We start from the raw sequence: 110348 nt of genomic DNA, 5'->3' as shown, positions 1-110348 counted from the left end.
TCCCCGGCCACACCGCCCCGCCATGAAAAGCCCCGAACTGCTGCTGCCCGCCGGCTCGCTCGACAAGATGCGCGCCGCCTACGACTTCGGCGCCGACGCCGTCTATGCCGGCCAGCCGCGCTACTCCCTGCGCGCGCGCAACAACGAGTTCCGCCTGGAGCAGATCGCCCAGGGCATCTCCGAGGCGCACGCGCGCGGCAAGAAATTCTTCGTTACCAGCAATCTGATCGCGCACAACGACAAGGTGCGCACCTACCTGCGCGACATCGAGCCGGTCATCGCCTGCCGGCCCGACGCCTTCATCATGGCCGACCCGGGCCTGATCATGATGGTCAAGGAGAAGTGGCCGGAGACCGAAATCCACCTCTCGGTGCAGGCCAACACCACCAACTGGGCGACGGTGAAGTTCTGGCAGAAGATGGGCGTGTCGCGCATCATCCTGTCGCGCGAGCTGAGCCTGGACGAGATCGAGAAGATCCGCCAGGAATGCCCCGACATGGAGCTGGAAGTCTTCGTGCACGGCGCGCTGTGCATCGCCTACTCGGGCCGCTGCCTGCTGAGCGGCTACTTCAACCGGCGCGACCCCAACCAGGGCACTTGCACCAACGCCTGCCGCTGGGAATACAAGACGCACGACGCCGCCGTGGACCCGAACACCGGCGAGGCGCTGGCCACGCGCATGGACAGCAGCGGCGGCGAGGCCTTCAGCTTCGATGCCGCGCGCGAGGAAGCCGACAGCCAGTTCACCAGCACCTGCGGCAGCGGCCAGCGCCACCCGAAGGCCGACCAGGTCTACCTGATCGAGGAGATCGGCCGCCCCGGCGAGCTGATGCCCATCATGGAGGACGAGCACGGCACCTACATCATGAACAGCAAGGATCTGCGCGCCGTCGAGCACGTGGAGCGGCTGGTGAAGATCGGCGTGGATTCGCTGAAGATCGAGGGCCGCACCAAGAGCCTGTACTACGTGGCGCGCACCGCCCAGGTCTACCGCCGCGCGATCGACGATGCCGTGGCCGGCCGGCCGTTCAACCCGCACCTCATCACCGAGCTGGAAGGCCTGGCCAACCGCGGCTACACCGGCGGCCTGCTGGAGCGCCGCCCGGCCCACGACTACCAGAACTACGAGACCGGCCACAGCGTGCTGCAGCGCAGCCACTTCGTCGGCGAGGTGCGCGGCTGGGCCGACGGCATGGCCGAGGTGGAGACCAAAAACCGCTTTGCGGTCGGCGACACGCTGGAGATCATCCACCCGAGCGGCAACCGCCAGATCGAACTCAAGGAAATGTTCAACCTGGACGGCGCGCCGGTGCAGGTCGCCCAGGGCAGCCCGATCCGCGTGCGCATCCCGCTCGACGGCCCGGCCCAAGGCGCGCTGATCGCTCGTTTGCTCTGATTTTCATAGCTGCATGCCGGTGTGTTTCAACGCCTTGAAGGTCAAATTCACCTGAAACGATTGAAACACCAGGGCTCGCAGCTCCTGTTTTTGACAAAAAGGCCCACCCGGGCCTTTTGCTTTTCCCCGACCCATGACCACGAATCTCGACGCCATCGACCCCGCAGACATCACCCTCCTGCCCGAGCTGCAGGCCTACATCGACCCCCTAACCCCCGACGAGCACGAAGCGCTGGAGCGCTCCATCCTGGCCGAAGGATGTCGCGACGCGCTGGTGCTGTGGGGCAAGGTGCTGGTGGACGGGCACAACCGCCACGGCATCTGCACCAAGCACGGCCTGCCGTTTCGCACCGTGCAGAACACGCACTTCCAGAGCCTGGAGGACGTGCACCTGTGGATGATCGACCAGCACCTGGGCCGGCGCAGCGTGTCCGAGTTCCAGCGCGGCGTGCTGGCGCTGCGCAAGCGCGAGATCATCGCCGCGCGCCGCGCCGCCGCCGCTGCCGCTGTGGTGGCGGCCAAGGCCGAAGCGCCTGAAGGCGCTGCCGACGCGCCCTGGGAAGGCGACGCCGACCCGGCCGTGGCACGCGCCCTGGCCAGCGTGCCCAGAGTGCCCGACGAGGCGCTGGACACGCGCGAGGCGCTGGCGCGCGCCGCGCGCCTGACCGCCGCGCAGGTGAAGATGATCGAGGCCATCCACCAGAACGCCGCGCCTGAAGTGGTAGCCGCGGTGCGCTCGGGCGAGCTGTCGCTGAACGCCGCCGCCGTAGTCGCCAGCCTGCCCGAGGACGAGCAGCGCAGTGCTGCGGCCGGCGGTGCACAGGAACTCAAGCAGGCTGCCAAACGGGTGCGCGACGCGAAAAAGAAACCCAAGGCGGACCCGGCGCCGGCCGGTAGCGCCTCGCAGGACGCCTCCAGCTCCGCTTCGTCCGCCCCCGACGCCGCCGCACTGCAAGCGCGCGTGGCCGAACTGGAAGCGGAGAACCAGCGCCTGCGCCAGCAGGTGCAGGCGCTGCAGGATTTGCTGGCAGAACACGGCTGAGGCGCTTGCGGCGTCTGCCGCGGCCAGCCCAGCCCATTCGCCGCACACTCGGCGGTCGCCATTGCGCCGCACCGCCAACCGCTGAAGCGCGTCGAGAAAACTCAACCCTGAGAACTGTGAAAACTAATCGCAGGCGACATTTCGCCTAATGCAACTTAATTACAGTTGGGCGCAGGCCTTGTCGTGATAGCACCATGGCGTCACCTTAACTACTACGGGTGCAACACCATGTTTCCTGTCACTTTGTCCAAGCCCGCCCTGCAGGACGCCCTGCTGAAGCGGATCATTGCCCTGCACCATGTCCGGGGCCTCTCGGTTGACGTCCTGCGGGTGTCTTGGCCGATCGTGGAGCAGCCGTGGGCCCGAGGCCCAGAGCAGTGCAACTGGGTGCTCGGGGATGTGAGCGGCCTCACGCCGGAGGAGAAACTCATCGTCGCCCAGGCCGTGACCGAGCTGAGCGTCGACCACAGGCTTCCCTCGCACGTCTACGGGCTCTGCGCCAGCAACTGCTGAGCCCGAAAGGCCGGCTCCCAGGTCGCCAACTGCGGGTCTTGGGGGCTGCTCGGCATCTGGCCAGCGTCCAACGCGGCCAGCACCTGGCCGAACAGCCGCAGGCCCATGGGCGCCAGGTCCCTGCGCCAAAGCAGCTCGGGCGTGTCGCCCGGCCGTATCCAGCACCAGTCCTGCGCGGCCACCGGCCCGGTGTCCGCGCCGTCGTCCATCCAGTAGGCGGTGCCTCCGCTGACCTGGTCGCCCATGTGGACCGCCCAGCACACCGCGTCCCGCCCCCGGTGGCGCGGCAGGAGGCTGGGGTGGTAGCCCAGCGCCCCGAACCGCGCGCGCGCCCTCGCCTCGGCGGTCACGAAGACGTGGGCGTGCGCGCACAGAATCACGTCGACGCCGGCCGGCACCCACTCGGCCGTGAGCCGGCCCGCCACCTGGCAAAACGGCACGCCGGCGTCCATGGCCACTGCTGCCAGGCGGTCGTCGGTGCGCGGGGCGCTCACGGCGGCTACGTCGTCGCCGCGCGCCAGGCACAGTCCGAGCAGCTCGGCCGCCAGCCACTTCTGGCCCACGATCATCACGCGCATAGCGGCTCTCCCAGGTAGCGAAAGCCCTGCACGGCGCGAAAGTGCCCGCCGTAACCCGAGCCGGCATTGACGGTGCCGCCGCGCTCGGCCGAGCGGGCAATGCTGGCCATGCTGCGGCCCTTGTGCTGGCCCACCAGCGCGGCCGAGACCTGTGTCCAGCGGGGCGAGCGGCGCAGCGCGCTGGCCAGTCCCGGGTGGCTGGTGTGAAACAGCGTCAGCATCGGCCGCCCGTAGCGGTTCTGGCCCATCCGCCACCGATCGCAGACGGTGTCCAGGAACCGCAGGCCGACGCCGGCGCCCTGCCACTCGGGCATGACGACCAAGCGGCAGGCCCGCGCCTCGGTGCGGCTGCGCGTGCTGACGGCTACATGGGCCACGGGCTGGCCGTCGACGGTGGCCACGTAGTTGGTGGCGGCGATCATGTGCGGCAGCTTCAGATAGTGATACGGCTCAAAGGCTGGCCAGTGCTCCCAGCCGCATTGCAAAACCTCCACGTCGATGCGCGGCCGGCGCCGAAGCCACCCCCGTGAAAACTGCCCGCTGGCCGTGTCGAACACCCAGTCCGGCTGCACCCAGTCCAGGATGTCGTAGTGGCAGCTCAGCAGCACCACCTGGCCAGCCGTGCGGCGCCAGGCTTTGGCGAAGGCGCCGGCACCAATGCGCGCGATCTGACGGTCCACCACACTGGAGAACTCGTCGAGCACGGCGCGTTGGGGCGCCTCGGCGATCAACCGAGCCAAGTTGGCGCGGAACTGCTCGCCATTGGAGAGCACGGGGTGCGGCCGCAGCCAAGTGGGCACGCTGCCCAGACCCACGCTGGACAGCGCGGCCGTCACCACGTCGAAGGCGCCCTCGGGTGTGATGGCGTCGATGATGGGCGCGTCCGCAGGCCAAGCAGGCGCGTAAACCGCGCTGTCGCCCCACAACGCGCGGCCCATGCTGGTCTTGCCGCTGCCGCTGGGCCCGACGATGACGCCGATCTGCCAGGGGGCGCTGTCCAGGTCGAGATCGGCCTCGAGCCGGAAGTTGGCGCCGCTGTCCACGTTGAACAGGGACTTCACGCGGGCGGCGCGGTAGCTGCTGAAGTCCTCACAGCGGTGGTGAATGGCGACCTTCATACGCACACCACCTTCGGGCGCATGCCCAGCCGGGTCAGGCGCGCGTAGCGGCGCTGCTGGTCGGCCTCGTTCTCGCATGGCACGAGCAGGCCGTACCGCGGCTTGTACTTGAAGCCGTTCTCACCTTGCCGGCGTGGCGCCGGCGCTTTCTTGGTTGTGGGGTTTGCCACTGAGCGTCCCTTGGGGTTCTGACGCTCGGCGGCGTGCTGGTGAGGGGCCCTGGGCCCTCAGCTGGTTGAGCGCCCCGCAGCGGGGGCATTTGATGGAGAGGGCCAGGTAGACGCCCTCGCCGAGTTTGCGGCGGCAGTTGCCGCATCGGATTTCTTCCATTGCAAGCCTGTTGTTCGTGGTGAAACATCTGATAGGCTCAGCGCGCTCTCGCGAGAGTGGCGGGCCTTGCCGGCTTGCAGGCTTGGTCTGCGGGTTGGGGTTCGGCTCAGGTGTTACCGCACCTGGCCGGGTCGCCCGTCTTTTTCTTGGTTCGGTCCTCCCTCCCTACATCCAGGCGCCGCCGGCGGCTTCAAGGCTGCACGGGTCGAAGCGCCAGGCATCACCCTCGGGCGCCCCCAGCGCGGCCGCGCATGCTTCGCTGCAGGTCCAGCGGCTGGCCTTGTGCGGCATCAGCCAGGTCGCGAAGCCGGCGATCAGCTGCCAGTCGTATAGCTCGCCTTGGTGAGCCTTGAACCACTGCGCTGCCAGGACTGGGTTGCAAGCCACGCGGCGCATGTCCCAGTGGCCCGGATCAAGCGCGATGCGCTTGAAGCGCACCCCGCCACCACAGCCGGCGCGGCGCGGCGAATGCGCGGGCAGCGCCTCGGCCGCGACGCTGGAGGCGCACCACAGGGCGCCTGCGGCATCGGCTGCGCAGGTGCCGTCCGGCATGAGCGCGTCCACGCCGTCGCCGGGCTCGAACACCAGCTCGTTGTGCGAGTAGATGCCGCGCAGGCGCGCGCGGATCAGGCGGTTGGCCACGCCCTGCAGGCCGGGGCGGGTGGACTTGTAGCTGGCCAGCAGCATCAGGGCGCCTCCATGCCCCAGCCGATCGCGGCCACCTCCTCGGCCGTGGCGGCCGCTGCCAGCGCCTCCTTGAGGGCCTGGGCGTGCGCGAAGTTGGCGTTGCCGGCTGCGAACATCGACGCGTAGAACGCCTTCCAGGCGGCCACGTCGGCGATGGCCACGTAGGTGTTGTCGATGGCCTTCCAGCCGCCGGGCCAGCCCGGTGGCAGGGCACCGTAGAGGGCAACGAACCCGTTAGTGCCATCGATATCGGAGCGGCTGAGCTGGTCACAGGCGATTTGCTTGCCCGCGTGCTCGAAGTGCGAGAAGTTGGCGGCCAGCCGTGCGGCGTTGATCTCGTCGTTCTTGGCGGCTTTCAGGGCGTCGAGGTCGGCAGGTGCGGGCACGAACGCATGCCCGTCCCACCGGTCACCGACTTGCGAGTCCCCTGCCGGCACCCAGCCTTGCGCGGCTGCGAACACGTCGTCGGCCAGGGCGTGGTTTTGCACCACGCCCCCGTGGATAACTGCATAGCGTGCCATCAGATCACCCCCCGCAGGCGGCACTCGCCGCGCGCGCCATTGCCTGCCACAGCAGTTCCTGAAGACACAGTCTTGGACCCGCCCGCGCCGCCCGGCGCGCTGCCCGGCGCGCCGGTATTGCCACCCCCGCCCTCGCCGCCAAAGATGGTGGTGGGACCAGAGCTGTTGGTGCCCCCGCCGTAGATCGTCGTCCAACGACCGCCGCCGCCGCGAGAAGCGCCCCCATAGGCGCTTCCCCCAGCATCAGAAGCGACGTTGAAACCCGGCGCGGCCACACCGTATGTACCGCCGGAAACACCTCCGCCCGGTGCGGTAACTAGCGTGCCGATAGAGCTGTTCCCGCCCGGGCTTCCGTGCTTCTGATAGTCGCTGCCTGTGACTGCTCCAGGGCCGCCTGCGCCAATGATGATCGCAACCGTAGCGCCTGCGGCAATGAGCGAAGCAGGCAGCACTCCCACGGCACAGGCGCCGCCTGCTGATCTGTCGACGCCTTCGATAGCGTTTGACCCGTAAAACTGGGCCGTACCTCCAGAGCCCGCCCCCCAGAGCATGTGATGAATGCCTGCGTATCCGGGTGGGTGGATGAAATTGCCCGAAACTGTGAAGGTGCGTGAGAAGGCCTTGAGCACCACGCTGCGCAGCGCCACGCCGTCGCACTGCACCAGGCGCACCTCGCCGGGGTACATGACGAAGCTGGCCAGGCCGTCGATGGTCTCGGCGCCAGCCGGGTCCAGCGTGATGTCCCCGCTGCCGCTGTTGCCCAAGTAGCACCACCAGCCGCCGCCCAGCTGCGCGCAGGGCGCGAACGCCTGCGTGAAGGTGCCGCCGGTGATGTCGATCCAGCGGCCCATGTGCCCCGCGCCAATGACCGCGGCCGCCGCGCGCGCCTCGCGCACCAGGGGCGGCAGCGCGTTGAGCAGCTTCCAGGCGTTGGAGCTGCCCGGCTCGCTGGCCGCGACGTTGGCCACGGCGCCCATCAGCATCCAGTAGCTGCCCACGTGCAGCGTCGTCGCCGGGGGCGCCAGCGGCCCGGCCAGCGAGGACCAGGTGCCCCGGTAGCTGGCCAGGGCCACCGCGGCCTCGCTCATCGCGGCCGCGCCCTGGGCGCTGACGGCGTTGGCGTACACGCCCTGCAGCTCCTCGTTGAGCCGGGGCACCAGGGCCACGATCTCGCTGACAGTGACGTCGGCGCGCGCATCGAAATTCTCAGGGTCGGCCAGCGTGGGCGCGGGCGACAGCAGGGCAAGGGGTATAGGGGCAATGGGCATGCTTCACATCTCTTCGATTTCAAGGGTGGCCTGGGCGTAGCGCTTGTTGGCCGGGCGCACGGCAAAGCGCCGGTAGATGCCAAACAGCAGCGCCGAGCTGGCGTAGGGGCTGTCGGGATAGCGCGTCCAGCCCGACCACAGGGCCGGCACGGCGTTGAGCCGCGCGCGCAGCGCCAGCACGGCGTCGACGTCAGCCGCGTCCACGCGCACCGGCAAGGCGTTGGTGGGCACGCTGCGCCGCTGCTCGATGGCAGCCAGCGAGCCGTCGAAGTTGCGCTCGATGCGCGAGAAGTTCAGCGCGTCGTTTTCGTAGTCCCACTGCAGCTCGCCGATGCGCGCGCCCATGCCCAGGATGAGCCGGCCGCACTCGGCCACGCCGGCGGGGCCGGCGGCGTTGGGCGTGATGGTCACGGTGATGGTGGCGCCCCGGTACGGCGGCAGGTCCCACAGGGTCAGTGCACCCTGCTGCACGAAGGGCGCGGTGAAGTACTGGTACCACGAGCGCACGCGGCGCGTGAGCAGCGGGAAGCTGCGCTCGAGCACGTCCGCGCCGATGGCCACGCGCACCGTGGCGCTGGCGCCCGTGAGGCCCACCAGCGCCAGGCTGTCCACGCGCTGGCCGGGCGCGAGCGTCACGGTGAGCGGGCCGCCCTCTACCCGTGTGCGCGTGTCGTGCAGCAGGTTGAACATGGCCCGGCGGTTGGTGGGGCGCAGCGCCTGCCACAGCGCCGCGTCGCCTTCGGGCGGCGTGGGCGAGGTGCCGGCGGTGATGCGGCGGTAGACCATGTGCGTCTCCACCCGGTGGCACAGCGCATCCTTGGCCCAGGCGGTGGCGGCGGCCCACACGGGCGTGGCGTCCTCGGCGGCCACGCTGGTGGACACCAGCTGGGCCTGGCCGATATCCATGGGCGGCAGCACGCGCATCATGCGGCCACCCCCAGCCGCACGCGGCCCATAGCGGCGCCTTCAAGCACCTCGCGGATGCGGCGCAGGTTGCTGCGGTCCTCGGCTCCAAGCGCCCCTTCGCCCGCGCCGCCGGCGAGCTGCCCCACAGTGCCGGCCAGCGTGGCCACCACCGCCTGCAGGGCCGATTCGGAGCCCGCGCCGCGGCTGGCGACGCTGCGGCTGATGGTGCTGGCGCTCGTCCAGGCGCCGGCCTGGGCGGCGGGGTTATAGCGTTTGGGGACGATCTCCTCGCCTTCGTGGATGAGCGCGATCATGTCGCGCGGCACGTAGTTGGTGCCCTCGGCGAATGCGGGCAGGTTGTTGGCGGCGGCCCAGGCGTTGAGATCGGCCGCGCTGGCGCCGGTCCACTGCGCCAGCATCTGGCTGGTGACACCGCCGGCCACGGCGGCCTGGTAGACCTGCAGGGCGTGGCCGGCGTTCACCATGTCGATCGCGGCGGCGCCCAGGCTCGCCCCCAGGTAGGGCATGCCGGTGCCGGCGGCGTAGAAGACGTCGCTGCGCGCGTCGTACTGCGAGCCGCCGGGGCCGTTCAGCACCACAGTGCTGGCGCCCCCTGGCGCCGGCGTGGGCGCGCCGCCGCTCGGGCCGCCGCCGCCCGCGCTGGGGCCCTTGGCCGATGCGGCCAGGGCCTGCGCCAGCTGCGCCAGCGCGGCCTCGAAGCCGGCGGTGGCCGTGGCGATCGACTGCAGCTGGGCGTTGCTGTCGCGCAGCACGGCCAGGCGTTCCTGTGCGGCGGCCAGCTGCTGGTCGAGCGCGCGGATGGCGGCGGCCGCACCGGCCTGCGTGGCCTTGACCTGCTCTTCCAGCAGCGCGGCTTGGGCTTTCGTGGCGGCCAGGTGGCGCTCGGCCACGGTCATCTGCGCCGTGCTCACGCCCTCCAGGGCGGCGAGCTGGTTGGCCTGGTCGAGCTGCGCGGCTTCCCAGTCGGCGTAGGTGCCGTAGCGCTGCTGCTGGTCGGCGGTGACGGACTCGATGGCGCGCGCCAGCTGCTCTTCGTCGGGCAGCGCGCCCGTGGCGGCGGCGGCGCGCGCGGCGCCCTCGATGAAGGCGCGCGCGGCGGCCAGGTCCTGCACCACGGCGCTCTCGACCTGGCCGCGCAGCGCGCGCACGGCGCGGCCGAGGGTGTCGGCGATGCGCGTGGCGGTGGCCAGGGCTTCGCTGGCAGTGTCCTGCGCGGCCTTCTGCGCTTCGGCCTCCTGGCGCAGGCTCTCGATGCGGGCGTTGGCGGCCTCGGTGATGGCGGCCTTTTCGGCTTCGATGGAGCGCGAGAGCGCGGACAGCGCCGCGTCGGCCGCGGCATTGGCGCTAGCGGTGGCCGCATCCTTGAGCTCGGCCAGGCTGGCCACGGCGCGCACCAGCGCCAGGCGTGTGGCGTCGCTGGTGCTGCCCAGGTGGTAGATCTCGGCGGCGGCCTGGGCGATCTGCTGCAGGCTGGCCTGCGCCAGCGTATCGGCGCCCACATGGATGCCCGCCTGCTCCAGGCCCTGCGCGATGCGCCCGTAGCCGGCGGCCTGGCTTTGCTGTGGGGTCATGAAGCGCGCGAGCAGCGCCGGCAGCTCGGTGGCCAGCGCGATCTGTGCGCGCAGCGCGTCGTTGGCCTGCTGCTGCAAACGGTAGGCTTCGCGCTCGGCCTCGGTCATCTTGGCGGTGGCGGCCTCGAACTGGCGCAGCGCGGCAGCGGCTTCGTGGCCTTGCGCGCGCAGCAGCTCAATGGCCAGGCCGGCGCCTTCGTCCTTGAGCGCGCCGATGGCCTCCCACGCCGCGATGCTGCCCTGCATGGCCTGGTTGGCGTCCCGCTGGGCGATGTACTGCTCGCGCAGCACGCCAGTGACGCCCTCAGTGGCGATCTCCAGCTCGGCCAGGGCGGCGGCGGCCTCGTCGCCTTTGGCGCGCAGCAAGTCGGCGGCGAGCTGCGCGCCATCGGCGGCCATGTCCTGGATCTTCTTGCGCAGGCGGTCCTCGGGAGTCTCTTCCTGGCTGGCGCTGCTGCTGGCGCCGGCGTCCACGGCGGCCTGGGGCCGGATGTAGGTGGGCTGGTACTGCAGGGCGCCGCCGGCGGTGCCCAGAGCGCTGCCCACGGTGGTGCGGATGGACTCCATGGCCTGTTTGAAGCCCGGGTCGTTCCACACGGCGGCGAACGCCGCGGCCGTCTCCTGGGCCTTGGCCACGGTCCGGGCGATGTTGGCCTGGCTGATGGCCTCCGACAGGCTGGCGCCATTGGCCATGGCGTCCAGGATGGGGGTGACGATGCCGCGGTTGACGATGTCGAACACCTGGGCGCTGGCGCCGCTGAGCATGCTCAGCTCGATGCTGGCGACCAGCTGGTCGGCCACAGCCTGGCCGGCCGCTGCCGCATCGCCATTCACCAGCCCTTCGGTGAAGATGCGCACCAGGTCCTCGCGCGTGGTGCCGATGGACTGCAGCAACTGGGCCGGGTAGTCGGCGATGGCCTGCAGCCGCTCGGCGGCCGTGCCGCCGTCCTTGGCGATGCGCTGCACCCAGGCGGCCACGCCCGAGCCGTCCAGGCCCTCCAAAAACGCTCCGCCCAGCCCTTCGGCGTAGCGGCCGACGATCTCGGCCAACTTGTCGTTGGCTTCCTCCTCGCTCAGGTCCTTGAAGCTTTCCTTCACGGTGAGGGCGAATGTGTCGAGCGCGGCGGTCGGCGCGTCCAGCGACTCGGCCACCGCCCGCAGCGCGGCGCGGGCCGTGGTCACGGCGTTGTCCAGGTACGCCTCGACACCCTCGTCGGTCTTGACGTAGGTGGTCTTGTCGCTTCGGAAGAGCCCACCTTTATAAAAGGCGTATTGGCGCGATTCGCTGCCACCGTCGGCGTTGCTGCCCAGGGTGGCTTCCAGGCCGGAGTCCTTGAGCTTGCGCCCAAACAGCAGCGCCATGCGGGTGGTACCGCTCAAGATGTCCGCCCACTTCTCCGACACCCCGAGCGCGCTCAGCACGCCGAGCTTGTGCTTTTCCAGCACGCCGATGCCCGTCATGTAAGAGCCAGCGCCGCCGTAGAACGTGGACTTGCCCTCGCCCTTCAAGGCATCGCGCGTCCACCCCTGCTCCCACATATTCGAGGCCACGGCGACGGCGGCGGCGATGATGGCCGCATAAGGTGCTGCAGCCATCAAGGTACTGGTGGCGCCGCTGGCGCCTGCACCGGCCCCGCCTAGGCTGACCGCGCTGCTGGCGGTGTTGCCCACGGTCAGGCCCAGGCCACCGCCGGTGGTCAGGCCCAGCCCGCCCGTGGTGCCAGTCAGCGACAGGCCGGTGCCCACGCTGGTGGCGATACCGGTGCCGGTGGAAACCGCGCCGCCCAGGCCCAGCCAGCCGCCCAGGGTGCCGGCGATGTTGCCCAGCATGCTGTTGCCGCCCAGCAGCGAGGCCAGGCTGCCGAGGTTGCCCACGGTGCCCATCAGGCCGCCGCTGCCGCCCAGCAGCGCGCTGGCGCCGCCGGCGCCGCCGGCGCCGCCGGTGATGGCCGTGAGCAGCTGCGCGCCCCAGTTCATCACGGGCTGCAGCACGATCCGAAAGGCCGTGGTGCGCAGCACGCCCTGGATGTATTCCTTCAGGCTCTTGCCGCCTTGCATGGCGGCGTTGGTGAGGCCCTGCTCGTACTGCTCGGTGACGCGCTTGAGCTCTTTGCTTGCCTCGTCGGCCGTCTTCTTGAGCGCCTCGCGCGCCTCGCGCGCGCCGGTCAGGCTGACGATCTTCTCGCGCGCCTCGATTTCCTTTTGCAGCGCCAGCAGCGTCTGGCCATCAGCGCCGGCAGCGGCAGCCTTCTGGTAGGCCTCTTGCGCGCGCGCCAGGGCCACGCGCTCGACGGCTTCGGCCAGCGAGATGTTGGCCACGGCGGCCAAGGTGGTGGCGTGCTCTTCGTCCAGCAGCTTTTGCACCTGCTGCTCGGCGCCCTGGGCGGACTTTTGCAGCGCCTCCAGGGCTTTTTCGCGGGCGCGCTCCTGCACGCGCTCCAGCTCCTGCCAGGCCCGGACCTGCGCGTCGAGTGCCTTTTGCTCCTCGCGCGCCGCCGCCGCCATGGCCGGCTGCTTGGCCAGCAGCGTGGCCTGCAGCCGTACCAGCTCTTCCTGCTTGATCTTGCCGGCGGCGAACTGCTTGTTCAGCTCCGTCCAGTCCTTGTAGAAGGTGGACGACAAGCCGCCCAGCTCGGCCATCAGGGCGAGCTGGCGCTCTTGCTCCTTGGCGGCCTTGTTCTGCTCGGTGGTGGATTCCTTGTACTTGTCGCGGATGCCGGCCAGGACCGCGTCGAGTTCCTTCTTGTCCCGCACCTCGTCCTTGCCGGCGTCCTTGAACTGCTGGCGGGCGGCGGCCAGCTCGTCCTCCATCTTCTTGGACTTGGAGCGGGCCTCGTAGGCGCGCTGGCTCCATTCGATGCCGGCTTTTTCCTGGGCCTGGCTCTTGGCCGCAGCGGCGGCTGATTCTTCCTCCAGCTTCACCTTTTCCTGCAGCAGGCGGATGTTCTCGCGCATCCGCTCGTTGCCTTTTTCCCAACTGCCGCGCACGCCTGGCACGTCGTTCGTGGGGCCACGGGACATGCGGTCTTGCAGCTCTTGCTGTGCCTTGGACAGCTGGTCGGCCACGGTCTCCTTGCGGCCGACGTTGAGCATCTTGTTCCAGGCCCAGCCGGCGGCGTCGCCGATGGCGCGCCAGCCGCGCTCGAGCAGGCCCAGGTTGCCCCGCAGGCGATTCGTGCGCTCGTCCATGGCGGCGGCGAAGCTGCGTTGCGCCAGCTCGCCCGCTTCGTGGTGCTTGCCGCTGGCCTCCAGTGCGCGGATCTGCTCGTAGATGGCGGTGGTCAGGTAGCCATAGCTTTCGTTGAGCTTGAGCGACGCCTGCACGGGCTTGTCGCCCAGGCCGGAGAACTGCTCGGCGGTCTTCTCCACTGCCTGGCCGACTTCGCGCTCCATGCGCAGCGCGGTGGCGGTGAAGCCCTCCAGGTTGCGCGCGGCGACTTGGCCCGTTGCGCCCAGCTGCGCGACCGCGTCGGCCGCCGCTGCCTGCGTGCCCACTACCGCCGAGGCGCCGCGCGCGGCGGCCTGCATCTGGCCCACCGTCGCGCCGGCGGCGTTGCCGCTCATCACGATGGAGCGGGTGTAGGCGTCGGCCTCCTTGCTGCCCTGGTAGTAGGCCACGGCCAGCGCGCCCGCGGCGCCGGCCGCCAGCATGGTGGGGCTGACCAGGCCGGCGATGTAGCCGCCCATCGCCCGGGCGGCGGGCGCCACGCCGCCAAAGGAATCCTTGAGCTGGCCGCCTTGCTGGATGAGCACCGTCATGGGCGCCTGCCCAGACGCCAGGCCCGTGAAGATGTCGGTGAACTGCGCGGGCAGCATGCGCAGCGCGGCGGCCGTCTGCTTGGCGCTCATCTCGCCGCTCTTGAGCGTGGCGTCCATCGCCTGGCCCGAGCGCACCACGTTGGCCGCGAACGTGCTGTGCTCGCGCCCCGAGGCCTGCAGGCTGGTGATGAATTGCCCGTTGTCGAGCGTGAGAACGACCTTGACGGTCTTGCTGCTGTCCATGTTCAGGAGGGGTCGTTCAAGATGCCGGCGGCTTCGTCTTCGAGGATGCGCAGCTGGCCCAGAAGCCCGGCCCAGTCCGCGCGGCGTACGTTGCGCGCCGCCAGCGAGAGCCGGACGGCGGCGGGATCAAGGCCCTGGAACCACAGCCCCGCCATGCCGACCGAGGCAGTGCGCCACTGGCGCGCGCAGTCGAGAAACACCTCCCATGCGGCCTGGTGCTCAGGCCACAGCTCGAAGTCGCCCGATGCCGTGGTGTCGGCGCCCCATTGACTGGCGCGCGATGCGCGAGCCGCCTCGGACGCCGATAGCCCCAGGAGCGCGAAATCGGCGGCCATGTCGCCATCGCTGCACGCCTGGGTGCTCGCGCCGCTCAGGTGGTGCCGGACGGCACCTCGGAGTTTTTTGCGGCGGCCTCGCGCTTTTGGTCGGGGTCGCGCGATTGCAGGTAGGACGCGATGAAGGCGGCCTCGATGCCGGGGAAGTCTTCGACCAGCTGCGCGCGTGCGGCTGGGGTGTAGATGGCGGGCGAGCCGCCCTCGTCCTGAAAGCCGCTCCAGTCCACCAGCACCAGGTCCAGCACTTCCTTGTCGAGAATTTCTGGGGTGAAGCCGGGGTCGGCCTTGCCCTCGGAGATCGCCTGCAACCGCTCACGGTAGCGCCGGGCGTTGACCTCCAGGCGCTGGTCGAGCTCCTTGCGCTCGGTCTTCTTCAGGTGCTTGAAGCGCAGCTGGAAGTCGATGACGATGGGCTTGCCGGGTTGGTCGGGGATGACGTAGAAGGCGTCCGCCCAATAGGCGGGGCTGCGGGTGAGAACGACGGCCATGGAGGGGAAATCCTTTGCGATGGGTGGAAACGGGTGCGGGGGGCGGACCTTGGGCGTCAGACGCGCAGCGTGAGCTCGTCGTTGCCCGCCGGGCTGGGGATGAACTTCAGCGGCAGCGTGACCATCTGCACGCCGTCTTGCTCGCCGAAGGTGGGCTTGCCGATCTGTGCGCGCGGCGCGGCCACGGTGAGCGTGTTGGTGGCGCCCTGGCCGTGCACCAGCTCGAAGGCCAGCTTGGCGCCGATGAGCGCGTCCCAGTCGTGTACGCTGGCCAGGGTGTTGCGGATCGTGATCGAGCCGGTGCTGGCGCGCGCCGTGATCTCGGTGTTGTCCACCTCGGTCAGGTCCTGCTTGGTGACGGTGTTGCCCAGGTCGATGGAGAAGGCGTTGCAGGGCCAGTGCTTGGCGCCCAGCTTGACGCGGGTGTTGGCCTGGTTGACGCCCAGCGGCAGCTGGAAGTCGGGCGCGGTGGCCGGCATGGCGCCCACGGTCTCCACGGGCGTCCAGGCGCCGGTGAACTCGAAGTTCAGCCACGGCAGCTGCCGGGCGTTGCCTTCCAGCTTCACGTTGCCGGCGGCGCCGGGCATCTTGTAGACATTGCGCCCGACCACGGCGTACAGCGACAGGCTCTCGAAGGCGTCGTCCACCGGGGCGAACAGCGTGTGCGGGTCGGGGTCGGGCGCCGGGGTATTGGTGGCGGCCATGCCGCAGCCGCGCAGCAGCTTGGCGTAGCCGGGCAGGCTGCCGGCCATGCCCACGCCGGCCAGGCCGACGCGAAACGCCATCTTGCGGTAGCGGGTGACCAGCACGGACTCGTTGGCGCCGAAGTGCGGGCGCACGATGTCGTACTCCACCTCCTCGCCCTCGGTGGGCGTGATGGTGACGTTGCCGACTTCGAGGGCGTCGGCGGCGGCGGGCAGCACGAAGGTGCCGGCCGCGCTTTCGACAGCGGCCATGAGCGCCATCTGGCGCAGGCGGATGATGGGGTCGAGGGCCATGGGGCGTTACTCCTGGGGATCGGATGGGGCGCTGGGGGTGGCGCTGTGGCCGGTGCGCTCTACGAGCGTGCGCACGCCGTGCGAGCGGATGTACAGGCCGCCGCGGCCGTGGTGCTCGTCCGCCGGCGCGGCGGGCGGCGCGGGCTGAACCACGGCGGCGCCTGGATCGGCAGCGGAGGCGGCGGCGGGCGCGGGCGTGTGCTGCGGCGCGGGTTCTTGCGCTGCCGGTGTCGGGTTCTTGGCATGGGCTTTGCTCACGGGTTGCTCCTGTAGTACGTGGTCAGCTGGAAGTCGTCGGCCCACCAAAGGCGGTTGTCGGCGGGCAGGTCGAGCAGCTCGCCGCCGGCGAAGACGACGGGCTCGCCGGTGTCCGTGTCAGGCACCCAGCCGACGAGCGCCTGGCGCACCTGGCGGCGGTGGCCCTCCAGGGCGAGCACGGCATCCAGGCCCATCGCGGTGCGGCCGCTGTCGAGGGAAAAAATCACGCCGAAGGTGACGGCGACGAGCTGGTCCAGCGCGCCGGTGTGGGCCAGCTCGCGCCCCTGCTCGCTCAAGGGCACGAGGTACAGCGCCGGCACCACGCGCACGCCGCGCATGGCATCGGCCAGGCTGCTGACGCCTTCGATCTGGCGCATGCCTGGCACGCGCTCACGCAGGCGGGACAAGGCGGCCTGGAACCACATGGCGCTCAGTGGAAGTGGCGCAGCTGCGCGCGCCCGAACACCGGGGCGCTGCCTTCGAAGCGCACGTCGGTGCCGCTGGCGTTGGCGGGCGCCTGGGGGTCGGCCGCGCCCAGGTTGAGCTTGCCGGCCGCGACCTCGGCCAAGCGCCTGCAAGCGTCGCGGTAGTCGCGCGCCACGGGGTCGCGGCTGTCGTCGGTGATGCGGCTGCCGTTGAGCAGGTAGCGCGCGATGGCGCGCGCCCACACGGTGAGCAGGCTCTTGCCGGTGCTGGTGGGCGCGAGCTGCAGCGGCAGCGCGTAGCCGCGCGTGGCCAGGTAGCCGTCGATCAGTGCGGCGGCCTCAGCGATGGCGTCCTGCACGCGGCGCAGCGCCGCGTCGGCCTGGGCGAGTTCGGCCGGCGGCCAGGCGCCGCGGTCGGCGCCGCGCAGCGTGGCGTCCATGAGGGCCACGTCCACCGTCTGCGCGTCGTCGCTGGTGGCGAGCAGCGCGATTTCGCGCGGGCCGGGGCGCTCGGCGAGCTCGGCGGTGGTGACGTAGGTCATGGCAGCGGCGTGGCGCTTTTAGTTGCTGGCGGCGCTTGCCGCGTCGTCGCCGGCCAGGTCGGCGGCGGTGTCAGCGGGCACTTCGAGCAGCTGGGTGATCAGCATCGGCTCGTGCGTGAGCTGCTCGAACTGCGTGGGCGTCAGCTCGTCCAGGCCCACGTGGGTGGTGCCGTGCCAGGCGCGGCCCGCGCGGCGAAAGCCGTCGCGCTTGGGCGTGACCTGCAGCATCTGGCGCACGGCGCCTTCGGCCTGGTGGGGGCGCGCGGCAGGCGCTGCGGTGCTCTTGCCGGGGGTGGTTTTCGGGGTGGCCATGTCGGTTCGGTCCTTCGGGGCGGGTTGCGGTCAGGCGGCGAGCCAGGGGCACACCACGACCTTGGAGAGGTTGCGCATCACGTTGCTGGCGCCGCCCGCCAGGCGCTCGGCCTGCACCACTTCCAGCGCCGCCTGCTCCAGGTTGGGCGGCACCCACAGCTCGGCGCTGCGGATGACCAGCGGCTTGCCGTTGTCGCCGCACAGGCTCTGGTGCGCGGCGCGGGCGTCGGCGTAGCTCTGCACCGTGAGGGCCTCGCGCGAGGCGTAGGCGAGCTGCCACAGCCCCAGGCCGGCGTTGCCGCGCCCGTCCGCGCCCCAGACGAATTCGTTGCGGTTGAAGACGTTCTCGTCGGTGAGGCTGGTCTTGGCCGTGAAGGCGTAGTCGCGGCGCTTTTGGTACAGCACGGGCTTGATGACCTTGGTGGTGTCCAGCAGGAACCACGCGGTGCCCGTGCCGCCCTGGAAGTTGCTCGCGCTCTTTTGCGCGCCGGGCGCGCCCACCGGGTGGTCGGTGTCGAAGAAGTACTGGCCGTCGTAGCAGGGGGTGGTAAAGCCAGCGTTCAGCAGGCCAAACACCAGCTCGTCGGGGTGCAGCGCCGCGTCCTGGCCCAGCTGCTGGATCACCGGCGTGTAGATGCCGTACTGGTCGTCCTCGATCTCCTCGCGGCCCACGCCCACGGTGTTCTCGAACGTCTTGTTCTTGATGGCGTAGTCATGCACCGCCAGGTTCTGGACCTGGCGCTCGCCGATCCACTCGCGGAACTTGGTGATCTTGCCCAGCCAGCCGTACTTTTGCTCGCTGGTGGTGCTGGGCACCAGGGTGGCGACCTGGCTCCACATGGGAGCGGCCTGGGAGAAAGCGCCGCGAAACGCGCCGCTGAACGCCTGGTTGAGGATGGCGAGGTTGCTGTGGTTGATTTGCATGGGGTGAAACTCCGTTGCTGTGCTGCGTGGCCGGATCAGCGGAAGTCGACCCAGACGCCCTCGGCGTCCACGTCGAACACGCGGCCGGCGCGGCTGCGCGCGCCCGCGCCGTTGGTTTTGGCGACGGTCTGGTCATCCACGATGAAGCAGTCGCGGCCCAGGTCGGCCAGCGTGATGGCGTCGGCGGCGGCGCTGTTGGCGAAGCGCGCGGGGCGCCGGTCCAGGCGCACGCGCAGCGCGCCGGCCGCGCCCAGCGTGTTGTCGGCCGGGGCCAGGGCGCTGCCCGCGCCCACGAGCGTGGCGGACGTGCTGCCCGGCACGGCCAGGCCGGCGGCGTTGATGGCGACCAGCGCGCCGGTGAAGATGCGGGCGCCGCCGGCCACGGGCGGCTCGATGAGCAGGCCGTCGCGGCGCACGGTGTTGCGGTCTTGGGTGAGTGCTGCCATGGCTGTGGTGGTGGTTGGGTGGCGGGATCAGGCGGCGGCAGCAGCGGCGGCGCCGGCCTTGTATTGCTCGGGGGTCAGGCCCATGGCGGTGCACACGGCCAGCTCGGCAAGCGACAGCTGTGCGTCGCCCCGGGCGGTGCCGCCAGGCGGCTGGCCGCCGGTTTGCGTGCCGGTGAGGGCGGCGATGGGCTGGGCGCTGTCCAGGTAGGCGGTGAGCGCGGCGACGTCTTTCTTGCCCAGCTCGCGCGCCCAGCCTTCGAGCGCGGGCAGCAGGCGGCCATCGGCCAGGGCGGGCTGGATCAGCGCGTGCACATCGGCCTCGTGCTGGCGCGCGGTGAGCGCGGCGATCTGGCCCTGCAGCGCCGAGACGGCCTCCACGGGCACGAACCGGGCGGGGTCGGCGGGGGCCGCGCGCAGGCTGGTGGCGGCGGCGGTGACGGCTTCGGGGGTGGCGTCTGCGGGCAGCTGCAGCGCGGCGCAGGCGGCGCTGGCCACGCCGGCGCGCGCCTGCAGGGGCTGCAGGGGGCCGAGGGCCGTCAGCGCAGCGATGGCGGCGTCTTCGGTGGTGGACTCGGGCAGGCCAAGGGCGGCCAGCAGCGCCTTAAGCAAGGGGTTCACGGTGGGTTCCTGTGGAAGGTCGGGGGGCGGGAGGAAGGCCGCGGTGGCGGCGGCCACGAGGGAAAGCGGCTGCATGCCCTGGATGCCGGGGTCGTTGGTGAGCGCGCCCATCAGCACTTCGAGCACGGTGCCGTCGGCCTTGGAGTACGAGAAGACGGGGCTGAAGTAGAGGTACTCGCGCCCATCGATGGCGGCGGCGGCGCGCGCGGTCATCTCCACGGTGCCGAACAGGCCCTCGCCCTCGACCCACTCCAGGGTCCGGGGCCAGCCGGCCGCGGGCGCGGGCTGGCCGTTCTTTTCCTTGTGCAGGGTCTGGTGCTCGTAGTCGATGACGAGCGGCTTGCGCGCCAGGCGGGCATTGAAGCGCTCAATGACGCGCGCCGCGCTGGCGGCATCGATGCGCCAGGCGGGCACGTCGTCCGGGCGCGTGTCGCCGCTGCGAAACGGCCCGGCCGGGAAGTACTGCACCCGGCGCAGCAGGCCCCCCGCGCCGGCAGCCGCCTGCACGGCAAAGGTGCAGGCGGCGATGGCTACGGCGCTATGGCGGGTGCTGGGGGAAGGCATGCCGCCATGGTCGACGGCGGCAGGTGCGATGTATTGGGAACCAGGACCCTATTTGCCGCGGCCCACGACCCAGTCCAGGATGATTTCGCGGATCTCCGCGTCGTCGGCGGCGCTGATGCCCAGGAAGGGGCGCGCGGGGATGTCGACCTGGTAGGCGCCGCGCGTGACCCAGCGCTCGGTGACGGCGCGCTTGTGTTTGGCCCCGGCGAACAGCACGCGGCCGGCGACGCTGCGAAAGCGCACGCGGCGCGACTGGGCGTTGTGGCCGATGGTGCCGCCGAGCTGGTGGATGGCGGCGTACTTGGTGCTGCTGCCCACGTCCACGGTGTGGGGCCCGGTGACCTGGTAGTGGATGCCGCCGCGCAGGTAGCCGCGCAGCGTGAGCACCTTGTCCTGGTGGTACTTCTTGCGCCGGGCGTAGCGCGGCTGCAAGGGCGCCCAGGGCGTGCCGTCCGGCGCCGTCTGTGCCCTGAAGCGCTCCTGCGTGGAGCGCTGCAGGTATTCGCCCAGGCGGGGCATGAGGTCGGCCGTGCCGGGCTCGCCCAGGCGCGCGAGCATGGCGCGGGCCTGGGCGTCGTCGACAGTGGCAGTGATGCGGGTTCCGGCCATGGGGCAAAGTTCCTACAATGGTTCATCCATCGGACGGGCAGCGGCCGCCACCGCCTCCAATCCCACGTCCGGGCGGGCCAGCATGGGGCGGTGTGCTGGCCTTTTTGCTGCCTGCTTCATGGCTGCCTGCGGTACAGGCGCACGCCGATGCGGGCGTGCTCCAGGTAGTCGTCCGATGCCGCGGGGAACGCCGTGACACCGCTCCAGCCATCGGCGCCCAGTTCGAACACCGCCAGGCCGGGCGTGTTGCCCTCCTGGCCCTCGATCACGTAGCGCGCCAGATAGCGGCGGCGCACAACAGCGCGGCCCAGGGCATGCAGCCACTCCACGCGCGCCCAGATTTCGTCAGGCGCGGCCAGCGCCTGGGCCAGCAGTGGCAGATAACGTTCGCGTTCGCGCTTGAGGACTTTCCATTCGCCGCGCGCGTCCTGAAACAGCTCCTTGCCCACCACCACACGCTCGCCGATCACATCGCGCACGATGGCGGGCGCGTCGAGTGTGGCGCCGAACGCGCCCAGGAATTGCGAGACATACGCCTCGGGCGCCTGCCCTGGGGGCAGCAGCACGCTGGCCGGCAAGGTGCGCGGCGGCGGCAGCGGGTCCGGCGGGCGGCGGTTGGACAGGCCATGGCCGCCGGTGCTGCCCGGCAGGGGCGGATCGGGCCGCTCGGGCGGGATGGCGCTTCTCAGGCGCGCGCTGCCCGGCGCGTACTCGAAGCCGGGGTCGATGCCCTCGGGCACGCGCACGGTGCGCGGGCCGTTGATGCTGCGCTGGCCGATAGTGCGCTCAACGTATTGGAACTGCGGCGCCTGGTCAGGCCCGGCCTTGCCCAGGCGCGCCAGGTCGCGCGGCCACAGGCCCCGCACCGTGCAGTGGCAGCCCCAGCCGTTGGGCGGGAACATGACCTGCCAGGCGGGATCGTCTTTTTCCAGCACCAGGCCGTTCCAGGCGATGTGCTGCTCGCGCGGGTGCTGCACCCAGTCCTGGTGCTCGTACTGCCAGTACGGCGCGCCCTGCAGCTGCTGCCAGCGCCCGGCCGCGTAGCTGGTGGCCAGGTTGGTGCCGTAGAGGACGCGGCTGCGCCAGTTGCGCCCGCCGTTGTAGTCCCAGCCGTGCGTGGCGACGATGCGGTCGAAGTCGCGGCGGAAGTCCTCCAGCGTGCTGCCGCCCTCGATGGCCTTGTCCACGGCGGCGCGGAAGTCGGCCACGATGGCGTCGCGGTTGGCGCCGGCCACGACGAACGCCCAGTCGTGCTCGCGGGTGTAGATGTCGGTCCAGCCATCGGTGGGCAGGTTCAGCTTGCGCCGGAAAAATTGCGCCTGTTCGGCGAAGGGCAGCGATCCGTAGGCGGTGAGAGGCATGCAACTGGGCCGCGAAGGCGTTCATGAACGTTTACAGGCGCCGCGAGGGGGCTTGCGTAGGCAACGGAGGCCGCGGCGCCACTCAGCGGCTTCTACGGGCCGTGGCGGTCAGCCCGCCGCCGCCTCTTGCATGACCTCGTAGCGGCCGGCCATTTCCGCGGCGCGTAGGGCCACGGCCATCGCCGCGGCGTACTGGTCCAGCGTCATGCCGGGCAGCAGCGCATCCAGGCCGTCGCGGATCTCGTCGAGCGATTGCGCGCGCGCCACCAGCTCGCGTATCTGGTCGATCCAGGCACCCACGGCCGGGGCCAGGTTGTCCGCCAGGCGGGGCTGCATCTGCACGGGCGGGGGCAGGCCCTCACCCCGGCCCACTCCCAGGGGGAGAGGGGGTGAAGTCAAGGCGGCGGAGGTGGCGGCGGGGGCCTGGGCGGGCATGAGCACCGGCTCGTTGCCCTGGGCGGTGGGGATACCCAGGCGCTCGTGCACCCACCATACGGGCGGGCGCACGCCCAGGTTGACCAGCGCGGGCAGGCCCTGGCTGAAGGCGGTGAGGTCCTCGCGCTCTTGGGTCTTCAGGCGGAACTGGGGCAGGCGGCGCAGGCCGTGCGGCGCCAGGCCATTGAGCGAGGCGACGGCCAGCACCAGGTCGCGCGTGAGGGTGGCGTTGGCCTGGCGGATGTCGCCGTCGCGCAGGTCCTTGCGCACTTCGTTGTGCACGTTGCCCAGGGCGTTGGTGCTGGCCTGGCCGTCGGCGCCGCTGGTGAGTGTGCCGCCGAGGATGACCTTGGACTGGTTGCGCTCGCACCACTCGATCATGGCGGTGAAGGCCTTGGGGTCGCCCGGGGCCACGTCGTGGAACTCGATCAGCATGCCCTCGGGAATGATGCCGCTGGCGCTGTGGCCGATGGCCGAGAGCGCGCGCAGCAGCGTGGCCTTTTCCCTGTCGCTGGCGTTGGGCGGGTACTTCCCCAGGCGCAGCACGCCGATCAGCTCCAGGAACTCGGCCAAGTCGCCCACGCTGTAGTTCTTGAACAGGTAGGTCCACACCAGCTGGCGAAACAGCGCGGCGCGCTCCAGGTAGCCGCTCTTGGCCTTGTGCAGGTGGGTGATCCAGCCGAATGGCGTGAGCGGCTCGCCCAGGATGCCGTCCACCACCGCGCCGCTGCGCAGGCGCAGCTCCTGGCGGTAGCCGCGGTGCAGCGTGAACCAGGACTGCGGGCGGTGCGTGATGGTCTTGGGCACCCACAGGCGCTCGACCTGGTGCCACTCGATTTCCAGGCAGGCGTAGCCCTTGCCAATGGCGTCCGTGAGGTCGAAGACCATGTCCTCAAGGTCGGGCACTTCCATGAGCAGCTCGCCGAGCTGCGCGGCTATTTTCTTCTCGGCCGCGTCGGCGCCCTCGGGCGGCACCACGTCCCAGTCGAGCACGCAGGCGCGGCGGCGCTTGCCCATCTCGGCGGCGATGTGGCCGTCTTTTTCCTCCATGTCCTCGAACAGCTCGAACTGGGCGACCAGGTCGCCGGCTTCGGCCGCGTCCAGGATGCGGGCCAGGCACGAGGGGGTCAGGCCGCGCGTGGGGTGCATCTGCAGCTCGCGCTGCAGATGCAGCAGGCGCGAGGTCTGCGGCTCACGCAGCTCGGGCATGGGGATGGGCTGGCCGTCGGGGCCGAGGATGCGGGAGGTTGCCATTGCAGCGTGGGTCTCTACCAGGTAGCGCGCGGCTCGACCAGGCCGAGGTAGTCCTCGGCCTCATCGTCCGGGCCGGCCGCGCCGAGGTTGTCGAAGCCGCGCGGCAGCGCGGGGGCGGGAGTGAAGTCGATGGAGGCGCCCAGGTTGAGCGTGGCGAACCAGCCCAGCGCGAGCATGGAGGCGCTGTCGCCGTGGCGCAGCAGGTCGGGGTCCTTGACGTCCTTGCGGCGCACCTTGGCGACCATGGGGATGCCGTCCACCTCTTCGATGGCGCGCAGGTCCTGGGCGAAGTTGGGGTCGGCGGGGATGTCGAGCATTCCGTCCTCGAAGCCCTGCACCAGCTTGGGCATCCAGGTGCCATACCAGGCCCGGCTGAACTTGACCTGGTGCACATGCGTGTGGCCGAACTCGTCGGCCGTCTCCTCGGCCAGGGCTTCGCCATTGCCGCCGGCGTCCATGGCGCCGCCGCAGCGCCGCGGCAGCCGCCTGATGGCGTGCCACGTGATCTGCTTTTGCTGGGCATAGGGCACCTTGTGCATTTCGATGCACAGCGGCACGCGCCGGCGCATGCCCATGCCCAGCGCCATGGCGCCCCAACTGGAGAAGTCGCGGTGGCGCGCGTAGTCGTGGCAGAACACGTGGCGCTCATGCGGGTCGAGCAGCGCCAGGGCCGGATCCAGGTGGCGCGCGATCCAGTCGGCCACCCAGGCCTCACGCTCGGGCGGGCTGTTGCGCACGAAGTCTTCGTCCAGCGCCAGGCGCAGCACCCGCTCGGGCGGCAGCACCATGGCCTGCTCGATCCACACGCCCGGCAGGCACAGGCCATTGCCGTCGCGCGGGATGGCGTCCAGCTCCTCGCGCATGGCGGCCTTGCGCACGCCGTAGCCGTTGCGGATCTTGGTGTACCAGGCCTGTTTGCCCTCCACCGTGGGTGGGGTTCCTTTCATGAAGCACACGCGCTCGTACAGGCCATTGGCCACCGCGTCGTCGAACGTGACGGTGGCCACGCGCGCGTCGGCGCCGTAGCGGCCGGCCTCGATGTCGCGGCAGAACTGGGCGAAGGGGTTGGCCTTGCCGTTGTGCGAGCTGATGACGGTGATCTGCCCGCCCCAGATCAGCAGCGCGGTCGCGGCGTCGAGCACGCCCTGCACGTCGGGGTGGAAGGCCGCCTCGTCGATGACCACGTGGCCCTGCAGGCCGCGGATGTTGGCCGGGCGGCTGGACAGCGCGCAGACCTGGAAGCCGGAGGCGAAGCGGATGCGGTAGGCGGTGATGTGGCGGGTCTTGCCGCTGTCGTCCTGGTCTTCGAACAGGAATTCCTCGACGCCGGAGACGCCCTGGCCCTGCGCCTGGGCGATGACGCGGGCGAACTTGGCGCAGTAGCCGATGGCCTCCAGGCCCTTTTCCTTGGTGTCGCCGATGTAGTAGACGTTGTCGCCGCCGGCGCTCTTGCGCGCGGCGGCCACCAGCGTCTTGTCGAGCATGGTGCCGAAGGTGATGCCGGTGCGCCGGCCCTTCGGGACCGCGACGATGGCCGCCTGGATGGCGGCCACCTCGCGCTGGTGCTTCATGAGCACGCCGTCGGCCAGCGGGTCGAAGCCTTCGGGAATGGCGCGCACGCTGGCGGGCAGGTCGTCCCATTCCAGCGTGCGCAGGGTGGAGCCCAGGGGCTTGATGGCGTTCATGTCAGGCCCCGATGCCCAGGAACTTGCGGCGCCAGAAGTCCACCTGGTCGGCGTCCATGCCCTGGGCCTTGGCGACCTCCTGCAGGTTGGCCTCCTGCTCGGCCAGCAGCTTCTTGCGCGTGGCCTCCTCCACCTTGGCCTGGAACTCCTTCAAGTTGATGCTGGAGCGGGTGAGCGTGGCGATGTTCTTGGCCGCCTTGGACAGCAGTGCCACGCGCTCGCCGGGGTCGGCGCGCTCGCCGACCTCGCCGGGCTCGTCCGCCTCCTGCAGCGCCAGGATGGCCTCGAACAGCTCGGTCTGCACCATGGCGGTGAGGGCCTCGCTGCGCGCGTCCTTGTCGTCGCCGGCGTGCTGCTGGATGAGGCGTGCGGCTTCGGTGCTGGCGCGGATGGCCGACAGGCGCCGCTCCAGCTTCTGGCCGTAGCGGCCCACGGCCGAGCGGCTGGGCAGGCTGCCCGAGCGCGCGGCGGCCGGGTAGCGCTGCTGCAGGTCGGCGATCAGCTCGCTCAGCGTCACGCCGCCCGAGGCGAGCATGGCCTGGATGTAGGCCTTGATTTCCGGATCGAGCCGGTCGATGGAGCTCTTGCGGCCCATGGCTCACCAGTAGCGCGCGGGGCGGGCAATGCCCGGCTCGCAGGCGATGGTGTACTCGGCCAGGTCCACGCCGATACGGGTGAGCTCGGCGAACCAGCGCCCGCAGGGCTGCTTGTCCAGGCGCACCAGCTCGCGCCCGTGCAGGTAGTCCATCTCGCGGCGCAGCTCCAGCGGCGTGGCGTCGGGGTACTCGGACTGGGCGACCGAGAGCACTGGGCCTTCGAACGCGCCGATGGGGCGGGCGTTGTTGAGCGTGAGGATGATGAGCCAGCGCAGGTTCTCGCGGCGGATGCGGGCGGTGTCGATGGTGGGGCTCATGGGCTGCCTCGGTCGTTGATGGCGGCAACGCGCAGCTGGGCGTTGTCGATCTTGGTGGCCAGGCCGTCGAGCTTGGCCTCGACGATGGACTGGCCGCGCACGTAGTCCTCGCGGCGCACGTAGTGCAGCGGCAGGTCGGCCTGCAGGCGCAGGAAATCGCGCTCCAGCCGGGTGATGCCCGCGGCCTCGGCCTCGCGCGCCTTTTGCAGCACGTCGAAGCGTTCGTTGATGCGGGTTTCGAACTGGGAGGCGATCAGGCGCCCGGCGGTCAAGATGATTCCGGCAAAGCCGGTCAGCAGCGTCAGCCCGAAGCCGAACAGCTGCCAGAAATCCACCTGCAGCGTCATCGCGTTCCTCTGGTTCTTTCCTGGCGTGCCTGGCAGTCCACGCACAGCTGGCAGCCGGGCAGCGCGGCGCGGCGCGCCGGGGCAATAGGCTCGCCACAGCCCAGCTCGCCACCCGAGCGCTCGCCGCAGAAGTGGGCGGAGTCGGCCACCGTGCGGCCGGCCAGGCCGGCGCGGCGGGCGTGGGCGCGCAGCGCGTCTGCCAGCAGCTCGGCCTCGCGCGCCTGGGCGCGGTCGATGTCGTCGGTCAATCGCGGCTCCTTGCGGCCACAGGCCCCGAGCTCGGCGCGCTGCCCGCGCGGCACACGCGCAGGGCAAAGTCCTGCAGGCCGGTCACCTGGTCGCGGAGTCCGTCAGCCTCTGCTGCCAGCGCTTGATACGCGCCTGCGCTTTCTCCGAAAAGCTCTCTCGCGGCGGTGGCTTCGCCAGCGCAGGCGGCAAGGCCGGCATCTCCTGCCGGGTAGGGATGGGGGCGGCTGTTGAGGCGGTCAATCTCGGCGCGCAGGCCGCGCACAGTGGCGGCAGCAGCAGCATCGCGAGCGTGGCGCGCAGCCTGGGCTTGGGCGTCTTCATGGGCGAGCCTTTCGGCGTTACGGAACTTGGTGGCGTTGTCGCGCGCGGTGGCAGCATTGCGCTGGGCCTCTTGCGCATCCCAGGCGGCCTGCACGCGGGCGGCGCCGCGCGCGTCGCCCTGGGCGATCAGATAGGTCTTCAGCCAATGGGCGCCTGCGATGGCGCTGGCCACCAGCATGGCCAGGGCGATGGCACGGGTGCTGACGGTCACAGGCCGGGCCCCCACGCCGCGTAGCGCGGCTGCAGCACCACCAGGATGCGCTGGGGGTAGCCCAGGTTTTCCGCGCAGTGCACCGGGGCTCGCCTGGCCCTGCCGCACGCGGCATCGACCTGGGCGGGCGTGGGCTGCGCGGCCCCGGTAGCCGCCGCCTCCGCCTGCCAGTGGCCCAGGCCGCCGTTGTAGGCGCGCAGGGCGACGTGCATGCGCTCGCGCGGCGTGTAGCGCGCGGGGGCGCGGTCATACAGCCAGCGGTCGTAGGTGACCAGGGCGCTCAGCGCCCAGGCGGGGTTGAAGGGCTGCTGCGCGGCAAGATGCGGGTGCAGGCCGGCGATCCAGCGCGTGGTGGCGGGCATGAACTGCGCCATGCCCTGCGCGCCCACGCGGCTCACCGCATCGGCGCGCCAGGCGCTTTCCTGGTGCACCTGGGCGGCGAACACGGCCACCGGCGCGTCCAGGCCCCAATAGGCATGCGCCGTGCGGATCAAAAGCCTGCGGTAGCGCGCCGCCTCTTGAGGTGCCTGCGCGCCCGCGGACGCCAGGCCCGTGGTTTGCGCGTGGGCCGCCGGGGCCAGGCAGGCCGCCAGCGCGCACAGCGCCACCAGCAGCGCGGCCAGCGCCAAGTCCTTGAGGGCTTGCCGCATCACAGGCCCGAGGCAACGCCCAGCACCACGCAGCCCACCACCAGGGCGCGGCGCAGCATGGCGGCGGTGAAGGCGCGCAGGTGGCTCGCGACGACGGGGTAGTCGACCTCGCCCACGGGCTCGTCGGTGCCGTAGCGCCAGTCGCGCACCAGGTAGCCGTCAGGGCGGGCGTAGGGGAACAGGGCGCGGTCGAGCCAGTAGCCCAGCACGGCGGCCAAGGCGACGAGGGAGGCCTTGTAGAGCACCACCGGCAACTGCGGGGGCGCGATGATGGCGATGGCCACCAGCAAGCTGGCGGCCAGGAGCAGCCAGGTGGTGGTGCGCGGCACGCGCAGCCACGCGGGGATGAAGTCTCTCACGGGCGGTCCTTGGCGGATGAAGGCGATGGGGGAAAGCCATCAGTCTTGCCGCGAGGACGCGCTGTGTATTGGGAACCAGGACCCTGTTTTCGCTAGGACTTCAGTCGGGCGTGAGCATGCGCTCGCCCAGATAGAACAGTCCCCAAAAGGTCACAAACGTCATCTGGAAGAGTGCAAAGGAAAATACCCCCAGGCCCAGCCAATGCAAGTAGGTCACGGCCGCTGGCCAAGACTGCTTGAGCGCGGGAGCCAAGACCACGACCGCGATGGCACCAATGCTGAAGAGGAAACTCAATGCCGTGAGGTAGGCAAACATCGACGTCAGAAAGCGCCGCCGTGTCGCCGGCACACTTTGCATCCCCGTGTTGTACTTGATGTACATGGTGGGAGCTGGGCTGGGCATTTCCCGGTCGAGGTGGGGACTGTTGAAGGATGACACCGCCGCCAGAGCGGCGATATAGAAGCCTGCCAAGGTCTGGATAAAGCCCAGGAAGCGGTCAAGCAACCCATCCTTTCCAAACACGTTCACGCTGCTGCCCAGCCAGCCGATCGCCAATAGCGCCATGAGCGCCGCCAGCAGCGGAAGCAGCCAATTCACCCATAACGGCACTCGTGAAGGATGCCGGATAGTGAGGAATGAAAAGGGCCTGACAAGATCCAGCATGGTGGTTGCAGCTTATGAGGGCACCGACTGGAGTAACGGCTTCATCCCGGCCAGGATGATGGGGCTGAGCGTTTCCTGCTGAGCCTCCACTTCAGTGTCCAACTCGATGTGGTCTTTGAGAGTGAATGCCGCGTCCAGGTCGTTGATGTTCAGCGTGGCGCTGGTCTTCTTGCCAGCCACTGTTTTGTAGTGGATGCGCAGCTTGTCAAAGCCAGCCCCTTCCCGGCTTTGTACGAAGGAGCGTACCGCATTGATGATGCGCGCGCCAGTGACTGCCTTAGGCACGGTGGCCTGGACACTGACGCTGCGTTCGGTGATCTGCAAATTGCCTCCGGTGTCGAACTGGGTGCGCTGGCGTGCAATCAAATCCATTGCCTCGAATTCGCCAGATTGCAGGGCATTTGCCAGCGTCTGCCCTTGGTGGGCATAAGCGGTAAAACCGTAGGTCACCTCGTATTGCTCTGGCTTGCCGTTTGCGTCCTTGGCCCCGGAGGGAACGTCGAAGTGAAACAGCGCCCTGTTGCGACGGTGTTTGGCAGCTTCCCGGGACAATGCCCTCAGCAAAGTTACGACGTCTTTCGCGCAGACGCCTGCTTGCATGGTGAGCAGCATCGCTGCGGTTCTGCCATCCGCGTTGGGGCGAACCAAAACATGGGCCGAAATCTCGATGCCTTCCGCCTTGGTTTTGCCCGCCTTGCGCAGCCTCGCTGTGGCCAGGTCACGCAGGGCAACATCAGACAGCGCAGCATTGGCTTTGCTGATCAGCAGCTCGTAGCAACTATTGGCCTGGTCGTAATTCCAGTCTGCGAGAACCGTGTGCAGATGGGGTGACCGGCGGATGGTCTGCGGCAGCTTGCTGCGGGTTGCCAGTTGGGCGAAACACTTGAGCAGGTCTTGCAGCGCGGCGCAGGAGGGGTGTTGGATGGAAGCTCTGCCCTTGGCATAGGAGCGCAGATGAATCTCGTAGAAATGCACGGTGCGTTTGCGAAGTGGCAAAGACATTTTTTTCCTTTGTTCGCTTTCAAATGCCCGTAAACGTCGGCGGGTGCGATGCGTCCACGCAGTACCGGTTCCAGTACACGCTTTCATAGACCGTGGCTGGCATGCCCGCTTTCCTGGAATCGGGGGTTGCGCGTCGGTCTGCCGGTTCCACCTCTGCGGTGACGGTGTCCTGGGTGTTGAACTTGCTGTCGAAGGACTGCAGCACGACGAAGCGATCGCCTCCGGTGTACGTGCCGAAGCTGTTCTTGCCGTCGACCACGCCGCAGACGGCGATGCGGCGTGTATTGGGCAAAGTGGATGGCGCGTCTACCGTGTAGACATCGCGGAACTTGGCCGAATCGGGGTCCTTCATGCGGGCCGCGATGACCTTCTGAGCGCTCCAGCGCGCTTGGTCTTCATCGGAGCCACACCCGACCAGCCCGCCCAGCAGTCCGGCCGACAGCAAGAGCACGAAGTGCCCTGCCGTGCTGCGTGTTGATGCCTCTACAGGCCTATCCATGGTCTCCTCCCAACGCCGTAGCGCTACTGATGAATTTCTGCGTCATTGGCCGCCACGCGCGGTCTTCTTGCGGCCTGCGGCCGCTGATTGCGCCTCGAGATCGGCCGCGCGCTCGATGTGGCGCCTGCCTTCCTCGTCCGTGGCCTCGTAGTTCTGCACCAGCGCGCGCACCCGGGGCGGCAGCGCTGACGGTGGGGCTGCTGCTTGGCTGCGCTGGCCGGTGAGGATGTAGTTCACATCCGCACCACACACGGTCATCAGTGCTAGCAGCGATTGCCCGTCTGGCAAGCGCTCGCCGGCCTCCCACCGTTCGACCGTTTTCCGGTTCACACCAAGACGCTCGGCAAACGCGCTCTGCGTTGTCTCGCCCCTCAGTGCGCGGATACGCCTGCCAGCAGCTGCAAATTCTTTTTCTTCAGACACAAAAGTACCTTGCTTATGGTCTCTTTAAGTACCATAATCACATCCCACAAGTTCACACAACCCAGCACTAGCGCCTACTAGTGCCCACACAACAGGACGCACCGCCATGCCCCTCAAGACCCGCAAGCAGGTCCGCAGCGAGTTCGCCAGCCGTGGCTGGTCGTACTCGGGCTGGGCCAGGCAGCACGGCTATTCGGCCGCGCTGGTCATCGACATCGTCAACGACGACGACCGCAACCCCAAGCGCAAGTGCGTGCGCGGCGAGAGCCACAACATCGCCGTGGAGCTGGGGCTCAAGGCCGGCCAGATATCCCGCGGCCAGGCGCCCCGCTTTCAGTTCGCGGCGGCATGAGCGGCATGTCCAGCAACGATCTTACTGGCGCTGACAGCGGCGCACGTGCCTTGCGCCGCGAGCCGTTCACCGGCTCCCTGAGCCTGGCTCCCCTGGGCGGTACAGCTCCTGCACAGCGCGCAGTTCTTCCCAGCCCGGCGCCGCTTCATCAATCGACTGTGCAATCCGGCGCAGGCCCCGCGCACTCAGCGGGCGGACAGGCTCCTCTTTGTCCAGCCTGTCGGCCAGCAGTCGCATCTCCGACGCCAACGCGGAGGCCTCAATGATGCGTGTGCGGTGCAGTTGCCCCACCAGCACGCCGAAGGCGCGGTACAGCGCATCGTCGCTGTCGCTGAGTCGGATGAAGTCGTCGTCGTCCATGTCGGGTCTCCCATGTGGTGCTGGGGCCGCACTCTATGGCCCGCAGGCCCTTGCGGCGCGGGCCAATCCAGCCATTTGTTTGGATGCCCAGCGCGCGGGGTGCCGCCAATGACGCGCCGCAATTGGAAGGCCGTGCAGCCCACCAGCCTGCGCCACGCGCTGGAGCTGTGCAAGGACCACGCCCGCGAGCGGCTGAACAAGAGCGTGGAGCGCATCGCCGACGACATGGGGCTGGCGGACCACTGGGTGCTCTACAAGTACCTGCAAAAGGGCAGCATGCCGGCGAACCTGATCCGGCCCTACGAGCTGGCGTGCGGCATCGACTTCGTGACGCGCTGGCTGGCGGGCAGCGGCGGGCGGCTGCTGGTGGAGGTGGCCACCGGCCGCAAGCTCAACCACGCGGACATCGTGCAGCTGCACGAGCACTTCGCGGTGGCGATCAAGCTGCTGAGCGACTTCTACGCCAGGCCCCAGGACCCCACGGCCGCCCTGGCCGCGCTCACCACCCACATGGAGCACGTGGCCTGGCACCGCCAGAACGTGGCCCAGCACATCCACCCCCAACTGGAGCTTTGACCATGAGCAACCCCCAACACCATCAGCCCGCCCGCCGCGCGCTGCGCCTGCTGTGGGCGCTGCAGGGCCATGCGTTCGATGGCCTGCGGCTGAAGCAGGTGGCCCAGGCGCTGCAAGTGGCGCCGCCCATGGCGCTGCGCGACCTGGAGCTGCTGGCCGATGAGGGCGTGGCCGAGCGCATCCCCGGCAACGAGGAGTGCTGGCGGCTGACGCCGAAGCTGATCCAGCTGGCCCGCGCCCACGACGACGAGCTGCGCCGCGTGCGCCAGCGCATTGACGACATCGACCAGCGCTACACGCGCGCCCTTTGATCACCACAACCCGAAGAGGAAACACGACATGGCAGGACGCAAGGCAATGGCACCCGCGGCGCAGGCAGGCCCGGACTTCGTGGGCGCGACGCCGCCCGAGATGGCGCAGCAGGAGGCCGGCGCGCGCGGCGCCCTGGCGCTAGTGGAGGCCAAGGCCACCGCCATGGCGCAGGAGCTGGGCTATGAGGGCGCGCTGACCGTGGGCACCCTGGAGGACGAAATCCGCTTCTATCAGCGGCGCACGGTGGAGGCCATCCTGGAGACGGGCAAACGTCTGCTGCTGCTCAAGGAAGTGTCTCCGCATGGCGAATTTCAGCAGCGTGTCGAGCTGCTGGGCTTTAGCGGCCCGACCGCCAGGCGTTTCATGCAAGCAGCCGCCAAGACGTCCAAATCGCTCAAATTGAGCGTTTTGAGCACCCAGGTCAAGAACGCAAGCGCCTTCCTGGAGTTGGTCACCCACGACGATGACGTGCTGGAGAACCTGCAGGAGATGGACGACATCGACCGCCTGAGCGCCAGCCAGCTGCGCGAGCGGCTGCGCCAGGCGGAGCAGGATGTGAAGTTCGCCAATGACAAGCGCGGCCGCGCCGAGGAGCGCGCGGACAGGGCCGAGCGGCAGCTGGAGGGCCATCGCCCGGTGGTGGCGCCGCTGGACGAGCGCATCACGCCGTTCCAAGCGGAGATCACCGAGCGGCAGTCGCTGATCGAGAAGGGCATCGCCGCCCACCACGAGGCGGCCGTGGCGCTGGAGCGCTGGTGGACGGAGGAGGTGACGCAGGCCGACGGCTACGACCCTGAGGCGCCCGTGCCGCTGCCGCGCAGCGTGGCCCTGGTGGCGCTGCATCTGCAGGACGGCATCAACCGCCTGGCCGAGATGGTGGGCGCGGCGCAGCATGCCTTCGAGGAGCGCTTCGGCGATGAGCTGCTGGAGGCGCGCCAGTACCTGATGCAGACCCCCGAGGCAGCCGATGCAGCCGCATGAGGTGGAGGGCGATATGGCCGCACTCTCCCCTGAAGCATGCGAGTACGTGCGCCAGCTGGCGCGGCGCCTGGAGGGTGCCGAGCATGGCACGGGCACGCAGATGGTGCGCGAGGCGGGCCAGTTCCTGGGCCTGTCGGTGCAGACGGTGTACCGGCACCTGAAGGGCGTGGCCGGCTGGTCTTCGGGCCGCAAGGCGCGCAGCGACAAGGGCACGACCAGCGTGTCGGCCCAGGCGCTGGTGACGCTGGGCGCGGCGCAGCGCGAGGCGGTGCGGGCCAATGGCAAGCAGACGCTGTTCACGACGACGGCGCGCGGCATTCTGGAGCAAAACGGGCACGGTTTCGGGGTGAGCAACGGGCAGCTGAACCGGCTGCTGCGCGACCGCAAGCTGAACGTGGCCGCCCAGCGTGTGGCGGACCCCGTGCAGGCGCTGCGGGCGCCGCACCCGAACCACACGCACGAGGTCGACCCGTCGCTGTGCCTGGTGTATTACCTGCGCGGGCGCCAGTACATCATCCGCGACGACGAGTTCTACAAGAACAAGCTGGACGGCCTAGCGAAGGTGAAGTTCAAGTGCTACCGCTACGTGGCCTATGACCGGGCGAGCGCCTGCGTGGTGCCCTGGTACACGGAGGCGGCGGGCGAGGACCAGCACAACCTGTTCCGGTTCCTGATGTTCGCCTGGGGCCTGCAGGGAGGCCGGCCGCTGCACGGCGTGCCGCGCCACCTGCTGTGGGACAAGGGCAGCGCCAACACGTCGGCGGCGGTGCGCTCGCTGCTGGATGCGCTGGGCGTGCGCCACCTTACCCACGAGGCGGGCAATGCCCGCGTGAAGGGGGGCGCGGAGAACGGCAACAACCTCGTGGAGACGCAGTTCGAGAGCCGGCTGCGCTTTGAGCCGGTGGAGGACGTAGGGCAGCTGAACGCGGCGGCCTTTGCCTGGGCCAATGCGTACAACGCCAACCTGATCCCTGGCCAGGACACGCGCCTGCGCCGGCCTGGCCTGGCGGCGCCCGTGGCGCGCTACGACCTGTGGCAGCGCATCACGGCCGAGCAGTTGCGCGTGCTGCCGCCGCTGGAGGTGTGCCAGGCGTTCATGCGCAGCAAGGAAGAAGAGCGCCAGGTCAAGCCGGACCTGTCGATCACGTTCCGCCACCCGGCGGCGCAGCGCACGCTGGCCTACAGCCTGCGCGGCTTCGATGGCATCAACGTGGGCGACACGGTGCTGGTGCGCGGGCTGGTCTATGGCGAGTGCGCGGTGCAGGTGCAGGTGGCGCGCTACGACGGCGAAGCGCTGGTGTACCGGGTGGAGCCGAACGTGGAGTTCGACGCCTTCGGGCAGCGCGCCGATGCGGCCGAGATCGGCGCCGAGTTCAAGCGCGCGGCCAAGACGCAGGCGGAGCATGCCGCGTCGGCCATGGACGAGACGGCGTACCCGGGCCTGACGCAGGACGAGGTGAAGGCGGCGCGCGCCAAGCGCGCGGCGCCCTTCGAGGGGAAGCTGAACGCCCATGGCTACCTGCGGGATGTGGAGCTGCCGGCCTATCTGCCGCGCCAGGGAACGGGCATCGACACGCCCGCGCATGCCGCGCCGGCCGGGCCGGAGCTGATCGACGCGGTGACGGCGATGCTGCGCATCGTGGGCGCGATCGGCCGCCATCTGTCGCCGCAGGAAAACGCCTTCTTCATGAAGCGCTACCAAACGGGCGTGCCCGAGGACCAGGTGGCTGCGCTGGTCGCGCAGTACCAGGCGCTGGACATGGCCGACGAACCCCTGCGGGCCGCTGGCGGCCTGCGCGCGGTGTGAGGTGCTGGCGATGATGAATTTGCCGCAAGACCTGGCCGTCGTGGGCAGCAACCAGTCGCAGCTGGCGCGCCACATCGGGATTTCGCGCGCGGCGGTGACGCAGATCGTGAAGTACCGCATCTGGCCCAGCACGCGCGGGCTGCACGAGGCGCTGCTGCGCAGCAGCATCTCGGCCTATCTGATAGCCAAGGGCCTGCCCGCCGAGCGGCTGGCGCGGACCTTTGACGAAGCACCTGCAGCCGCGCGCGCCAACGCGCAGCTGCAGGCGATGGCGCAAGCCAACAACTCCGGCCCCCAGCCCGGCCCTAACCAAGAAGAGGACCCTTTCATGCTACTACGGCACCATTCCCTTACGCCTGCCGCCCGGCAGCACTTCAAGGTGCTGCGCGATCCGTTCGTGAACGAGTTGAACGAGGATGCGGACGTGTACATCACCGAGGACATCCGCTACGTGCGCGCGGCGATGCGCCACACGGCCAAGCATGGCGGCATGCTGGCGGTGGTGGCCGAGTCGGGCGGCGGCAAGTCCACGCTGCGCCAGGACCTGATCGACTGGATCAACACCACCGGCGAGCCGATTACGGTGATCGAGCCCTATGTGATCGGCATGGAGGACAGCGAGCGCAAGGGCAAGGCGCTGAAGGCGACGGACATCACGGGCGCGGTGATCCGCGCGGTCTCGCCCGGCACGCCGCTCAAGCAGGTGCTGCAGGACCGCGCGGCGCAGATGCACAACATCCTGCGCGGCAGCGCGCAGGTGGGGCGCCGGCATGTGCTGGTGATCGAGGAGGCGCACGCGCTGGCGGTGCCCACGCTCAAGCACCTCAAGCGCTTCTATGAGCTGCAGGATGGCTTCAAGAAGCTGCTGGCCATCATCCTGGTGGGCCAGACGGAACTGGAGAAGAAGCTCAGCGAGCACAACCCCGAGGTGCGCGAGGTGGTGCAGCGCTGCGAGATGGTGAAGCTGCCGCCGCTGGACAACCATGTGGAGGGTTACCTGCGCCACAAGCTGGAGCGTGTGGGCCTGAGGCTGGAGGCGGTGTTCGCGCCCGATGCGGTGGAGGCGATCCGCGCCACGCTGCGCCAGTCGGTGACGGAGACGGTGCGCGGCCAGCGTACGGCGCGCGAGCAGTCGCTGTGCTACCCGCTGGCGATCAACAACCTGGTGACGCGGGCCATGAACGAGGCGGTCAAGATCGGCGCGCCGCAGGTGAATGCGGCGCTGATCCAGGCCGCGGTGCGCGGGGGCTGATCGTGCACAGCTACCACGTCACCATTCACATGCCGGACGGCTCGCACGGGGTGCATTGCGCCCTGTATCCGCACGGCGGCGCCGCCGCGGAGCGCGCCATCGTGCTGTTCCCCGATGCGGCCCGCATCGAGGTGATGCGCTTGGCCACCGTGCTCTTGCACGGCCCGCGCCAGCCGCGCCCGTGCCGGGAGGCAGCATGAAGGGCCGGCCGCGCCACTACTTCGCCCCGGGCACGCTGGTGCGCTGCCCGGCACGGGTCAGGGGCCGCACGGTGCGCGCCGTGGCCGCCTGGCTAGGCGCCGCCGCGCTGGCCGCTGTGGCCGCGCTGGCCTGGAGGCCGCTGCCATGACGGACTGGTTGGATACCTGCCCGGTGTGCGGCGCCCAGGAGAGCCTGGACGTGAAGCTGGCCCGGATGATCGACGACCCGCAGGTGCGGGGCCTGGTGGCGGACGTGCTGCGCCTGTCGCTGCCGCTGGGCGAGCGGCTGCAGCGCTATCTGCGCCTGCACAAGCCGCCGAAGCAGCGCCTGCGCATTGGCCGGGTGCGTGAGTTGGTGGTCGAGCTGGTGGCGGACATGACGGGCGGCACGGTGGAGCGCCATGGCCGGGCCTGGGCGGTTACGCCGCAGGACTGGGAGACGGCGTTCGACGCTGTTTTTCTGGCTGTGAGGAAGGGCACGCTGCAGCCGCCCCTGCAGGGCAATGGCTACCTGTACCAGGTGCTCACCCGCATGGCAGATGAGGCGGAAGCCGCGCAGGAGCAGCAGCGCGAGCAGGAGCGGCGCGCGGCCCACCGGGCCCACGCCAGCGACGCGCCCACCAGGGCCGGCGCGCTGCTGGCCGGCGCGGGCAGCGCGCTGCCCGGCGCCGCGCCGCGGCCCACGACCGCAGCCGCGGCGCCCCTGCCGGGCACGTCACCGACCGTGCGCGCCATGCGCGCGGCTATCCAGGCCAAGAAAGGCGAGCAGCCATGAACCGTCCCACCCAGCAAGAGCAGCAGGCCGAGGAGCTGCAGCTGCTCGTAGAGCTGCTGGCCACCCTGCGGGCTAAGCGCCGGCGCACTGCCGCCGTCCTGTCGGTGCTGCGCACGCTGTACCACGGCACTGCGATGCAGTTGCCGCCCGATGGCATCAGTGCCGCGTCGTTCGTGGCTGCCCAGCTCGCGGGCGACCTGGCCAGTGCCGCCGCCCAGTCCGATCACCCCGGCGCCAGCGCCGCCGTTCACTGAAAGACCCACCATGGCAACCCGTTTGAAGAGCAAGACCCTGGCGGCAGTGCCGCAGAGCAAGAACGACTGCGCCGAATCCATCCGCCTGCTGGGCGAGTTGCAGCGGCAGTTCGAGCGTGAGCGCGCGGCGATGAATGACGCGATCGGCGCGATCACCCAGCGGTACCAGCCGGTGCTGTCCGCGCTGCAGCAGCGCATCGACGCGCTGCAGGGCGGCGTGCAGGCCTGGTGCGAGGCACACCGCACCGAGCTGTGCGGCGCTGGTGACCGGCTGGGCAAAACGGCCCATCTGGTCACCGGCGAGGTGAGTTGGCGCCTACGGCCGCCCAGCGTGTCGATCCGCGGCACGGATGCGGTGCTGGACACGCTGCTGCGCATGGGCTTGGGGCGCTTCGTGCGCGTGAAAAACGAGCCCAACAAGGAGGCCATGCTGAACGAGCCGGATGCAGTGCGCGGCATCGCCGGCATCAACATCGTCACCGGCGTGGAGGACTTCGTCGTGACGCCGTTCGAGGTCGAGGTGACGCAATGATTAGCACTGGCGCTTCCGTGAAATGCACGCGCTGCCGCCACATGCATACCGAGGCCGATCGCATCTCCCGTCCTCGGCCGCGCCGCTCCACTGGTGACATCCAGTGGAGCGACCTGGTATGCCCGCGCTGCGGCTGCAAGAACTACTACGACTGCACGCCCCAGGTGGCATGGTGCTGGGCTTCCGGCCTCATCGAGATCGGCGACTCCTTGCCGCCGAACGAACCGGGCGGTAGCGGCGCAATCGAGATTGCGGCTGGCCCGAAGTACGCCCTGAAGGGTCAGTTATCGGCGCTCGCCCGGCATGGCAAAGGCGCCAGCGCGGGAATGCTGCTGGTACCCGGTGTGCCCGAGGCAGAGGGCCAGCGCGCCAAAGGTGATGCGCTGGCCCTGTGGCTGGCCTGGTGCAGTAGGCCCAAGAGCCGTGACGGCGTATCTTTCGCCAAGAGGAAGGCTGCATGAACCGCCCGCTGAACGCCTTTGAAAGCGTACGTCCGCGCGCCGCTGCAGATGCAGCCCCGGTGCGGCGCGTGCGCAGCTTGGCGCAGGCCGCGCGCGCCGCTGGCGAGCCCGTAGTGCTGGATCGCCTGGGCCGTCCCATGTCCACCTTGGCGCCCCGGCGTTTTAGCGGCGGGCTGGTGCTGGGCAGTGCCGCGACCCAGGCCGACAACGACCGCCGCCGTGCCATCGTGCGCGGGGGCATCTAACCCAGCCGCCTTTCTGCAGCCCCTCGCACTGCTGGGGGTTGCGGTGAGCCACCTGGACCATTGTCATGACCGTTGCCAAAGCACCCACGAATCCTCGCCGCGCCGCGCTGATCAAGTTGATCCAGGTGGCGCGGCGCGACCTGGGCCGCCAGTGCGGCCTGGACGAACTGGCGTACCGCGACATCCTGCGTACCATTGGAAAGTCCGAATCGCTCGCCGCGATGAGCGTTCCAAACATGGAGCTGGTGTTGGCACATATGAAGGCCAAGGGCTTCGTGGTCCGTCCAAAGGCCGGAGATCGGCCGCAGGCCCTCAATCCGGATGCCAGCAAGGTGCGGGCGCTGTGGCTCTTTCTGCATGCACTGGGCGAGGTGCGCGATCCCTCCGAGAAAGCCCTGGCCGCCTACGTCAAGCGCATCGCCAAGGTGGACGATCTGCGTTGGGCGCGCGGCCGTGTCGTCGAAACGCTGATCGAGACGCTCAAGAAGTGGGCGATGCGCCGCCTGCCGGAGGCTGTAGCGGCGCTGCGCGCCGAAGTGCTTATGGCCCATCGTGCCGTCCCTTTGAATTCTGACCAGGCAGAACTGGCGATGCAGGCACAGCGGTGCCTGAACCGGGGTCAAGGCTTTGATATGCACTGGCAGGCCTGGGAATACCTTTCAAAAGCGCTGGATCGCCCTATATCGACTGAAATGGATGCTTTGAAGGTCGAGGAGGGCCTGCAGTGAGCAGTGACGTCAGCCGCGCTTTGCTCAGGCGCCATGAGCTGTATTCGGAACTCATGGATGTGATGGCGCGGCAGCTTGCAGAAGTCGGTATGGCTTCGGAAGCCGCGCAGCTCGTTGCTGCTTCCATGGTGGATTTCCTCAGCGGCTACTGTGCAGGCCAGGTCATCTCCTTTCCGAAAGATGAGCGCTACCAACTCACGCGCAAGGAGCTGGAGGCCTGGGATATGTACACCGGGGACAACGTGGACCAGATCGCACGGCACTTCAAGATGACCCCCCGCGGCATGCGCAAGCTATTGCGCAGGATCAGCGACCGCATCAAGACCCAACGCTTGGCAATTGCTGCTCCAGGTCAGCTGGACATGCTGGGCCAGACGAGACCAGAACTGGAAAGCCGCTGACGGGCGCTTGTCGCGTTACATGGGTTGCAACGCCGTTGCATCAGCCCATCCCGCCAGATTCCACCTCTACCCGCAAAATCCCAATTTTTCGCGCCGCGTGGGTGTTGGTTTTCTTAACTCCCTTCAAACCGCGCCGGAAAATGGGCAAAAAAAGCCACCCGTTCGGGTGGCTCTTGCGTTTCATGCAGCCCGCCGCGCCCTTGTGAGGCGCTGCGGGTCAGGAAAACCGGCAGCTCAGTGGAACTGCTCTTCCTCGGTCGATCCGGCCAGCGCCTTGACCGAGGACGACCCACCCTGGATCACGGTGGTCACGTCGTCGAAGTAGCCCGCACCCACTTCCTGCTGGTGCGACACGAAGGTGTAGCCCTTGTCGCGTGCGGCGAATTCCGGCTCCTGCACCATCTCTACATAGTGCTTCATGCCCTCGCCGCGGGCGTAGGCGTGCGCGAACTGGAAGGTGTTGAACCAGTTGATGTGGATGCCGGCCAGCGTGATGAACTGGTACTTGTAGCCGAGCGCCGAGAGCTCTTCCTGGAACGACGCGATCTGGCTGTCGTTCAGGTTCTTCTTCCAGTTGAAGGACGGCGAGCAGTTGTACGACAGCAGCTTGCCAGGCGAGGCGGCATGCACGGCCTGCGCGAACTCGCGGGCGAAGCCGATGTCCGGCACGCCGGTCTCGCACCACACCAGATCGGCGTAGGGCGCATAGGCCACGCCGCGGCTGATGGCCTGCTCCAGGCCGTTCTTCACGCGGAAGAAGCCTTCCTGCGTGCGCTCGCCGGTCAGGAACGGCTGGTCGTTGGCGTCATGGTCGCTGGTGATCAGGTTGGCGGCCTCGGCGTCGGTGCGCGCCAGCACGATGGTCGGCACGCCCATCACGTCGGCAGCGAAGCGCGCGGCGATCAGCTTCTCGCAGGCTTCCTGCGTCGGCACCAGCACCTTGCCGCCCATGTGGCCGCACTTCTTCACGGCTGCCAGTTGGTCCTCGAAGTGCACGCCGGCGGCACCTGCAGCGATCATGTTCTTCATCAGCTCGAAGGCGTTCAGCACGCCGCCGAAGCCGGCTTCCGCATCGGCCACGATGGGCAGGAAGTAGTCGATGAAGCCCTCATCGCCAGGGTTCAGGCCGCGGCCCCACTGGATCTCGTCGGCGCGCTTGAAGGTGTTGTTGATGCGGCGCACCATGGTCGGCACCGAGTCGTAGGCGTACAGCGACTGGTCGGGGTACATGGTCTCGCTGGTGTTGCCGTCGGCGGCCACCTGCCAGCCCGACAGGTACACCGCCTCCAGGCCGGCCTTGGCCTGCTGCATGGCCTGGCCAGCGCTGATGGCGCCGAAGGCGTTCACGTAGCCCTTCTTGGCGCCGCCATTGATCTTGTCCCAAAGCTTTTCCGCGCCGCGCTTGGCCAGCGTGTGCTCGGGCTGCAGGCTGCCGCGCAGACGCACCACGTCGGCGGCGCTGTAGCCACGCTTGACGCCCTTCCAGCGGGGGTTCTGCGCCCAGTCCTTTTCCAGGGCGGCGATCTGTTGCTCACGGCTGAGCTGGGCGTTCAGGGATTGGGGCATGGTGATCTCCAGATGAGGGTTGGTTATCAGGGGCGGCATGACTTTGCCGTTGGACGTACTTTAAGTCTTGTATAAGACTGAAGCAACGTCTTGTGTCTTATACAAGACAAAAAATTATTTCTTAAAAATCAATTACTTGAGAACAAATTTTCTGCATATGAGAAAAAATTTCTTGTAATGAGAAAAATTGTGGCGTTGCAGCAATGTGCTATTTCGCAGTATGGAAAATACAAGGCATCATGCGGAAACGCACGGGCAGTGCCAGCGCAGCCGGTGCCGGGGTCGTGCCATGCGGCATCATGCGCACCCGCCGTTTGTCGTTCATCCATCGCCGTGCCGCCACCCTGCCGCCCCCTTGCCTACCTGTGCCTGGCCTTGAGCATGTCGCTGGTGGGCAGCTACGTTGCGCTGTCCAAACCACTGGCGGCGGTGTTTCCGGTGTTCCTGCTGACCTGGCTGCGCTTTGGCATGGGCAGCCTGGCCATGCTGCACTGGCTGCGCCGTCCAGCCGCCGAACCACGCCTGACGCGGCAGACACGCGGCCTGCTGTTCCTGCAGGCGCTGCTGGGCAACTTTCTGTTCACCGTGTGCATGATCTATGGCGTGAGCCTGACCAGCGCCAGCACCGCCGGAGTCGTCATGGCGTCGATTCCGGCCTGCGTGGCACTGATGAGCTGGCTGTTTCTGCGTGAGCAGGTCGCGCCGCGCACCTGGCTGGCAGTGGCCTGCGCCGTGGCCGGCATCGCCCTGTTCGCGCTATCCGCGTCGCCCGCTGGCGCAACCGCCACCAGTGCCGCCAGTACCCCGCATGCCGCCTGGCTGGGCTGGGCACTGCTGCTGGCCGCGTCGGCCTGCGAAGGCGCGTATTCCGTCATCGGCAAGAAACTCACCGGCAGCCTGGCGCCGCGGCGCATCACCGCGCTCATCAACCTGTGGGGACTGGCGCTGGCCACGCCAGCCGGCCTGTGGTGGGCGCTGCGCTTCGACTTTTCCGGCGTGACCGGCGGCATGTGGCTGCTGTTGCTGTTCTACGCCCTGGCGGCCTGCATGTGGAGCGTATGGCTGTGGATGACCGGGCTGCAGGCGGTCCCGGCGGCGCAGGCCGGCGTGTTCACGGTGCTGCTGCCGGTCGGCGCGGCCCTGGTCGGCGTGCTGGTGCTGGGCGAGCGCTTCACCGCCGTGCAGCTGCTGGCCTTCGGCATCGCGCTGGCGAGCGTGGTGCTAGCGACGCTGCCGGCACGCTCCGGCTCACGCCCTGCCCCCACGACACTCAAAGCGGACGATCGCTGACCACGATGCCGTCGGCATCGGCATACAGCCAGTCGCCCGGCCGCACCCAGACGCCCTGGACCTGCACCGCCACGCCGCTCTGGCCCTCGCCGCGCTTTTCCGTGGGCAAGGGCACCAACCCCAGCGCCCGTATGCCAACCTGCGCCGCCGCCAGCTCGGCCACGTCGCGCACGCAGCCGTTGACGACGATACCGGCCCAGCCATTGCGCGCGGCGCTGGCCGCAAGGTTGCCGCCGACCAGCGCGCGGCGCAGCGACGCACCGCCGTCCACCACCAGCACCCGGCCGTGGCCGGCGGCTTCCACTGCGGCCTTGACCAGCGAGTTGTCCTCGAAGCAGCGCACGGTGCGCACTTCGCCCGCGAACGCGGCCAGGCCGCCATAGCTGTGCATGACCGGCGGCAGCACCCGGAAGGCGCCGCTGTCGTCCGCCTTGTGCACGTCGCACAGGTCACAGGTGGAAGGAAACGAAGCGAAATCGGCAGTCATGGATGCGGGCCTTGTGCAACGGGTTGAGGGAGCGCGGCGCGCGCCCTATGCTTGGGACACGCGCGCCGCGCATTGTCACGCGCACCGAGGACACGGCGCCCCTGGCGCAAAAAAGCGTCACCTTCCTTGGAAAGCCGTTTTTTTCCCAGTAGCATCGCCGCTACCAGTGGAGCACCAGGCGTTCGCTGGTGACATTTCCACCACCACAAGGACGATTTGACATGGCAACTGCCAAGAACGCCCCCGAGGCCGCCAAGAAGCGCACCCCCAACGCCGCCTTCATGAAGCCGCTGACCCCCAGCCCGGCGCTGGCCGCCGTGGTCGGCAGCACCCCGCTGCCGCGCACCGAGATCATCAGCAAGCTGTGGATCTACATCAAGGAGCACAACCTGCAGGACCCGGCCAACAAGCGCATGATCAACGCCGACGCCAAGCTCAAGGAAGTCTTCGGCAAGCCCCAGGTCTCGATGTTCGAGATGGCCGGCCTGATCGGCAAGCACGTCAAGTAAGCCCGCGCGGCATTGACCCATCACCGACGCACCGCGTCGGTTTTTTTTGCCTGGACGCCAGGAAACATGGGGGGATTTCACCGCAGCAGCGACAGGGACATGGCAAAAAAACTGGCAAATGCGACGGATTCTTATTTATACTCGCCTCACTTTCCCAACAAGCCAGCCACGCCGGCCTACCCCGCCATGATCGTCTGCGTCTGCCACCGTATCTCCGACCGTGAAATCGCACGCCACGCGCGCGCCGGGATGAGCTTCGACGAGATCCAGTTCGAGTTGGGCGTTGCCACCCAGTGCGGTTGCTGCGAGGCCTCGGCCCGCGATGTCGTGGCGCAATGCTGCGGCTCGCAGCCGGTCGCGGCGCTGCGCAACGACACCGCGCCGCAGCACAGCCAGCTTGCCCACCTCCTTCAGGAAGGCAACGCATGCTGCAAATCTTCGTCCCCCTCGCTGGCAGTTTGATCATCGTGCTGTGCTCGGTCTGGTGGATCGTGCGCAAATGAGGGCTCTCGCTCCTTCCATCTGACAAGCCCTTGCGGGCTGGCGCCGTCACCAGGGCCAGGCCGGGCCCTTTTTCCATGCTCCTGACTGATCGATATGGTGCGCCTGCTGGCCTGACGGGACGCCACGTTGCGATTGCTGGTTCGGTACTGGCGCTGCACGCTGCCGGGCTGTGGGCCCTGCAATCGGGCCTGGCCCGTGTCACGCCGCCGCAGATGGTGCTGCCGGTGCAGGTGATCAGCGAAATGCTGGTCGCCCAGCCGCCAGCGCCCCCTGCACCGCCGCCACCGGCGCCGCCGCCTAAGCCCGCACCCACGCCGCCACCGCCCAAGCCCGCGCCGCCCAAGCCTGCCCCCAAGCCGCGACCGGCCCGGGCGCCGGTGCCGCTGGCCATCCCCGACCCGACCCCAGCGCCCAACGCGCCGTTGGGCGTGACCGAGCCGCAGCCGCCCGCCCCACCGGCGCCGGCTCCTGCCCCTATCGCGCCGCCGGCCCCGCCGGCGCCCCCAGCCCCGCCCGCGCCACCGGCGCCGCCGGCAGTCATCCAGCCGTCCAGCAACGCCAGCCACCTGAACAATCCGGCCCCACCCTACCCGGCGGTCAGCCGGCGCCTAGGCGAGCAGGGCGTGGTGCTGCTCAACGTGCTGATCGGCACTGACGGCCTGCCGCAGAAAGTCGAGCTGAAGAAGTCCAGCGGCTTCGACCGGCTGGACCGCCAGGCCCTGGAAACCGTGCAGCGCTGGCGCTTCGTGCCCGGCACGCGCGGCGGCGTACCCGAGGCCATGTGGTTCGTGCAGCCCATCAATTTCGTGCTCAAGCAGTAAGCCGGCACAGCCCATTCCCGGCCACGGCCGTTCCCAGGAGTTTTTTCCCCATGCAATCGCAATTCGGCATCGCCAACGTCTGGATCCAGGGCGACTTCGTCACGCGCGCCGTCGCCGTGCTGCTGCTGGCCATGTCCCTGGCCTCGTGGATCGTCATCATCCTCAAGGCGCTGGACATCGTGCGCTTTAAGCAGCTGGCGCGTCAGGCACGCGACTTCTGGCACAGCGAGGACTTCGCCGCCGGCCTGTCCAAGCTGGGCGGTGACGCCAGCAACCCGTTCCGCCACCTGGCCCTGGAAGGGCGCGAGGCCACGGCGCACCACCGCAACACCCAGACCCACCTGCACGACAGCCTGGACGTGAGCGACTGGATCACGCGCTGCCTGCGCAACTGCATTGACGAGTTCACCGCCCGGCTGCAGTCGGGCCTGGCGATCCTGGCCTCGGTGGGCTCCACGGCGCCGTTCATCGGCCTGTTCGGCACCGTCTGGGGTATCTACCACGCGCTGGTGGCCATCGGCACATCGGGCCAGTCGACCATCGACAAGGTGGCCGGCCCGATTGGCGAGGCGCTGATCATGACCGCCCTGGGCCTGGCGGTGGCCATCCCCGCGGTACTGGGCTACAACGCCCTGGTGCGCGGCAACAAGCACATCCTGAACGCCCTCAACAGCTTCGCCCACGACCTGCACGCCTACTTCGTGACCGGCGCCCGTGTCATCCTGCCAAGTGGCGACGGCGCTCGCGTGGTGACCATGAAGAAGGGTTGACGCCATGGCCTTCGGAACCCAGGACAGCGCCGACGAGGTGATGAACGAGATCAACATGACGCCGCTGGTGGACGTCATGCTGGTGCTGCTGATCATCTTCATCATCACCGTGCCAGTGATCAAGCACGCCGTGCCGGTGGACCTGCCGCGCGCCGCCAACCAGGAGGAGGTCATCAAGCCCGAGACCATCCGCCTGTCGGTGACCGCCGATGGCACCTACCATTGGAACGAGAGCACCATCACCGACGACGAGCTGGAGCCGCGCCTGCGCACCGAGGCCGCCAAGGACCCGCAGCCCGACCTGCACATCCGGGGCGACAAGGACGTGCGCTACGAGCGCGTGGCCCAGGCCATGGCAGCGGCGCAGCGCGCCGGCGTGCGCAAAATCGGCTTCGTGACCGATCCGGCACGCTGAGAACGTGTGAAAGAACCCAGTCACATACTTTTACCGGGTGGCCAAGCAAAAGGCTTGACGAATTATTGAGAATGGTTATCATTAACCGAACTTAACGCCAATCCTTGATCACCATGCAAGCCGCCCTGACCGCCCTGCCCCGCCAGCACATCGTGGCCAGCCCGCAAGGCGCCGCCCGTGACACGACCGACCGCGCCGCCGTGGACAGCACTGCGCTGCTGCAAGGCAACAAGGCGGTGACCATCGTGCACAACGGCTCCCTGTACCGCCTGCAGGCCACCAAGCTGGGCAAGCTGATACTGACCAAGTAAGGCGGCCGCCAGATCTCCTTCAACCGTGTTTCATCGTGGGGCGACTCGCGGGTCTTGCGACCCGACCAGTCGTTTTAGCCAGCCAACGGAAGTTCTTCTCTTTCGCGTAGCCACGCTTTTTTTCCCGACAGCCTTGCGATTGCCTCTCCAGCCGCCACGCGGCACCCATGAAAAAGCCGGCCTTTTCAGGCCGGCTTTTTTACATGGCGGCTACCGCCCTGGCTTACAGGCCGATGGCGGCGATGCCGGCGCGCGCCACCTGCGCGTCCTCGGTGGACTTGACGCCGCTCACGCCGACCGCGCCCAGGCAGTGGCCGTCCTTGAGGATCGGCACGCCGCCTTCGAGCATGCCGTCGATGGCCGGAGCCGACAGGAACGACGTGCGGCCGTTATTGATCATCTCCTCGTAGCCTTTGGTCTCGCGGCGGCCCAGGGCGGCGGTGCGCGCCTTGGCCTGGGCGATGTGCGCGGAGACGGCGGCGGCGCCGTCCAGGCGCTGCAGCCACAGCGGGTGGCCGCCCTCGTCGACGATGGCGACGGTCACGGCCCACTGGTGCTTCAGGGCCTCGGCCTCGGCGGCGGCGGCGATCTGCTTGAGGTCGGAAAGCTCGAGGGAGGAGACGGTTTTCATAAAAATACAGTTCAGGGAGTTTGGTTATGGAATTACGCGAGGCGCAAGCATAGCCATCCTGCCCGGCGGCACTGCACCTGCCACAGGACAAACATTGCTGACATGCAGGCGCGGGATGTGCCGCGCCCGGCAATCCGGGGGGCCATGCGCGGGTATTGCAAAAGCCGCGCAAAACCCTTACCTAAAATGGGCTGGACCGCTCTACACGCGGCCCTGAAAGCACTCCAGGAGAAACACACATGAACAACGGCATCACCCGTTTCGGCAGCGCCGCCAGCTACGGCCTGTCGCAGGAGCAGCGCCACCGCGTGCTGCGCAACACCTATTGGCTGCTGGCCCTGAGCCTGCTGCCCACCGTCGCCGGCGCCTGGCTGGGCGTGGCCACCGGCATCACCATGGCACTGCAGGGCGGCCTGGGGCTGATCGTCTTCCTGGGCGGCGCCTTCGGCTTCATGTTCGCCATCGAGAAGACCAAGAACTCGGCCGCCGGTGTGCCGGTGCTGCTGGGCTTTACCTTCTTCATGGGCTTGATGCTGTCGCGCCTGATCGGCGCCATCCTCGGCTTTTCCAATGGCGCCGAACTCATCATGACGGCCTTCGCCGGCACGGCGGGCGTGTTCTTCGTGATGGCCAGCCTGGCCACGGTCATCAAGCGCGACCTGTCGGGCATGGGCAAGTGGCTGTTCGTCGGCGCCATGGTGCTGATGGTCGGCGCCATCGTGAACGTCTTCGTCGGCTCCTCGGCCGGGATGATGGCGATTTCCGTGGCCGCCATCGGCATCTTCAGCGCCTTCATGCTGTATGACCTGAAGCGCATCCTGGACGGGGGCGAGACCAACTACATCAGCGCCACGCTGGCCTTGTACCTGGACCTGTTCAACGTCTTCCAGAGCCTGCTCGCCCTGTTGGGAATCATGGGCGGCGAGCGCGACTGAACCTGGCGCCCCTGCCCTGACCGGATGCCCTTGCATGCATCCGGCCCGCCCCACGCTCCAAGCCCTGCACCTCTCGGTGCAGGGCTTTTTGCTTGGCCCGGCTCAACTTTTCGCGCGCAGCAGCCGATAACCATCCATGCGTTCTCTGCACCCCCCGCCCCGCTCTTCCCTCGCCGCCGTCCGCACCAGAATGCGCCCGGCGCTGCTGGTGCTGCTGCTGGCGCTCGCCGGGTGCGAGATTCCCGGCCTGGGGCCGGACCCACGCGCACTGCAGCGCGAGGCCGAGGCCAAGGCCATCGGCGGCGCCTGCCGGCACGCGCTGCGTGGGCTGGAAGACTGCTTCACCCTGAACCCCAAGGCGGCCAAGGCGCAGGTTTTCGCCGGCTGGAAGGAGATGGACCAGTACATGCGCGAGAACAAGCTCGAGGGCACGCCCTCGGTGCTGACGCAGCTGGACAAGCCGGCCGAGGCGCCGGCCAAGGCTGCGCGCCGGCCCGCCAGGGACGAGGCGATCGACGACAGCCGCGAGCGCGACACGCGCAGCGGCCGCAGCTGAAGACCGGCACCGCCCGGCCCTGGGCGTGCCAGCCCTTGCCTATTACTATCAAAATAGTAGCTGCAGGCCCATATATTCAAAGGGCTTCAGCCTTTTTTGACCATTAATCTGCGCGTTCGAATACCGCCATGCTCTCGACGTGCGCGGTGTGCGGGAACATGTTGACCACGCCCGCCGCCGTGCAACGGTAGCCCGCCTGGTGCACCAGCAGCCCGGCGTCGCGCGCCAGGGTGGACGGGTTGCAGCTGACGTAGACGATGCGCGCCGGCGGCGTCCATCCCTCGTGGCCCGGGGGCAGAGGCCCCGCCCCTTCAGCGCCGATGCGCGCCTGGTGGATATCGGCCAGTGCCTTGGCCAGGGCGAAGGCGCCCTCGCGCGGCGGATCGACCAGCCACTTGTCGGCGCGGCCGTCGGCCATCAGCTGCGCGGGCGTCATCTCGAACAGATTGCGCGCCACGAATTCGGTTGCTGCCAGCGTCTGGCCCGCAGACCTTTGCGTCTGGTTCTTCGCATAGTTCTCGCGCGAGCGCGCGACCAGCGCCTCGCTGCCCTCGATGCCCAGCACCTCGCGCGCCTGTGTGGCCAGCGGCAGCGTGAAGTTGCCCAGGCCGCAGAACCAGTCGATCACGCGCTCGTTGCGGCCCACCTGCAGCAGCCGCAGCGCACGCGAGACCAGCACCCGGTTGATGTGCGGATTGACCTGCGTGAAGTCGGTCGGCCGGAACGGCATGGTGATGCCGAAGTCCGGCAGGTCGTAGGCCAGTGCCTCGCCACCCTGGCCATCCAGCAGGTGCACCGTGTCCGGCCCCTTGGGTTGCAGCCACCACTGCACGCCGTGCAGTGGGGCAAAGTCGCGCAGGCGCTGCACGTCTGCGGCCGACAGCGGCTCCAGGTGGCGCAGCACCAGCGCCGTGACGCGATCGCCACAGGCCAGCTCAATCTGCGGGCAGGTGTCGCGCGCGTCCATGGCGCCGATCAGCGCGCGCAGCGGCATGAGCAGCGCGTCGACGTGCGGTGGCAGGATCTTGCAGGTTTCCATGTCCGCGATGTAGCGGCTCTTGCGCTCATGGAAGCCGACCAGCACCGTGCCCTTCTTGGCGACGTACCGCACCGACAGGCGCGCGCGCCAGCGGTAGCCCCAGGCCGGGCCCTCGATGGGGCGCAGGATGCTCTCGGGACGCACCTTGCCCAGGTGCCACAGGTTGTCCTCCAGCACGCGCTGCTTGACGGCCACCTGGGCCACAGCGTCCAGGTGCTGCATCTTGCAGCCGCCGCAGGCGCCGGCGTGCAGGCCGAAGTGCGGGCAGCGCGGGCGCACGCGCAGGCTGGATTCGCGGTGGATCTCGGTGAGTGCCGCCTGCTCCCAATTGTTCTTGCGCCGTCCGGGCGTGGCGCTGACCAGCTCGCCGGGCAGCGCGCCGTCGATGAAGACCACCTTGCCGTCGGCGCGGCGCGCGACGCCCTGGGCGTCCAGGTCCATCGAGGTGACTTCGAGCCAGCCGGCGGGCAGCGGCGGCGTGTCGGACAGCGGGGTGGGATCGGGTGCCGCAGCGGCAGTGGAAATGGGGGTTTGGAGGGTGTTGTCGAGGGGGGCGCTCATAGCCCGATTGTCTCAGAGCGGGTTTTCCCGCAGGGCCGCATCAGCGCGGCGCGGCGCCGGCCGGCGGGCGCACCGCCGTGACCTCGATCTCCACCAGCCAGCCGGGATTGGCCAGCGCCGCCACCTGGAACACCGAGCGCACCGGCAGGCGCGGCTGGGCGGCGGTGCCGAAGTGCTGGGTATAGCCCTGCATGAAGCCGGCGAAATCCATCGCACCCCGCTTCGGATCGGCGACCAGGAAGACCTGCATCTTCACGATGTCGCCCATGTTCAGGCCGAGCGTGCGCAGCCGCTCCTCAATGCCGCGCAGCACGCCCAGCGTCTGGGTGCGCGTGTCGCCATAGGCCAGCGGGTCGCTGGCCGGGCGCGCCGCATCGACCACCGGCGGCACCTGGCCGGACAGGTAGACCGTGGTGGCGCCCGGCGGCACCTCGACGGCGGCGGCGATGGGGAAGTCCGAGCCGGGCGTGCGGTGGCGCACGACGTCGATGCTGGCGGGCGGCGCTGCGCAGCCGGCGAGCGCGGACAGCGCCGCGGCCGCGGCCAGGGCGCGCAGGGACATGGGGAAGCAGGAATGGTGGAAGGTCATGGCGTGCAGCAGTGGTGAGTGTTGAAGAAGGGGCGAGCGCCCGCGTGCCCCAGGCGTGGCGGACACAGGACGGCTGCGCGGGCGCACGGCGGTCATGTGGCGCAGTGCGCGTTCACTGCCGCTGCTTCTTCACCGCCTCCGGCGTGACGGCGTCCTGGTACTGGTTGCCGAAGTGCGTGCGGATGTAGTTCACCACGTCGGCCACCTGCTGATCGTCCAGCCGCTTGCCGAACGGCGGCATGCCGTGCAGGCCGTTGAGCACCACGTACACCGGGTAAGCGCCCGCGGCCAGGCGGGTGTTGCCCGCCAGCGCCGGGTAGAAGCCGGCGCCCTTGGCGCCTTCGCCTTGGGGCATGTGGCAGCCCTGGCAGATGGACTGGTACAGCTGCTGGCCGCCCTGCTCGACGAAGCGCTCGCCATCCGGCGAAAAGCGCGGGTTGAAGCCCGCCGGCTTGGCGGCATCCGGAGAGTCGCGATGGGTCATGGTGCGCTGCCCGGGGTGCTGCGGCGCGGGCAGCGGCGAGACATTGGCGACGGGCTTGGCCGGGGGCAGCGGCGAGACGTTGGCGGGAACGGTGGCGGGCTGTTGCGCAACGGCGGGGCCGGCGCTGCAGGCCAGGGCCAGCGCGGCGACGGCAGCGCCGCGCCAGGGGGTGGTATGGGTCATGGTCAGGCTCCTCGGAAGGTGGATCGGGCGCACAGGTGCAAGAGACGGCAGCTCAGGCCGCGGCCTGGGCGTGCTCGTGCAGGCGCTTGACGGCGTCCAGCGCCGACAGCACGGCGCCTTCCTGCCAGGCCGGGATGTAGGAGGCGTGCTCGCCCGCCAGCACGATGCGCCCGTCCACCGCGCACAGGTTTTTGTAATGCTGCTTGCGCGACTCGTCGGACCAGATGCCAAAGCAGCCGTTGATCCACGGGATGCGGTGCCAGCCCACCGACACGCCGTTTTGGAACTCCTGCCTGTACTGCGGGTGCAGCTGCGCGCCGAACTCCACCGCCGCGCGGACCCGGTCTTCAGGCTTCATGGCGGTGAATTCGAAGGCATGCGTGTTGTCGAACGCATATCCGCCCAGCAGCACCGCCGGGCCGGTGGTGTTGTAGTTGTTCGACGGGTACGAGATCTGCTCGATCGGCAGGTCGGTGTAGCTGATGCCGCCGAAGATGCGCTCGTCTTCTTCCCAGAAGCGGCGCTTGAACTGCAGCCCGACCTTGAACGACGCGCCGTAGGGCACGGCGGCAATCGCGGCCTTCATCGGGTCGCCCACCTGGATGTCGATCTGGCTCAGGATGGACAGCGGGATGGTGCACACGCACCAGTCGGCCTTGACCTGCTGCACGGCGCCGCCGTCCCCGCCCTGGTTCGCGTCCACCCAGCTCACCGTCACCCCCTGGGGCGACTGCTCGATCCTGGTGACCTTGCGGTGGTAGTGGACCAGCGAGCCCACCTGGCGCTCGAAGCCCTTGGCGATCATGTCCATGCCGCCCACCGGCTCGAAGATCGCCGTCTGGAACTCGTACAGCTGGCCGATGTTGATCTGCGACCACAGGCGCGAGCGCAGCAGGTCCTGCAGCGCGATCGGCTTGGACGGCTTGGCCAGCGGCATCAGCCCGCCGGCCGGGTCGCTGTCGTAGCCGCGGTACTCGCTGGCCGCGTGGCCCTCGCGGTAGCGGTACTGCGCGTCCAGCCCGCCCCAGGCCTTCAGGTCCTCCATCAGCAGCGCCAGGTCGTCCTGGGTGACGGCCTGGTCCAGCGCGTGGCTGTTGGCCGCCTTGGCCAGCAGCTCGGCCACGTAGCCGCGCGTGTCCGACTGGACGTGCCGAAAGCGCTGCGGCTTGCCGCCGAACGCCCTGGTCGAATGCACCAGGGCGTTGAAGTTCACCTGCATGAACGGTTCCAGCTGCACGCCGAAGCGCTTGCAGTAGTCCAGCAGCGCGTAGTGGTGGTAGGGCACGCGCCACGGCCCGGGGTTGATGTACAGGCCCTTGTCGAACTCGCAGGTTTGGCGCGTGCCGTCCAGCTCGGTGAACGAGTCGCCGCCGCGCAGTGACCAGCTGCGCCCGCCCGCGCGACCCTGGTACTCCAGGATCTGCACGTCGTAGCCGGCGGCGCGCAGTTCGTAGGCGGCGGTCATGCCGGCCAGGCCCGCGCCCAGGATGACGACCTTGCCGCCGCGCTTGGCGCGGCCCAGTTCCAGAGGTCCGCGGTAGCTCGATTCCTGCGCATGGCCGAGCGAGGCCATCGCCTGGTACATCAGACCGCCTCCAGCGGTCTTGCCGATCATCGACAACAGATGGCGGCGGCTGATTTCGGGGGGTTGTAGCGGCATGGTGTCTCCTGTGGTGCGGCGCGTGCCGGCAGGAGTGCCGGCCCGTGCCTGGGCCCGAGGAATCGCTTTGGCCATCCAGCGGTGCGATACCGGAGGCGGTCAAGGCGAAGAGAGAAACCATTGTTGAAAGAGCTGGCAACCTGTAAGCGCACGCCAAGGCGCGTCATGCCTGTAGGACAAGGCCTCACATACCGCCGAAGTCAGCGCGGGCAACAGCCGCCACTGCGGGGCCAGTCACCCGCTTTCTCGGAACGTGTTGACGCTCTCAGGCGCTACCGGCCAGATGGGATGCGCACTGCAGCAGCTTCAACGCTGCGGGCACTGGCGTCGGCGTGTGATACGCGATCGACTCAGCCGCGGTCCGCGACGGGTGCGCGGCGTGCGGTCACCGCCGGCACCACGGGCGGAAAAGCACCCTGGGCCGTCACCCCCACAGGCAGCCGGTTGAACTGCAGTACACAGGCATCGCTGTCCAGCGTGAACACCAGCGTGCCCCCGGGCACCACGCGGGGCACGGTCTCGTGCAGCTGGAACGACAGATCCACCGGCGGCGTCTGCGCCTGGTAGACGACCTGCCGGCGCGCGTCGTAGAGGATGTAGCACGCCGCCTGCGCGGCCTGCGCACCCAGCAGGGACAGCAGCAGCGCGACGGCGGCGCTGCGGGCGAAGGGATGGCGGGTGGTCATGGCGTCTCGCAGCAAAGCCGAGGGATGGCTGATTATGCTGGCCCGGCGCGGCTGGCCTGCAGGCGCTCAGCCCAAGTGCAGTTGGTGCGAGTGCTTGACCTCTTCCATCACCGCGTAGGTGCGCGTCTCGCGCACGCCCGGCAGCTGCCACAGCACTTCGCCGGCGAACTGGCGGTAGGCCGCCATGTCGGCGGTGCGAGTCTTGAGCAGGTAGTCGAAGCCGCCCGCGACCATGTGGCATTCCATGATCTCGGGGTGTACCTGCACCGCTGCCTTGAACTGCTCGAACACATTGGGCGTGGTGCGGTCCAGCAGCACCTCGACGAAGACCAGCATGCCCGCGCCCAGCTTCAGGGGGTTCAGCCGCGCCTCGTAGCCGAGGATGAAGCCATCCCGCACCAGCCGCTGCACGCGCGCCAGCACTGCCGTCGGCGACAGCGCCACCGCCTCGGCCAGCTTCAGGTTGGACAGCCGCCCGTCGGCCTGCAGGATCTTCAGGATGCGCAGGTCCACACGGTCCAGACCTTCGGCGATGTCGGCTTTCATGTACGGATTATTCGGTTGCTTGGCACGATTTTGGTGATTCATTCGAGCGGCCTTTGCCGATGATCCGGCCATGGACACCCACGCCGCCCCCGCCCACGACCCGCACGCCTGCGCTGCGGCCGCGCAGCCCGCGTTCTTTCCGCGCCCGCCGGATACCGACCCGCTGCGCCGCGCCATCACTGCCGCCTGCCGCCCGCCTGAACCCGCAGCGCTGGCGCCGCTGCTGGCCGCCGCGCGCCTGCCGCCCGCCCTGCAGCAGGCGGTGCAGGAGCGCGCCCTGGCACTGGGGCGCGGCCTGCGCGAGCGCGAGCAGGACGGCGGCCGCGCCGGGCTGGTGCAGGCCCTGTTGCAGCAGTTCGCCCTGTCCTCGCACGAGGGCGTGGCGCTGATGTGCCTGGCCGAAGCCCTCTTGCGCATCCCCGACGCCGCCACGCGCGACGCGCTGATCCGCGACAAGGTCGGCAGCGGCGACTGGGCCGCGCACTTGGGGCGCAGCCCGTCGCTGTTCGTCAACGCCGCCACCTGGGGGCTGCTGCTGACCGGGCGGCTGGTGGCCACGCACAGCGAATCAGGGCTGAAGGACACACTGCGCCGCCTCACCGCACGCGGCGGCGAGCCGTTGATCCGCAAAGGCGTTGATGTGGCCATGCGCCTGATGGGCGAGCAGTTCGTCACCGGCCAGACCATCGCCGAGGCGCTGGCGCGCGCGCAGAAGCTGGAGGCGCGCGGCTTTCGCCATTCCTACGACATGCTGGGCGAGGCCGCGCTGACCGCCGATGACGCGGCGCGCTACCAGCAGGCCTACGTGGACGCCATCCACGCCATCGGCCGCGCCAGCGCCGGGCGCGGCGTGTACGACGGCCCGGGCATCTCCATCAAGCTCAGCGCGCTGCACCCGCGCTACCAGATGGCGCAGTGGCGGCGTGTGATGGACGAGCTGTACCCGCGCCTGCTGAGCCTGGCGCAACTGGCGCGCCAGTACGGCATCGGCCTGAACATCGACGCCGAGGAAGCCGACCGGCTGGAGCTGTCGCTGGACCTGCTCAAGCGCCTGTGCGCCGAGCCATCGCTGGCCGGTTTCGACGGCATCGGCTTCGTGGTGCAGGCCTACCAGAAGCGCTGCCCGGCCGTGCTCGACTGGCTTGTCGCCCTGGCGCGGCGCAGCGGTCACCGGCTGATGGTGCGGCTGGTCAAGGGCGCGTACTGGGACAGCGAGATCAAGCGCGCGCAGGTGGAAGGCCTTGCGGACTACCCGGTCTACACCCGCAAGGCACACACCGACGTGGCCTACCTGGCCTGCGCGCAGAAGCTGCTGGCTGCGCCGGATGCCATCTATCCGCAGTTCGCCACGCACAACGCGCAGACCCTGGCCAGCGTCAGGGAAATGGCCGGCCCGCAGCGCTGGCAGCCCGGCCAGTACGAGTTCCAGTGCCTGCACGGCATGGGCGAGCCGCTGTACGAGCAGGTCGTGCCCCAGCGCCCGTGCCGCATCTACGCCCCGGTGGGCACGCACGAGACGCTGCTGGCCTACCTGGTGCGCCGGCTGCTGGAGAACGGCGCCAACACCTCGTTCGTGAACCGCGTGGCCGACGCCGGCCTGCCGCTGGAAGCGCTGGTGGAGGACCCCGTGGCCGCCGTCGATGCACAGGCGGCGCAGGACGGCGGCGTGGCCGGCCTGCCGCACCCGCGCATCCCGCTGCCGCGTGCGCTGTACGGCGCGGTGCGCGCCAACGCGCGCGGCTGGGACCTGGCGTCGCCGCCGGTGCTGCGCGCGCTGGAGCAGGCGCTGGGCGAAAGCCGCAGACGGGCTGTCGAAGCCGCGCCGCTGGTGGCGCAAGCTCCAGATTCGATTCATGAGCCAAATCGGCCTCTGGCCCATATGGATCACAGGCCTCCAGCTATTGAAACAATAGCGAAAAGCCCCGTGCAGGTGCGCAATCCGGCGGACCATGCCGACTGCGTCGGCCAAGTGCGCGAAGCGGAGGCCGCCGACGTGGACGCCGCCCTGGCCGCCGCCGTTGGCGCGCAGCCCCTGTGGGCCGCGACGCCCGCCACCGAACGCGCCGCGCTGCTGCGCACTGCCGCCGACCGGCTGGAGGCCGAGGCGTTGCATTTCCTGCCCCTGCTGGTGCGCGAGGCCGGCAAGACCGCCGCCAACGCCGTGGCCGAGCTGCGCGAGGCAGTGGACTTCCTGCGTTACTACGCCGCGCAGGTCGAGGCCCAGTTCGACAACGCCGGCTACCTGCCGCTGGGCCCGGTGGCCTGCATCAGCCCCTGGAACTTCCCGCTGGCCATCTTTGTGGGCCAGGTGGCAGCGGCGCTGGCCGCGGGCAACGTGGTGCTGGCCAAGCCGGCCGAGCAGACGCCGCTCGTCGCCCACGAGGCCGTGCGCCTGCTGCACGCCGCCGGCATCCCGCGCGGCGCGCTGCAGCTGCTGCCCGGCGCGGGCGACACCGTCGGCACGCAGCTGGTGGCGGACGCGCGCGTGCAGGGCGTGCTGTTCACCGGCTCGACCGAGGTCGCGCGGCTGCTGCAGCGCACGCTGGCGCAGCGCCTGGGCGCCCACGGCCAGCCGGTGCCGCTGGTGGCCGAGACCGGCGGGCAGAACGCGCTGATCGTCGATTCCTCCGCCCTGCCCGAGCAGGTGGTGGCCGACGTGCTGGCCTCGGCCTTCGACAGCGCTGGCCAGCGCTGCTCGGCGCTGCGCGTGCTGTGCCTGCAGCAGGACGGCGCCGAGCGCACGCTGGCCATGCTGCGCGGCGCGCTGGCCGAGCTGCGCGTGGGCGACCCGGCGCGGCTGGCGACCGATGTCGGGCCGGTCATCGACGCCGAGGCGCAGGGCGCCATCCAGGATTACATCGCGCGCCGCCGCGCTACAGGACGGCGCGTGCTGCAGGGCGCTCTGCCGGCCGATACAGAACGCGGCACCTTCGTGCCGCCCACGCTGATTGAGCTGGACCGCGTGGCCGAACTGGGCCGCGAGGTTTTCGGGCCGGTGCTGCACGTCGTGCGCTACGCGCAGGACGCGCTGCCCACGCTGCTGGCGCAGATCAACGCCACCGGCTACGGCCTGACTCAAGGGCTGCACACGCGCATTGACGAGACCGTGGCGCGCGTGGCGGCCAGCGCATGTGCCGGTAACCTGTATGTGAACCGCAACTTGGTGGGCGCCGTGGTCGGCGTGCAGCCCTTCGGCGGCGAGGGCTTGTCGGGCACCGGCCCGAAGGCCGGCGGGCCGCTCTATCTGCTGCGCCTGCTGGCGGCGTACCCGCCCGGCGCCGCGCGCGCGGCCATCGGCCACACGGCGGCGCAGCCGGTGCAGGACGGCGCCCAGGCCGACCTGCTGGCGCCGCTGCGAGCGCTGCAGGTCTGGCTGGGTACGCACGGCGAGCCGGCGCTGGCGCAGAGCTGCGCGGCACTGGCCGCGGCGTCGTGCGCTGGCCTGTCGGCGCGGCTGCCCGGCCCGACCGGCGAGCGCAACGACTACCACCTGCCGCCGCGCGCCGCCGTGCCCTGCCTGGCCGAGCCCGCCAGCGACGCGGCGCGCCTGCGGTTGCTGGCCAGCGTGCTGGCCGTGGGCGCCAGCGCTCTGTGGCCGGCCGACGCCGGCGCCGCCGCGTTGCGGGCGGCGCTGCCGGCCGCCGTGCAGGCGCGCATCACCTTGGTGCAGGACTGGCGCGGCGCGGACATCGGCGCCGTGCTGCTGGACGGCGACGACGCCCACACCGCCGCTACGCTGCAGGCCCTGGCCGAGCGGCCCGGCGCGCTGGTCGGCCTGGCGCGTGTGCGCGGCCTGGACGATGCCCTGGCGGCCCTGCCCCGGCTGGTGCTGGAGCGCGCGCTGAGCGTCAACACCGCCGCCGCCGGCGGCAACGCCAGCCTGATGACGCTGGCCTGAGGGTTGTACGGCATGTTGGCGAATTTCATGGTGGAAACCGCCTCCAGCCCTTGAATACCAAGGGCTGACAGCTATTCCTTCGATAGCGCCAACGGCTGCGGTGCCAGCGCGGCGCGCGCCAGCACCCGCGCCACCCAGTCGATGAACACCTGCACCCGCGCGCCGGGGTGGCGGTTCGCCGGGTAGGCGGCATACAGCGACATGGCGGGCTGGCGCCAGTCCGCGAGGACCGGCACCAGCGCGCCCCGCGCCAGCGTATCTCCGCCGCCAGGAAATGCGGCAACCAGACCAGGCCCAGCCCGGCCACGCCGGCGGCCAGGCTGGCGCAGGCATCGTCCAGCACCAGCCGGTGCGGCAGGCGCACGGCCACGCGCTCACCCGCGCGCTCCAGCACCGGCAGCAGCGGCGCACCGCCGGGCGCCCAGGCCAGCGCGACCATGGCGTGGCCGCTGTCGGCCAGGGCGGCGGGGTGTTCCGGCAGGCCCACGCGCGCCAGATAGGCCGGTGCGGCGAAAACGCCCAGCGGCAGCTCGCCCACGCGCCGCGCCACCAGCGCCGGGTTGGCTATGGCGCCGCCGCGCACCACGCAGTCGACGCCGGCGGCCAACAGATCGACCGCGCGGTCGCTCACACCCATCTCGATGTGCAGCGCCGGGAAGGCGTCGAGCAGTTCGGGCAGCGCCGGCACCAGCACGTGCCGCGCCAGCGGCCCGGGCACGTCCACGCGCAGCCGCCCGGCCGGCTGCACGGCCGCGCCGGCGATGGCCGCATCGGCGGCGTGCAGGTCGGCCAGCAGGCGCACCACGCGCTCGTAGTACGCCTGCCCCTCGGGCGTGACCTGCACGCGGCGCGTGGTGCGGTGCAGCAGGCGCCCGCGCAGGCGCGCCTCCAGCTGCTGCACCAACTGCGACACGCTGGCACGGCCCAGGTGCAGGGTCTGCGCGGCGCGCGTGAAGCTGCCGGTTTCGACCACGCGCGCAAAGGCCTGCAGGGCATCGAAACGGTCCATGCCACCTCCACAAGGCAAAGCGCCGGATTGTCCTCCGAGCGCGAACACTGTTGCGCGCGATGGCGCATTGATGCCGGTGCCGAAGCTTCCTACAGTCGGTTTTCTCTTGATATATTGAAAGTCCGACCTCCATGCCCCAGCAACGCGATGCGGTATTTCCCGCCGGCCCCCAGACGCTGTACGAGCGCAACCATTATTCACCTGCCATTCGCGCCCATGGCCTGCTGTTCGTCTCTGGCCAGGTTGGCAGCCGCAAGGATGGATCGCCCGAGCCGCATGTACCCACGCAGGTACGCTTGGCATTCGCGCATTTGAATGCGGTATTGCATGCCGCCGGTTGCACCTTCCAGGATGTGATCGACGTAACGGTGTTCGTCGTCGATCCGCAGCAGCACCTGCAGGCGGTATGGGACGTGGTGCTGCAGCACTGGGGCGAGGCGCCCTACCCGGCGCTGACCGGCGTCGGCGCGACCTGGCTGTCGGGTTTCCATTTTGAAATCAAGGTGATTGCGAAAATCCCCGAAACCGCCGCCAATCGATAATCTCAGGGAAATCCATTCGAGATTTCTGGCGCCTTAATATTGCGTTAATGCTTGGATATTAATATGGAAGGTTTTCATTATAGAATGCATCCTGAATATCCAAGTCCGCGCTTGATTGTCGTCAATAAATAATCCGAGCAAATCACCATAATCGGGGTCACGCATTGAATAAAGAGTGAATACCCCGATGCCCGACCATATCTCTGCCCCACGCCCTGAGACGCCCCTTTCCGCCCCGGCCACCAAGCGCACCTTCCTGCAGGAACTGGTCGGCCTGGCCACCGCCTTCGGCCTCACCGCCGCCGCCGGCCCGGCCGCTGCCGTCAGCCTGCCCGGCACCACCCAGCCGCCGCGCCGCCCCGGCATGAAAGGCAAGCGCTTTGGCATGCTGGTGGACATCCGCAAGTGCATCGGCTGCCAGGCGTGCACGGTGAGCTGCTCAGTGGAGAACCAGCCGCCCATCGGCCAGTTCCGCACCACGGTGCTGCAGTACGAGATCGACAAGCCCGACGGCTCCATGCCCGCCATGGTCAGCCTGCCGCGCCTGTGCAACCACTGCGAGGAGCCGCCTTGCGTGCCGGTGTGCCCGGTGCAGGCCACGTTCCAGCGCACCGACGGCATCGTGCTGGTGGACAACGAGCGCTGCGTGGGCTGCGGCTACTGCGTGCAGGCCTGCCCGTACGACGCGCGCTTCATCAACCACGAGACGCAGACCGCCGACAAGTGCACCTTCTGCGAGCACCGGCTGGAGGTCGGCCTGCTGCCGGCCTGCGTGGAGAGCTGCGTCGGCGGCGCGCGCGTCATCGGCGACCTGAACGACCCAAACAGCGAAATCAACCGCCGCATGGCCGCGCACAAGGAAGGCACCAAGGTGCTGAAACCTGGCATGAAGACCGAGCCGCGCGTGTTCTACATCGGCCTGCCCGACGAGTTCGTCAACGGTGTCGACGGCCAGGCCAGCGTGCGCCTGGTGGCCGAGCACTGACCGAGCGCAGCACAAGACAAGAGAGGACCCCATGCAGATCACCGAACTGCTCACCCCCGCCTACGACGTGGCTTGGCTGCCCTGGGCGGTGCAATATTTCTTCCTGGTCGGCGTGGCCACCGGAGCGGCGCTGCTGGTGGCCGCCTGCAGCTACGGCAGCGCGGGCACGCGCCTGCGCCGCCTGCTGCCCACCGCCGTGCTGGTGCTGGCCGTGAGCGCCATTGCCGCGCCGGTGTCGCTGCTGGCCGACCTGCACCAGCCGTTTCGCTTCTGGCACTTCTACGCCCACTTCACGCCCTGGTCGTGGATGTCGGTGGGCGCGCTGCTGCTGCCGGCCTTCATCGGCCTGTCGCTGGCGGCCTGCGCTGCCTGGTGGCTGGGGCGCGTGCAGTGGCTGCGGCTGCTGGCGCCGCTGCTGGTGCTGTCGGCGTTGAGCATCACGCTCTACACCGGCGCCGAGATGATGGTGGTGCGCGCGCGCCCGCTGTGGAACACGCTGTGGGTGCCGATCAACCTGGCGCTGACCGGCTGGCTGGCTGCCGTGGGCGTGGCCTTCATCCTGGAGCGCTTTCTGCCCGCGCACCAGCGGCCTGATGCGATCAGCCTGCAGCTGCTGCGCGCCATCGGCCTGTGGCTGGCCGCCGCGCTGGTGCTGGTCGCCTTGTTGTGGGCGGCCACCGGCTTGATGGGCGGCAACGCCTCGTTCGACGCCGCGCTGCGCCTGGTGCGCCAGTTCCCGGTCTGGCGCGACGGCATGCTGCTGTCGGCCATCGGCGGCGTGGCGGTGATGGCGGCGCTGGTGCGCGGCAAGTGGCGCCTGGACCGCCGCGGCTACACCCTGGTCCTGGGCCTGGGCCTGGCCGCCTCGGCCTGGGCCTTCCGCTGGGCGCTGTTCATGAGCGTACAGGGCGTGCCCAAGTTCGGCGCCGGCCTGTACCTGTACAGCATGCCGCTGGGCAGCGACGGGCTGATGGGCATGCTGGGCGTGCTGGGCCTGTGCGTGGCGCTGGTGGCTGCGGCCAGCTGGGCGCTGGAAGTGTGGCCGTCGCGCCAGCAGCCAGCGCTGCAACGCGCCGCCGCATGAGCCTGGCGCCCGCCTCTGGCTCCCTCTCCCGCTGGCGGGAGAGGGCGGGGGTGAGGGTGGCGGCCGGCAGCGGGCGCGGCGCCCGAACCGGCCCTCACCCCCGCCCTTTCCCCCACGGGGAGAGGGAGTGAAGCCAGCACGCATCAAAACCGCCCTGCACCCATGAACAACAAGCGCCTGCAGCTACTGAAAACATAGCTTTCTGCCCGCGCATCCCCGATGGAAAGAGAGTCCTCCATGACCGACAAGAAGCCCCCCCGCACCGCCCCCACGCCTGAAGCCCAAGAGCCCGACGTGCGCCGTCGCCGCCTGCTGCTGCGCGGCGGCGCCGTCGCCGGTGGCCTGACGGCCTTTGCCGCCGGCTATGGCGAAGTGGTCGCCAAGGGCGCCAAGGGATTGATGACCGGCAGCGCCGGCACTACCACGCCCAGCGCCACGCGCGGCAACTCGCTCACGCCCGAGTTCCGCATCGACCCGGTCAGCGGAAAGCTGACCACCCAGCCCGGCCAGGTGGTCAGTCCCAGCAGTTGCCTGGGCTGCTGGACGCAGTGCGGCGTGCGCGTACGCGTCGATACGCACAAGGGCGAGATCATCCGCATCGCCGGCAACCCCTACCACCCGCTGGCCACGACCAACGCCGCGCCCATGGGCGCGCCCGTGCGCGAGGTCTACGCCATGCTCGGCGGCGACCACGGCCTGGAAGGCCGCGCGACATCGTGCGCCCGCGGCTCGGCCATGCTGGAGCACCAGACCTCGCCCTACCGCGTGCGCACCCCGCTCAAGCGCGTCGGCCCGCGCGGCTCGGGCCAGTGGCAGAGCATCTCGTTCGAGCAACTGATCCAGGAGGTCTGCCACGGCGGCGACCTGTTCGGCGAAGGGCATGTGGACGGCCTGAAGCAGATCCGCGACGTCAAGACGCTGATCGACGAGGCGAACCCCGAGTACGGGCCGAAGTCCAACCAGCTGGTCTTCACCGATGCCTCGAACGAAGGTCGCACGCCGCTCATCAAGCGCTTCGCCGGCCCGGCGTTTGGTACGGTGAACTTCGCCAACCACGGCGCGTACTGTGGCCAGACCTACCGCGTGGGCACGGCCGCCGCCCTGGGCAACATCCCCGGCATGCCGCACGGCAAGCCGGACTGGAAGAACTCGCGCTTCGGCCTGTTCCTGGGCACGGCGCCGGCGCAGGCGGGCAACCCGTTCCAGCGCATGGGCCGCGAGTTGGCGGAAGCCCGGTCGCGCGAGGACAACAGCTACCAGTACGTCGTCATCTCGCCCATCCTGCCGACCTCGTCCAGCCACGCCGCGGGCGACAACAACCGCTGGATTCCCATCAAGCCGACCACCGACCTGGCGCTGGCCATGGCGCTGATCCGCTGGATCATCGACCACGAGCGCTACGACGCTCGCTTTTTGTCGCAGCCCGGCCCGGTAGCCATGGCCGCCGCCGGCGAGGCGTCGTGGAGCAACGCCACGCACCTCTTGATCAACGACCCGAAGCACCCGCGCCACGGACAGTTTCTGCGCGGCGCGGACATCGGCCTGCCCCTGCCCGCGCCGGTGGACGAGAAGACCCCGGCCGAGGACGTGTACGTGGTGCAGCTGGCCGACGGCAGCCTCAGCGCCCACACCACGGCCCAGCCCGCCGAGATCTTCGTCGAGCGCAGCTTCACCCTGCCGCGCGCAGCAGACGCCACCGAAGACCCCGCCCCGGTGGCGGTGTGCTCGTCGCTCGTCATGCTGCGCACCGAGGCGCGGCGCAAGACGATCCAGGAATACTCCGACATCTGCGGCGTGCCCGTGGCCGAGATCGAGGACCTGGCGCGCGAGTTCACCAGCCACGGCAAGCGCGCGGTGGCCAACTCGCACGGCGGCACCATGAGCGGCTCGGGCTTCTACACGGCCTATGCGATCGCCATGCTGAACAACCTGATCGGCAACCTGAACGTCAAGGGCGGTTGGGTCATGGACGCTGGCCCGTTCGGCCCCTTCGGCCCCGGCCCGCGCTACAACTTCGCAAAATTCGACGGCCAAGTAAAACCCACCGGCGTGTCCCTGTCGCGCACGCGCTTCCCGTACGAGAAGACCAGCGAGTTCAAGCGCAAGAAGGAGGCCGGCCAGAACCCCTACCCGGCGCGCGCGCCGTGGTACCCGGCGCCGGGCAACATGAGCAGCGAGATGGTGGCGGCGGGCCTGCTGGGCTACCCCTACCCGCTCAAGGCGTGGATCAATCACATGGCCAATCCGGTGTATTCCATCGCCGGCTTCGAGCACGCCGTGGTGCCGTCGATCAAGGACGTGAAGAAGCTGCCGCTGTTTGTCTCGGTCGATCCGTTCATCAACGAGACCTCGGCGCTGGCCGACTACATCGTGCCGGACACGGTGACGTACGAGAGCTGGGGCATCGGCGCGCCCTGGGCCGACGTGATCGCCAAGACCTCGACCGTGCGCTGGCCGGTGGTCGAGCCCGCCACCGCGCGCACCGCCGACGGCCGGCCGGTGAACCTGGAGAGTTTCCTGTTCGCCATCGCCAAGGAACTGGAGCTGCCCGGCTTCGGCAAGGGCGGCATGAGCACAAAGGACGGCGAGCCGGTCGATCTGGAATGCGCCGAGGACTTCTACGTGCGCGGCATCTCCAACATCGCCTACCAGGCCGGCCGCCCGGTGCCCGAGGCGAGCGACGACGACATCGAGATCACCGGCCTCGCGCGCTGGATGCCCGAGGTGCAAAAGCGCCTCAAAGACGAGGAAGTGCGCCGCGTCGCCATGGTCATGAGCCGCGGCGGGCGCTTCGACACGGTGGACGAGTCGTGGAAGGACGACCACATCAAGGCGGCGTACAAATTCCCGGTGCAGATCTGGCACGAGGGGCTGGCGAAGATGCGCCACTCGATGACGGGCGAGCGCTACATGGGTTGCCCGACGTGGTTCCCGACGCGCTTTGCGGACGGCTCGGCCATGCGCGAGCACTATCCCGAGTCGGAATGGCCGCTGACTATGAGCTCGTACAAGTCGAATCTGATGAGCAGCATGTCGATCGGCGTCAAGCGGCTGCGACAGGTGCACCCACACAACCCGATCAGCCTGCACAAGGAAGATGCGGCGCGCTTTGGCATCGCCAACGGGGATGCGATCGAGGTCAGCACGCCGGGGGCCAGGGTGCAGGGGGTGGCGCTGGTGAGGAGTGGCGTGGCGCGGGGGACGGTGGCCATCGAGTACGGGTATGGGCACCGGCAGCTGGGGGCGGCGGCGCACCGGATCGATGGCAAGGAGACGGCGCACAACCCGCAGCATGCGCAGGGGGTGAATCTGAACGACCTGGGGTTCACGGATCCGACGCGGCCGGAGAAGGACAACGTGTGGATCGACTGGGTGTCAGGGGCGGTGGTGCGGCAGGGGTTGCCGGTGCGGGTGCGCAAGGTGTGAGGGCGCTTCTTTTTGATAGCTGGTTGCGTTTTGTTGGTGCGGGCTTGAGGGTGTTTTGCCCTTGGGTCTTTGTTGGAGGTGGCTGGCCGGGACTCGCCCCGGCGGGCTACCTACTTTCTTGTCGCACGACAAGAAAGTAGGCAAAGAAACGTGCTCCGCAGGCTGCGTCCCCCACGCGCTGTCGCGCGTGGGGGCAGCCTTTGAAGGGGGTGGTCGGGAGAAGGAACAGCCAAACAGCCGGGACAGCCGCGCCGCGTGGTCTTCACTCCCTCTCCCGCAGGGCGGGAGAGGGCTCGGGTGAGGGTGGGAGGGCTGGTACAGGCGCAGCGCCCGAACCATCGCCCCCTCACCCCCGCCCTCTCCCCCTGGCGGGGGCGAGGGAGCAAGAGGGCCGCTGTCTGTCATCAGGCCGCGCGCAGCGCCGGCCTCTCCCCGCTCCCGCCTTCGCCCCTTTAAGGCTGCGCCTGGGGCGGGGCGCTGGCGGGGGGGCATGGGCGTCGCAGCGCCCATGCTTCGTCATCTAGCTGGCCGCAGCTGTTTGAACGGAGCTGCGCAGCAGCGCAGTGAGTTCTGCGGCCCACCCCGCAAGCGTCCCGCCCCAGGTCTGCCCCTTCGCGCCAGCGAAGGGGTCGCAGCCGTGGGGCCGTGTCCTTTGCTTCCTTTCTTGCTCGTGCAAGAAAAGGAGGTCGCCCGCCGGGGCGAGTCCCGGCCAGCAACATCAAAAACGAGCCACCCGCCCCACACCACCAACGAGGCATCATCCAGCCATGCACATCCTGATCGTCGAGGACAACGCGCTCGTCGCCAGCGGCATCCGCACCGGCCTGGAGCTGCACAGCCTGCACGCCGACATCGCCCCCACCGCCGCCGCCGCCCAGTCCCACATCGGCGCCCGCACCTACGACGCCTGCGTGCTCGACCTCGGCCTGCCCGACGGCAACGGCCTGGACCTGCTGCGCCGCTGGCGCGCCGCCGGCCTGGCCATGCCGGTGCTCATCCTCACCGCCCGCGGCACCCTGCAGGACAAGGTCGCCGGCTTCGAGGAAGGCACGGACGACTACCTGACCAAGCCCTTCGACCTGCCCGAGCTTGCCCTGCGCCTGCAGGCCCTGGTGCGCCGCGCCGGCGGCCGTGCCAGCGACCGCGTCACGCTAGGCGCGTGCGAGATCGACATGGCCGGCGCCAGCGTGCACCTGCGTGGCCAGCCGGTGGAGCTGTCGCGCCGCGAATGGGCGCTGCTCGAAGCGCTGGTGCAGGCGCGCGGGCGGGTGCTCAGCACCGCGCAGCTGCACGACCGCCTGTACGGGCTGGACGGCGAGGTCGGCAGCAACACCGTGAACGTGCACGTGCACCACCTGCGCAAGAAGCTCGGCGCCGGCGTGGTGGACACAGTGCGCGGCCTGGGCTTTCGCCTGGGCGAGGGCTGCGGCGCCGACCTTCCGCATCCAACCGCATGAACCCCCTGCCCTCTGGCGCGCCGGCCGCCGGCACGCCGCCCACCCACAGCCTGCGCCGCCGCCTGGTGCTCGGCCTGGCGCTGGCCACCTGCGTGCTGTGGGGCGTCGTCGGCTGGTGGCGCGTGGGCGTGCTGCAGGCCGAACTGGAGGCCATGCTGGACGAGCGCCTGGTGGCCTCGGCCAAGATGGTCGCCAGCATCGTGCACCAGTTCCAGCCCGCCGCGCAGCCCGGCGCCGGCGGCGCGCCGTCGCCGGACGATGCGGCGCACCTGGACTCGCTGATCGCCCGCGACGGCGTGGCCTGCGAGGTCAGTCTGGTGCGCAGCGAGGTCGAGGTGCTGCCCCTAGCGCGCACCGGCGACGCGCCAGCGCACTCGACCCTGGGCGCACCGGGCTTCGGCCATGTCACCAAGGGCGGCAAGGCCTGGCGCACCTATGTGCTGCAGGACGGCGAGCTGCGCGTGGCCACCGCCGACCGGCTGGACCAGCGCGCGCAGCTGGCGCAGTCGGCCATGCGCTCGCTGGTGCTGACCTTCGCCGTCGCGCTGGCCGGCGTGTGGCTGCTGGTGTGGTGGCTGGTCGGGCGCGGCCTGCGCCCTTTGGCGGCGCTGGGGCGCGAGCTGCGCGCGCGCCAGCCGCGCGCCGACACCCCCGTGCAGGCCGGGCGCGACGTGCGCGAACTCGCGCCCCTGGTCGCCAGCCTGAACGCCCTGCTGGCGCGCGCGCGCAGCGCCATCGAGCACGAACGCCGCTGGACGGCCGACGCCGCGCACGAGCTGCGCACGCCACTCACCGCCATCAAGACCCAGGTGCAGGTGGCGCAGATGGCGCTGGCCGCGCCCGGCCGCGCGGTGCTGGCGGACGCGGCCCTGGCCGACGCGCTGCGCGGCATCGCGCACCTGCACGGCACGCTGGAGCAACTGCTCGACCTGGCCCGCCTGGAAAGCACGGACCCGGCGGCCGGCGCGCACACCACCCAAGGGCCCGAGCTGCTGCAGGCGCTGGAACTGGCGCTGCAGCAATCCACCCAGCGCGCGCAGGACGAGCGCGGCGATGCATCGCCGATCGCGTTGCGCCACGTACCCGACGACCCGGCCGCCTGGCAGGACGTGCGGCTGGCCGTGCCCCCCGCGCTCGTCACCAGCGCTGCCGGCAACCTGCTGGACAACGCCCTGCGCCACCACCGCGGCGACGCGCCGGTCGAATGCACGCTGGCGCTGCTGCGCTGGCCCGGGCAGCCGCACGGCGCGGTCGAGCTGCGGGTGCGCGACCACGGCCCGGGCCTGAGCGAAGAGGAATGCGCCCAGGCGACACAGCGCTTCTGGCGCAAGGGCGCCAGCAGCAGCGGCGGCAGCGGCCTGGGCCTGACGCTGGTGCAGCGCATCGCCGAGAGCGCCGGCGGCACGCTGGTGCTGGAGCCGGCCGATCCCGGCCTGTGCGCGCGGCTGCGCTGGCCGGTGCAGACCGGCGCCCTGCCGCCCGAAGGAGCGATCCCATGACCCACCGAAACCCTCCATGCACGCGCAGATGCTGACGCTGGGCCCGCTGGTGCTGCCCTGGGCGGGGCTGCTGGCGCTGCTGGCCTGGCTGAGCGGCAGCACGCTGCACGACCGGCTGCTGCGCCGCGCCGGCCTGCCGCCCGGCCCGCACGCCTGGGCGCTGGCCCTGGCGGTGCTGGCCGCCGCGCGCCTGGCCTTCGTGCTGCGCTACGCCGGCGACTACGCCGCCGCGCCCTGGACGGCGCTGGACATCCGCGACGGCGGCTGGGCACCCATCTGGGGCTGGGCCGCGGGCGCGGTGTATGCCGGCGTGCTGTGGCTGCGCCGCCGCCCCGCGCGCCGCGCCGTGGCCGCGGGTCTGGCGGCCGGCGCCTGCCTGTGGCTCGCCGGCCAGCTAGCCCTGCGGCTGGCGCAGCCGCGCACACCGATCACCCTGCCCGACTGGCAGGGCGTGGCGCTGGACGCGCGCAGCGTGCGCCTGTCCGATTTGCAGGGCCGGCCGCTGGTGGTCAACCTGTGGGCCAGCTGGTGCCCGCCGTGCCGGCGCGAGATGCCGGTGCTGCGCCAGGCGCAGCAGCAGCACCCGCAGGTGCGCTTCCTGTGGGTCGACCAGGGCGAGGCGCCCGAGGTGGTGCTGGCCTTTGCCCGCGCCCAGGGGCTGCCCGAGGCGGACGTGCTGCTGGATGTGCGCTCGGAGCTGGGCCAGCGGCTCGGCCACCGCGCGCTGCCGACCACGCTGTTCTTCGGCGCCGACGCCCGGCTGGCGGCGGTGCGCAGTGGCGAGCTGTCGGCCGCCACGCTGGCCGAACACCTGGCGCGCATCCGGCCCCCGCCGCTCTCCGGTCAACTACCAAAACAATAGCAGACCGTCGTTTATTCATGCCGACCGGCGGCACAAAAGACCTGAAACCACGGCGCCAGGGCCGTGACCGGCCTCAGCGCATCACGGCCTGCAGCGCCTGGGTCAGCTCGTTCTCGCCATAGGGCTTTTGCAGGTGCACGGGCGGCACGCTCCACGCGCCGGGGGCCACCGTCACCGGGTCGTAGCCGGAGGCGAACACCACGCGCAGCCCGGGGATGCGCCGCGCCGCCTCGGCGGCCAGCTCGGTGCCCGAGCGTCCGGGCAGGCTGATGTCGGTGATCAGCACGTCCACCGGCTGACCTTCGAGCAACTGCAGCGCACGCGCCGCATCACCGGCCTGCAGCACGCTGTGCCCCAGGTCGGCCAGCATGTCGGCGGTGATGGTGCGGATCAGCTCCTCGTCCTCGACCAGCAGCACACGCAGCGGCGCAGCCCTGCCCGCGGGTCCCGGCGTCGCTGCCCCGGGTTCGCGCCCCGGGGCCGGGGCAGCAGCAGCGGCGTCCTGTGCGCTGCCGCGCTGCTGCTGGCCGCGCAGCGCATGGCGTACCTTGCGCGCCAGCTGCTCGCGGGTGTAGGGCTTGCTGAGCAGCTCCACGCCAGAGTCCAGCCGCCCGGCGTGCATGATGGCGTTCTGCGTGTAGCCCGAGGTGAAGAGCACGGCGATCTCCGGCAGTCGTTCGCGCGCCCTGCGTGCCAGCTCGGGGCTGCGCAGCGTGCCGGGCATGACCACGTCGGTGAACAGCAGGTCGATCGGCAGACCGCTCTCGACGATGGCCAGCGCCGCATCGGCGCTGTCGGCCTTGAGCACGCGGTAGCCCAGGTCGGACAGCATCTCCACGACCGTCGCGCGCACCTGCTCGTCGTCCTCCACCGCCAGGATGGTTTCCGTGCCGCCCACGGCGGGGCCGGTGTCCACGTCGGTCACCAGAGCCTCGGCCTCGTGCGTGCGCGGCAGGTAGATCGACACCGTGGTGCCACATCCGGGCTGGCTGGTGAGGTGCACGTGCCCGCCCGATTGCTTGACGAAGCCGTACACCATGGACAGGCCCAGGCCGGTGCCCTGCCCTTCGGGCTTGGTGGTGAAGAACGGCTCGAACACCTGATCGATCACCTCCGGCGGGATGCCTGCGCCGGTGTCGGTCACCGCCAGCCGCACATACTGCCCGGGCGCGGTCGGGCCGCCCTCGGGGGCCTGTTCCTGGTCCAGCAGGGCGTTGCCAACCCCGATGGTCAGCCGGCCATGGCCCTGCATGGCGTCGCGTGCGTTGATCGCCAGGTTCAGCAGGGCGTTCTCGACCTGCACCGTGTCGACGAAGGCATTCCACAGCCCGTCGGCGACCTCCGTGCGGATGTCGATGCTCTCGCCCAGGGAGCGGCGCAGCATGTCGTCCATGTCGTGCACCAGCCGCCCCAGGTGCACCACGCGCGGCGCCAGCGGCTGGCGCCGCCCGAAGGCCAGCAGTTGCGAGGCCAGCTTGGAGCCGCGCGCCACGCCGCCCAGCGCGTTGCGCACGCGCTGCTCGGCGCGCTCCTGACCGGCGATGTCGCGCTGCAGCAGCTGCAGGTTGCCGCCGATGACCTGCAGCAGGTTGTTGAAGTCGTGCGCCACGCCGCCGGTCAGCTTGCCCACCGCCTCCATCTTCTGCGCCTGGCGCAGCTGCTCCTCGGCGCGGCGCAGCGCCTCGGCCTGCTCGTGCGCCGCGGTGACGTCGCGCGCCGTGCAGTACAGCAGGCCGCCTTCGGGCACGGCGGTCCAGGACAGCCAGCGGTAGCCGCCGTCGCGCGCGCGAAGGCGGTTCTCGAAGTCCACCGTGGTCAGGCCTTCGGCCAGCCGCCCGACCTCGGCGCGCGTCTTCGCGCGGTCGTTAGGGTGCTCCAGCCACTCGGAGGTCTTGCCCACCAGCTCGTCCTCGCTCCAGCCCAGCACCTGCGTCCAGGCCGGGTTAACGCTCAGCCACACGCCCTGCGGGTCGGCCACACCCAGCATGTCGCGGCTGACGCGCCAGATGCGGTCGCGCTCCTGGGTGCGCTCGGCCACGCGCTGCTCCAGCGTGGCATTGAGCTGCTGCAGCGCCTGCTCCGCCTCCTTGCGCGCCGTGATGTCGGTGGCGATGCCGAACCATTCCAGCACCTGGCCGTCCTCGTCCAGGATCGGAATGGCCCGTGCCGCGGACCAGCCCGGCGTGCCGTCGGCGCGCCGCACCCGGTGTTCCATCACGTACATGCTCCGGTCGCGCATGGCCTGGCGGATGGCGGCGTTCACGGCCGGGCGGTCCTCCGGGTAGAGGTAGTCGTCCAGCCAGTCGCGCCGCGGCTGCGCGGTGTCGGTCAAAAAACCGCGCCCGACCAGCTGGCGCAGCTCGCGCCAGTCAGCGCTGATGCGGTACACCACGTCGAAACTGGCGTTGACCAGCGCGCGAAAGCGCTGTTCGCTGGTCTGCAGCTCGGCGGTGGCCTGGCGGCGCAGGCGCACCAGCTTCAAGTTCGCGTCCACGCGCGCCACCAGCTCGCGCGGTGAGAACGGCTTGACCAAGTAGTCATCCGCGCCAGCGTCCAGCCCCTCGACGCTGGCTTCCTCTCCGGCGCGCGCGGACAGGGCGATCACCGGCAGGTCCTGCAGCTGCGCGTCGGCGCGGATGGCGCGCAGCAGGCCGAAGCCGTCCAGGCGCGGCATCATCAGGTCGGTGATCACCAGGTCAGGGCGGCGCGCGCGCAGTGCCTCCAGCGCTGCCTGCCCGTCGGGTACTGCCTCCACCCGGTGGCGGCCGGCGAACAGCCGGCCGATGTAGTCGCGCATGTCGGCGTTGTCGTCGGCCAGCAGGATGTGTGCGGCCTCCCCTGCGGCGGTCATCCCTGCCGCCGGGTCATGCCCGTCCACGGTAGCGGTTGTAAAGGCCGAAGCCGGCGCACTGCCCGGCAGCCAGCGCAGTGCCTCGTCCACATACACCCGCGCGCGCACTGCGGTCGAGCCCGCGTCGTGGGCGGGCTGGACGTGCCCGGGCGGCAGGTGGGCGCTGCCCAGCGGCAGCGCGACGGTGAATGTGGTGCCCTGCCCTTCCTGGCTGGTCACCGTGATCGTGCCGCCTTGCAACTGCACCAGCTCATGCACCAGCGCCAGACCGATGCCGCTGCCCTCGAAGCTGCGTCCGCGCGCACCCTCGATGCGGTGAAAGCGCTCGAACATGCGCGGCAGCTCGTGCGCCGGCACGCCGGTGCCCGTATCGCGCACCGTGACGACCGCCGCGCCTGCCACCACCGCCACGCCTACGGCGATCTCGCCGACAAAGGTGAACTTGAAGGCGTTGGACAGCAGGTTCAGGACAATCTTTTCCCACATCTCCCGGTCGACGAACACCGGCTCGGGCAGCGGCAGGCAGTCGACCACCAGCCGCAGGCCCGCCTGTTCGGTGGCCGAGCGGAAATTGCTCGCCAGGTCGGCCGTCAGGGCCGACAGGTCGGTGGGCTGGAACTGGGCGCGTGCCCGGCCGGCCTCGATGCGCGAGAAATCCAGCAGCGCGTTGACCAGCTTGAGCAGGCGCAAGCCATTGCGGTGCGCGATCTCGACACGTGCACGCTCGTCCTCGGGCAGGCGCGCGGCCTGTGCCAAAGAGTCCTCCAGTGGCCCCAGCATAAGGGTCAGGGGAGTGCGGAATTCATGGCTGACGTTGGTGAAAAACTGCGTCTTGGCCTGGTCGATGGCAGCAAGTGCCTCGGCGCGCTGGCGCTCCTGCTCGTACACGTCGGCGTTGGCCAGGGCGGCCGCCACCTGCTCCGCCAGCAGGTGCAGGAAGCCCTGGTAGTCGGCATCGAACTGGCGGTACGGGTTCAGCCCCACGACCAACGCACCCCCCTGCCCCAAAGCGCCTGCGCCGCCGAGCGGCAGCACCGCGGCCTGGCTGGGCGGCACGCCCCAGGCACCCGTGGGCAGATCGCGGAACGTCTGCGCCAGGTCGCCGACCACCCGCAGCTGCTGGGCGTGCAGCCCATCGGCCAGCGGCCAGCCGCTTGCTTCGTCGGCCGACCCGATGCGCACCGGCGCCGCCGCATGGCCCGGCACGATGCCGGCGGCGCTCGCCAGCGCCAGCGCGCCGCTGCCTGGTTCCTCCAGGTACAGCAGGGCAAAGGGCAGATCGCGCGCATTGGTGGCCAGCGCCGCGGCCGTGCGCTGCACGACCTGCTCGCGCGTGCGCGCGTCGGCGACACGCGAGGACAATTCGTGCAGCAGCGCCAGTTGGCGCTCGCCGATGACGCGCCGGGTGTCGTCGGTGTTGGCGCAGATGATGCCGCCTGGGCTGCCGTCGTCATCCGGAATCGGGCTGTAGGAGAAGGTGTAGTAAGTCTCCTCGGGATAGCCGTTGCGCTCCATGATCAGGAGCTGCTCCTCGACGTACGTGCCCTCAACACCGCCCATGGCGGTCCGCAGCATGGGCTCGATCTCGGTCCAGATTTCGCGCCACACCTGGGATATCGGGCGCCCGAGCGCCCAGGGATGCCGGGCACCGATGATCGATTGGTAGGCATCGTTGTAGAGGTAGATCAGCTGCGCACCCCAGCCGATCCAGATGGGCTGGCGCGAGGTCAGCATGATGCCGACCGCCGTCTTCAGGCTTTGCGGCCAACCCTGCGGTGGACCCAGGGGCGAGGACTGCCAGTCGTATTCCCGCATCAGGGCGCCGAGCTCGCCTCCGGACCACAGGAAGGAGGGAGGGTTGACAGGGGGCTGGGCGGCCGAAGGGGTGACGTGACGGTCCACTGGGGTGCAGCTCCTGTGCGGGACGGAAGGCAGAAACAGGCATTATTGCGTGTGCGACGGCCCCTTTCCTGGCGTAACCCGGTACGGTGCATGCTGGGCGTGGCAGCCGCATCAGCGCACAGACACGCGGCACGTTGGTCACTTATCCGCGCCGACTCCCAGGCGTTCAAACAGGCCACCGCGCGCCCCGTCCAGCCCCTCGCCTTTGCCGCCCGCGCCCTGTACAGCAGTCAGGAAGTGCGCCATCGCCTCGGACGCGCGGCTGCGCTGCTCACCGTTGAACACGAATTCGTCCACCATGCCGCCGCCTTCGGTATACACGCGCATCCAGGTGCGCGGGGCATGGGCCAGCCGGTCCACCAGCCGCAGCGGCACGTCGAACTGCGCGGCGCCCGGCAGCGCTGGCGCGTTTGCCGGTGCGGCGCTGCCGGCCGGCACGCGCAGGCGCACCGTCTCCGAGCCGCCGATGTGCACGTCCGCGCCCCTCACCTGAGCGGAGGTGCCGGGCAGCGCGACCATCAGCCGCGCCTGGCCGGCGTGGCGGCTGGTCCACGACACGGCCAGCACCGGGCAGCGCGGCCCGGTCTCGCAGGCCAGGCGCTCGGGCGCCACCTGCACGGTGCGCGCACCGCCCTCGCCACCGCCCTGCTGCACGCGCGGCACCGTGGCCTCGCGGCTGGCACAGCCGGACAGCGCCAGCACGCCGGCCCAGGTGGCGGCCGCCAGCGCGGCCCGGGGAAAGAACAGCGAAGATCCTGTCACGCAATGCACTCCTGTTGCCGTGGCGCGCGGCGCCACAAAGGCGCAATGGTAGTGGCGTGGCGGCGCTTCAGCCGGGGCGGCCGCCGGCGCTGCAGCTGGCGCAGGACGCCGGCGCGATGGCCGCAACCTGCGCCTTGCGCTCCTGCGGCGCAGGCGTGGCGGCGCCTGGGTCGCGGCCCTGCATCAGACGCAGCAGATCGGGCTGCGCCACCAGCACGCAGGTCTTGCCGGTGCGCCGGCAGTGATCATGCACGCGCCAGAAGGCGCCGTGGCCCAGGCAGCCGGTCTGGCAGACCACCAGGTCGGCGGCGCGCAGGCTGTCCTCCAGCGCCTGCGCGTCGTGCGCGCTCCAGGCAGCGTCCTCGTCGGGCGGCGGCGCGGGGCTGCCCAGGGCATCGGCCCGAGGCATCGGCTGGCCGGACGGGACGGGTTCGTTCAGCAGTTCGCGCAACAGCGCCAGCAGCGTGCCCCAGCGCCGCGCCAGCGCCAGGCGGCCGGGCAGGCTCCAGGCGGCCTGCTCGCGCGCCGCGTGGTCCTGCGCGGCCCAGGCCAGCGCCGTCTCACGCGCCACCAGGCGCGCGCGCAGGCACAGGTTTTCGGCCTGCAGCCGCTCGATCTCGCGCGCCTGCGCGCCCATCTGTTCGCTGCAGCGCAGCTGGGCGCGGCCATAGTCCCGCATCAGCGCGCAGTGCTCGCGTGCCAGGTCGGGTTCGCACACCTGCATGCCATGGTTCTCCTGGAAAAAAGTCAAAGGGCCCGGCGCCCAGGCGTGCTGGGCCGAACGTGCTGCTGCTCAGCCCAGCGCCGTATCCAGCAGCATCATCAGCACGAAGCCGATGATCAGCCCGCCGGTGGCGAAAGCCTCGTGTCCCTTGCGGTGCGACTCGGGGATGATCTCGTGGCTGATGACGAACAGCATGGCGCCGGCGGCAAAACCCAGGCCCCAGGGCATCAGCGCCGCCGAATAGCTGACGATGGCCGCGCCCAGCACCGCGCCGATGGGCTCGACCAGGCCCGACGCCATGCCCAGCGACACCGCGAAGGCGCGGCCGTAGCCGGCGGCCAGCAACGCCACCGCCACCACCAGCCCCTCGGGCACGTCCTGGATGGCGATGCCCATGGCCAGCGCGTTGGCGCGCACGCCCTCGTTGGCGGCGTAGCCGACGCCGATTGCCAGCCCCTCGGGCAGGTTGTGCAGCGCGATGGCGATGACGAACAGCCAGGTGCGGTGCAGCTTGCGCGCCGCCGCGCCCTCGCGGCCCTTGATGAAGTGCTCGTGCGGCAGCAGCCGGTCCATGGCCAGCAGCGCCAGCGCGCCCAGCACGATGGCGCTGCCCACCACGCCGCCGGCGGCCCAGGGCCCGCCGCCGAAGACCTGTGCGCTGCGCGCCGCCTCCAGCCCGGGGATGATGAGCGAGAACGCGCTGGCCGCCAGCATCACGCCGGCGCCAAAGCCGAACAACGTGTCCTGCACGCGCTCGGACAGCTCGCGCGACAGCAGCACCGGCACCGTGCCGATCGCCGTGGCCAGCGCCGCCACCGAACCGCCCACCAGCGCGTTCATGACCACCGGATCGGACTGCACATAGCCCCAGGCCTGCGTCAGCAGCACCAGCGCGCCGGCCAGGCACGCGCCCAGCCCCAGCCAGGTGCGCAGGCGCCAGGTGTGCCAGTCAAGGGACAGTGCGGCGTGGTTCATGGCGTGCTCCTGGAACGGAATGCGGCAGCGGCACGGCCTGCCGCGCCGGAGGGCGGGTGCGGCGTTGCAAGGCGAGGCAGGCGGCGCGAGGTCATGGCAGTATTTTAATTGATAACAATTCTCATTATCAAATTTTTATCAGCGGCATGAAGTGCCATGGTGCGCCCGCGCCGCCGACCGGCGCGCCAGACAACATCCACATCCGTGCGCCGTCCCCACCTGCCCGCGCCCTGCCCGCTGGTGCGGCGCGCGGTGCCCGATCAAGGCGCGGGCACGGCCTGCGGCTGTGGTTCCAGGATGCGCATCAGGTCGTCCAGCTCCAGCGGCTTGACCAGGTGGTGGTCGATGCCGGCCTGGCGCGAGCGTTCCAGGTCCTCGTCGCGGCCCCAGCCGGTGACGGCCACCAGCATCGGCCGCGCACTGCCGAAGCGCGTGTGGATGCGGCGCGCGAACTCCAGCCCGCCCATGACCGGCATGCCGATGTCCAGGAACACCAGCTCGGGCCGCAGCTCGGCGATCGCCTCTAGCCCGCTGGCGCCGCTGTAGACCGCGTGCGCCTGCATGCCCAGCGTTTCCAGCAGCATGCGCAGGCCTTCGGCGGCGTCCACGTTGTCGTCCACCACCAGCACGCACCGGGGACGTGATTCCGGCGCCTGCGGGGCATCGCCATCGGCGCCGGCCGCGGGCTGGGCCGGCCTGTCCTGCAGCAGCGGCAGGCTGACGGTGAAGGTGCAGCCCAGGCCCAGTCCCTCGCTGCTGGCGTGGATGCTCCCGCCGTGCAGCTCGACCAGGCTGCGCACCAGCGTCAGGCCGATGCCCAGGCCGCCGCGCGCGCGCATGCCGGGCTGGCCGGCCTGCACGAACATCTGGAACACGTCCTCCAGCATCTCCGGCGCCAGCCCGATGCCGTTGTCCTGCACTGACACCAGCGCCTGCCCACCCTCGGCCCGCGCCGCCAACACGATCTCGCCCCCTTCGTCGGTGTACTTGGCGGCGTTGTTCAGCAGGTTGGCGAAGACCTGCGACAGCCGAACCGCGTCAGCGTCCACGCGCAGCGGCGCGCGCGGCAGGTGTAGCTGCAGGCGATGGCGCATGGCGTCGATCTGCGGCGTGCTGGTCTCGACCGCGCTGGCCAGCACCGAGGCCAGGTCGACCGGCGCACGCCGCAGCTCGACCTTGCCGCGCGAGATGCGCGAGACCTCCAGCAAGTCGTCCACCAGCCGCACCATGTGGTCCACCTGGCGCTGCAACGAGGCCAGCACCTGCCCCGTCTTGCCGGCGTCGGCGCGGCCCATCTGCAGGATGTGCAGGCCGGTGCGGATCGGCGCCATGGGGTTGCGCAGCTCGTGCGCCAGCGTCGCCAGGAACTCGTCCTTGCGCCGGTCGGCCAGGCGCTGCGCCTGCTCGTGCGCGCGGCGCGCCGAGATGTCGTTGAACAGCACCGCCACTTCGCGCGCCTCGGGCAGGCCCAGGCGAAAGGCAAACACGTCGAAGTGGCGGCCCAGCTCGCGTGAATACTGCTCGAAACGGATCGGCTCGCCGGTCAACGCCACGCGGCCAAAGATATCGAACCAGATCTGCTCCGGCTCGGCCATGCAGTCGCGCGCGTGGCGGCCGACCACGTCCTGCAGCCCGGTGTGCTGCACGAATGCGGGGTTGACCTCCAAGAAGACATAGTCCGTGGGGTGGTCCTGCGGATCGAGCTCTACCCGGATCACGGCATAGCCCTGGTCGATGGAATTAAACAGGTCGCTGTAGCGCTGCTCGCTCAGGTTCACCGCGTCGCGCGCCAAGCGGCGTTGGGTCACATCGCTGGCGGTGCCGAACCACTCGGTCACCCGACCCTGGGCATCCAGGAGCGGCAGCGCGCGCGAATGCGTCCAGCCGATGCTGCCGTCGATGCGCTGCACGCGGTGCTCCAGCTCGAACACGCCTTGGCTGGCCATGGCTTGGTCAATAGCGGCGCGCACCGCGGGCTGGTCCTCGCGCGGGATGTACTGGTCGAACCAGCCCTGGTTGGGTGTCACGCTGTCGCGCACGAGCTCGCGGCTCTGCAGGTGGAGCAGCACGCTCCAGTCCGCGTTCATGCTGTAGACCACGTCGCAGGTGGCGCTGGTGAAGGCGCGAAAGCGCGCCTCGCTTTCCTGGATCAGTGCCTCGGCACGCTTGCGCTCCAGATAGTCGGTGGCCTGGCGCACCAGCAGCTGCAGCACCCGGGACGGCGGCCCGTCGACCGCAAGCGGCGCACGCGAGCAGGTCAGCAGTACGCCCAGCAGTCCGTCGGCATGCGCCACCAGCGGGTGGACGACGCACGCGCGCATGCCGGCTGCGCGCATCTGCCGCACGAAGTCCTGCGACCAGGGCACGGTTGTGCCGTCATCGGCCACGGCGCTGGCATCAGATTGCAGGTCGCGCGTGCACAGTGCGCCGCCTTGGCGCAGCGCGGCGGCCATGGCGGACGATTCCCACTCGCGGCGCAGTGCGCTGGCGTCGAGATCCCCAAACATCTGCTGGCAGCACAGCGTGTCGGGCGGGCCGGTGCGCGGGTCCAGCGTCTGCAGCAAGCCGCCGTCGCTGCCCGACAGGCGCACGGCGGCGTCCAGCAGCTTGTCCAGGCAGATGGCGAACGGGTTATCCACGCGCGCACACAGCGTGCCCACCTCGTACAGCAGCGCCACTGCCTCGTTGTCATCGTGTTGTCGCGGCGTTTGCCCAGCCATGGATATTCCCTGTGCACTATGTCCCGGCAATCCTCCGACACCCTGCAGGCGTGCGGATCTGCCAGCGCACTATGGTGTCCAGTGTGGCGCCGATAGGCTGTAGGCAGAAGGCGCGCCCGGGGCGCCGCACTGCATACCGCCCGGCACTGGCGCGCAACTCCGGTCAGGCAGCAACAGCGGACGGCGGGCTACGCAAGTGCGGCGGCTGCGCCGTGGCGTGGACCGCCGGCCAGGCAGGCGGATAGGTGGGCATGGCGGCGTCAGGCCTGCAGGGTACTGGTCGGCGCAGTCGCCGCCCCCGGCAGGGCGTCGTAGTAAAAGCCCGCAGCCGCGCCACCGTCCACCGCCAGCTCGCTGCCGTTGCAGTAGCTGGCGGCATCGCTGGCCAGGAACAGCGTGGCGCGCGCCACTTCTTCCGGTGCGCCGATGCGCTGCAGCGGTACGTGGCGGTAGTGCCCGGCCAGCGCATCGCGTGGCAAGCCGCCGGGATTGGCCATCTGCGTGTCCACGCCACCCGGATGCACCGAGTTCACGCGGATGCCGTGCGGGCCCAGCTCCAGCGCCGCCACCTTGGTCAGGCCGCGCACGCCCCACTTGCTGGACACGTACGCGCCCAGCCCGTTGGCGCCGCGCAGGCCATCGACCGAGGAGATGTTGACGATGGCGCCGCGCCCCTGGCGGCGCATCGCCGGCGTCACTGCCTGGATGCCGAGGAACGGCCCCACCAAGTTAACCGACAGCGCCCGCTCGAACTGCGCCAGCGGCATCTGCTCCAGCGTGCCCACCGGCATCACCCCAGCGTTGTTCACCAGCACGTCGATGCGGCCCAGGCGCCGCAGCGTGGCCTCGGCCAGCGCCTGCCAGCTGGACTCGCTCGCAACGTCGTGCCGGTGGAAGCGGGCGGCGTCGCCCAGCTCTGCGGCCAGTGCCAGGCCTTCGGCCTGCAGCAGGTCGGCGATGACCACCTGCGCCCCGGCCTCGACGAAGCGGCGCACGGTGTGCGCCCCCATGCCGCGCGCGCCGCCCGTGATGACCGCGACGCGGCCCGTCATGTCGTGTGTTGCACTGTCCATGGTCAGCCCCAGTAAGCTTGGCCGCCGTCCAGCGGGATGGTGGCGCCGTTCAGGTAGCGCGCGTTGTCGCTGACCAGGAAGGCCACGGTGCGGCCAATGTCGTTCTCGCAGTCGCCCACGCGGCGCAGGGGGATGGTGTTGAGGAAAGCCTGGGCCTCGGCCGGGCGCGCCTCGATCCAGCCCTGCATGCCGGGCGACATGGCGTGCGGCGCGATGACGTTGGTGCGGATGCCGTCGGCGCCCCACTCGCAGGCGGCGCCCCGGCTCAGGGCGCGGATGGCTTCCTTGACCGCGGCGTAGTGGCCATAGCCGCTCGCGTCCCAGCGCACCGCGGCTGACGACGCCAGGTTGATGATGGCGCCGTCGCCCTTGAGGTGCGGATGGCAGGCGCGCATGAAGCGCACGGTGGCCAGCGGCCCGGAATCGATGCCCTGCATGAAGGCCTCGTCGCTGACCTGCAGGAGGGTGCCGATGGGCACGATCTGCGCGTTGTTCACCAGGATCTGCACGCCGCCAAGGGCCTCGACCACCTGCACCACGCAGCGCTCGATGTCGGCTGCCCGCGTCACGTCACACTGCACGGCCAGCGCCGTGCCGCCGCGGCGCTCGATCTCGGCGCAGGTGTCCTGCAGCTTGGCCAGCGTGCGGCCGACCACGGCCACCCTGGCGCCCTCGGCCGCCAGCGCGTAGGCAATGCCCTGCCCCACGCCCTGGCCGGCACCGGTCACCAGCGCCACCTTGCCTTGCAGCATTCCCGTCATCTCATTTCCTCGCGTCAGTCCTGGCGGGAACGGCGCCCCGCCACATGCCGCGGCGGCAGGCGCGGCACAAAGCCGGCACTGCCCATACCGCAGCCCGAGCGCGGGATTCAAGCAGTGCACCGGGGCTGGAACATCATGCAAACGGACCATGCGTACTGGAGACCTGCCGACGTGCGGCAACGCAGACGCCGCACCCGGCCGGGCAACGCCAGCGGGCGCAAAAAAGCCCGCGTGGCGCGGGCTTGGTCCAGGGCGCTGACACGGCCGTGCGTGACGACCGGCCGCTCACTCCCACTCGATCATCAACAGGTCTCGCAAGCCCGCGTGGTTAAAGGGATTTGCGATGATCGTCGTAAGTTTTACCGTCGGCATTTACCGTCAAAAAAGCTCGCTTAATGCTGGCGCGGGTTATGGAGCGATTTGCGCGGCGTCGACACTTTCGGCCTTATCGTCGATCAGATTGCATCTTAGCGCGCTCGAACTTGCCCTGGAACGCCCTGCTCTTCGCCTGCTTACGGTGGCATCCCACTGAGTGTTCTGGCCGCCTGCTCAAGCCCGCCTACGATGGCATCGCGGACACGCGGTGAGAAGTCTTGTGGCAATTCCGCTTGCACTTCGGCAATGGCCGCTGGCGTACGAGCCAGGAGTTCTTCGATGATCGGCTCGACGGTCGATGCGTACCCAACTTTCTGCGCGGTGCTGTTGAAGTGCCTGCGCTGGATGCTGTGCATCTCGTAGTGCCGGTTCTTGCCGAGCAGGGCCATGGCCAGCTTGATTTCATACGGCGACCACTGGTTGGGGCCATCGCCCAACACCGGGTAGACCGACATCACGTCATACAGCGGGGTCAACTGAAAACGGCCGCGTGGCAGAAGCTGAATGCTGAAGTTCTTGGCATGGCCGTCGGGCGCTCGCAGCAACCAGAACAGCACCTGCGCCGCCATCAGCGCCTTCATGTCGGCCTCGGCATTCACTGATTGCCGCAGCGTGCCAGCGTGCCGCCTACCGATCAGGCTGAGTGGGACCTTGAACGACCTCTCCCGCCCTGAGGCAATCTACGCAACTCCCGCCGAGGAGGACGGCAAGCTTGGTTCAAGCGAGGAAAGGGCCTTGAAATGTAGTCGCATGCCACTATCTATAGTCGTTACCGAATGGGCGGCCCCTTCGCTTCCCGCTGATTGACGCCAGCGTCCTGCAGAACCCTTCCCTTCCTGACGCACACGCCAGCCATTACATCCAGTGGTTGAGCATTTCGCCCGCAATAGCGGGCTGACATTCAAGAGCAGGAGCACTCCATGGCAGGAAAAGAGCGAAAGCGCGGCAACCGGGAACTAAAAAAACCTAAAAAGAAACCGGCGCCGGCAGCCCCGGCCTCCCCGGTACTGGCCAGGGCCGCAGCGACACCCGTGCAGACTTCCAAGAAGTCTTGACAGGCGCACTGGTTCACATCGCCCAGCCGCTTCCACAAGGGCCATCTTGCCCATCTTCTGCTCGGCGGGGTGATCGGGGCCTCCCGTGCCCGTGGCGCCCTGAAAGGCGCCCATGCATCCAGTTATTCATTTAGCGTTCCGGCGCGCTATCCCAGGTCCTTGGGCCGATACCGCACCTCTGCGTGAGGAACTATTCGGCATCGAGCGCCTGGAACAGCACGCGCGCAGCCTCGCCGCGGCCCAGCGGGTCAGCGCCAGCCCGCCCCGGGTGCCTTCGCTGCACAGCCGGCTGCGCTGCAACGCCGCCGAGCTGCTGCTGGCCTACCGTGCGGGTGCTGCGGAAGTGGCTGCGGGCCGCCGCGTGGTTCCGGCCGCCGAGTGGCTGCTGGACAACTACCACGTGGTCGAGGCGCAAGTGCGCGAGATCCGCACCGACCTGCCACCGGGCTACTACCACCAGTTGCCCAAGCTGGCAGACGGTCCGCTGGCGGGCTATCCACGCGTCTTCGGACTCGCCTGGGCCTTCGTCGCCCATACCGACAGCCACTTCGACCCCGCCATCCTACGCCGCTTCATCGCGGCCTATCAGGAAGTCCAGCCGCTGGACATCAGCGAACTCTGGGCCGTAGCGATCACTCTGCGCATCGTACTGATAGAGAACCTGCGCCGGCTGGCCGACCAGATCACGGCTGGACGCGCCGCGCGCGCCGACGCGCAACGCCTCGCCGACCGTCTGCTCGAGCCAGGCGGCGCGTATGCAGCGCTGGACCGGGACATTGCAACGCGGGCGAGCGGCCCGATATCCGAACTGTTCGCCGCGCAGCTCGCCAAGCGCTTGCGCGACCAGGATCCGCGCACCACGCCGGCTCTGCAATGGCTGGACGAGCGGCTGCGCAACCAGGGTACGGATGCGGACCAGGCCATCCTGCATGCACAACAGCGCCAGGGCGCCTCCAACGTCTCGGTACGCAACGTCATCACCAGCATGCGCCTAATGTCGGACATCGACTGGGCTGATCTGTTCGAGAGCAACAGTCTCGTTGATGCGCGCCTGCGGGCCGTCAGCGCCTTCGCAGAGATGGATTTTCCGACACGCAACCGCTACCGCGCCGCGATCGAGCAACTGGCACGAGGTTCACCCCTGTCCGAACTCGCGATTGCTGAGCGGGCGTTGGCACTGGCGGCTTCGCAAAAGACGTCCGAGCTTCGCGTCCATGACGCCAGCATGACAGATCCCGGCCATTACCTGATCGCCGAGGGGCGCGGCGAATTGGAGCAGGCCATTGGATTCAGGCCGCCGCTGGCCATGCGCATCGACCGCTTCAACATCCGCCTCGGGCTTGGCGGCTACGCAGCCGCCATCCTCGCGCTGGCAGCGATGCTGCTGGGCCTGGCGTTCTGGGCCGTCTTCGCCACAGGTGCCTCGGCGGCAGCTCCCGCCGGGCTGCTGGCGGCGCTTGCGCTGGCCGCATTCCTGCCCGCCACCGAGGTGGCTACAGCCTTCGTCCAGCGAGCAATCGCCGCGCGCGCTGGCCCCGTGGGACTCCCTGCCCTGGCGTTGGTCGACGGGGTTCCTGCCAACCTGCGCACACTGGTCGTCGTGCCCACGCTGCTGTCCAGCGAGGCGGAGCTGCGCAGCCACATCGAGAGCCTTGAGGTCCACCATCTGGCCGGCGCAAGTGGCGACCTGTCTTTTGCCCTGCTGTCGGACGGCCTCGATGCGGACACGGAGGTGCAGGACGGAGACGCCCACCTGATCGGCATCGCGCAGAAGGCCATCGCCATCTTGAACCAACGGCACGGCCCTGCCCCGGGCGGCAAACGCTTCTACCTGTTGCACCGACGGCGCCAGTTCAACGCCAGCGAGAGCTGCTGGATGGGCTGGGAGCGCAAGCGCGGCAAGCTACACGAACTCAACCGGCTGCTGCGCGGCGCCACCGACACCAGCTTCATGCCACTCGATGGCGGCGCGCAGCCCGACATCCTGGCCGGCGTGCGCTATGTCATCACGCTGGATGCCGACACCCGGCTGCCGCGCGACGCGGCGCTGCGCCTGATCGGCAAGATGGCCCACCCCTTGAACCGCGTCCGTTGGAACGATGCCGAACAGCGCGTGGTGGGCGGCCACGCCATCCTGCAGCCACGCGTAACGCCGGCGCTGCCGTTGGGCCGCGATGGTTCGCTCTACCAGCGGCTGTCGTCCGGCGCGGGCGGCATGGACCCCTACGCATCCGCAGTGTCCGACGTCTACCAGGACCTGTTCGGCGAAGGCTCCTACACCGGCAAGGGCATCTACGACGTCGATGCCTTCGAGGCCGCACTAGCCGAGCGCATTCCCGAGAACACAATGCTCAGTCACGACCTGTTCGAGGGCGTGTTCGCGCGCGCGGGACTCGCGTCGGACGTCGAGGTGGTCGAGGAATTCCCGGCCCGTTACGACGTCGCCGCACGACGCCAACACCGCTGGACGCGTGGCGACTGGCAGCTCCTGCCCTGGGTGCTTGGACGGAGACACTCGGGTGCAGCCGTGCCGCCGGTGGGCCGCTGGAAGATGATCGACAATCTGCGGCGGTCCCTACTCGCGCCAACGAGCCTGCTGGCCCTCGCGCTGTGCGCCTGGCTGCCCTGGCCTCAGTCACTGCAGGCTATGGGGCTACTGGTGCTGGCCCTGTCCGTGCCAGCCTTCCTGCCCAGCCTCGCGGGGCTGGGGCCGCCACGCACGGGCATCCGGCTGAGCAGCCACCTGCGCCTACTGGCCACCGACCTGCGGATGGCCGCATTGCAGGCGGGCTGGGCACTGGCCCTGCTACCGGACCAGGCCTGGCGCGCGCTGGACGCCATCATCCGCACCCTGATCAGGCTGTACGCGACCCACCGGCACCTGCTGGAATGGACAACCGCCGCCCAGTCCGCCGCTCGCCCGCGGCCCGGCGTAGCGGGCTTCTATGGGCAGATGGCCGGCGGCGTACTGCTGGCCGTGGCATTGGCCGTGAGTGTTGGCGTGTTCTCGCCCGCGGCGTGGCCCGTGGCGTTGTTCCTGCTGGCGCTCTGGCTCGCGGCGCCGGCCCTGGCCTGGCGCGCCAGCCGTCGCCCACCGCTCGTACCGTCCGGCGCGCCCCAACTCGCCGATGCCCTAGCCCTGCGGCGCACGGCGCGCCGCACTTGGCGCTTCTTCGAGACCTTCGTGACGCCAGCCGAGCACATGCTGCCACCGGACAACTTTCAGGAAGGCCCGCAGCCGGTGGTTGCGCACCGTACTTCACCCACCAACGTCGGCCTGTACCTGCTGTCGGCGGTGGCCGCCCGCGACTTCGGCTGGGCTGGCGCACTGCAGACCTGCGAGCGCCTAGAAGCGACTTTCGCCACCCTGCAGACACTCGAACGGTTCCGTGGCCATTTCTACAACTGGTACGACACGCGTACGGCCCGGGTGCTAGCACCGGCCTATGTGTCGTCGGTGGACAGCGGCAACTTGGCGGGCCACCTGATCGCGCTGGCCAACGCCTGCGAGGAATGGGAGGGCGCGCCGCTGCCGGCCGACTGGGCGGATGGTGTGGGCGATGCACTCGCGCTGGCCCGCGAGTCGGCGTCTGCCAAACCCGCGGCCCAGGGGCCGCAGGGCCAGCGGCTGCGGGCCATCCTCGATGACATCGACGCCGGGCTACAGAGTCCTGCCGGCCTGTTGCTGCCGGTACTCCAGCGTTTGGCCAACAAGGCAGCAGAAGAAGCGCGTGGGCTGGTTTCGGCAGTGCATGCGGAGGGCGACGACCTTCTATTCTGGATCGATACGCTGCGCGGGCGGATCAAGCAGCAGGCGCGCGACGCCGCGTCACTCGCCGCCGCGGCGCATGGCCTCGATGCCCGCTGGCAAGCCCTGGCGCAACAGGCCCGCACGCTGGCGCTCGACATGGACTTCGCCTTCCTGCTGGACCCCGAGCGCAAGCTGCTGTCCATCGGTTATGCCGCGGTGGAGAACGTACTCGACGCCAACTGCTACGACCTGCTGGCATCCGAGGCGCGGCTGGCCAGCCTGTTCGCGATCGCCAAGGGCGATGCGCCCACGCGTCACTGGTTCCGCCTGGGTCGCACCGCCATCCCCGTGGGCCGCGGATCGGCCCTGGTGTCCTGGTCCGGATCGATGTTTGAATACCTGATGCCCTCGCTGGTGATGCGTGCGCCGGCCGGCAGCCTGCTGGAGCAGACCAACCGCCTGATCGTGCAGCGCCAGGTGGCCTACGGCCGGCAGATGGGCGTGCCATGGGGCATCTCCGAATCGGCCTACAACGCCCGCGACCTGGAATTCACCTACCAGTACTCCAACTTCGGCGTGCCGGGCTTGGGCCTCAAGCGCGGCCTGGCCGAGGACCTGGTGATCGCGCCCTACGCCACAGGTCTAGCCAGCATGGTCGATGCACCGCTCGCGCAGCGCAACTTCGAGCGCCTGCAGGCGCTGGGCGCGCTTGGGCGCCATGGCTTCTACGAGGCACTGGACTTCACGCGCGCCCGGCTGCCCAGCGGATCACAGGTCGCCATCGTGCGCAACTTCATGGCGCACCACCAGGGCATGACGCTGGTCGCCATCGCCAACACGCTGCAGGGCGCGCGCATGCGAGAACGCTTCCATCGTGAGCCGATGATCCAGGCCTGCGAACTGCTGCTGCAGGAGCGCATGCCGCGCCTCGTCGCCGTGGCGCACGCGCGCGCCGAGGAAGTGCCATCCGGCGCGTCCGAGCCGCATGGCGACCTGAACGCGGTGCGGCGCATAAGCATGTCGACCATGGCCGCACCCGCCACGCACCTGCTGTCCAACGGGCGCTACGCCGTCATGCTGACCGCGGCGGGCACGGGCTACAGCCGCTGGCGCGACCTGGCCGTGACCCGCTGGCGCGAAGACGCGACCCGCGACGACTGGGGCGCCTACGTCTACCTGCGAGACACGGACAGCGGCCGGGTCTGGTCCGCCGCGGCACAGCCCCTGGGCGTGGCGACCGACAGCCATGAAGTGGTCTTCGCCGAGGATCACGCCGCCTTCACGCGGCACGACGGCAGCCTGACGACCACGATGGAGGTGGTGGTGTCGGCCGAAGCCGACGGCGAGGTCCGCCGCGTCACAGTCGCCAACACCGGCCGCAAGGCGCGCGAGGTCGAACTCACCTCCTACGCTGAGGTGGTGCTGGCGCCGCCCGCGGCCGATGATGCCCATCCGGCCTTCGCCAAGATGTTCGTGCAGACCGAATACCTGCCCGAGTTCGGCGCCGTGATCGCCACGCGCCGCCCGCGCACGCCCAACGAGCCGCCGGTGTGGGCGGCGCATTTCGCGGTCGTCGAAGGCATCGCCACGGCGCCTGTGCAGTACGAATCCGACCGAGAACGTTTCCTGGGCCGCGGACGCACGGCGGCCACGGCGCAGGCCATGGGAGACGGCGCCGCGCTGTCCGGCACGGCCGGCACGGTGCTGGACCCAGTCTTCTCGGTGCGCCACCGCGTGCGCATCGCCCCGGGCCAGATGGCGCGGCTGGCCTTCTGGACGCTGGTGGCCGCCACGCGCGAGGCGCTGCTCGACCTGGTGGACCAGCACCACGACCGCAGCGCCTTCGAGCGCGCCCGCACTTTGGCCTGGACCCAGGCTCAGGTGCAGTTGCGGCACATCGGCATCGAGGCCGACGAAGCGGCGGACTTCCAGCGGCTGGCGGCGCCGATCCTCTACGCGGGTGCGCGCTTACGCGCGCCGGCCGAGGCGATCGCGCGCGGCGCCGGCCCGCAGTCGGACCTGTGGCGGCACGCGGTCTCGGGCGACCTGCCGATCGTGCTGCTGCGCATCGACGAAATCGAGGACATCGCCCAGGTGCGCCAACTGCTGCGCGCGCACGAATACTGGCGCATGAAGGGGCTGAGCGTCGACCTGGTGATCGTCAACGAGCGCGCCTCGTCCTATGTGCAGGACCTGCAGACCGCCATCGAGACCGCCGTGCGCCGCAGCCAGTCACGCCCCCGCCTCGACGGTGAGGCGATGGCCCGGGGTGTGGTCCATACGCTGCGCGCAGACTTGATGGAGGCGTCGGCCCGCGGCCTGCTACAGTCAGCAGCCCGCGTGGTGCTGCTGGCGCGTCGGGGCGACATCGCCCGGCAAATCGCGCGACTGCCCGAGGCGACGCTCACCGCGAGCTCTGCGCTCAAATCGGCCGCGCAGCTGCCATCCTCCGCCCTGCCTAGGCAGGCGCAGGGCCCGAACACAGCGCGGCTGGAGTTCTTCAACGGACTCGGCGGCTTCGACCTCGACGGCCGCGAATACGTGACCGTACTCGCCGACGGTCAGACCACGCCCGCACCCTGGATCAACGTCATCGCCAACCCGGGCTTCGGCTTCCAGGTCTCGGCCGACGGCAGCGCCAGCACCTGGGCCGGCAACAGCCGGGAGAACCAACTCACCCCATGGTCCAACGATCCGGTGACCGATCCCACCGGCGAGGCCTTCTTCGTGCGCGACGAGGCGAGCGGCCAGCTCTGGAGCCCTACGGCGCAGCCGATCCGCGACGGCGGCATCTATGTTGCGCGCCACGGCCATGGCTACAGTCGCTTCACGCACGAGGCGCATGGTATCGCGCTGGAACTACTGCAATTCGTACCGCTGGAAGACCCTGTCAAGGTGTCGCGCCTCACCTTGCGCAACCGCGGCGCACAGACGCGGCGCCTGTCAGTCACGGCCTATGCAGAATGGGTGCTGGGCGCCTCGCGGGCCGCCTGCGCGCCTTTCATCCTGACCGAGGCCGATGCGGCCAGTGGCGTGCTGCTGGCGCGCAACCCCTGGAGCACAGCCTTCCCGGGCCGCGTTGCCTTTGCCGACCTCGCGGGCCGGCAGAGCGCCTGGACCGCCGACCGCACGGAATTCCTGGGCTGTTACGGCAGCCTGGCGGCACCGGCGGCATTGCGGAGCCTGGCAACCCTGTCCGGCGCGGTGGGCCCAGGCCTGGACCCCTGCGCTGCGCTGCAGTGCAGCCTGGTGCTGCGTCCCGGCGAATCAGTGGACGTGATCGCCCTGCTCGGGCAATGCGGCAACGCGCAGGAGAGCGTGGCGCTGGCGGCGCGCTGGCGAGAGGCCAACCTGGACGCCGAACTGCGGCGGGTGCGAGACCATTGGGATGCCCTGCTGGGCGCCGTGCAGGTGCGCACGCCCGACCGCGCGATGGACATCCTGCTCAATGGCTGGCTGCTCTACCAGACACTGGTCTGCCGCATCTGGGCCCGCTCGGCCTTCTACCAGGCCAGCGGCGCCTACGGCTTTCGCGATCAGCTCCAAGACGGTATGGCGCTGGCCTTCGCGCGGCCCGAAGAGACGCGCCGACACCTGCTGCGCGCCGCGGGCCGCCAGTTCGTGGAGGGCGACGTGCAGCACTGGTGGCTGCCGCATTCGGGCCAAGGCGTGCGCACACGCATTTCGGACGATCGCGTCTGGCTAGCCTTCGCCGCGGCCAGCTACGTCGCCGTCTCGGGCGATGCGGCAGTGCTGGACGAATCCATCGCCTTCCTGGAAGGCCCCGTGCTGCAGGACGGCGAGCATGACGCCTTCTTCCAGCCCATGCAGGCCTGCGCCTCGGCGACGCTGTTTGAGCACTGCGCGCGCGCATTGGACCAGAGCATCGCGCTCACTGGCAAATTGGGTCTGCCGCTGATAGGGACCGGCGATTGGAACGACGGCATGAACCGCGTAGGCCAGGATGGCCGGGGGCAGAGCGTGTGGCTGGGTTGGCTGCTGGTGCGCACGCTGGCCCTCTTCGACCCGCTGGTGGAGGCGCGCGACCCCGCCCGTGCTGCACGCTGGCGCGCCCATGCCCAGGCTGTGACTGCCGCGCTGGAGCGCGAGGCCTGGGACGGTGCCTGGTACCGGCGCGCCACCTTCGACGACGGCACTTGGCTGGGCACCCGCGACAACGAGGAATGCCGCATCGATTCAATCGCCCAATCCTGGGCCGTACTGTCTGGTGCGGCCGATCCGGACCGCGCCCAGGCCGCGATGGAATCACTGCGCGCACACCTGCTGGTGCCGGATCCTGGGCTGGCGCTGCTCTTCAGCCCGCCCTTCGACCGCCCTCCCCGCGACCCCGGCTACATCGTGGGCTACCCACCAGGCCTGCGCGAAAACGGCGGCCAGTACAGCCACGCGGCCATGTGGGCCATTCTGGCGCTCACGCAATTGCGCGCCGACCCGCAGGCGGGCACGCACGCCCACGCGCTGTTCAAGCTGGTCAACCCCATCAACCATGCACGCACACCGCAAGATGCGGCGCGCTACCGCGTGGAGCCGTACGTGGTGGCGGCCGACGTGTATTCGGTGCCGCCGCACGAAGGCCGGGGCGGCTGGACCTGGTACACCGGCGCCGCCGGCTGGATGCACCGAGCTGGCATGGAAGGGATCCTGGGCATTCGCCGCGAAGGTGAAGTACTCGTCATTGATCCATGCATCCCAGCCGAATGGCCCGGTTTCGAGGCCGAGGTCGTCCTCGGCGCGACGCGCTACACCATCCAGGTCGAATCGCCGGGGATGCACTGCGCTGGTATCTCGTCGGCGGTCCTGGACGGTGTGGCGCTGGCCTTCGGCGGCGCCGTACACGTACCAGTCACCCCAGGCGACCATCTATTGGTGATCACACTGTGAAGAACGCCTTTCCGATCCAGCCGTTGGGCCATTTGTCCCCTGCAAGGAGTATTGTGTGCAGATGATGCATGAGTTCCTATCTGCGAACCGTGGCACGCTGATCGCGCGCTGCCGGGACAAGGTCGCCCTGCGATCGCCTGGGGTGGTCAAAGAAGAGCTCGCGCATGGGGTTACCGTGTTCCTGGATCAGTTGATCCAGACCCTGATGGCGGAGCGCACCGACGATCCGCAGCGCAGCCTCCAAGTCTCCGGGGTCGCAGGAGGCGTCAGCGCTGTCTCGGAAATCGGCGATTCCGCCACCCGCCACGGGCGGGAACTTATGGGACACGGCTTCACGGTCGAGGAAGTGGTACACGACTACGGCGACCTATGCCAAGCCATCTCCGACATGGCGTTCGAGACCGGAACGCCGATCGGCGTGGACGAATTCAGGACCCTGAACCGCTGCCTGGACAATGCCATCGCCAGCGCCGTCACCGAATACACCCATCAGCGCGAGATCGAGGCGACCGACCGGCACACCCAGGCGCTCAACGAGCGTCTGGGCATTTTCGCGCACGAATTACGCAACATGCTGTTTGCCGCCAAGCTGGCGCAACGGGCGATCAAGGCAGGAGACGTGGGAGCCAATGGCGCAACAGCTGGCGTGCTCGACCGCGCGCTGGCAGGAATGAGCAAGCTGATCGATCGGTCGCTGGCTGAGGTGCGCATTACCGCCGGCATGCCCGCGCAGCGGCAACGGTTTTCCCTGGCCGAGTTCATCGCGGAAATCAAGCTCTCCGCCACGATGGAGGCGCAGAGCCGGGGTTGCTTGTTCAGCGCCCCGGCCGTGGACCCGTCGCTGGCTCTGGACGCCGACCGGGACCTGATGCTCGCAGCCGTGGGCAACCTGTTGCAGAACGCGTTCAAGTTTTCGCGCGCTGACGGCGGCGTGGCCAGCCTGCAGGCCAGCGCCAAGGGCGAGCACATCCTAATCGACGTGCAGGACAACGGCCCCGGCCTGTCGGATGCGGCGATGCAGGCGCTGTTCCAGCCGTTCACCCAGGCGGGAGACGACCGCAGCGGCATGGGCCTGGGCCTGACTATTTCTCGCCGAAGTGTGGAGCTGAACGGCGGCACCCTCGATGTGCGACGCGCACCTGATGGCGGTTGCGTGTTCACCATCGCCATGCCCGGTCACACCTTGCGCTGAACATCGGACTCCGACCATCCATTGCGCAACCTGCCTCATCGAAAGGTCGACAGACCGCGGATCGGCCTGCGGTGGCGCGAATCCGTCCGTCGCGATAGTCAACCAGACAACGCCATTTATGCTTTAAAAGGATTTCAAATGGATGCTATGAACGAGAGTTCCCACGCTCTGAACTGAAACAGTAAGGTGGCGAGACCGAAAAGATGACCGGAAAGTGGGCATGGTAGATATTGGTCACGTCGACCTGTTGGTGCAGGAAGGCTTCTACACAAACCGCTCGGATCTTGTCCGCATGGCCGTGCGCAATCAGTTGGCCCTGCACGCCAATGTCGTGAAGCAGGCGGTGGCGCGGCGCACTCTCACCGTGGGCTTGCAGCACGTAGGACGAGAGGATCTTGAACGCGCGGTGGCTACCGGTCAGCGCCTGCAGGTTCAGGTGGTCGGGCTCGCGCGCATCGCGGACAACGTCACTCCGGAGTTGGCATCCGCTGCCATCGAATCGGTGACCGTGCTGTGAGCCTTCCAGGCCGGTCCCGCCGTGCGGCGGGCCTTGGCCGAACGCATTCGCTGATCTCTTTCGACAAAACCTTTTCAGTTTGAGAAAGTACCCATGAAAAACCCCTTCCATGCACGGGCTCCCACCTATGACGCCGCCGCGATCACAGCCATCATCGTTTTTCATGGCGACCGGGACCATACGGTCCAGCACAGCAACGGAGTGCAGATCGTCGTACATGCGCGCCAGGCGCACGGAACGTCGGCCAGCAGCACACAAACCGGCGAAGCGGGGGGCGGGCGGAAATACAGCCGCACGGTCCATACCTGCGGTCAAGGCTATGCATGCATCGAGTCATGGACGCTCCATGGGGCAGGACACGCATGGTCCGGGGGCGATGGGAGCGGCACCTACACCGATGCCAGAGGCCCAGATGCCTCGGTGGAAATGGTGCGGTTCTTCTTCGACCTGCCGGCCACGGCGACGAGGCCGTACTGAGGCTGCTGCACCGGGACCGCACTCTACCCAAGGCCCGCGGTGGAGCGCTCCCGACACCGACCGCGTGAGTCAATAGCTCCGATAAAAGCCCGTGCGCGCATGGATGGATGGCATGAGGCCATCACGCACACGACCCCACGCCATCAGGGAAACCCATGAATGACCCACGGCCCCACTCCACCGCACCCGTCCAGCTCCCCCGGGCATTGATCGACCGGATCGCTCCACCCTTTGTCCGATTCCTGCACATCGAGGCGGCCGGTGGTGCCGTCCTGCTGACGTTCACCATCGCCGCCCTCCTCCTGTCCAACTCTCCATGGGCAGATGCTTTCTTTGGCATCTGGGAAACACGCATCGAACTGCGGCTCGGAGAGTTCGAATTCGGTCGTTCGCTGAAAAGCTGGATCAACGACGGGCTGATGACGTTGTTCTTCTTCCTGGTGGCACTCGAACTCAAGCGCGAAGTCGTCCTGGGCGAGATGCGCAACCCGCGCATGGCAGCCTTGTCCATCGCTGCGGCATTGGGCGGCATGGTCGCGCCCGCATCCGTCTATCTGGCACTGCAGTGGGCGCAACCCGGCCAGCATGGCTGGGGCATTGTGATGGCCACCGACACCGCGTTCGTCATTGCCTGTCTGGCATTGCTCGGCAAGCGCATTCCGCACAGTCTGCGGGTGTTCATGTTGTTCCTGGCGATCGTCGATGACATCGGCGCCATCCTGGTGGTCGCTGTCGGATACAGCCACCACATGGACTGGCGCATGCTCGCCCTGGCCGGGTTGTGCATCGGCATCCTGCGCGGTTTGGCCGCCGCCGGCATTCGAAGCATCCCGATCTATGTCATCGCGGGCTGCGCCACTTGGCTGGCCATCGATGCGTCGGGACTTCACGCCACGGTCACCGGTGTAATCCTTGGGCTGATGACGCCTGCGAGGCGCTGGGTAAGCGACAGCCGGCTCTACGCGATCCTGGGGCAGGTCATCGCCCATCCAACGGGCAACCAAGGCAGCGCCCACACAAGTGATCGGGGAACCCTGCAGGTGGCGGAGATTGCCGCGCGCGAGTCGCTCTCGCCGGTCGAGCGCCTGGAGATGGCACTGCACCCGTGGGTCAGCTTTTGCATCATGCCGATCTTCGCTCTCGCCAATGCAGGCTTGGCACTCTCGTGGACGAGCGCGGCCCAGCCTGTCGCCGCGGCGGTGTTCCTGGGCTTTGCTATCGGCAAGCCAACAGGCATTCTTCTTTTCAGTTGGCTGGCTCTGCGTTCCGGCCTGGCGATTCGTCCTCCGGATCTGAACTGGGGCAGCATGGCGGGTGGCAGCTTTCTGGCAGGCATCGGCTTCACGATGGCGCTGTTCATTGCCAATCTTGCCCTGGTCGGCCCGTTCATGGACAGCGCGAAGATCGGCATCTTCCTGGCCTCGCTGTTCTCAGCGGTCGTTGGCCTGGCGCTGTTAGTGTGGTTGCCACGGCCACAGACTCTCGACGCCAAGGAAAATATAAGTTAGAGAAACCGGCACGCAAGGCGCAATGCGCGTACTATGGGTTCGTTGATATGTGCAAGGCATTCATTGCATCGGTCTTTTTCCGCTTCTCCCGGGTTCCTCCCGCGGCTGTGTCGAATCTCCTTTGATGATTTTCTTGGCGTCTCTTCGCCGGATGCGTTTTTGCGACCCGGTAACCTCGAAAGGAAATCAATATGACGACACAAACCGGAACTGTGAAATGGTTCAACGAAGGCAAGGGCTTCGGCTTCATCGCCCCCGACAGCGGGGGCAAGGATCTCTTTGCCCACTTCCGTGAAATCCAAGCCGGCGGCTTCAAGACCCTGACTGAGAACCAGCACGTGCAGTTCGAAGTCACCGAGGGAGCCAAGGGCCCCCAAGCCTCCAACATTCGTGCCGTGAGTTGAAGGCATTGGGCCTGATGGTCCAATCACTTCTCCACACCCACCTGCGAAGCGCGGTTCATCCGCGCTTTCTCATTTCTGAAAGGCATCATTGCCATGAAAAATCTGCAGGAGGCCACCGAGCGCATCTGCGAACTCAAGGGCAGCCTGATCGCATTGGACGCATTGCTTCCTTCTCTGCTGGAAGCATTACCGCCCGCTACCCATAACACTCTGGTGCGTTCGTTCGAAGCACATGCCGAAGCAGCTCGAACGGTCATTCTGAACACCCCCATTTCAGACCATGTGCTGGCCGCCTTTGAACGGGACATTGCCAGAACGCGCGCGGTGCTCGCCGGGATCGTGCAGCCACAGGGAAACGCCAATCCACGCCAGGCCGTCGAGGCCATTCTGCTGACCACGACCCATATCCACACTTACGCTGGAACGCGATTGTTGACCGGTGCAAGCGGCTTCTTCTTCCGCCGCGATGATCGATTGTTCCTTGTGACGAATCGGCATGTCTTTTGCGACGAGCCAAGCGAGCATTTTCCCGACCGCGTCGAGATCGAATTGCATACCGATGCGAGCAACCTGACCCAGTACGCGACCTTCTCGATACCCCTCTATGGAAACGGCCTCGCGCTGTGGCGACAGGCCGCCGACACGGGCGGCCCGGTGGACATCGCCACCATCGAGATCCAGACCAGCCGCCTGCCCGAGCACGCGGTGCTGCATGCCTTCGACCAGTCGCACCTTGACCCTAAAAATGAGGACGTGGCGATTGGAGACAATTTGATGATCGTTGGTTTTCCGCTGGGGTTCCACGACACGATCCATCACCTCGCCGTAGCGCGCAGCGCATCGATCGCCTCGGCGTACGGCGTGCGCTTCCAGCAACAGGGCTACTTCCTGACCGATGCCCGCACACACCGTGGGAGCAGCGGTGCGCCTGTCGTTCGACGCAGGAGCAAAGACCAAGAACGCAGGTCCTCTCTGCCGACTTGGCAGTTGCTCGGCGTGCATTCCACGCGCATGGACATGCGCACCCGCGACCTGATCAAAGATGAGTGGCTTGGACTCAATTGCGCTTGGTACGCAGATGTTCTGATGGTGCTGACCCAAAACAAATAGCGATCAGTCACCTTAACTGAAAGCGCGGGCCATAACGCACGCGCACTGTGCGTTCAGCTTCTGCCGAACAGCAGTTGGGCCTATACGCGAGCGAACTCGATTGCTTAGCTAAACCACGACAAAGCTCGCCCTGCTACTCTGTAGCCCTCCGGGCCCACTCCATCATCAACAGGCCACCCAAACCCGCGTGGTTAAAGGACTTGGCTGTGATCGACATGGGTCTCTACCGTCGCTTTTACCGTCAAAAACGCAGATCTTTTGCTGGCGCGGGAGATGGAGCGATTTGCGGGGCGACGACGTTTTCGACACCATCATCAATCAAGCTCAAGGATAGCCGGAAAGAGCCCGCCGAGCTGGGCCAACAGCAGCCGTAGATGCGCGCTGGCGCCGAGTCGGCGCTGGCCTGAACTGTGGCATCTCCGACGTCAAGATGACGCATACGCAATAACGGCAAAGGCGCCCTCTCGTCGCGTAAACAATTTCGCTAGGGGCAGGTCATCCAAACTTCTTGTTTTTCCACCTTGTTTAAGGTATAAAAACCGGAAGTTCCCACCCTGCGAGGCAGAAAGCTGACCATGACACAGATATACGTAGAAGAAGGCACCATTGAAGATCGCTTGGCGCAGTTGGGCCTCGAAGAAGATCGGCTCATCGAGATCGTACGCCGCGGATACGTCGCCTTCTCTTCCTGCACGCCGAACGATCCCCCGCTCTACCCTGGATTCAGTGCCTGGGCCGCCATGGTTCGTGGTCTGCGGGAGTATCTGTTGCCCGCTTGGTCGCGTTGCGACGAGAACAACTACTCGCTGGTCGTCAATTCGAGTGGCACTGTGGCCATCGCTGTGGCGACTGGTGACGATGCCACAGGCCGTGTTGACTGCAGCCCCACGACAAAATCATCGAAGGGTCCCAGCACTGCTGACGCAGTGAACTCCAACCAGCTGCAGCTGGAGCTTCCCTACGTCTTTGACGCGGCACCGGCGGCGGCCGACGACGGAGTCTCCGACGAGAAGCGAATGACTTGGATTCTCCTTGTCCATCGCGCTCGTGACGAGGTCCGCTGCGAACTCTCCTTGCCTACGTCAATGGGAACGGACGGGCGCGTCGATGGGTGGCGTAAACGGATCATCTTGAAGGCCATTCCGACAGACCCCGAGGTCATCGACATCACGCCGCCTCAGCCGTTGCCCGACATCTCCGTCGACGTCAAGCGTCGCGCATGAGTGCACACCGCCATTTCAATCCTTCCAGGCTGACCCTCGCGCGCAAGCGGCGCGGATTGACGATGACCAAGCTGGCTGCCTCGGTGGGAGTGGAGCCGCGCTCGGTGTCCGCCTATGAAAAGGGAGAATTCGGCCCGGACAACGAGCGCCTGGCGAAGCTGTCGTTCGCGCTCGGCTTTCCCGAGTCGTTCTTCTTCGGCGACGACCTGGATGAGCCCACGCCCGACATCGCCAGCTTTCGGGCGTTGTCAAAGATGACAGCCGGCCAGCGCGATACGGCCCTGGGATCCGGGGCGATTGCGTTGATGCTCAACGCCTGGATCGAAGCGCGCTTTGAGCTCCCCTCCTCTGACCTTCCAGACCTGAGTCGCGAAGGCAGCCCCGAAGCGGCCGCGCTTGCGCTTCGTCAGCAATGGGCTTTGGGCGAATTGCCCGTGAAAAACATGATCCACCTGCTGGAGGCAAAAGGGGTCAGAGTTTTTTCACTTTCGGTGGACGCCGCCGAAGTCGACGCCTTTTCGATGTGGCGGCAAAGCACGCCCTTCGTGTTCCTGAACACAAAGAAGTCTGCCGAACACAGCCGCTTCGATGCGGCGCACGAGCTGGGACACCTGGTATTGCATCGCCATGGCTCACCGCAAGGCAGAGAAGCCGAGCGTGAAGCGAACACCTTTGCCTCTGCCTTCTTGATGCCCAGAGCCAGCGTATTGGCCTATGCCCCCCGCATGGCCACTCTCGAGCATCTGATTCAACTCAAGAAGCTTTGGGGGGTTTCCGTCGCCGCCCTGACATACAGGCTCCATGCGGTTGGCGCCCTGAGCGATTGGCACTACCAGTCTCTGTACATCGAGCTTTCCTCCAGAGGCTATCGAAAGAAGGAGCCTGAAGAGGGGACACGGGAAACCTCCCAGGTGCTTCAGAAAGTCTTCGCAGCATTGCGCGATGAGAGCATCTCTCGGAGTGACATTGCCAGCGAGCTGCACGTAGCGGCGGAAGAACTGGATCAATTGGTGTTTGGGCTCGCGCTCACGCGGCTCAATGGAGGCAGAAGCAGTAGCGAAGGACGAGTTGGAACGCCGCCTCAACTTCATGTCGTGGGCAATTCGAAGGGAATACACAAATGACCAAGAAGGACATTCACGTGGTGCCACATGAAAGCGGCTGGGCCACCAAGAAAGAAGGTGCTGGACGCGCAGGTGTCGTCGTCGACACACAGAAGGAAGCCATCGGTCGCGCCCGCCAGCAAGCGATTCGAGAGCGCGTGGAAGTCGTGATCCACAAGCGAGATGGAACGATCCGCGACAGCGACAGCTATGGCAACGACCCGCACCCACCCAAAGACAAGAAGCACTGAGCCTCATCAGCAGATCGGATTTTTTGCATGCCGCCCCAAATAGCCGTACGCCAACGTGCGTTCCCCGACCTCTGTCCCGTCACAGCGGCTGTCGAGGCGTTGTCCAACGCTGGCGGCGTCGAAGAGAGAGGGGCCATCTTCACTCGGCGTGAGGTCGTGGATTTCATCTTGGACTTGGTCGGATACCGTGCCGATCGCCCCTTGCACGAATTTCGGCTTCTGGAGCCATCGTTTGGGGATGGCGACTTTCTGCTGCCGGCCATAGACCGCCTGCTGGCGGCATGGAAGGCAGCGGCGATGCCTCCCCCACAGGAAGCGCTTGGCGAATGCATCCGTGCCGTCGAGCTCCATCGCGATACTTTCGCACGCACGCATGCGGCGGTGATCGCGCGCCTCACCGGCCATGGCATCGCGGCCAGGTCCGCCGAAGCCATCGCGAACCGCTGGATGGTGCATGGGGATTTCCTGCTGGCCGACTTGCCAAGTTCTTTCGATGTCGTGGTCGGCAACCCGCCTTACGTACGGCAGGAAATGATTCCTGCTGTTCTATTGGCGGAATATCGCAGCCGATATGCCACGATCTACGACCGAGCCGACTTGTACGTCCCGTTCATCGAACGCTCCCTGCGCCTGCTCTCGCGAGTAGGCGCGCTCGGTTTCATCTGCGCAGACCGCTGGATGAAGAACCGCTACGGCGGACCGCTTCGCGCATTGATCGCGAAAGATTTCCACCTGAAGGTGCATGTCGATATGACCGACACGCCAGCCTTCCATTCCGATGTGATCGCCTATCCGGCCATCACGGTCATCACGAGGGAAAAGCCCGGTATCACGCGCCTGGCACGTCGGCCAAGGATCGACGCTCCCGTCCTGAACCGCCTGGCTCGGCAATTGACGGCAGCAGAAGGCTCACAAGACAGCGGTGAGGTGCGCGAGCTTCGTGGTGTCGCCATCGGCGACAACCCCTGGCTGCTGGAAGCGGCAGACCAACTATCTCTGGTGCGCCGGCTGGAACAGGATTTCCCCGCAATCGAGGAGACCGGCTGCAAGATCGGCATCGGTGTCGCCACGGGTTCGGATCAAGTATTCATCGGTCCCTACGAGGAACTCGATGTGGAGGACGATCGAAAACAGCCGCTGGTCATGACCCGAGACATCCTGAACGGCACCGTGGAGTGGCGGGGACTCGGCGTCATCAATCCGGCCGCGGATGACGGTGGCCTGGTCGATCTGGAACGCTACCCACGCCTGAAACGCTATCTCGATACCCGCAAGGCAATTCTCAGCCAGCGCCATTGCGCGCAGAAGACACCAGGCCACTGGTACAAGACCATTGATCGCATAACGCCGTCGCTGACACGCAAGCCCAAGCTCTTAATACCGGACATCAAGGGAGAGGCGCACGTCGTCTACGAAGAAGGTCGCCTCTACCCGCATCACAACCTGTACTTCATCACTGCGGAGCAATGGGACCTCCGAGCCCTGCAGGCGGTGCTGCTGTCGCGCATTGCCCGCTTGTTCGTCGCGACCTATTCGACACGCATGCGAGGAGGTTTCCTGCGGTTCCAGGCGCAGTACCTGCGGCGGATTCGCGTTCCCCGTTGGTCGGATGTCCCCGCGGAACTGCGCGGCAAGCTAGTCGACGCCGCCATGGCCCGCGACCTCGGAGCCTGCAACGCACATGCATTTGAACTGTATGGACTGACCGAACAAGAACAGGCTGCACTGGGAGGCGCCGCATGACCACAAAAATCAACATCGACACCCGCTTGCAAGAAGCCGTACAGAGCTACTGGGACGCCCGCGCCAAGAACAAGGAAAAGCAGGTCGAATCCGGCCGGATCGACGCCGGGAATCGTGGAGAGGTAACTGGCGGCACCCAAATGGGCGCATTGGAAATTCTGGTCGCCGACATCCTCTGCGAAGCAGGCCTGAAACGGCTGGACGTTCGCACCCGAACCGCCCTGGAACTTCCTGGGTACTTCCGCGCGACGAAGAAGTGGGACCTCATCGTCATCTCGGAAGGCCAACTGGTCCTGGCCATGGAGTTCAAGTCCCAGGCCGGCGCCTCGATCGGCAACAACGTGAACAATCGTTCGGAAGAAGCTGTGGGCAGCGCCAAGGACATCTGGACTGCGTACCGCGAAGGCCGGTTTGGGACAAAGGCTCCACCACCGTTTCTCGGCTACCTGTTCTTGCTGGAGGACAGAGACAGCGTCAAGGTGCCCGTCGCCAACAAGGAGCCCTACTTCAAGGTCGACCCCGTGTTCCGAGGCGAACCGTTCACGACGAAGAAGGGGGAAACCGGCTACAGGGGTGTCACTTACGCACAACGGTACGAACTGTTGTGCCGGCGGCTTGTGCTCGAGCGAATCTACAGTTCCGCTTGCTTCATGTTGGCCACCAACTCGAGGAATACAGTCATCTCGCAACCGGCAGAGGACCTGACATTTGCGCGGTTCACGGCTGCATTGCGAGGCCATGCGCTGACTTTTCTCGGCAGCCAGCCATAACTGGCCGTCGCCCGAGAAGGCTCCGTCTTGACGCAGCGACTGCGCTTCCTGCTCGACACGAATGTGTTGATCCCTCTTCAGGATTCTTTCCAGATCCTGGAGAAGAATCTCGCCAACTTCGTCAGGCTGGCAAACATCGGCGGCCACTCGCTGCTGTATCACCCGGCGACCATCACAGATTTCGAGCGCGATGCGGATGTGCAACGTCGTGAACGCAGCCTGCAGCGCATCAGGCAGTACCCTGCACTGCAAGACGTAGCGCCCTGCCCCTGGAATACAGCGGCGACCAGCGCCAACGACGCCTGCGACAACGAGATCCTCTACGCCCTTGCATGCGATGCAGTGCATGCGCTGATCACCGAGGATCGACGGCTGCACGCCAAGGCCCGCACGCATGGATTGGGTGATCGGGTCTACACCATTCAAACGGCGGAAGATTGGCTTCGACGTCTGCACGAGCCGCGCCAGGTCTTCTTGCCGAACATCGAAGATGTTCCGCTCCACAAACTGACCCCCCTGCTTCCATCTGAATTCTTCGACAGCCTGCGTGAGGGGTATCCGGGGGCTTTCGACGAGTGGTTCCGCAGCAAAGCGCGGGAAAACCGCATGGCCTGGGTATACCGGGACGAGAACGACACCCTGGCCGCTATATGCATCTACGCTGCACAAGTCGACCAGAAAATCACCGATGCAGGCGAACACCTATCCGGGCGGGCTTTGAAGCTCTGCACCTTCAAGGTGGGCGAAACCGTCAGAGGCCGAAAAATCGGCGAACTCTTTCTGAAAGCAGCCTTCCGCTATGCCACGGACAACGCGTGCGATCACGTGTTCATCCATGCCGACCCCGACAAGCATGATTACCTCATCAGCTTGCTCCACGACTTCGGTTTCGAAGAACGCGGCACGTACGCCAACGACCTTGTCTTGGTGAAGCCTCACCCCCGGCTTGCTCCCACGGACAGCACGGCGGAACCTTCTGACTACATCAGAAGGTTTTTCCCGCACTTTCGTCGCGACGCTCAAGTTCAGAAATTTCTGATCCCCATCCAGCCCGCCTTCCACGAAACCCTCTTCCCCGACTACAGCCCGCAACAGCAGCGGCTATTCGGCATGGCTGGCAATGTCGGCAATGCGATCAAGCTCGCCTATCTGTGCCATGCACCAACCAATGCGATCCACCCCGGAGATGTCGTTCTCTTCTATCGAACAGAAGATGAAAAATCCATCACCTCCATCGGTGTGGTGGATCGTTTTGAAATACTAGACGATGCAGCCAAGATCGCCAGCCTGGTCAGCCGCAGAACCGTCTACGCGCTCGATCAAATCGAGGAAATGGCCAAGCGCAAGACCAAGGTCATCCTATTTCGGCTGGTCGAGCACCTGCCCCATCCCGTTTCATACGATCGGCTCAAGCTCGAGAGCATTGTCACTGGCCCGATCCAATCCATTCGCAAAGTTTCAGATGTCGCTTTTTCCAAAGTGCTCGCTGCCGCCGGCAGGTAGGGCTGTTTTGCTATCGGTCAAGCCCAAGTATGCGGACCTCATCTCGTCCGGAATTAAGCGTGTCGAATTTCGGCGAACCTGGGCGGCAGAAGATGTTGGCCTGATCGCCGTGTATGCCAGTTCGCCTGTCCAGAGAATCGTCGCTCTCGTCGAGGTAGAAGACATCGTGCGTGGATCTTCAACCATGCTCTGGAGCCACTGCAACAGTCGCGGCGGGGCTCTTACCCGCCGCGAGCTCTTTGACTACTTCGATGGCAAGCCACAAGGGTGTGCTGTTCTGCTGGGTAGCGTGCAGCCGTTAGCCTCGCCTATCGATCCCAAGTCGCTTTTTAAGGCCTTCGCCCCACCTCAGTCTTTCAGGTATCTCTCTACCGCTGAGTTGAAAAAGATTCAAGGAAAAATGGTCACCAGCAAAGAGCCCATATGACGATATTCATCGCCGGAATCCACGGTGTCGGAAAGACTTATTTGGCGAAGCCTGCAGCCGAACGGCTTTCCCTTGTCTATGCAACTGCCAGCCAACTGATCCGTGAAGAACGCGGAAGCATCACCTGGGATAAAAACAAGCAAGTTGACGAAGTGGCCGAGAATCAGGCTGCCCTCCTCCGGGCGGTCAAAAGAATCAATGACAACGGCAACACACTCATGCTGGACGGTCACCTGGTTCTCAGAAAGTCCATCAACCAGCATGAACGTTTACCAGAAGCGGTTTTCCGCGACCTGAGTTGTGAAGCGATCATTTTGCTGACCTGCTCAACGGAGGTTGTGAAAAAGCGCCTGACTGAAAGAGGCGACTCCTCTTGGAGCACGCAGGAACTTGAAGAGTTCGCCAAAGCCGAAGCTGAACATTCCGAAACTGTAGCGGGCGCTCTTGAGATTCCATTGATCTGTCTATCTGAGCCCTCCATCCAAGACCTGATACAAGCACTCAGCGGCCTGCGTCCAAGCGCCCTGACGCCGCACGCTGCTTGAACCCTCGGTCTCGCATCATGAACGCGCCGAGCATGTGCGGGATCAGCGTCGCCGCATCGACCACCTCGCCATAAGTCTGGCCGTGCAGCGCGGCGTAGCGGTCGAGGTCGGCTTTCAAGCTGGTCGGGCACGCAAAGGTCAGCTTGACGCTCTCGGTCTTGGGCAGCGGCCCCAGCCGCAGCTTCTTCGTCGTGCTCATTGCGCAGCTCTCCGATTGAAGAACATCGGCTGGTACGGCCGCAGCACCAGATCGCGGTTGACGATGATGCGCACCGGCAGGCCCGGCCGGCTGGTCAGTGTGGGCTGGATGTTCATGTTGCGCCGAGTGATCTCCTGACCCACCTGATTGATGCTGTCCTGTGCGCTGTCGCGGCCGGCGATCACGATGCGGTTGCCGTCCTGTCGGTTCTCCGGCGCGGCCAGCTCGGCGCTGATGCCCAGCAGCGTCGTCAGCGCCGCGCCCGCGAAGATGCGGCCCCAGTGCCAGTCCACGCCGTCTTCCAGCCCGGCATACCCGGCGGGATCGGTGCCCACGAGCTTGTCGAGCGTCAGCGAGGACGTGTCGGGCAGGATGACGCGGTTCCACACCACTTGCACACGGCTTTGCCCATAGCTCACCTGGCTGTTGTAGCGGCCCAGGATGCGCGAGCCCTGCGGGATCAGCAGGAACTTGCCGGTGGCCGTGTCGTAGACCGGCTCCGTCACCGTGGCGATCACGTCGCCCGGCAAGTCCGACTTGATGCCGGTGACCAGTGCCCCTGCGATCACCGTTCCAGCCATCACCTGGTACGGCGAAGCCGGCAGGGTCAGGTGGCCGGAATTGCGGGTTTCCGCAGAACCGCCTTTGAGGAACGCCTCTTTCTGGTCTTGCCGGTTCTGCGCAACGGTCGGATCGGTTGCCGCTTGTGGTGCTTGTGGTGCTTGTGCGGCCGTCGATGCCGGCCCGGCGGCGAGTGGATCAAAGCCCGCCAATGGATGACCAAGCGAAGCCGAGGCTTGCGTCGCGGTGGCCGGCGCAGCGGACTTGCCCGAGCTGCCCGAGCGGAAGAACACCGACGAGGCCATCGCCGCATCGGCTTCCTTGCGCAAGGCATCCTCAGGGTCGTGGCCCGGCGCCGCATAGGCCACCGTCACCGGCTGCTGCGACTTCACGATGGCCGGGCCGAGGTCGCCCGGCAACGGCGGCCCGAGCTCCGGCACTGCGGCCGGCAGCTTCGAGTAGTCGGCCGGCAAGTTACCCAGCCCTTCCGACTTCGACACGCGATCCACGTTGTACAACTCGGTTGGCTCCTGGGTGCCGCGCCGTTGCGGTTGCAGAGACCAGATCGTGGCGCCAAGCACGGCGACCGACAGGCCGCCAACGAGCATGGCCAGCGTGCGCCGGTTCAATCGCGTGACCGGGCGCGGCTGCGCGCGCAGCGCCACCGCTTCGGGTGTCACCTTGGCCGCCTGCGGCGCGGCCAGGTCGGGAGTCTCGTCTTGGCTCATGCTCAGTTCCCCCGCGCTGCGCCTGCCACACCGTCCGTGCGCTCGATGCGCACCACGTCGCCCTTGTCGGCTCCCAGGCGCAGTTCTGCCGCGCCGAACAGCCGGTCCACGATGTAGTACGGCGAGCGGAAACGGTAGTTCACCAGTTGCCCATCGCCCTGCGCGCCGATCACGAACAGCGGCGGCAGCTCGCCCTGCGCAATGCCCGCCGGGAACTGGATGTAGACCTTCTCCCCGTCATCGAAAGCCCGCAGCGGCTTCCACGGCGGATTGCTGCCGCTGACCGCATACCGGAAACGGATCTTCTCCAGCGACAGTCCAGCGTCCACCGGCGCGGCCGCGCTGGCCGCCTGCGCCTGACGCTGCAAGGCCAGCATCCGGTCCTTCGGGTAGTCCCAGGACACCGAAGCCATCCATGCCTTCTCGGTCGAGGTCAGCTCCAGCAGGTACGCCCTGCGGCTGGTGGTGATGACCAGGTTCGTCTTCAACCCAGAGCGGATCGGCTTGACCATCACGTTCACGCGCAGATCGGCGCCGCTGCCGCTGGACGTGTCGCCCACGATCCAGCGCACGGTGTCGCCAGCGGCCACCGTCACAAGTTCCTCGCCGGGCTGCAGCGCCACCACCGTCACGCGGCCCACGGCCGCATAGACCTGGTACAGCGCACCGTCGGTGAAAGGCCAGACCTGGATGGCATTGATGTAGCCCTCGCGGGTGGGCGCCATGCGTGCCTCGGCATTGGCGCGCGACACACGCACCTTCTCGTCGGCCGGCTCCGGTGCCGCCGGGGCTGCAGCGACCTCCGGCAAGGGCTTCAACTGCGCCGGCATCGGCAACACCTCGGGCACGGCCACCACCTCCACCGGCTTGGGCGGCTCCGGCAGCGGCTGGGCCTGCACCGGCTCGTCGAGCGAAATCACCGGCGGCGGCGTGCCCTGCGTGGCACAGCCCGCGAGCAGCAGGGTCGATGCCAGCAGGATCACCGGCAAGGCGGATTTGCACAAAAGCGCATTCATGGCATTCATGGTTTTGTTCCTTCGGAAGAATCGAGTTCGCGGCTCCACGACAGGCCGTTGACGTAGATGCCCAGTGGGTTCTTGCGCAGGCGCTGTTCGGTGCGCGGCGTCTGCTGCACGATGGACACCACCGCGTTCCAGCGCTCGGTGCGGTCCAGCGCGCCGGTGACGAAGCGCTGCTCCGTCCAGCGCACGTTGAACGACGTGTCGCTGGCGCGGGTCACGCTGCTGATCTGCACCGTCACCGACTCCCTGCCGATGCGCGCGAACGGGTCGTGGGTGCGGGCGAACTCGTTGAGCACCACCGCGCCCTTGTCGGTGGTGTAGTCGTAGGCATCGAGCCAGTTCTGCCGCACCACGATGGGGTCGATGGAAAGCGAGCGCACCAGGCCGATGAAGCGGCCCAGGTGGTAAGCGGTCTGCGCATCGCTGGGCCGGTACGGCGTGGCGGCCTCACCCACGGCGCGCACCTGGCCCGCGTGGTCCACCTCGATGACGTAGGGCGTCACGATGGATTGCGCCGAGCGCCAGACCAGGCCACCGGCCATCAGCACGGCCAGCGTCAGGCAACCAAAGGCCATGAAGCGCCAGTTCTTCGCCTGCACGCGGGCCGAGCCGATGCGCTCGTCCCAGACCTGGGCAGCGGATTGATACGGGGTGGCAGGCTGCGGCGTATCCGCATAGCGCACCTGCGCGCGTTTGAATCGCATGGGCGTTCTCCTGGAACAAAGAAATCGAAAGGGATCAGCAAAAGATCAGTCCTCGCGCAGGCTCGGGCCTTGGCCCGAGCCACCACCATCGCCCCCGCGCAGCGTGTGGGCGGCGGTCGTCGCGGCATGGGTAAGCTGCTGGCGGCGATGCAGGCGCTTGGCCCAGGCGGGCTGTTCGGCGGGTGGCGGTGAGCCACCGGCATCGGCGCTGCCCTGCGGGCCACTCGATGCGGCACTGGACGGGGAAGACTCCGGGCGGAACGCAGCAGCCACGCGCTCCTTCATGGAGCGCGCACCCTCCGCCACCTTCTGTCCAGCGGCCTGCGCGCCCGTCCGGGCGACGTTGCCCACACCCGCCATCGCGCCCCTGGCGCCACCACCGGCAGCAGCAGAGCCGGCCTGGTAGGCCGACCGCGCACCGCTCGCCGCACTGCCGGCCGTGGAAGCCGCCGTGCGCGCGCCGCTGGCGGCCATGCGTGCGGCGCCGGGCGCCATGCGTGCCCCGGCCGCCACGGCGCTGCCCACGCCGGAGGCTGCGGCGCCCACGGCCACCGCAGCGCCCGCCGCACCCACCGCCGCCCCGGCCATCGCACCCGCGCCCAATTGCGGGGCGCCGGACACCAGCCCCGTCGCGATGCCTGGGCCGAAGATGCCCAGGGCCAGCAGCGAGAGCGACGCCAGCATGATCACCAGCGCCTGGTCGATGGAAGGCTCGGCGCCCGGCGGAATCGTGAACTCGGAGAACAGGCCCGAGCCGATGCCCACGATCACGGCCAGCACCAGCACCTTGATGCCCGAGGACACCACGTTGCCCAGCACCTTCTCGGCCAGGAACGCGGTCTTGTTCCACAGCGCGAACGGCACCAGCACGAAGCCCGCGAGCGTGGTCAGCTTGAACTCGATCAGCGTCACGAAGAGCTGCACCGCCAGCACGAAGAAGCTGAGGATCACCACCAGCCAGGCGAAGAACAGCACCACGATCAGGTCGACGTGCACGAACACCTCGGGGAACCCCGCCAAGTCGCCGATCTGGTCGAAGATCGGTGCTGCCGCGTCCACGCCCACCTTGGCGAGATGCCCCGGCTGCAGGAAGGTGCCCATGCTCAGGGACGAGCCGCTGGCCGTCAGGCCCAGGCCGGCGAAGGAGCGGAACACGATCCCCGCCAGCGTGTTGAAGTTGCCGATGATGTAGGCGAAGGCCCCCACGTAGAGCACCTTGCGCAGCAGCTTGGCGATCACGTCCTCGCCCTGGCCGCTGGCGTGGCCCATGGCCCAGAACAGGCCGGCCAGCGTCATGTCGATGACGATCAGCGTGGCCGTGAGAAACGCCACCTCGCCCTGCAGCAGCCCGAAGCCCGAATCGATGTAGCGCGAGAAGGTGTTCAGGAAGCGGTCGATGACCGTCACGTCGTCCATGGCCCGGCCCCGTCAGTTGCCGTAGAAGTCGACGGCATGCGGTGTGTAGGGCGTGCCTTCGCCCACGAAGCGCCGCCGCACCTCGCGCCCGCGTTCCGTGGCCGCCGCCTGGCGCGCCAGCTCCAGCGAAGCGGCCCGGTCCTGCGTGATCTGCAGCCGCTGCGTCTGGATGGACTGCTTGGCCTGCAGGGCCAGCAACTGGTTCGTCGCCTGCATGGCCTGCAGCGCGCCTTGCGCCGACTGGCTCTGGCCCACCAGGTCGGCCAGCACGCCTTCGTCCTCGCCCAGGTTCTGCGAGACCTGGGCCTGCATCTGCATGGTGGTCTGCAGGCTGTTCAAGGTGTTGCGCCAGCGCTCCTGCGCGTCGCGCACCATCTGGGCGCCGCTGACGGAGGCAGCGTACTGCTCGGGGTACAGGCGCAGGAACTCCCGATCCAGGTTCGCCACCTCGTAGGCCAGCCCCCTGGCCTGGGCGATCAGCCGCTGCGTGGTCGCCAGGTTGTTGCGCAGCCGGTTCACCACGCTGAACGGCAGGCTGGCCAGGTTGCGCGCCTGGTTCACCAGCATCTGGGCTTCGTTCTGGAGCTGGCGGATCTGGTTGTTGATCTGCTCCAGTGTGCGGATCGCGGTCAGCGCGTTCTGCACGAGGTTCGTGGGATCGACCACCACCCATTGGGCATGGGCGGTGGGCACGGTGCACAGCAGGGCCGCGACGGCGGCGGCAACGAGACGCTTCTTCATGGTTGGTTCTCCTGTGGATGGGATGGATGGGATGGACGGGACGCAGGGGATGGCGCGAGGCCAGGAAACGACGCCAGCAGATCGGCCGCCCAATCGAGGCCGCGATGGCGCAACCAGGCGCCTGCGAAGCCGGGCACGCCGGCGTCCAGCAGCACGCGATCCATGTCGCGCTGGTCCTGCGGCGTGGAGGCGCCCACGAAGGCCAGCGCGGCTGGCCCCAGGTCGAGATCGAACAGGCGGTTGCCCAGGCGCGACTGGTAGTAGTAGTCGCGCTTCGGAACGGCCGTGGCCGCGATCTCGATCTGTCGGCTGTTGAGCCCGAAGCCCTCGTAGATGGCTCGAACCTGCGGCTCGGTCGCCTGCGGGTTCGGCAGGAAGATGCGGCTGGCGCAGCTTTCGACGATCGCGGGCGCAATGCTCGAATCCTTGATGTCCGCGAGCGACTGCGTGGCGAAGATCACCGACACGTTCTTCTTGCGCAGCGTCTTGAGCCACTGGCGGATGCGCGCGGCGAACACCGGGTCATCGAGAAACAGCCAGGCTTCATCCAGGATCAGCAGCGTGGGCGCACCGTCGAAGCGTTCATCGAAGCACGCGAAGAGGTACTGCAGCACGGCCATGACGGCGGCCTTGCTGTGCATCAGTTCCTCCATCTCGAAGCACTGCACCGCACCGGAACCCAGGCGATCCGAATCCGCATCCAGCAGCTTGCCGTGCGCACCGCCCAGCACATAGGGCGACAGCGCCTGGCGCAGCGTGTTCGACTGCAGCAGCACGGAAAGCCCCGTCATCGTGCGCTGCTCCACCGGCGCACCGGCCAGGCTCCCCAGTGCCGACCAGATGGCCGCCTTCTCTTCGGGGCCAACCGCCACGCCTTCGTGCAGCAGGCGGCCTTCGATCCATTCGGCCGCCCAGGTGCGGTAGCCCTTGCGGTCGATGCGCGCCAGTGGCTGGAAGGCAATCTCTC

General features: G+C 68.4%; 109 protein-coding genes and 1 pseudogene. 50 read left to right on the top strand and 60 right to left on the bottom strand.

What is annotated here, in order from left to right; all coding sequences use genetic code 11:
* Positions 1-22: 22 nt before the first annotated feature.
* From trhP to BLQ61_RS13420, 3 genes are all read left to right on the top strand, one after another.
* Positions 23-1396, top strand: a complete 1374-nt coding sequence (gene trhP, locus BLQ61_RS13430) for a prephenate-dependent tRNA uridine(34) hydroxylase TrhP (RefSeq protein ID WP_091571244.1) — start codon at positions 23-25, stop codon at positions 1394-1396.
* Between the two features lie 133 nt (positions 1397-1529).
* Positions 1530-2438: a plasmid replication/partition related protein gene (locus tag BLQ61_RS13425; protein ID WP_091571242.1), complete on the top strand. Its 909-nt coding sequence runs from the start codon at positions 1530-1532 to the stop codon at positions 2436-2438.
* A 228-nt stretch (positions 2439-2666) separates the two neighbouring features.
* Positions 2667-2951, top strand: a complete 285-nt coding sequence (locus tag BLQ61_RS13420; protein ID WP_175488295.1) for a hypothetical protein — start codon at positions 2667-2669, stop codon at positions 2949-2951.
* On the opposite strand, the gene BLQ61_RS13415 is transcribed toward BLQ61_RS13420, so the two are convergent.
* From BLQ61_RS13415 to BLQ61_RS13255, 34 genes are all read right to left on the bottom strand, one after another.
* Positions 2924-3529, bottom strand: coding sequence for a formyltransferase family protein (locus BLQ61_RS13415; protein WP_091571237.1), 606 nt, complete (start codon positions 3527-3529; stop codon positions 2924-2926). The two genes, BLQ61_RS13420 and BLQ61_RS13415, sit on opposite strands and share 28 nt — an antisense overlap.
* A complete protein-coding gene (locus BLQ61_RS13410) occupies positions 3520-4647 on the bottom strand; it encodes a GNAT family N-acetyltransferase (RefSeq protein ID WP_091571234.1) in 1128 nt (375 codons plus the stop codon). The genes BLQ61_RS13415 and BLQ61_RS13410 overlap by 10 nt, the downstream gene beginning before the upstream one ends.
* The gene (locus BLQ61_RS17415) at positions 4644-4817 is read right to left on the bottom strand and encodes a hypothetical protein (protein ID WP_175488294.1); all 174 of its coding nucleotides are present in this window, start codon (positions 4815-4817) and stop codon (positions 4644-4646) included. Before BLQ61_RS17415 ends, BLQ61_RS13410 begins: the two co-directional genes overlap by 4 nt.
* Positions 4768-4977 carry a Com family DNA-binding transcriptional regulator gene (locus BLQ61_RS13405; RefSeq protein ID WP_091571231.1) on the bottom strand — a complete coding sequence of 70 codons (210 nt, stop codon included), beginning with the start codon at positions 4975-4977 and terminating at the stop codon, positions 4768-4770. The genes BLQ61_RS17415 and BLQ61_RS13405 overlap by 50 nt, the downstream gene beginning before the upstream one ends.
* A gap of 165 nt (positions 4978-5142) precedes the next feature.
* Positions 5143-5664, bottom strand: coding sequence for a hypothetical protein (locus tag BLQ61_RS13400; protein WP_091571228.1), 522 nt, complete (start codon positions 5662-5664; stop codon positions 5143-5145).
* The gene (locus tag BLQ61_RS13395) at positions 5664-6185 is read right to left on the bottom strand and encodes a DUF4376 domain-containing protein (RefSeq protein ID WP_091571226.1); all 522 of its coding nucleotides are present in this window, start codon (positions 6183-6185) and stop codon (positions 5664-5666) included. Before BLQ61_RS13395 ends, BLQ61_RS13400 begins: the two co-directional genes overlap by 1 nt.
* Positions 6185-7453: a glycine-rich domain-containing protein gene (locus tag BLQ61_RS13390; protein ID WP_091571223.1), complete on the bottom strand. Its 1269-nt coding sequence runs from the start codon at positions 7451-7453 to the stop codon at positions 6185-6187. The genes BLQ61_RS13395 and BLQ61_RS13390 overlap by 1 nt, the downstream gene beginning before the upstream one ends.
* Positions 7454-7456: 3 nt before the next feature.
* A complete protein-coding gene (locus BLQ61_RS13385) occupies positions 7457-8380 on the bottom strand; it encodes a hypothetical protein (protein WP_091571220.1) in 924 nt (307 codons plus the stop codon).
* Positions 8377-13953: a phage tail length tape measure family protein gene (locus BLQ61_RS13380; RefSeq protein ID WP_091571218.1), complete on the bottom strand. Its 5577-nt coding sequence runs from the start codon at positions 13951-13953 to the stop codon at positions 8377-8379. Before BLQ61_RS13380 ends, BLQ61_RS13385 begins: the two co-directional genes overlap by 4 nt.
* Positions 13954-13955: 2 nt before the next feature.
* Positions 13956-14288 carry a DUF1799 domain-containing protein gene (locus BLQ61_RS13375; RefSeq protein WP_091571215.1) on the bottom strand — a complete coding sequence of 111 codons (333 nt, stop codon included), beginning with the start codon at positions 14286-14288 and terminating at the stop codon, positions 13956-13958.
* Between the two features lie 35 nt (positions 14289-14323).
* Positions 14324-14776 (bottom strand): hypothetical protein, encoded by a 453-nt coding sequence (locus tag BLQ61_RS13370; RefSeq protein WP_091571211.1) that lies wholly within the window; start codon positions 14774-14776, stop codon positions 14324-14326.
* Between the two features lie 56 nt (positions 14777-14832).
* Positions 14833-15774, bottom strand: coding sequence for a phage tail tube protein (locus BLQ61_RS13365; protein WP_091571208.1), 942 nt, complete (start codon positions 15772-15774; stop codon positions 14833-14835).
* 6 nt (positions 15775-15780) lie between these two features.
* The gene (locus tag BLQ61_RS13360; RefSeq protein WP_091571206.1) at positions 15781-16032 is read right to left on the bottom strand and encodes a hypothetical protein; all 252 of its coding nucleotides are present in this window, start codon (positions 16030-16032) and stop codon (positions 15781-15783) included.
* A complete protein-coding gene (locus BLQ61_RS13355; protein WP_091571203.1) occupies positions 16029-16457 on the bottom strand; it encodes a phage tail terminator protein in 429 nt (142 codons plus the stop codon). Before BLQ61_RS13355 ends, BLQ61_RS13360 begins: the two co-directional genes overlap by 4 nt.
* 5 nt (positions 16458-16462) lie before the next feature.
* Positions 16463-16999: a gp436 family protein gene (locus tag BLQ61_RS13350; RefSeq protein ID WP_091571199.1), complete on the bottom strand. Its 537-nt coding sequence runs from the start codon at positions 16997-16999 to the stop codon at positions 16463-16465.
* A gap of 18 nt (positions 17000-17017) precedes the next feature.
* On the bottom strand, positions 17018-17311 hold the full coding sequence (locus BLQ61_RS13345; protein WP_091571196.1) for a hypothetical protein: 294 nt from the start codon (positions 17309-17311) through the stop codon (positions 17018-17020).
* 30 nt (positions 17312-17341) lie between these two features.
* Positions 17342-18235, bottom strand: coding sequence for a Mu-like prophage major head subunit gpT family protein (locus BLQ61_RS13340; protein ID WP_091571193.1), 894 nt, complete (start codon positions 18233-18235; stop codon positions 17342-17344).
* Positions 18236-18270: 35 nt separating this feature from the next.
* Positions 18271-18681: a hypothetical protein gene (locus BLQ61_RS13335; RefSeq protein WP_091571190.1), complete on the bottom strand. Its 411-nt coding sequence runs from the start codon at positions 18679-18681 to the stop codon at positions 18271-18273.
* Positions 18682-18708: 27 nt separating this feature from the next.
* The gene (locus BLQ61_RS13330; protein ID WP_091571188.1) at positions 18709-19863 is read right to left on the bottom strand and encodes a phage protease; all 1155 of its coding nucleotides are present in this window, start codon (positions 19861-19863) and stop codon (positions 18709-18711) included.
* Between the two features lie 48 nt (positions 19864-19911).
* Entirely contained in the window at positions 19912-20472 is a 561-nt protein-coding gene (locus BLQ61_RS13325) for a phage virion morphogenesis protein (protein ID WP_091571186.1), read from the bottom strand.
* Between the two features lie 116 nt (positions 20473-20588).
* Positions 20589-21833, bottom strand: a complete 1245-nt coding sequence (locus tag BLQ61_RS13320; RefSeq protein ID WP_091571183.1) for a PBECR2 nuclease fold domain-containing protein — start codon at positions 21831-21833, stop codon at positions 20589-20591.
* Between the two features lie 108 nt (positions 21834-21941).
* A complete protein-coding gene (locus tag BLQ61_RS13315; protein ID WP_091571181.1) occupies positions 21942-23522 on the bottom strand; it encodes a DUF935 domain-containing protein in 1581 nt (526 codons plus the stop codon).
* A gap of 14 nt (positions 23523-23536) precedes the next feature.
* Positions 23537-25207, bottom strand: a complete 1671-nt coding sequence (locus BLQ61_RS13310) for a hypothetical protein (protein ID WP_091571178.1) — start codon at positions 25205-25207, stop codon at positions 23537-23539.
* Between the two features lies 1 nt (position 25208).
* The gene (locus BLQ61_RS13305) at positions 25209-25802 is read right to left on the bottom strand and encodes a DUF3486 family protein (RefSeq protein ID WP_091571176.1); all 594 of its coding nucleotides are present in this window, start codon (positions 25800-25802) and stop codon (positions 25209-25211) included.
* A gap of 3 nt (positions 25803-25805) precedes the next feature.
* A complete protein-coding gene (locus BLQ61_RS13300) occupies positions 25806-26120 on the bottom strand; it encodes a hypothetical protein (protein WP_091571173.1) in 315 nt (104 codons plus the stop codon).
* Positions 26117-26467, bottom strand: a complete 351-nt coding sequence (locus BLQ61_RS13295) for a hypothetical protein (RefSeq protein ID WP_091571170.1) — start codon at positions 26465-26467, stop codon at positions 26117-26119. Before BLQ61_RS13295 ends, BLQ61_RS13300 begins: the two co-directional genes overlap by 4 nt.
* Positions 26464-26715: a TraR/DksA C4-type zinc finger protein gene (locus BLQ61_RS13290; RefSeq protein WP_091571168.1), complete on the bottom strand. Its 252-nt coding sequence runs from the start codon at positions 26713-26715 to the stop codon at positions 26464-26466. Before BLQ61_RS13290 ends, BLQ61_RS13295 begins: the two co-directional genes overlap by 4 nt.
* Positions 26712-27248, bottom strand: coding sequence for a hypothetical protein (locus BLQ61_RS13285; RefSeq protein ID WP_245704063.1), 537 nt, complete (start codon positions 27246-27248; stop codon positions 26712-26714). Before BLQ61_RS13285 ends, BLQ61_RS13290 begins: the two co-directional genes overlap by 4 nt.
* The gene (locus BLQ61_RS13280) at positions 27245-27898 is read right to left on the bottom strand and encodes a transglycosylase SLT domain-containing protein (protein ID WP_091571165.1); all 654 of its coding nucleotides are present in this window, start codon (positions 27896-27898) and stop codon (positions 27245-27247) included. The genes BLQ61_RS13285 and BLQ61_RS13280 overlap by 4 nt, the downstream gene beginning before the upstream one ends.
* Positions 27898-28257, bottom strand: coding sequence for a putative holin (locus tag BLQ61_RS13275; protein ID WP_091571163.1), 360 nt, complete (start codon positions 28255-28257; stop codon positions 27898-27900). The genes BLQ61_RS13280 and BLQ61_RS13275 overlap by 1 nt, the downstream gene beginning before the upstream one ends.
* Positions 28258-28357: 100 nt before the next feature.
* Complete coding sequence (locus BLQ61_RS13270; RefSeq protein WP_139182754.1) at positions 28358-28921, bottom strand: hypothetical protein; 564 nt, start codon at positions 28919-28921, stop codon at positions 28358-28360.
* A gap of 12 nt (positions 28922-28933) precedes the next feature.
* The gene (locus BLQ61_RS13265) at positions 28934-29923 is read right to left on the bottom strand and encodes a hypothetical protein (protein WP_091571159.1); all 990 of its coding nucleotides are present in this window, start codon (positions 29921-29923) and stop codon (positions 28934-28936) included.
* A 19-nt stretch (positions 29924-29942) separates the two neighbouring features.
* The gene (locus BLQ61_RS13260; protein WP_139182753.1) at positions 29943-30374 is read right to left on the bottom strand and encodes a hypothetical protein; all 432 of its coding nucleotides are present in this window, start codon (positions 30372-30374) and stop codon (positions 29943-29945) included.
* 90 nt (positions 30375-30464) lie between these two features.
* On the bottom strand, positions 30465-30845 hold the full coding sequence (locus tag BLQ61_RS13255; RefSeq protein ID WP_091571152.1) for a helix-turn-helix domain-containing protein: 381 nt from the start codon (positions 30843-30845) through the stop codon (positions 30465-30467).
* A gap of 106 nt (positions 30846-30951) precedes the next feature.
* Between BLQ61_RS13255 and BLQ61_RS13250 the strand changes: the two genes are divergently transcribed.
* Positions 30952-31197 carry a DNA-binding protein gene (locus BLQ61_RS13250; protein WP_091571149.1) on the top strand — a complete coding sequence of 82 codons (246 nt, stop codon included), beginning with the start codon at positions 30952-30954 and terminating at the stop codon, positions 31195-31197.
* Positions 31198-31263: 66 nt separating this feature from the next.
* On the opposite strand, the gene BLQ61_RS13245 is transcribed toward BLQ61_RS13250, so the two are convergent.
* On the bottom strand, positions 31264-31557 hold the full coding sequence (locus BLQ61_RS13245) for a hypothetical protein (RefSeq protein ID WP_091571147.1): 294 nt from the start codon (positions 31555-31557) through the stop codon (positions 31264-31266).
* A gap of 108 nt (positions 31558-31665) precedes the next feature.
* On the opposite strand from BLQ61_RS13245, the gene BLQ61_RS13240 reads away from it, so the two are divergent.
* From BLQ61_RS13240 to BLQ61_RS13185, 14 genes are all read left to right on the top strand, one after another.
* Positions 31666-32133 carry a hypothetical protein gene (locus tag BLQ61_RS13240; RefSeq protein WP_091571145.1) on the top strand — a complete coding sequence of 156 codons (468 nt, stop codon included), beginning with the start codon at positions 31666-31668 and terminating at the stop codon, positions 32131-32133.
* Between the two features lie 2 nt (positions 32134-32135).
* Positions 32136-32444, top strand: coding sequence for a hypothetical protein (locus tag BLQ61_RS13235; protein ID WP_091571143.1), 309 nt, complete (start codon positions 32136-32138; stop codon positions 32442-32444).
* Between the two features lie 28 nt (positions 32445-32472).
* Entirely contained in the window at positions 32473-33426 is a 954-nt protein-coding gene (locus tag BLQ61_RS17655; protein ID WP_245704061.1) for a hypothetical protein, read from the top strand.
* Between the two features lie 13 nt (positions 33427-33439).
* A complete protein-coding gene (locus tag BLQ61_RS17730; protein ID WP_281218504.1) occupies positions 33440-35233 on the top strand; it encodes an integrase catalytic domain-containing protein in 1794 nt (597 codons plus the stop codon).
* Between the two features lie 13 nt (positions 35234-35246).
* Entirely contained in the window at positions 35247-36485 is a 1239-nt protein-coding gene (locus BLQ61_RS13220; protein ID WP_091571358.1) for an ExeA family protein, read from the top strand.
* 2 nt (positions 36486-36487) lie between these two features.
* A complete protein-coding gene (locus BLQ61_RS17245; protein ID WP_139182752.1) occupies positions 36488-36685 on the top strand; it encodes a hypothetical protein in 198 nt (65 codons plus the stop codon).
* Positions 36682-36834, top strand: a complete 153-nt coding sequence (locus BLQ61_RS17405) for a hypothetical protein (RefSeq protein ID WP_175488292.1) — start codon at positions 36682-36684, stop codon at positions 36832-36834. The genes BLQ61_RS17245 and BLQ61_RS17405 overlap by 4 nt, the downstream gene beginning before the upstream one ends.
* Positions 36831-37460: a hypothetical protein gene (locus BLQ61_RS13215; RefSeq protein ID WP_091571137.1), complete on the top strand. Its 630-nt coding sequence runs from the start codon at positions 36831-36833 to the stop codon at positions 37458-37460. The genes BLQ61_RS17405 and BLQ61_RS13215 overlap by 4 nt, the downstream gene beginning before the upstream one ends.
* Positions 37457-37714, top strand: coding sequence for a hypothetical protein (locus BLQ61_RS13210; RefSeq protein WP_091571135.1), 258 nt, complete (start codon positions 37457-37459; stop codon positions 37712-37714). Before BLQ61_RS13215 ends, BLQ61_RS13210 begins: the two co-directional genes overlap by 4 nt.
* Before the next feature lie 10 nt (positions 37715-37724).
* Positions 37725-38246 (top strand): host-nuclease inhibitor Gam family protein, encoded by a 522-nt coding sequence (locus tag BLQ61_RS13205; protein WP_091571132.1) that lies wholly within the window; start codon positions 37725-37727, stop codon positions 38244-38246.
* A gap of 41 nt (positions 38247-38287) precedes the next feature.
* Positions 38288-38707 (top strand): hypothetical protein, encoded by a 420-nt coding sequence (locus BLQ61_RS13200; RefSeq protein WP_245704060.1) that lies wholly within the window; start codon positions 38288-38290, stop codon positions 38705-38707.
* On the top strand, positions 38704-38952 hold the full coding sequence (locus BLQ61_RS13195; RefSeq protein ID WP_091571127.1) for a hypothetical protein: 249 nt from the start codon (positions 38704-38706) through the stop codon (positions 38950-38952). The genes BLQ61_RS13200 and BLQ61_RS13195 overlap by 4 nt, the downstream gene beginning before the upstream one ends.
* Positions 38953-39017: 65 nt before the next feature.
* Positions 39018-39680 carry a gp16 family protein gene (locus BLQ61_RS13190; RefSeq protein ID WP_091571124.1) on the top strand — a complete coding sequence of 221 codons (663 nt, stop codon included), beginning with the start codon at positions 39018-39020 and terminating at the stop codon, positions 39678-39680.
* On the top strand, positions 39677-40081 hold the full coding sequence (locus BLQ61_RS13185) for a Mor transcription activator family protein (protein WP_091571121.1): 405 nt from the start codon (positions 39677-39679) through the stop codon (positions 40079-40081). Before BLQ61_RS13190 ends, BLQ61_RS13185 begins: the two co-directional genes overlap by 4 nt.
* A gap of 234 nt (positions 40082-40315) precedes the next feature.
* Here BLQ61_RS13185 and aceA read toward each other — a convergent pair whose 3' ends face one another.
* Complete coding sequence (gene aceA / locus BLQ61_RS13180) at positions 40316-41647, bottom strand: isocitrate lyase (protein ID WP_091571356.1); 1332 nt, start codon at positions 41645-41647, stop codon at positions 40316-40318.
* Between the two features lie 327 nt (positions 41648-41974).
* Between aceA and BLQ61_RS13175 the strand changes: the two genes are divergently transcribed.
* Positions 41975-42937, top strand: a complete 963-nt coding sequence (locus BLQ61_RS13175) for a DMT family transporter (RefSeq protein WP_281218505.1) — start codon at positions 41975-41977, stop codon at positions 42935-42937.
* Here the strand turns inward: BLQ61_RS13175 and rraA are convergent.
* Positions 42918-43424 carry a ribonuclease E activity regulator RraA gene (gene rraA, locus BLQ61_RS13170; protein WP_091571116.1) on the bottom strand — a complete coding sequence of 169 codons (507 nt, stop codon included), beginning with the start codon at positions 43422-43424 and terminating at the stop codon, positions 42918-42920. The genes BLQ61_RS13175 and rraA overlap by 20 nt on opposite strands.
* A gap of 221 nt (positions 43425-43645) precedes the next feature.
* Here rraA and BLQ61_RS13165 point away from each other — a divergent pair, with 221 nt between their 5' ends.
* The 6 genes from BLQ61_RS13165 to hemP all read left to right on the top strand — a co-directional run bounded on the left by BLQ61_RS13165 (position 43646) and on the right by hemP (position 46754).
* Positions 43646-43933 carry an SWIB/MDM2 domain-containing protein gene (locus BLQ61_RS13165; RefSeq protein WP_091571114.1) on the top strand — a complete coding sequence of 96 codons (288 nt, stop codon included), beginning with the start codon at positions 43646-43648 and terminating at the stop codon, positions 43931-43933.
* Between the two features lie 186 nt (positions 43934-44119).
* Positions 44120-44395 (top strand): (2Fe-2S)-binding protein, encoded by a 276-nt coding sequence (locus BLQ61_RS13160; protein ID WP_091571112.1) that lies wholly within the window; start codon positions 44120-44122, stop codon positions 44393-44395.
* A gap of 116 nt (positions 44396-44511) precedes the next feature.
* Complete coding sequence (locus BLQ61_RS13155; protein WP_091571109.1) at positions 44512-45258, top strand: energy transducer TonB; 747 nt, start codon at positions 44512-44514, stop codon at positions 45256-45258.
* A 50-nt stretch (positions 45259-45308) separates the two neighbouring features.
* A complete protein-coding gene (locus BLQ61_RS13150; protein ID WP_091571107.1) occupies positions 45309-46028 on the top strand; it encodes a MotA/TolQ/ExbB proton channel family protein in 720 nt (239 codons plus the stop codon).
* Between the two features lie 4 nt (positions 46029-46032).
* Positions 46033-46443: an ExbD/TolR family protein gene (locus tag BLQ61_RS13145; RefSeq protein WP_091571104.1), complete on the top strand. Its 411-nt coding sequence runs from the start codon at positions 46033-46035 to the stop codon at positions 46441-46443.
* 113 nt (positions 46444-46556) lie between these two features.
* Positions 46557-46754 carry a hemin uptake protein HemP gene (hemP, locus tag BLQ61_RS13140; protein WP_091571353.1) on the top strand — a complete coding sequence of 66 codons (198 nt, stop codon included), beginning with the start codon at positions 46557-46559 and terminating at the stop codon, positions 46752-46754.
* Between the two features lie 223 nt (positions 46755-46977).
* On the opposite strand, the gene BLQ61_RS13135 is transcribed toward hemP, so the two are convergent.
* The gene (locus tag BLQ61_RS13135) at positions 46978-47385 is read right to left on the bottom strand and encodes a GlcG/HbpS family heme-binding protein (RefSeq protein ID WP_091571102.1); all 408 of its coding nucleotides are present in this window, start codon (positions 47383-47385) and stop codon (positions 46978-46980) included.
* 239 nt (positions 47386-47624) lie between these two features.
* Between BLQ61_RS13135 and BLQ61_RS13130 the strand changes: the two genes are divergently transcribed.
* Together BLQ61_RS13130 and BLQ61_RS13125 are read left to right on the top strand one after the other, a co-directional pair.
* Positions 47625-48320, top strand: coding sequence for a Bax inhibitor-1/YccA family protein (locus tag BLQ61_RS13130; protein WP_091571099.1), 696 nt, complete (start codon positions 47625-47627; stop codon positions 48318-48320).
* Positions 48321-48510: 190 nt separating this feature from the next.
* A complete protein-coding gene (locus BLQ61_RS13125; protein ID WP_091571096.1) occupies positions 48511-48876 on the top strand; it encodes a hypothetical protein in 366 nt (121 codons plus the stop codon).
* 103 nt (positions 48877-48979) lie between these two features.
* On the opposite strand, the gene rlmD is transcribed toward BLQ61_RS13125, so the two are convergent.
* From rlmD to BLQ61_RS13095, 6 genes are all read right to left on the bottom strand, one after another.
* Positions 48980-50476, bottom strand: coding sequence for a 23S rRNA (uracil(1939)-C(5))-methyltransferase RlmD (gene rlmD, locus BLQ61_RS13120; RefSeq protein ID WP_091571094.1), 1497 nt, complete (start codon positions 50474-50476; stop codon positions 48980-48982).
* A 40-nt stretch (positions 50477-50516) separates the two neighbouring features.
* Positions 50517-51038 (bottom strand): RidA family protein, encoded by a 522-nt coding sequence (locus BLQ61_RS13115; protein ID WP_091571351.1) that lies wholly within the window; start codon positions 51036-51038, stop codon positions 50517-50519.
* 139 nt (positions 51039-51177) lie between these two features.
* Positions 51178-51732, bottom strand: coding sequence for a c-type cytochrome (locus tag BLQ61_RS13110; protein WP_245704058.1), 555 nt, complete (start codon positions 51730-51732; stop codon positions 51178-51180).
* Positions 51733-51784: 52 nt separating this feature from the next.
* Positions 51785-53392 carry a flavin monoamine oxidase family protein gene (locus tag BLQ61_RS13105; protein WP_217629405.1) on the bottom strand — a complete coding sequence of 536 codons (1608 nt, stop codon included), beginning with the start codon at positions 53390-53392 and terminating at the stop codon, positions 51785-51787.
* A 350-nt stretch (positions 53393-53742) separates the two neighbouring features.
* The gene (locus BLQ61_RS13100) at positions 53743-54078 is read right to left on the bottom strand and encodes a hypothetical protein (protein WP_091571091.1); all 336 of its coding nucleotides are present in this window, start codon (positions 54076-54078) and stop codon (positions 53743-53745) included.
* 66 nt (positions 54079-54144) lie between these two features.
* A complete protein-coding gene (locus BLQ61_RS13095; protein ID WP_091571088.1) occupies positions 54145-54624 on the bottom strand; it encodes an Lrp/AsnC ligand binding domain-containing protein in 480 nt (159 codons plus the stop codon).
* 70 nt (positions 54625-54694) lie between these two features.
* Between BLQ61_RS13095 and putA the strand changes: the two genes are divergently transcribed.
* Positions 54695-58522, top strand: coding sequence for a trifunctional transcriptional regulator/proline dehydrogenase/L-glutamate gamma-semialdehyde dehydrogenase (gene putA, locus BLQ61_RS13090; RefSeq protein ID WP_091571085.1), 3828 nt, complete (start codon positions 54695-54697; stop codon positions 58520-58522).
* Between the two features lie 25 nt (positions 58523-58547).
* Here putA and BLQ61_RS13085 read toward each other — a convergent pair whose 3' ends face one another.
* Positions 58548-59531, bottom strand: coding sequence for a LysR family transcriptional regulator (locus BLQ61_RS13085; RefSeq protein WP_342672242.1), 984 nt, complete (start codon positions 59529-59531; stop codon positions 58548-58550).
* 131 nt (positions 59532-59662) lie between these two features.
* On the opposite strand from BLQ61_RS13085, the gene BLQ61_RS13080 reads away from it, so the two are divergent.
* The 7 genes from BLQ61_RS13080 (at position 59663) to BLQ61_RS13050 (ending at position 69386) form a co-directional block, all read left to right on the top strand.
* On the top strand, positions 59663-60073 hold the full coding sequence (locus BLQ61_RS13080; protein WP_091571082.1) for a RidA family protein: 411 nt from the start codon (positions 59663-59665) through the stop codon (positions 60071-60073).
* 187 nt (positions 60074-60260) lie between these two features.
* On the top strand, positions 60261-61058 hold the full coding sequence (dsrO, locus tag BLQ61_RS13075) for a sulfate reduction electron transfer complex DsrMKJOP subunit DsrO (protein ID WP_091571080.1): 798 nt from the start codon (positions 60261-60263) through the stop codon (positions 61056-61058).
* A 31-nt stretch (positions 61059-61089) separates the two neighbouring features.
* Positions 61090-62142: an NrfD/PsrC family molybdoenzyme membrane anchor subunit gene (gene nrfD / locus BLQ61_RS13070; RefSeq protein WP_091571077.1), complete on the top strand. Its 1053-nt coding sequence runs from the start codon at positions 61090-61092 to the stop codon at positions 62140-62142.
* Between the two features lie 237 nt (positions 62143-62379).
* A complete protein-coding gene (locus tag BLQ61_RS13065; RefSeq protein WP_091571074.1) occupies positions 62380-65568 on the top strand; it encodes a tetrathionate reductase subunit A in 3189 nt (1062 codons plus the stop codon).
* A gap of 767 nt (positions 65569-66335) precedes the next feature.
* Positions 66336-67025, top strand: coding sequence for a response regulator (locus BLQ61_RS13060; protein ID WP_091571071.1), 690 nt, complete (start codon positions 66336-66338; stop codon positions 67023-67025).
* Positions 67022-68524: an ATP-binding protein gene (locus BLQ61_RS13055; RefSeq protein ID WP_091571069.1), complete on the top strand. Its 1503-nt coding sequence runs from the start codon at positions 67022-67024 to the stop codon at positions 68522-68524. Before BLQ61_RS13060 ends, BLQ61_RS13055 begins: the two co-directional genes overlap by 4 nt.
* A 16-nt stretch (positions 68525-68540) precedes the next feature.
* Positions 68541-69386 (top strand): TlpA family protein disulfide reductase, encoded by an 846-nt coding sequence (locus BLQ61_RS13050; protein WP_091571066.1) that lies wholly within the window; start codon positions 68541-68543, stop codon positions 69384-69386.
* A gap of 73 nt (positions 69387-69459) precedes the next feature.
* Here the strand turns inward: BLQ61_RS13050 and BLQ61_RS17645 are convergent, their stop codons facing one another.
* The 8 genes and pseudogenes from BLQ61_RS17645 to BLQ61_RS13010 all read right to left on the bottom strand — a co-directional run.
* On the bottom strand, positions 69460-74052 hold the full coding sequence (locus BLQ61_RS17645; RefSeq protein WP_091571063.1) for a response regulator: 4593 nt from the start codon (positions 74050-74052) through the stop codon (positions 69460-69462).
* Between the two features lie 225 nt (positions 74053-74277).
* The gene (locus BLQ61_RS13040) at positions 74278-74901 is read right to left on the bottom strand and encodes a hypothetical protein (protein WP_245704057.1); all 624 of its coding nucleotides are present in this window, start codon (positions 74899-74901) and stop codon (positions 74278-74280) included.
* A gap of 67 nt (positions 74902-74968) precedes the next feature.
* Positions 74969-75625 (bottom strand): DUF2325 domain-containing protein, encoded by a 657-nt coding sequence (locus tag BLQ61_RS13035; RefSeq protein ID WP_091571061.1) that lies wholly within the window; start codon positions 75623-75625, stop codon positions 74969-74971.
* 69 nt (positions 75626-75694) lie between these two features.
* Entirely contained in the window at positions 75695-76600 is a 906-nt protein-coding gene (locus BLQ61_RS13030) for a ZIP family metal transporter (RefSeq protein ID WP_091571058.1), read from the bottom strand.
* A gap of 260 nt (positions 76601-76860) precedes the next feature.
* Complete coding sequence (locus BLQ61_RS13025) at positions 76861-79320, bottom strand: hybrid sensor histidine kinase/response regulator (RefSeq protein ID WP_091571055.1); 2460 nt, start codon at positions 79318-79320, stop codon at positions 76861-76863.
* A 260-nt stretch (positions 79321-79580) separates the two neighbouring features.
* The gene (locus tag BLQ61_RS13020) at positions 79581-80393 is read right to left on the bottom strand and encodes an SDR family NAD(P)-dependent oxidoreductase (RefSeq protein WP_091571053.1); all 813 of its coding nucleotides are present in this window, start codon (positions 80391-80393) and stop codon (positions 79581-79583) included.
* A gap of 2 nt (positions 80394-80395) precedes the next feature.
* Positions 80396-81154 carry an SDR family NAD(P)-dependent oxidoreductase gene (locus BLQ61_RS13015; RefSeq protein ID WP_091571050.1) on the bottom strand — a complete coding sequence of 253 codons (759 nt, stop codon included), beginning with the start codon at positions 81152-81154 and terminating at the stop codon, positions 80396-80398.
* 512 nt (positions 81155-81666) lie between these two features.
* Positions 81667-82143 (bottom strand): annotated as a pseudogene (locus tag BLQ61_RS13010) (HipA domain-containing protein); the annotation flags it as partial.
* Positions 82144-82696: 553 nt separating this feature from the next.
* Here BLQ61_RS13010 and BLQ61_RS13005 point away from each other — a divergent pair.
* The 15 genes from BLQ61_RS13005 to BLQ61_RS12935 all read left to right on the top strand — a co-directional run bounded on the left by BLQ61_RS13005 (position 82697) and on the right by BLQ61_RS12935 (position 104010).
* Entirely contained in the window at positions 82697-91237 is an 8541-nt protein-coding gene (locus tag BLQ61_RS13005; protein WP_091571047.1) for a glycoside hydrolase family 94 protein, read from the top strand.
* A gap of 61 nt (positions 91238-91298) precedes the next feature.
* Positions 91299-92429 (top strand): sensor histidine kinase, encoded by a 1131-nt coding sequence (locus BLQ61_RS13000; protein WP_175488298.1) that lies wholly within the window; start codon positions 91299-91301, stop codon positions 92427-92429.
* Positions 92430-92649: 220 nt separating this feature from the next.
* On the top strand, positions 92650-92946 hold the full coding sequence (locus BLQ61_RS12995; protein ID WP_175488291.1) for a CopG family transcriptional regulator: 297 nt from the start codon (positions 92650-92652) through the stop codon (positions 92944-92946).
* Between the two features lie 93 nt (positions 92947-93039).
* Positions 93040-93423, top strand: a complete 384-nt coding sequence (locus BLQ61_RS12990; protein ID WP_091571045.1) for a CE1 family esterase — start codon at positions 93040-93042, stop codon at positions 93421-93423.
* A 155-nt stretch (positions 93424-93578) separates the two neighbouring features.
* Entirely contained in the window at positions 93579-94931 is a 1353-nt protein-coding gene (gene nhaA, locus BLQ61_RS12985) for a Na+/H+ antiporter NhaA (protein WP_091571043.1), read from the top strand.
* 191 nt (positions 94932-95122) lie between these two features.
* Complete coding sequence (gene cspE, locus BLQ61_RS12980) at positions 95123-95335, top strand: transcription antiterminator/RNA stability regulator CspE (RefSeq protein ID WP_091571041.1); 213 nt, start codon at positions 95123-95125, stop codon at positions 95333-95335.
* Between the two features lie 93 nt (positions 95336-95428).
* Positions 95429-96445, top strand: a complete 1017-nt coding sequence (locus tag BLQ61_RS12975) for a S1 family peptidase (protein ID WP_091571039.1) — start codon at positions 95429-95431, stop codon at positions 96443-96445.
* A gap of 575 nt (positions 96446-97020) precedes the next feature.
* Positions 97021-97668 carry a hypothetical protein gene (locus BLQ61_RS12970; protein ID WP_091571036.1) on the top strand — a complete coding sequence of 216 codons (648 nt, stop codon included), beginning with the start codon at positions 97021-97023 and terminating at the stop codon, positions 97666-97668.
* Positions 97665-98792, top strand: coding sequence for a helix-turn-helix domain-containing protein (locus BLQ61_RS12965; RefSeq protein WP_091571033.1), 1128 nt, complete (start codon positions 97665-97667; stop codon positions 98790-98792). The genes BLQ61_RS12970 and BLQ61_RS12965 overlap by 4 nt, the downstream gene beginning before the upstream one ends.
* Complete coding sequence (locus BLQ61_RS12960; RefSeq protein ID WP_091571031.1) at positions 98789-99022, top strand: DUF2188 domain-containing protein; 234 nt, start codon at positions 98789-98791, stop codon at positions 99020-99022. The genes BLQ61_RS12965 and BLQ61_RS12960 overlap by 4 nt, the downstream gene beginning before the upstream one ends.
* A gap of 156 nt (positions 99023-99178) precedes the next feature.
* Entirely contained in the window at positions 99179-100765 is a 1587-nt protein-coding gene (locus BLQ61_RS12955) for an Eco57I restriction-modification methylase domain-containing protein (RefSeq protein WP_245704055.1), read from the top strand.
* Positions 100762-101535 (top strand): PaeR7I family type II restriction endonuclease, encoded by a 774-nt coding sequence (locus BLQ61_RS12950; protein WP_217629404.1) that lies wholly within the window; start codon positions 100762-100764, stop codon positions 101533-101535. The genes BLQ61_RS12955 and BLQ61_RS12950 overlap by 4 nt, the downstream gene beginning before the upstream one ends.
* Before the next feature lie 27 nt (positions 101536-101562).
* A complete protein-coding gene (locus BLQ61_RS12945; RefSeq protein ID WP_091571026.1) occupies positions 101563-103038 on the top strand; it encodes a GNAT family N-acetyltransferase in 1476 nt (491 codons plus the stop codon).
* Complete coding sequence (locus BLQ61_RS12940) at positions 102998-103465, top strand: ASCH domain-containing protein (protein WP_091571023.1); 468 nt, start codon at positions 102998-103000, stop codon at positions 103463-103465. The genes BLQ61_RS12945 and BLQ61_RS12940 overlap by 41 nt, the downstream gene beginning before the upstream one ends.
* On the top strand, positions 103462-104010 hold the full coding sequence (locus BLQ61_RS12935; protein WP_091571020.1) for an ATP-binding protein: 549 nt from the start codon (positions 103462-103464) through the stop codon (positions 104008-104010). The genes BLQ61_RS12940 and BLQ61_RS12935 overlap by 4 nt, the downstream gene beginning before the upstream one ends.
* Here the strand turns inward: BLQ61_RS12935 and BLQ61_RS12930 are convergent.
* The 7 genes from BLQ61_RS12930 to BLQ61_RS12900 form a co-directional block, all read right to left on the bottom strand.
* Positions 103967-104209 (bottom strand): DUF2274 domain-containing protein, encoded by a 243-nt coding sequence (locus tag BLQ61_RS12930; RefSeq protein ID WP_091571015.1) that lies wholly within the window; start codon positions 104207-104209, stop codon positions 103967-103969. The genes BLQ61_RS12935 and BLQ61_RS12930 overlap by 44 nt on opposite strands.
* Positions 104206-105498: a TraB/TrbI/VirB10 family type IV secretion system protein gene (locus tag BLQ61_RS12925; protein ID WP_091571013.1), complete on the bottom strand. Its 1293-nt coding sequence runs from the start codon at positions 105496-105498 to the stop codon at positions 104206-104208. The genes BLQ61_RS12930 and BLQ61_RS12925 overlap by 4 nt, the downstream gene beginning before the upstream one ends.
* 2 nt (positions 105499-105500) lie before the next feature.
* The gene (gene trbG / locus BLQ61_RS12920; protein ID WP_091571333.1) at positions 105501-106514 is read right to left on the bottom strand and encodes a P-type conjugative transfer protein TrbG; all 1014 of its coding nucleotides are present in this window, start codon (positions 106512-106514) and stop codon (positions 105501-105503) included.
* A gap of 5 nt (positions 106515-106519) precedes the next feature.
* Positions 106520-107224, bottom strand: a complete 705-nt coding sequence (gene trbF, locus BLQ61_RS12915) for a conjugal transfer protein TrbF (RefSeq protein WP_091571010.1) — start codon at positions 107222-107224, stop codon at positions 106520-106522.
* Between the two features lie 45 nt (positions 107225-107269).
* The gene (trbL, locus tag BLQ61_RS12910; protein ID WP_091571007.1) at positions 107270-108640 is read right to left on the bottom strand and encodes a P-type conjugative transfer protein TrbL; all 1371 of its coding nucleotides are present in this window, start codon (positions 108638-108640) and stop codon (positions 107270-107272) included.
* Between the two features lie 12 nt (positions 108641-108652).
* Positions 108653-109381 carry a P-type conjugative transfer protein TrbJ gene (trbJ, locus tag BLQ61_RS12905; protein WP_091571004.1) on the bottom strand — a complete coding sequence of 243 codons (729 nt, stop codon included), beginning with the start codon at positions 109379-109381 and terminating at the stop codon, positions 108653-108655.
* Positions 109378-110348: helicase HerA-like domain-containing protein (locus BLQ61_RS12900; RefSeq protein WP_139182750.1), on the bottom strand; the 971-nt coding region annotated here is incomplete at its 5' end. The genes BLQ61_RS12900 and trbJ, both read right to left, overlap by 4 nt.

The sequence above is a fragment of the Oryzisolibacter propanilivorax genome (assembly GCF_900103645.1).
GTDB lineage: Bacteria > Pseudomonadota > Gammaproteobacteria > Burkholderiales > Burkholderiaceae_C > Melaminivora > Melaminivora propanilivorax.
The sequence above is the reverse complement of the archived record's forward strand: the minus strand, read 5'-3'. Positions and strand labels throughout refer to the sequence as shown.

What these genes read in the sequence shown, in the direction of transcription:
- trhP (WP_091571244.1), top strand. Translation starts at nt 23, where the DNA reads ATGAAAAGCCCCGAACTGCTGCTGCCCGCCGGCTCGCTCGACAAGATG.
- BLQ61_RS13425 (WP_091571242.1), top strand. Translation starts at nt 1,530, where the DNA reads ATGACCACGAATCTCGACGCCATCGACCCCGCAGACATCACCCTCCTG.
- BLQ61_RS13420 (WP_175488295.1), top strand. Translation starts at nt 2,667, where the DNA reads ATGTTTCCTGTCACTTTGTCCAAGCCCGCCCTGCAGGACGCCCTGCTG.
- BLQ61_RS13415 (WP_091571237.1), bottom strand. Translation starts at nt 3,529, where the DNA reads ATGCGCGTGATGATCGTGGGCCAGAAGTGGCTGGCGGCCGAGCTGCTC.
- BLQ61_RS13410 (WP_091571234.1), bottom strand. Translation starts at nt 4,647, where the DNA reads ATGAAGGTCGCCATTCACCACCGCTGTGAGGACTTCAGCAGCTACCGC.
- BLQ61_RS13405 (WP_091571231.1), bottom strand. Translation starts at nt 4,977, where the DNA reads ATGGAAGAAATCCGATGCGGCAACTGCCGCCGCAAACTCGGCGAGGGC.
- BLQ61_RS13400 (WP_091571228.1), bottom strand. Translation starts at nt 5,664, where the DNA reads ATGCTGCTGGCCAGCTACAAGTCCACCCGCCCCGGCCTGCAGGGCGTG.
- BLQ61_RS13395 (WP_091571226.1), bottom strand. Translation starts at nt 6,185, where the DNA reads ATGGCACGCTATGCAGTTATCCACGGGGGCGTGGTGCAAAACCACGCC.
- BLQ61_RS13390 (WP_091571223.1), bottom strand. Translation starts at nt 7,453, where the DNA reads ATGCCCATTGCCCCTATACCCCTTGCCCTGCTGTCGCCCGCGCCCACG.
- BLQ61_RS13385 (WP_091571220.1), bottom strand. Translation starts at nt 8,380, where the DNA reads ATGATGCGCGTGCTGCCGCCCATGGATATCGGCCAGGCCCAGCTGGTG.
- BLQ61_RS13380 (WP_091571218.1), bottom strand. Translation starts at nt 13,953, where the DNA reads ATGGACAGCAGCAAGACCGTCAAGGTCGTTCTCACGCTCGACAACGGG.
- BLQ61_RS13375 (WP_091571215.1), bottom strand. Translation starts at nt 14,288, where the DNA reads ATGGCCGCCGATTTCGCGCTCCTGGGGCTATCGGCGTCCGAGGCGGCT.
- BLQ61_RS13370 (WP_091571211.1), bottom strand. Translation starts at nt 14,776, where the DNA reads ATGGCCGTCGTTCTCACCCGCAGCCCCGCCTATTGGGCGGACGCCTTC.
- BLQ61_RS13365 (WP_091571208.1), bottom strand. Translation starts at nt 15,774, where the DNA reads ATGGCCCTCGACCCCATCATCCGCCTGCGCCAGATGGCGCTCATGGCC.
- BLQ61_RS13355 (WP_091571203.1), bottom strand. Translation starts at nt 16,457, where the DNA reads ATGTGGTTCCAGGCCGCCTTGTCCCGCCTGCGTGAGCGCGTGCCAGGC.
- BLQ61_RS13350 (WP_091571199.1), bottom strand. Translation starts at nt 16,999, where the DNA reads ATGACCTACGTCACCACCGCCGAGCTCGCCGAGCGCCCCGGCCCGCGC.
- BLQ61_RS13345 (WP_091571196.1), bottom strand. Translation starts at nt 17,311, where the DNA reads ATGGCCACCCCGAAAACCACCCCCGGCAAGAGCACCGCAGCGCCTGCC.
- BLQ61_RS13340 (WP_091571193.1), bottom strand. Translation starts at nt 18,235, where the DNA reads ATGCAAATCAACCACAGCAACCTCGCCATCCTCAACCAGGCGTTCAGC.
- BLQ61_RS13335 (WP_091571190.1), bottom strand. Translation starts at nt 18,681, where the DNA reads ATGGCAGCACTCACCCAAGACCGCAACACCGTGCGCCGCGACGGCCTG.
- BLQ61_RS13330 (WP_091571188.1), bottom strand. Translation starts at nt 19,863, where the DNA reads ATGCCTTCCCCCAGCACCCGCCATAGCGCCGTAGCCATCGCCGCCTGC.
- BLQ61_RS13325 (WP_091571186.1), bottom strand. Translation starts at nt 20,472, where the DNA reads ATGGCCGGAACCCGCATCACTGCCACTGTCGACGACGCCCAGGCCCGC.
- BLQ61_RS13320 (WP_091571183.1), bottom strand. Translation starts at nt 21,833, where the DNA reads ATGCCTCTCACCGCCTACGGATCGCTGCCCTTCGCCGAACAGGCGCAA.
- BLQ61_RS13315 (WP_091571181.1), bottom strand. Translation starts at nt 23,522, where the DNA reads ATGGCAACCTCCCGCATCCTCGGCCCCGACGGCCAGCCCATCCCCATG.
- BLQ61_RS13310 (WP_091571178.1), bottom strand. Translation starts at nt 25,207, where the DNA reads ATGAACGCCATCAAGCCCCTGGGCTCCACCCTGCGCACGCTGGAATGG.
- BLQ61_RS13305 (WP_091571176.1), bottom strand. Translation starts at nt 25,802, where the DNA reads ATGGGCCGCAAGAGCTCCATCGACCGGCTCGATCCGGAAATCAAGGCC.
- BLQ61_RS13300 (WP_091571173.1), bottom strand. Translation starts at nt 26,120, where the DNA reads ATGAGCCCCACCATCGACACCGCCCGCATCCGCCGCGAGAACCTGCGC.
- BLQ61_RS13295 (WP_091571170.1), bottom strand. Translation starts at nt 26,467, where the DNA reads ATGACGCTGCAGGTGGATTTCTGGCAGCTGTTCGGCTTCGGGCTGACG.
- BLQ61_RS13280 (WP_091571165.1), bottom strand. Translation starts at nt 27,898, where the DNA reads ATGCGGCAAGCCCTCAAGGACTTGGCGCTGGCCGCGCTGCTGGTGGCG.
- BLQ61_RS13270 (WP_139182754.1), bottom strand. Translation starts at nt 28,921, where the DNA reads ATGCTGGATCTTGTCAGGCCCTTTTCATTCCTCACTATCCGGCATCCT.
- BLQ61_RS13265 (WP_091571159.1), bottom strand. Translation starts at nt 29,923, where the DNA reads ATGTCTTTGCCACTTCGCAAACGCACCGTGCATTTCTACGAGATTCAT.
- BLQ61_RS13250 (WP_091571149.1), top strand. Translation starts at nt 30,952, where the DNA reads ATGCCCCTCAAGACCCGCAAGCAGGTCCGCAGCGAGTTCGCCAGCCGT.
- BLQ61_RS13245 (WP_091571147.1), bottom strand. Translation starts at nt 31,557, where the DNA reads ATGGACGACGACGACTTCATCCGACTCAGCGACAGCGACGATGCGCTG.
- BLQ61_RS13240 (WP_091571145.1), top strand. Translation starts at nt 31,666, where the DNA reads ATGACGCGCCGCAATTGGAAGGCCGTGCAGCCCACCAGCCTGCGCCAC.
- BLQ61_RS13235 (WP_091571143.1), top strand. Translation starts at nt 32,136, where the DNA reads ATGAGCAACCCCCAACACCATCAGCCCGCCCGCCGCGCGCTGCGCCTG.
- BLQ61_RS17655 (WP_245704061.1), top strand. Translation starts at nt 32,473, where the DNA reads ATGGCAGGACGCAAGGCAATGGCACCCGCGGCGCAGGCAGGCCCGGAC.
- BLQ61_RS17730 (WP_281218504.1), top strand. Translation starts at nt 33,440, where the DNA reads ATGGCCGCACTCTCCCCTGAAGCATGCGAGTACGTGCGCCAGCTGGCG.
- BLQ61_RS13220 (WP_091571358.1), top strand. Translation starts at nt 35,247, where the DNA reads ATGAATTTGCCGCAAGACCTGGCCGTCGTGGGCAGCAACCAGTCGCAG.
- BLQ61_RS17405 (WP_175488292.1), top strand. Translation starts at nt 36,682, where the DNA reads ATGAAGGGCCGGCCGCGCCACTACTTCGCCCCGGGCACGCTGGTGCGC.
- BLQ61_RS13215 (WP_091571137.1), top strand. Translation starts at nt 36,831, where the DNA reads ATGACGGACTGGTTGGATACCTGCCCGGTGTGCGGCGCCCAGGAGAGC.
- BLQ61_RS13210 (WP_091571135.1), top strand. Translation starts at nt 37,457, where the DNA reads ATGAACCGTCCCACCCAGCAAGAGCAGCAGGCCGAGGAGCTGCAGCTG.
- BLQ61_RS13205 (WP_091571132.1), top strand. Translation starts at nt 37,725, where the DNA reads ATGGCAACCCGTTTGAAGAGCAAGACCCTGGCGGCAGTGCCGCAGAGC.
- BLQ61_RS13200 (WP_245704060.1), top strand. Translation starts at nt 38,288, where the DNA reads ATGCATACCGAGGCCGATCGCATCTCCCGTCCTCGGCCGCGCCGCTCC.
- BLQ61_RS13195 (WP_091571127.1), top strand. Translation starts at nt 38,704, where the DNA reads ATGAACCGCCCGCTGAACGCCTTTGAAAGCGTACGTCCGCGCGCCGCT.
- BLQ61_RS13190 (WP_091571124.1), top strand. Translation starts at nt 39,018, where the DNA reads ATGACCGTTGCCAAAGCACCCACGAATCCTCGCCGCGCCGCGCTGATC.
- aceA (WP_091571356.1), bottom strand. Translation starts at nt 41,647, where the DNA reads ATGCCCCAATCCCTGAACGCCCAGCTCAGCCGTGAGCAACAGATCGCC.
- rraA (WP_091571116.1), bottom strand. Translation starts at nt 43,424, where the DNA reads ATGACTGCCGATTTCGCTTCGTTTCCTTCCACCTGTGACCTGTGCGAC.
- BLQ61_RS13165 (WP_091571114.1), top strand. Translation starts at nt 43,646, where the DNA reads ATGGCAACTGCCAAGAACGCCCCCGAGGCCGCCAAGAAGCGCACCCCC.
- BLQ61_RS13160 (WP_091571112.1), top strand. Translation starts at nt 44,120, where the DNA reads ATGATCGTCTGCGTCTGCCACCGTATCTCCGACCGTGAAATCGCACGC.
- BLQ61_RS13155 (WP_091571109.1), top strand. Translation starts at nt 44,512, where the DNA reads ATGCTCCTGACTGATCGATATGGTGCGCCTGCTGGCCTGACGGGACGC.
- BLQ61_RS13150 (WP_091571107.1), top strand. Translation starts at nt 45,309, where the DNA reads ATGCAATCGCAATTCGGCATCGCCAACGTCTGGATCCAGGGCGACTTC.
- BLQ61_RS13145 (WP_091571104.1), top strand. Translation starts at nt 46,033, where the DNA reads ATGGCCTTCGGAACCCAGGACAGCGCCGACGAGGTGATGAACGAGATC.
- hemP (WP_091571353.1), top strand. Translation starts at nt 46,557, where the DNA reads ATGCAAGCCGCCCTGACCGCCCTGCCCCGCCAGCACATCGTGGCCAGC.
- BLQ61_RS13135 (WP_091571102.1), bottom strand. Translation starts at nt 47,385, where the DNA reads ATGAAAACCGTCTCCTCCCTCGAGCTTTCCGACCTCAAGCAGATCGCC.
- BLQ61_RS13130 (WP_091571099.1), top strand. Translation starts at nt 47,625, where the DNA reads ATGAACAACGGCATCACCCGTTTCGGCAGCGCCGCCAGCTACGGCCTG.
- BLQ61_RS13125 (WP_091571096.1), top strand. Translation starts at nt 48,511, where the DNA reads ATGCGCCCGGCGCTGCTGGTGCTGCTGCTGGCGCTCGCCGGGTGCGAG.
- rlmD (WP_091571094.1), bottom strand. Translation starts at nt 50,476, where the DNA reads ATGAGCGCCCCCCTCGACAACACCCTCCAAACCCCCATTTCCACTGCC.
- BLQ61_RS13115 (WP_091571351.1), bottom strand. Translation starts at nt 51,038, where the DNA reads ATGTCCCTGCGCGCCCTGGCCGCGGCCGCGGCGCTGTCCGCGCTCGCC.
- BLQ61_RS13110 (WP_245704058.1), bottom strand. Translation starts at nt 51,732, where the DNA reads ATGACCCATACCACCCCCTGGCGCGGCGCTGCCGTCGCCGCGCTGGCC.
- BLQ61_RS13105 (WP_217629405.1), bottom strand. Translation starts at nt 53,392, where the DNA reads ATGCCGCTACAACCCCCCGAAATCAGCCGCCGCCATCTGTTGTCGATG.
- BLQ61_RS13100 (WP_091571091.1), bottom strand. Translation starts at nt 54,078, where the DNA reads ATGACCACCCGCCATCCCTTCGCCCGCAGCGCCGCCGTCGCGCTGCTG.
- BLQ61_RS13095 (WP_091571088.1), bottom strand. Translation starts at nt 54,624, where the DNA reads ATGAAAGCCGACATCGCCGAAGGTCTGGACCGTGTGGACCTGCGCATC.
- putA (WP_091571085.1), top strand. Translation starts at nt 54,695, where the DNA reads ATGGACACCCACGCCGCCCCCGCCCACGACCCGCACGCCTGCGCTGCG.
- BLQ61_RS13085 (WP_342672242.1), bottom strand. Translation starts at nt 59,531, where the DNA reads ATGGACCGTTTCGATGCCCTGCAGGCCTTTGCGCGCGTGGTCGAAACC.
- BLQ61_RS13080 (WP_091571082.1), top strand. Translation starts at nt 59,663, where the DNA reads ATGCCCCAGCAACGCGATGCGGTATTTCCCGCCGGCCCCCAGACGCTG.
- dsrO (WP_091571080.1), top strand. Translation starts at nt 60,261, where the DNA reads ATGCCCGACCATATCTCTGCCCCACGCCCTGAGACGCCCCTTTCCGCC.
- nrfD (WP_091571077.1), top strand. Translation starts at nt 61,090, where the DNA reads ATGCAGATCACCGAACTGCTCACCCCCGCCTACGACGTGGCTTGGCTG.
- BLQ61_RS13065 (WP_091571074.1), top strand. Translation starts at nt 62,380, where the DNA reads ATGACCGACAAGAAGCCCCCCCGCACCGCCCCCACGCCTGAAGCCCAA.
- BLQ61_RS13060 (WP_091571071.1), top strand. Translation starts at nt 66,336, where the DNA reads ATGCACATCCTGATCGTCGAGGACAACGCGCTCGTCGCCAGCGGCATC.
- BLQ61_RS13055 (WP_091571069.1), top strand. Translation starts at nt 67,022, where the DNA reads ATGAACCCCCTGCCCTCTGGCGCGCCGGCCGCCGGCACGCCGCCCACC.
- BLQ61_RS13050 (WP_091571066.1), top strand. Translation starts at nt 68,541, where the DNA reads ATGCACGCGCAGATGCTGACGCTGGGCCCGCTGGTGCTGCCCTGGGCG.
- BLQ61_RS17645 (WP_091571063.1), bottom strand. Translation starts at nt 74,052, where the DNA reads ATGCGGGAATACGACTGGCAGTCCTCGCCCCTGGGTCCACCGCAGGGT.
- BLQ61_RS13035 (WP_091571061.1), bottom strand. Translation starts at nt 75,625, where the DNA reads ATGCAGGTGTGCGAACCCGACCTGGCACGCGAGCACTGCGCGCTGATG.
- BLQ61_RS13030 (WP_091571058.1), bottom strand. Translation starts at nt 76,600, where the DNA reads ATGAACCACGCCGCACTGTCCCTTGACTGGCACACCTGGCGCCTGCGC.
- BLQ61_RS13025 (WP_091571055.1), bottom strand. Translation starts at nt 79,320, where the DNA reads ATGGCTGGGCAAACGCCGCGACAACACGATGACAACGAGGCAGTGGCG.
- BLQ61_RS13020 (WP_091571053.1), bottom strand. Translation starts at nt 80,393, where the DNA reads ATGGACAGTGCAACACACGACATGACGGGCCGCGTCGCGGTCATCACG.
- BLQ61_RS13015 (WP_091571050.1), bottom strand. Translation starts at nt 81,154, where the DNA reads ATGACGGGAATGCTGCAAGGCAAGGTGGCGCTGGTGACCGGTGCCGGC.
- BLQ61_RS13005 (WP_091571047.1), top strand. Translation starts at nt 82,697, where the DNA reads ATGCATCCAGTTATTCATTTAGCGTTCCGGCGCGCTATCCCAGGTCCT.
- BLQ61_RS13000 (WP_175488298.1), top strand. Translation starts at nt 91,299, where the DNA reads ATGATGCATGAGTTCCTATCTGCGAACCGTGGCACGCTGATCGCGCGC.
- BLQ61_RS12995 (WP_175488291.1), top strand. Translation starts at nt 92,650, where the DNA reads ATGGTAGATATTGGTCACGTCGACCTGTTGGTGCAGGAAGGCTTCTAC.
- BLQ61_RS12990 (WP_091571045.1), top strand. Translation starts at nt 93,040, where the DNA reads ATGAAAAACCCCTTCCATGCACGGGCTCCCACCTATGACGCCGCCGCG.
- nhaA (WP_091571043.1), top strand. Translation starts at nt 93,579, where the DNA reads ATGAATGACCCACGGCCCCACTCCACCGCACCCGTCCAGCTCCCCCGG.
- cspE (WP_091571041.1), top strand. Translation starts at nt 95,123, where the DNA reads ATGACGACACAAACCGGAACTGTGAAATGGTTCAACGAAGGCAAGGGC.
- BLQ61_RS12975 (WP_091571039.1), top strand. Translation starts at nt 95,429, where the DNA reads ATGAAAAATCTGCAGGAGGCCACCGAGCGCATCTGCGAACTCAAGGGC.
- BLQ61_RS12970 (WP_091571036.1), top strand. Translation starts at nt 97,021, where the DNA reads ATGACACAGATATACGTAGAAGAAGGCACCATTGAAGATCGCTTGGCG.
- BLQ61_RS12965 (WP_091571033.1), top strand. Translation starts at nt 97,665, where the DNA reads ATGAGTGCACACCGCCATTTCAATCCTTCCAGGCTGACCCTCGCGCGC.
- BLQ61_RS12960 (WP_091571031.1), top strand. Translation starts at nt 98,789, where the DNA reads ATGACCAAGAAGGACATTCACGTGGTGCCACATGAAAGCGGCTGGGCC.
- BLQ61_RS12950 (WP_217629404.1), top strand. Translation starts at nt 100,762, where the DNA reads ATGACCACAAAAATCAACATCGACACCCGCTTGCAAGAAGCCGTACAG.
- BLQ61_RS12940 (WP_091571023.1), top strand. Translation starts at nt 102,998, where the DNA reads ATGTCGCTTTTTCCAAAGTGCTCGCTGCCGCCGGCAGGTAGGGCTGTT.
- BLQ61_RS12935 (WP_091571020.1), top strand. Translation starts at nt 103,462, where the DNA reads ATGACGATATTCATCGCCGGAATCCACGGTGTCGGAAAGACTTATTTG.
- BLQ61_RS12930 (WP_091571015.1), bottom strand. Translation starts at nt 104,209, where the DNA reads ATGAGCACGACGAAGAAGCTGCGGCTGGGGCCGCTGCCCAAGACCGAG.
- BLQ61_RS12925 (WP_091571013.1), bottom strand. Translation starts at nt 105,498, where the DNA reads ATGAGCCAAGACGAGACTCCCGACCTGGCCGCGCCGCAGGCGGCCAAG.
- trbG (WP_091571333.1), bottom strand. Translation starts at nt 106,514, where the DNA reads ATGAATGCGCTTTTGTGCAAATCCGCCTTGCCGGTGATCCTGCTGGCA.
- trbF (WP_091571010.1), bottom strand. Translation starts at nt 107,224, where the DNA reads ATGCGATTCAAACGCGCGCAGGTGCGCTATGCGGATACGCCGCAGCCT.
- trbL (WP_091571007.1), bottom strand. Translation starts at nt 108,640, where the DNA reads ATGGACGACGTGACGGTCATCGACCGCTTCCTGAACACCTTCTCGCGC.
- trbJ (WP_091571004.1), bottom strand. Translation starts at nt 109,381, where the DNA reads ATGAAGAAGCGTCTCGTTGCCGCCGCCGTCGCGGCCCTGCTGTGCACC.